This is a genomic window from Streptomyces sp. NPDC048297 (genome assembly GCF_043201585.1).
Taxonomy (GTDB): domain Bacteria; phylum Actinomycetota; class Actinomycetes; order Streptomycetales; family Streptomycetaceae; genus Streptomyces.
The window spans coordinates 1-113,479 of record NZ_JBICZA010000027.1 but is presented as its reverse complement, the minus strand read 5'-3'; the positions used below and the strand labels follow the sequence as shown (position 1 = coordinate 113,479).

Annotated in this window: 105 protein-coding genes, 1 tRNA gene, 1 pseudogene and 1 riboswitch; of the genes and pseudogenes, 58 read left to right on the top strand and 49 right to left on the bottom strand. The window is 71.8% G+C overall.

The annotated features are described in order from the left end of the window. Positions 1-23: 23 nt before the first annotated feature. The 3 genes from ACGFYV_RS26835 to ACGFYV_RS26825 all read right to left on the bottom strand — a co-directional run bounded on the left by ACGFYV_RS26835 (position 24) and on the right by ACGFYV_RS26825 (position 3,074). Positions 24-1,400 carry a bifunctional RNase H/acid phosphatase gene (locus tag ACGFYV_RS26835; RefSeq protein WP_393881027.1) on the bottom strand — a complete coding sequence of 459 codons (1,377 nt, stop codon included), beginning with the start codon at positions 1,398-1,400 and terminating at the stop codon, positions 24-26. A 62-nt stretch (positions 1,401-1,462) separates the two neighbouring features. Continuing rightward, positions 1,463-2,206 carry a zinc ribbon domain-containing protein gene (locus ACGFYV_RS26830; RefSeq protein WP_393881041.1) on the bottom strand — a complete coding sequence of 248 codons (744 nt, stop codon included), beginning with the start codon at positions 2,204-2,206 and terminating at the stop codon, positions 1,463-1,465. A gap of 13 nt (positions 2,207-2,219) precedes the next feature. After that, positions 2,220-3,074 (bottom strand): Nif3-like dinuclear metal center hexameric protein, encoded by an 855-nt coding sequence (locus ACGFYV_RS26825; RefSeq protein ID WP_393881026.1) that lies wholly within the window; start codon positions 3,072-3,074, stop codon positions 2,220-2,222. 187 nt (positions 3,075-3,261) lie between these two features. On the opposite strand from ACGFYV_RS26825, the gene ACGFYV_RS26820 reads away from it, so the two are divergent. Together ACGFYV_RS26820 and ACGFYV_RS26815 are read left to right on the top strand one after the other, a co-directional pair. Continuing rightward, the gene (locus ACGFYV_RS26820) at positions 3,262-4,863 is read left to right on the top strand and encodes a hypothetical protein (RefSeq protein WP_393881025.1); all 1,602 of its coding nucleotides are present in this window, start codon (positions 3,262-3,264) and stop codon (positions 4,861-4,863) included. A gap of 95 nt (positions 4,864-4,958) precedes the next feature. Further along, positions 4,959-5,114, top strand: coding sequence for a hypothetical protein (locus ACGFYV_RS26815; protein ID WP_393881024.1), 156 nt, complete (start codon positions 4,959-4,961; stop codon positions 5,112-5,114). Positions 5,115-5,258: 144 nt separating this feature from the next. Here the strand turns inward: ACGFYV_RS26815 and ACGFYV_RS26810 are convergent, their stop codons facing one another. The 3 genes from ACGFYV_RS26810 to ACGFYV_RS26800 are packed head-to-tail and all read right to left on the bottom strand — an operon-like array spanning position 5,259 to position 8,205. Then, positions 5,259-6,203 (bottom strand): 3-oxoacyl-ACP reductase, encoded by a 945-nt coding sequence (locus tag ACGFYV_RS26810; RefSeq protein WP_393881023.1) that lies wholly within the window; start codon positions 6,201-6,203, stop codon positions 5,259-5,261. A gap of 12 nt (positions 6,204-6,215) precedes the next feature. Next, a complete protein-coding gene (locus tag ACGFYV_RS26805) occupies positions 6,216-7,301 on the bottom strand; it encodes a Zn-dependent alcohol dehydrogenase (RefSeq protein ID WP_393881022.1) in 1,086 nt (361 codons plus the stop codon). Between the two features lie 28 nt (positions 7,302-7,329). Further along, positions 7,330-8,205, bottom strand: a complete 876-nt coding sequence (locus ACGFYV_RS26800) for a MaoC/PaaZ C-terminal domain-containing protein (RefSeq protein ID WP_393881021.1) — start codon at positions 8,203-8,205, stop codon at positions 7,330-7,332. Positions 8,206-8,484: 279 nt separating this feature from the next. On the opposite strand from ACGFYV_RS26800, the gene ACGFYV_RS26795 reads away from it, so the two are divergent. From ACGFYV_RS26795 to ACGFYV_RS26780, 4 genes are all read left to right on the top strand, one after another. Further along, the gene (locus tag ACGFYV_RS26795) at positions 8,485-9,474 is read left to right on the top strand and encodes an ATP-binding cassette domain-containing protein (RefSeq protein ID WP_393881020.1); all 990 of its coding nucleotides are present in this window, start codon (positions 8,485-8,487) and stop codon (positions 9,472-9,474) included. Beyond that, on the top strand, positions 9,474-10,190 hold the full coding sequence (locus tag ACGFYV_RS26790) for an ABC transporter permease (RefSeq protein ID WP_393881040.1): 717 nt from the start codon (positions 9,474-9,476) through the stop codon (positions 10,188-10,190). The genes ACGFYV_RS26795 and ACGFYV_RS26790 overlap by 1 nt, the downstream gene beginning before the upstream one ends. 15 nt (positions 10,191-10,205) lie before the next feature. Further along, entirely contained in the window at positions 10,206-11,573 is a 1,368-nt protein-coding gene (locus ACGFYV_RS26785) for a sensor histidine kinase (protein WP_393881019.1), read from the top strand. 152 nt (positions 11,574-11,725) lie between these two features. Further along, complete coding sequence (locus ACGFYV_RS26780) at positions 11,726-12,358, top strand: response regulator (RefSeq protein ID WP_393881039.1); 633 nt, start codon at positions 11,726-11,728, stop codon at positions 12,356-12,358. A gap of 13 nt (positions 12,359-12,371) precedes the next feature. On the opposite strand, the gene ACGFYV_RS26775 is transcribed toward ACGFYV_RS26780, so the two are convergent. The 4 genes from ACGFYV_RS26775 to ACGFYV_RS26760 all read right to left on the bottom strand — a co-directional run bounded on the left by ACGFYV_RS26775 (position 12,372) and on the right by ACGFYV_RS26760 (position 17,021). Further along, on the bottom strand, positions 12,372-13,211 hold the full coding sequence (locus ACGFYV_RS26775; protein WP_393881018.1) for a hypothetical protein: 840 nt from the start codon (positions 13,209-13,211) through the stop codon (positions 12,372-12,374). Continuing rightward, positions 13,208-13,747, bottom strand: a complete 540-nt coding sequence (locus ACGFYV_RS26770; RefSeq protein ID WP_393881017.1) for a SigE family RNA polymerase sigma factor — start codon at positions 13,745-13,747, stop codon at positions 13,208-13,210. Before ACGFYV_RS26770 ends, ACGFYV_RS26775 begins: the two co-directional genes overlap by 4 nt. Before the next feature lie 51 nt (positions 13,748-13,798). After that, positions 13,799-15,430, bottom strand: coding sequence for an MFS transporter (locus ACGFYV_RS26765; protein WP_393881016.1), 1,632 nt, complete (start codon positions 15,428-15,430; stop codon positions 13,799-13,801). 400 nt (positions 15,431-15,830) lie between these two features. Continuing rightward, entirely contained in the window at positions 15,831-17,021 is a 1,191-nt protein-coding gene (locus ACGFYV_RS26760; protein WP_393881015.1) for a beta-ketoacyl synthase N-terminal-like domain-containing protein, read from the bottom strand. Positions 17,022-17,183: 162 nt separating this feature from the next. Here ACGFYV_RS26760 and ACGFYV_RS26755 point away from each other — a divergent pair, with 162 nt between their 5' ends. From ACGFYV_RS26755 to ACGFYV_RS26735, 5 genes are all read left to right on the top strand, one after another. After that, on the top strand, positions 17,184-18,926 hold the full coding sequence (locus ACGFYV_RS26755) for an MFS transporter (protein ID WP_393881014.1): 1,743 nt from the start codon (positions 17,184-17,186) through the stop codon (positions 18,924-18,926). A gap of 255 nt (positions 18,927-19,181) precedes the next feature. Next, entirely contained in the window at positions 19,182-19,835 is a 654-nt protein-coding gene (locus ACGFYV_RS26750; protein WP_393881013.1) for a class I SAM-dependent methyltransferase, read from the top strand. A gap of 127 nt (positions 19,836-19,962) precedes the next feature. Beyond that, positions 19,963-20,958 (top strand): N-acetylmuramoyl-L-alanine amidase, encoded by a 996-nt coding sequence (locus tag ACGFYV_RS26745; protein ID WP_393881012.1) that lies wholly within the window; start codon positions 19,963-19,965, stop codon positions 20,956-20,958. A 119-nt stretch (positions 20,959-21,077) separates the two neighbouring features. Beyond that, the gene (locus tag ACGFYV_RS26740; protein ID WP_393881011.1) at positions 21,078-21,842 is read left to right on the top strand and encodes a hypothetical protein; all 765 of its coding nucleotides are present in this window, start codon (positions 21,078-21,080) and stop codon (positions 21,840-21,842) included. A 104-nt stretch (positions 21,843-21,946) separates the two neighbouring features. Further along, entirely contained in the window at positions 21,947-22,957 is a 1,011-nt protein-coding gene (locus ACGFYV_RS26735) for an LLM class F420-dependent oxidoreductase (protein ID WP_393881010.1), read from the top strand. A 7-nt stretch (positions 22,958-22,964) separates the two neighbouring features. Here the strand turns inward: ACGFYV_RS26735 and ACGFYV_RS26730 are convergent, their stop codons facing one another. The 4 genes from ACGFYV_RS26730 to ACGFYV_RS26715 form a co-directional block, all read right to left on the bottom strand. Further along, positions 22,965-23,528, bottom strand: a complete 564-nt coding sequence (locus ACGFYV_RS26730) for a hypothetical protein (protein ID WP_393881009.1) — start codon at positions 23,526-23,528, stop codon at positions 22,965-22,967. Between the two features lie 223 nt (positions 23,529-23,751). Continuing rightward, on the bottom strand, positions 23,752-24,822 hold the full coding sequence (locus tag ACGFYV_RS26725; protein WP_393881008.1) for a prenyltransferase/squalene oxidase repeat-containing protein: 1,071 nt from the start codon (positions 24,820-24,822) through the stop codon (positions 23,752-23,754). Continuing rightward, complete coding sequence (locus ACGFYV_RS26720) at positions 24,819-25,553, bottom strand: class I SAM-dependent methyltransferase (protein ID WP_393881007.1); 735 nt, start codon at positions 25,551-25,553, stop codon at positions 24,819-24,821. Before ACGFYV_RS26720 ends, ACGFYV_RS26725 begins: the two co-directional genes overlap by 4 nt. 52 nt (positions 25,554-25,605) lie before the next feature. After that, on the bottom strand, positions 25,606-27,048 hold the full coding sequence (locus ACGFYV_RS26715; RefSeq protein WP_393881006.1) for a glycosyltransferase family 4 protein: 1,443 nt from the start codon (positions 27,046-27,048) through the stop codon (positions 25,606-25,608). Between the two features lie 220 nt (positions 27,049-27,268). On the opposite strand from ACGFYV_RS26715, the gene ACGFYV_RS26710 reads away from it, so the two are divergent. Beyond that, the gene (locus tag ACGFYV_RS26710; protein ID WP_393881005.1) at positions 27,269-27,925 is read left to right on the top strand and encodes a TetR family transcriptional regulator; all 657 of its coding nucleotides are present in this window, start codon (positions 27,269-27,271) and stop codon (positions 27,923-27,925) included. Between the two features lie 70 nt (positions 27,926-27,995). On the opposite strand, the gene ACGFYV_RS26705 is transcribed toward ACGFYV_RS26710, so the two are convergent. Together ACGFYV_RS26705 and ACGFYV_RS26700 are read right to left on the bottom strand one after the other, a co-directional pair. Next, on the bottom strand, positions 27,996-28,229 hold the full coding sequence (locus ACGFYV_RS26705; protein ID WP_393881004.1) for a ferredoxin: 234 nt from the start codon (positions 28,227-28,229) through the stop codon (positions 27,996-27,998). A gap of 2 nt (positions 28,230-28,231) precedes the next feature. Beyond that, positions 28,232-29,683 (bottom strand): aldehyde dehydrogenase, encoded by a 1,452-nt coding sequence (locus tag ACGFYV_RS26700; RefSeq protein ID WP_393881003.1) that lies wholly within the window; start codon positions 29,681-29,683, stop codon positions 28,232-28,234. A 151-nt stretch (positions 29,684-29,834) separates the two neighbouring features. Here ACGFYV_RS26700 and ACGFYV_RS26695 point away from each other — a divergent pair. Further along, a pseudogene (locus tag ACGFYV_RS26695) lies at positions 29,835-30,862 on the top strand (MBL fold metallo-hydrolase). A gap of 23 nt (positions 30,863-30,885) precedes the next feature. Here the strand turns inward: ACGFYV_RS26695 and ACGFYV_RS26690 are convergent. Continuing rightward, positions 30,886-31,428, bottom strand: coding sequence for an MOSC domain-containing protein (locus ACGFYV_RS26690; protein ID WP_393881002.1), 543 nt, complete (start codon positions 31,426-31,428; stop codon positions 30,886-30,888). A 234-nt stretch (positions 31,429-31,662) separates the two neighbouring features. After that, positions 31,663-31,791, top strand: a riboswitch (cobalamin riboswitch). Positions 31,792-31,904: 113 nt separating this feature from the next. Here ACGFYV_RS26690 and ACGFYV_RS26685 point away from each other — a divergent pair. The 7 genes from ACGFYV_RS26685 (at position 31,905) to ACGFYV_RS26655 (ending at position 39,960) form a co-directional block, all read left to right on the top strand. Next, positions 31,905-33,146 (top strand): prenyltransferase/squalene oxidase repeat-containing protein, encoded by a 1,242-nt coding sequence (locus tag ACGFYV_RS26685; RefSeq protein WP_393881001.1) that lies wholly within the window; start codon positions 31,905-31,907, stop codon positions 33,144-33,146. 65 nt (positions 33,147-33,211) lie between these two features. Beyond that, positions 33,212-33,841, top strand: a complete 630-nt coding sequence (locus tag ACGFYV_RS26680; RefSeq protein WP_393881000.1) for an SCO2322 family protein — start codon at positions 33,212-33,214, stop codon at positions 33,839-33,841. 445 nt (positions 33,842-34,286) lie between these two features. Continuing rightward, the gene (locus ACGFYV_RS26675) at positions 34,287-35,408 is read left to right on the top strand and encodes a CbiQ family ECF transporter T component (RefSeq protein ID WP_393880999.1); all 1,122 of its coding nucleotides are present in this window, start codon (positions 34,287-34,289) and stop codon (positions 35,406-35,408) included. After that, positions 35,405-37,303, top strand: a complete 1,899-nt coding sequence (locus ACGFYV_RS26670; RefSeq protein ID WP_393880998.1) for an ABC transporter ATP-binding protein — start codon at positions 35,405-35,407, stop codon at positions 37,301-37,303. The genes ACGFYV_RS26675 and ACGFYV_RS26670 overlap by 4 nt, the downstream gene beginning before the upstream one ends. Continuing rightward, entirely contained in the window at positions 37,300-38,196 is an 897-nt protein-coding gene (locus ACGFYV_RS26665; protein ID WP_393880997.1) for an ECF transporter S component, read from the top strand. The genes ACGFYV_RS26670 and ACGFYV_RS26665 overlap by 4 nt, the downstream gene beginning before the upstream one ends. 392 nt (positions 38,197-38,588) lie before the next feature. Then, positions 38,589-39,002, top strand: a complete 414-nt coding sequence (locus ACGFYV_RS26660) for a transglycosylase SLT domain-containing protein (RefSeq protein WP_393880996.1) — start codon at positions 38,589-38,591, stop codon at positions 39,000-39,002. Between the two features lie 232 nt (positions 39,003-39,234). Further along, the gene (locus ACGFYV_RS26655; RefSeq protein ID WP_393880995.1) at positions 39,235-39,960 is read left to right on the top strand and encodes a YoaK family protein; all 726 of its coding nucleotides are present in this window, start codon (positions 39,235-39,237) and stop codon (positions 39,958-39,960) included. 159 nt (positions 39,961-40,119) lie between these two features. Here ACGFYV_RS26655 and ACGFYV_RS26650 read toward each other — a convergent pair whose 3' ends face one another. Then, complete coding sequence (locus ACGFYV_RS26650) at positions 40,120-41,289, bottom strand: steroid 3-ketoacyl-CoA thiolase (protein WP_393880994.1); 1,170 nt, start codon at positions 41,287-41,289, stop codon at positions 40,120-40,122. Between the two features lie 304 nt (positions 41,290-41,593). On the opposite strand from ACGFYV_RS26650, the gene ACGFYV_RS26645 reads away from it, so the two are divergent. After that, on the top strand, positions 41,594-42,829 hold the full coding sequence (locus ACGFYV_RS26645; protein ID WP_393880993.1) for a cytochrome P450: 1,236 nt from the start codon (positions 41,594-41,596) through the stop codon (positions 42,827-42,829). 14 nt (positions 42,830-42,843) lie between these two features. Here the strand turns inward: ACGFYV_RS26645 and ACGFYV_RS26640 are convergent, their stop codons facing one another. Then, positions 42,844-44,880, bottom strand: coding sequence for a bifunctional glycosyltransferase 87/phosphatase PAP2 family protein (locus ACGFYV_RS26640; RefSeq protein ID WP_393880992.1), 2,037 nt, complete (start codon positions 44,878-44,880; stop codon positions 42,844-42,846). A gap of 445 nt (positions 44,881-45,325) precedes the next feature. Here ACGFYV_RS26640 and proP point away from each other — a divergent pair, with 445 nt between their 5' ends. From proP to ACGFYV_RS26625, 3 genes are all read left to right on the top strand, one after another. Then, positions 45,326-46,672 (top strand): glycine betaine/L-proline transporter ProP, encoded by a 1,347-nt coding sequence (gene proP / locus ACGFYV_RS26635; protein ID WP_393881038.1) that lies wholly within the window; start codon positions 45,326-45,328, stop codon positions 46,670-46,672. Between the two features lie 140 nt (positions 46,673-46,812). Then, positions 46,813-47,919, top strand: a complete 1,107-nt coding sequence (locus tag ACGFYV_RS26630; protein WP_393880991.1) for a DUF2330 domain-containing protein — start codon at positions 46,813-46,815, stop codon at positions 47,917-47,919. Between the two features lie 71 nt (positions 47,920-47,990). Next, positions 47,991-48,662, top strand: a complete 672-nt coding sequence (locus ACGFYV_RS26625; RefSeq protein WP_393880990.1) for an O-methyltransferase — start codon at positions 47,991-47,993, stop codon at positions 48,660-48,662. Positions 48,663-48,752: 90 nt separating this feature from the next. On the opposite strand, the gene ACGFYV_RS26620 is transcribed toward ACGFYV_RS26625, so the two are convergent. Beyond that, a complete protein-coding gene (locus ACGFYV_RS26620) occupies positions 48,753-49,145 on the bottom strand; it encodes a hypothetical protein (RefSeq protein ID WP_393880989.1) in 393 nt (130 codons plus the stop codon). Between the two features lie 198 nt (positions 49,146-49,343). Here ACGFYV_RS26620 and ACGFYV_RS26615 point away from each other — a divergent pair, with 198 nt between their 5' ends. Both ACGFYV_RS26615 and ACGFYV_RS26610 read left to right on the top strand, forming a co-directional pair. Beyond that, positions 49,344-49,724 (top strand): DUF1992 domain-containing protein, encoded by a 381-nt coding sequence (locus ACGFYV_RS26615; protein WP_393881037.1) that lies wholly within the window; start codon positions 49,344-49,346, stop codon positions 49,722-49,724. Positions 49,725-49,766: 42 nt separating this feature from the next. Then, positions 49,767-50,288: a GNAT family N-acetyltransferase gene (locus ACGFYV_RS26610; RefSeq protein WP_393880988.1), complete on the top strand. Its 522-nt coding sequence runs from the start codon at positions 49,767-49,769 to the stop codon at positions 50,286-50,288. On the opposite strand, the gene ACGFYV_RS26605 is transcribed toward ACGFYV_RS26610, so the two are convergent. Then, entirely contained in the window at positions 50,281-52,320 is a 2,040-nt protein-coding gene (locus tag ACGFYV_RS26605; protein ID WP_393880987.1) for a DHA2 family efflux MFS transporter permease subunit, read from the bottom strand. The genes ACGFYV_RS26610 and ACGFYV_RS26605 overlap by 8 nt on opposite strands. A gap of 164 nt (positions 52,321-52,484) precedes the next feature. On the opposite strand from ACGFYV_RS26605, the gene ACGFYV_RS26600 reads away from it, so the two are divergent. Continuing rightward, on the top strand, positions 52,485-53,693 hold the full coding sequence (locus tag ACGFYV_RS26600; protein WP_393880986.1) for a peptidoglycan-binding protein: 1,209 nt from the start codon (positions 52,485-52,487) through the stop codon (positions 53,691-53,693). A gap of 65 nt (positions 53,694-53,758) precedes the next feature. Here ACGFYV_RS26600 and ACGFYV_RS26595 read toward each other — a convergent pair whose 3' ends face one another. Both ACGFYV_RS26595 and ACGFYV_RS26590 read right to left on the bottom strand, forming a co-directional pair. Beyond that, on the bottom strand, positions 53,759-54,415 hold the full coding sequence (locus ACGFYV_RS26595) for an HAD-IA family hydrolase (protein WP_393880985.1): 657 nt from the start codon (positions 54,413-54,415) through the stop codon (positions 53,759-53,761). A gap of 304 nt (positions 54,416-54,719) precedes the next feature. Then, positions 54,720-55,301 carry a TMEM165/GDT1 family protein gene (locus ACGFYV_RS26590; protein ID WP_393880984.1) on the bottom strand — a complete coding sequence of 194 codons (582 nt, stop codon included), beginning with the start codon at positions 55,299-55,301 and terminating at the stop codon, positions 54,720-54,722. Between the two features lie 399 nt (positions 55,302-55,700). Between ACGFYV_RS26590 and ACGFYV_RS26585 the strand changes: the two genes are divergently transcribed. The 3 genes from ACGFYV_RS26585 to ACGFYV_RS26575 all read left to right on the top strand — a co-directional run bounded on the left by ACGFYV_RS26585 (position 55,701) and on the right by ACGFYV_RS26575 (position 57,844). Next, a complete protein-coding gene (locus ACGFYV_RS26585; protein WP_393880983.1) occupies positions 55,701-56,345 on the top strand; it encodes an HNH endonuclease family protein in 645 nt (214 codons plus the stop codon). Positions 56,346-56,616: 271 nt separating this feature from the next. Beyond that, positions 56,617-57,108, top strand: a complete 492-nt coding sequence (locus tag ACGFYV_RS26580) for a DoxX family protein (RefSeq protein ID WP_393881036.1) — start codon at positions 56,617-56,619, stop codon at positions 57,106-57,108. Positions 57,109-57,220: 112 nt separating this feature from the next. Next, entirely contained in the window at positions 57,221-57,844 is a 624-nt protein-coding gene (locus ACGFYV_RS26575; protein ID WP_393880982.1) for a DedA family protein, read from the top strand. 71 nt (positions 57,845-57,915) lie between these two features. Here ACGFYV_RS26575 and ACGFYV_RS26570 read toward each other — a convergent pair whose 3' ends face one another. Then, positions 57,916-58,161 carry a DUF2277 domain-containing protein gene (locus ACGFYV_RS26570; protein ID WP_393880981.1) on the bottom strand — a complete coding sequence of 82 codons (246 nt, stop codon included), beginning with the start codon at positions 58,159-58,161 and terminating at the stop codon, positions 57,916-57,918. A 179-nt stretch (positions 58,162-58,340) separates the two neighbouring features. Here ACGFYV_RS26570 and ACGFYV_RS26565 point away from each other — a divergent pair, with 179 nt between their 5' ends. After that, positions 58,341-59,270 (top strand): ketopantoate reductase family protein, encoded by a 930-nt coding sequence (locus tag ACGFYV_RS26565; RefSeq protein ID WP_393880980.1) that lies wholly within the window; start codon positions 58,341-58,343, stop codon positions 59,268-59,270. A gap of 78 nt (positions 59,271-59,348) precedes the next feature. Here ACGFYV_RS26565 and ACGFYV_RS26560 read toward each other — a convergent pair whose 3' ends face one another. From ACGFYV_RS26560 to ACGFYV_RS26545, 4 genes are all read right to left on the bottom strand, one after another. Beyond that, on the bottom strand, positions 59,349-61,058 hold the full coding sequence (locus ACGFYV_RS26560) for an alpha/beta hydrolase (protein ID WP_393880979.1): 1,710 nt from the start codon (positions 61,056-61,058) through the stop codon (positions 59,349-59,351). 44 nt (positions 61,059-61,102) lie between these two features. Next, a complete protein-coding gene (locus ACGFYV_RS26555; RefSeq protein WP_393880978.1) occupies positions 61,103-61,711 on the bottom strand; it encodes a TIGR03086 family metal-binding protein in 609 nt (202 codons plus the stop codon). A gap of 236 nt (positions 61,712-61,947) precedes the next feature. Further along, positions 61,948-62,673 (bottom strand): class I SAM-dependent methyltransferase, encoded by a 726-nt coding sequence (locus tag ACGFYV_RS26550; RefSeq protein ID WP_393880977.1) that lies wholly within the window; start codon positions 62,671-62,673, stop codon positions 61,948-61,950. Between the two features lie 53 nt (positions 62,674-62,726). Next, positions 62,727-62,936, bottom strand: coding sequence for a DUF1918 domain-containing protein (locus tag ACGFYV_RS26545; protein WP_393880976.1), 210 nt, complete (start codon positions 62,934-62,936; stop codon positions 62,727-62,729). Between the two features lie 199 nt (positions 62,937-63,135). Between ACGFYV_RS26545 and ACGFYV_RS26540 the strand changes: the two genes are divergently transcribed. Beyond that, positions 63,136-63,492: a hypothetical protein gene (locus ACGFYV_RS26540; RefSeq protein ID WP_393880975.1), complete on the top strand. Its 357-nt coding sequence runs from the start codon at positions 63,136-63,138 to the stop codon at positions 63,490-63,492. Positions 63,493-63,611: 119 nt separating this feature from the next. On the opposite strand, the gene ACGFYV_RS26535 is transcribed toward ACGFYV_RS26540, so the two are convergent. Further along, a tRNA-Val gene (locus ACGFYV_RS26535) sits at positions 63,612-63,683 on the bottom strand. A gap of 320 nt (positions 63,684-64,003) precedes the next feature. Between ACGFYV_RS26535 and ACGFYV_RS26530 the strand changes: the two genes are divergently transcribed. The 3 genes from ACGFYV_RS26530 to ACGFYV_RS26520 all read left to right on the top strand — a co-directional run bounded on the left by ACGFYV_RS26530 (position 64,004) and on the right by ACGFYV_RS26520 (position 66,363). Further along, positions 64,004-65,407: a hypothetical protein gene (locus tag ACGFYV_RS26530; RefSeq protein WP_393880974.1), complete on the top strand. Its 1,404-nt coding sequence runs from the start codon at positions 64,004-64,006 to the stop codon at positions 65,405-65,407. Between the two features lie 161 nt (positions 65,408-65,568). After that, positions 65,569-66,129, top strand: coding sequence for a DUF4383 domain-containing protein (locus ACGFYV_RS26525; protein ID WP_393880973.1), 561 nt, complete (start codon positions 65,569-65,571; stop codon positions 66,127-66,129). Between the two features lie 9 nt (positions 66,130-66,138). Continuing rightward, on the top strand, positions 66,139-66,363 hold the full coding sequence (locus tag ACGFYV_RS26520; protein WP_393880972.1) for a zinc ribbon domain-containing protein: 225 nt from the start codon (positions 66,139-66,141) through the stop codon (positions 66,361-66,363). A 463-nt stretch (positions 66,364-66,826) separates the two neighbouring features. Here the strand turns inward: ACGFYV_RS26520 and ACGFYV_RS26515 are convergent, their stop codons facing one another. The 3 genes from ACGFYV_RS26515 to ACGFYV_RS26505 are packed head-to-tail and all read right to left on the bottom strand — an operon-like array spanning position 66,827 to position 71,446. After that, positions 66,827-67,657, bottom strand: coding sequence for an HAD family hydrolase (locus ACGFYV_RS26515; RefSeq protein WP_393880971.1), 831 nt, complete (start codon positions 67,655-67,657; stop codon positions 66,827-66,829). Beyond that, positions 67,657-70,257 (bottom strand): phosphoribosyltransferase, encoded by a 2,601-nt coding sequence (locus ACGFYV_RS26510; protein ID WP_393880970.1) that lies wholly within the window; start codon positions 70,255-70,257, stop codon positions 67,657-67,659. The genes ACGFYV_RS26515 and ACGFYV_RS26510 overlap by 1 nt, the downstream gene beginning before the upstream one ends. 22 nt (positions 70,258-70,279) lie before the next feature. Further along, positions 70,280-71,446 carry an HpcH/HpaI aldolase/citrate lyase family protein gene (locus tag ACGFYV_RS26505; RefSeq protein WP_393880969.1) on the bottom strand — a complete coding sequence of 389 codons (1,167 nt, stop codon included), beginning with the start codon at positions 71,444-71,446 and terminating at the stop codon, positions 70,280-70,282. A gap of 176 nt (positions 71,447-71,622) precedes the next feature. On the opposite strand from ACGFYV_RS26505, the gene ACGFYV_RS26500 reads away from it, so the two are divergent. Continuing rightward, positions 71,623-72,492: a TerD family protein gene (locus ACGFYV_RS26500; RefSeq protein WP_393880968.1), complete on the top strand. Its 870-nt coding sequence runs from the start codon at positions 71,623-71,625 to the stop codon at positions 72,490-72,492. A 7-nt stretch (positions 72,493-72,499) separates the two neighbouring features. Here ACGFYV_RS26500 and ACGFYV_RS26495 read toward each other — a convergent pair whose 3' ends face one another. The 6 genes from ACGFYV_RS26495 to ACGFYV_RS26470 all read right to left on the bottom strand — a co-directional run bounded on the left by ACGFYV_RS26495 (position 72,500) and on the right by ACGFYV_RS26470 (position 77,179). Beyond that, positions 72,500-73,234: a Tellurium resistance gene (locus ACGFYV_RS26495; protein ID WP_393880967.1), complete on the bottom strand. Its 735-nt coding sequence runs from the start codon at positions 73,232-73,234 to the stop codon at positions 72,500-72,502. A gap of 180 nt (positions 73,235-73,414) precedes the next feature. Continuing rightward, entirely contained in the window at positions 73,415-74,560 is a 1,146-nt protein-coding gene (locus ACGFYV_RS26490) for a DUF475 domain-containing protein (protein WP_393880966.1), read from the bottom strand. Between the two features lie 180 nt (positions 74,561-74,740). Continuing rightward, on the bottom strand, positions 74,741-75,319 hold the full coding sequence (locus ACGFYV_RS26485; protein ID WP_393880965.1) for a TerD family protein: 579 nt from the start codon (positions 75,317-75,319) through the stop codon (positions 74,741-74,743). Between the two features lie 105 nt (positions 75,320-75,424). Continuing rightward, positions 75,425-76,000 carry a calcium homeostasis/redox stress adaptation protein gene (locus ACGFYV_RS26480; protein ID WP_100826004.1) on the bottom strand — a complete coding sequence of 192 codons (576 nt, stop codon included), beginning with the start codon at positions 75,998-76,000 and terminating at the stop codon, positions 75,425-75,427. Between the two features lie 139 nt (positions 76,001-76,139). Then, the gene (locus ACGFYV_RS26475) at positions 76,140-76,598 is read right to left on the bottom strand and encodes a peroxiredoxin (RefSeq protein WP_393880964.1); all 459 of its coding nucleotides are present in this window, start codon (positions 76,596-76,598) and stop codon (positions 76,140-76,142) included. Positions 76,599-76,741: 143 nt separating this feature from the next. Next, positions 76,742-77,179 (bottom strand): DUF3052 domain-containing protein, encoded by a 438-nt coding sequence (locus tag ACGFYV_RS26470; RefSeq protein WP_393880963.1) that lies wholly within the window; start codon positions 77,177-77,179, stop codon positions 76,742-76,744. 502 nt (positions 77,180-77,681) lie between these two features. On the opposite strand from ACGFYV_RS26470, the gene aceE reads away from it, so the two are divergent. Beyond that, entirely contained in the window at positions 77,682-80,438 is a 2,757-nt protein-coding gene (gene aceE / locus ACGFYV_RS26465; protein WP_393880962.1) for a pyruvate dehydrogenase (acetyl-transferring), homodimeric type, read from the top strand. A gap of 134 nt (positions 80,439-80,572) precedes the next feature. Further along, positions 80,573-81,316, top strand: coding sequence for a potassium channel family protein (locus ACGFYV_RS26460; RefSeq protein WP_393881035.1), 744 nt, complete (start codon positions 80,573-80,575; stop codon positions 81,314-81,316). 490 nt (positions 81,317-81,806) lie between these two features. Here the strand turns inward: ACGFYV_RS26460 and ACGFYV_RS26455 are convergent, their stop codons facing one another. Beyond that, positions 81,807-83,432: an MFS transporter gene (locus ACGFYV_RS26455; protein ID WP_393880961.1), complete on the bottom strand. Its 1,626-nt coding sequence runs from the start codon at positions 83,430-83,432 to the stop codon at positions 81,807-81,809. Positions 83,433-83,569: 137 nt separating this feature from the next. Here ACGFYV_RS26455 and ACGFYV_RS26450 point away from each other — a divergent pair, with 137 nt between their 5' ends. The 3 genes from ACGFYV_RS26450 to ACGFYV_RS26440 all read left to right on the top strand — a co-directional run bounded on the left by ACGFYV_RS26450 (position 83,570) and on the right by ACGFYV_RS26440 (position 86,541). After that, the gene (locus ACGFYV_RS26450) at positions 83,570-84,196 is read left to right on the top strand and encodes a TetR family transcriptional regulator (protein ID WP_393880960.1); all 627 of its coding nucleotides are present in this window, start codon (positions 83,570-83,572) and stop codon (positions 84,194-84,196) included. Positions 84,197-84,366: 170 nt separating this feature from the next. After that, positions 84,367-85,584, top strand: coding sequence for an alpha/beta hydrolase (locus ACGFYV_RS26445; protein ID WP_393880959.1), 1,218 nt, complete (start codon positions 84,367-84,369; stop codon positions 85,582-85,584). Positions 85,585-85,650: 66 nt separating this feature from the next. Then, the gene (locus ACGFYV_RS26440; protein WP_393880958.1) at positions 85,651-86,541 is read left to right on the top strand and encodes a DUF4429 domain-containing protein; all 891 of its coding nucleotides are present in this window, start codon (positions 85,651-85,653) and stop codon (positions 86,539-86,541) included. 80 nt (positions 86,542-86,621) lie between these two features. Here the strand turns inward: ACGFYV_RS26440 and ACGFYV_RS26435 are convergent, their stop codons facing one another. Continuing rightward, on the bottom strand, positions 86,622-87,638 hold the full coding sequence (locus ACGFYV_RS26435) for an aldo/keto reductase (protein ID WP_393880957.1): 1,017 nt from the start codon (positions 87,636-87,638) through the stop codon (positions 86,622-86,624). Further along, the gene (locus ACGFYV_RS26430; protein ID WP_393880956.1) at positions 87,635-88,105 is read right to left on the bottom strand and encodes a MerR family transcriptional regulator; all 471 of its coding nucleotides are present in this window, start codon (positions 88,103-88,105) and stop codon (positions 87,635-87,637) included. The genes ACGFYV_RS26435 and ACGFYV_RS26430 overlap by 4 nt, the downstream gene beginning before the upstream one ends. A gap of 180 nt (positions 88,106-88,285) precedes the next feature. Between ACGFYV_RS26430 and ACGFYV_RS26425 the strand changes: the two genes are divergently transcribed. Further along, a complete protein-coding gene (locus tag ACGFYV_RS26425; protein WP_393880955.1) occupies positions 88,286-89,107 on the top strand; it encodes a serine hydrolase domain-containing protein in 822 nt (273 codons plus the stop codon). Positions 89,108-89,119: 12 nt separating this feature from the next. Here the strand turns inward: ACGFYV_RS26425 and ACGFYV_RS26420 are convergent, their stop codons facing one another. Beyond that, a complete protein-coding gene (locus ACGFYV_RS26420; protein WP_393880954.1) occupies positions 89,120-89,776 on the bottom strand; it encodes a pirin family protein in 657 nt (218 codons plus the stop codon). 105 nt (positions 89,777-89,881) lie between these two features. Here ACGFYV_RS26420 and fasR point away from each other — a divergent pair, with 105 nt between their 5' ends. From fasR to fabF, 5 genes are all read left to right on the top strand, one after another. Beyond that, a complete protein-coding gene (fasR, locus tag ACGFYV_RS26415) occupies positions 89,882-91,087 on the top strand; it encodes a fatty acid biosynthesis transcriptional regulator FasR (protein WP_393880953.1) in 1,206 nt (401 codons plus the stop codon). 89 nt (positions 91,088-91,176) lie between these two features. Beyond that, positions 91,177-92,094, top strand: coding sequence for an ACP S-malonyltransferase (locus tag ACGFYV_RS26410; protein WP_393880952.1), 918 nt, complete (start codon positions 91,177-91,179; stop codon positions 92,092-92,094). Positions 92,095-92,109: 15 nt separating this feature from the next. After that, the gene (locus ACGFYV_RS26405) at positions 92,110-93,141 is read left to right on the top strand and encodes a ketoacyl-ACP synthase III (protein WP_393880951.1); all 1,032 of its coding nucleotides are present in this window, start codon (positions 92,110-92,112) and stop codon (positions 93,139-93,141) included. A 105-nt stretch (positions 93,142-93,246) separates the two neighbouring features. Further along, complete coding sequence (locus ACGFYV_RS26400; RefSeq protein WP_393880950.1) at positions 93,247-93,495, top strand: acyl carrier protein; 249 nt, start codon at positions 93,247-93,249, stop codon at positions 93,493-93,495. An 87-nt stretch (positions 93,496-93,582) separates the two neighbouring features. Then, complete coding sequence (gene fabF / locus ACGFYV_RS26395; RefSeq protein WP_393880949.1) at positions 93,583-94,854, top strand: beta-ketoacyl-ACP synthase II; 1,272 nt, start codon at positions 93,583-93,585, stop codon at positions 94,852-94,854. A 164-nt stretch (positions 94,855-95,018) separates the two neighbouring features. Here fabF and ACGFYV_RS26390 read toward each other — a convergent pair whose 3' ends face one another. Then, a complete protein-coding gene (locus tag ACGFYV_RS26390) occupies positions 95,019-95,513 on the bottom strand; it encodes a DUF3145 domain-containing protein (RefSeq protein WP_393880948.1) in 495 nt (164 codons plus the stop codon). Positions 95,514-95,768: 255 nt separating this feature from the next. Here ACGFYV_RS26390 and ACGFYV_RS26385 point away from each other — a divergent pair, with 255 nt between their 5' ends. Beyond that, entirely contained in the window at positions 95,769-96,677 is a 909-nt protein-coding gene (locus tag ACGFYV_RS26385; RefSeq protein ID WP_393880947.1) for an SGNH/GDSL hydrolase family protein, read from the top strand. A 213-nt stretch (positions 96,678-96,890) separates the two neighbouring features. Here the strand turns inward: ACGFYV_RS26385 and ACGFYV_RS26380 are convergent, their stop codons facing one another. After that, the gene (locus ACGFYV_RS26380; RefSeq protein ID WP_393880946.1) at positions 96,891-97,304 is read right to left on the bottom strand and encodes a RidA family protein; all 414 of its coding nucleotides are present in this window, start codon (positions 97,302-97,304) and stop codon (positions 96,891-96,893) included. Positions 97,305-97,376: 72 nt separating this feature from the next. Further along, positions 97,377-98,192, bottom strand: coding sequence for an EI24 domain-containing protein (locus tag ACGFYV_RS26375; protein ID WP_393880945.1), 816 nt, complete (start codon positions 98,190-98,192; stop codon positions 97,377-97,379). Positions 98,193-98,308: 116 nt separating this feature from the next. Here ACGFYV_RS26375 and ACGFYV_RS26370 point away from each other — a divergent pair, with 116 nt between their 5' ends. Next, complete coding sequence (locus ACGFYV_RS26370) at positions 98,309-99,073, top strand: hypothetical protein (RefSeq protein ID WP_393880944.1); 765 nt, start codon at positions 98,309-98,311, stop codon at positions 99,071-99,073. A gap of 7 nt (positions 99,074-99,080) precedes the next feature. Here ACGFYV_RS26370 and ACGFYV_RS26365 read toward each other — a convergent pair whose 3' ends face one another. Beyond that, positions 99,081-99,515, bottom strand: coding sequence for a MarR family winged helix-turn-helix transcriptional regulator (locus ACGFYV_RS26365; protein WP_393880943.1), 435 nt, complete (start codon positions 99,513-99,515; stop codon positions 99,081-99,083). Positions 99,516-99,603: 88 nt separating this feature from the next. Between ACGFYV_RS26365 and ACGFYV_RS26360 the strand changes: the two genes are divergently transcribed. Next, positions 99,604-100,602, top strand: coding sequence for an NADP-dependent oxidoreductase (locus ACGFYV_RS26360; RefSeq protein ID WP_393880942.1), 999 nt, complete (start codon positions 99,604-99,606; stop codon positions 100,600-100,602). Positions 100,603-100,846: 244 nt separating this feature from the next. Continuing rightward, positions 100,847-101,266, top strand: coding sequence for an organic hydroperoxide resistance protein (locus tag ACGFYV_RS26355; RefSeq protein ID WP_393880941.1), 420 nt, complete (start codon positions 100,847-100,849; stop codon positions 101,264-101,266). A 140-nt stretch (positions 101,267-101,406) separates the two neighbouring features. Here ACGFYV_RS26355 and ACGFYV_RS26350 read toward each other — a convergent pair whose 3' ends face one another. Together ACGFYV_RS26350 and ACGFYV_RS26345 are read right to left on the bottom strand one after the other, a co-directional pair. After that, the gene (locus ACGFYV_RS26350; protein ID WP_393880940.1) at positions 101,407-102,564 is read right to left on the bottom strand and encodes a serine hydrolase domain-containing protein; all 1,158 of its coding nucleotides are present in this window, start codon (positions 102,562-102,564) and stop codon (positions 101,407-101,409) included. Positions 102,565-102,812: 248 nt separating this feature from the next. After that, positions 102,813-103,895, bottom strand: a complete 1,083-nt coding sequence (locus ACGFYV_RS26345) for a hypothetical protein (protein ID WP_393880939.1) — start codon at positions 103,893-103,895, stop codon at positions 102,813-102,815. A 219-nt stretch (positions 103,896-104,114) separates the two neighbouring features. Between ACGFYV_RS26345 and ACGFYV_RS26340 the strand changes: the two genes are divergently transcribed. Further along, the gene (locus ACGFYV_RS26340; RefSeq protein WP_393880938.1) at positions 104,115-105,857 is read left to right on the top strand and encodes a pyridoxal phosphate-dependent aminotransferase; all 1,743 of its coding nucleotides are present in this window, start codon (positions 104,115-104,117) and stop codon (positions 105,855-105,857) included. On the opposite strand, the gene ACGFYV_RS26335 is transcribed toward ACGFYV_RS26340, so the two are convergent. After that, the gene (locus ACGFYV_RS26335; RefSeq protein ID WP_393880937.1) at positions 105,854-106,345 is read right to left on the bottom strand and encodes an ATP-binding protein; all 492 of its coding nucleotides are present in this window, start codon (positions 106,343-106,345) and stop codon (positions 105,854-105,856) included. The two genes, ACGFYV_RS26340 and ACGFYV_RS26335, sit on opposite strands and share 4 nt — an antisense overlap. A gap of 129 nt (positions 106,346-106,474) precedes the next feature. Here ACGFYV_RS26335 and ACGFYV_RS26330 point away from each other — a divergent pair, with 129 nt between their 5' ends. The 6 genes from ACGFYV_RS26330 to ACGFYV_RS26305 all read left to right on the top strand — a co-directional run bounded on the left by ACGFYV_RS26330 (position 106,475) and on the right by ACGFYV_RS26305 (position 113,381). Continuing rightward, complete coding sequence (locus ACGFYV_RS26330) at positions 106,475-107,302, top strand: helix-turn-helix domain-containing protein (RefSeq protein ID WP_393881034.1); 828 nt, start codon at positions 106,475-106,477, stop codon at positions 107,300-107,302. After that, complete coding sequence (locus ACGFYV_RS26325; RefSeq protein WP_393880936.1) at positions 107,299-107,484, top strand: DUF397 domain-containing protein; 186 nt, start codon at positions 107,299-107,301, stop codon at positions 107,482-107,484. Before ACGFYV_RS26330 ends, ACGFYV_RS26325 begins: the two co-directional genes overlap by 4 nt. A 129-nt stretch (positions 107,485-107,613) precedes the next feature. Continuing rightward, positions 107,614-110,601 (top strand): beta-galactosidase, encoded by a 2,988-nt coding sequence (locus ACGFYV_RS26320; protein WP_393880935.1) that lies wholly within the window; start codon positions 107,614-107,616, stop codon positions 110,599-110,601. Positions 110,602-110,745: 144 nt separating this feature from the next. Continuing rightward, entirely contained in the window at positions 110,746-111,429 is a 684-nt protein-coding gene (locus tag ACGFYV_RS26315) for a toxin-antitoxin system, toxin component family protein (protein ID WP_393880934.1), read from the top strand. Then, entirely contained in the window at positions 111,426-112,796 is a 1,371-nt protein-coding gene (locus tag ACGFYV_RS26310; protein WP_393880933.1) for an MAB_1171c family putative transporter, read from the top strand. The genes ACGFYV_RS26315 and ACGFYV_RS26310 overlap by 4 nt, the downstream gene beginning before the upstream one ends. Positions 112,797-112,811: 15 nt before the next feature. Further along, entirely contained in the window at positions 112,812-113,381 is a 570-nt protein-coding gene (locus ACGFYV_RS26305) for a hypothetical protein (protein WP_393880932.1), read from the top strand. The last annotated feature ends 98 nt before the right edge of the window (positions 113,382-113,479 follow it).

The following is a 113,479-nucleotide window of genomic DNA, read 5'->3' as shown; positions in this document are numbered from 1 at the left end:
CTCAGGGACAGGTGGGACGGACCTCAGGGACGCAGGTGGGACGTGTCGTTGAACAGCCGGACGCTCGCGTTGCCGTCCGCGTAGTACGCCACCGCCGACAGGGACGCCGCCGAGAGTTCCATGCGGAACATGGACTCCGCCGGGGCGCCGAGGGCGAGGCGGACCAGGGTCTTGATCGGGGTCACGTGCGTGACCAGCAGGACCGTACGGCCCTGGTGCGCAGCGACCAGCTTCTCCCGGGCGACCTCGATCCGCGCGGCGGTCTCCGTGAAGCTCTCGCCGCCGCCGGTGGGGTGGGCCTCCGGGTCGACGAGCCAGGCGTTCAGGTCGTCGGGGTGACGCTCGCGGACCTCACCGAAGCTGAGGCCCTCCCAGGCGCCGAAGTCCGTCTCCCGCAGGCCCTCCTCGATCGTCACGTCCAGCCCGAGGCGGGTGGCGACGATGCCGGCGGTCTCCCGGGTACGGGCCAGCGGGGACGCGACGATCGCCTGGATCGTGCCACGCCGGGCGAGTGCCTCCGCGACCCGGCGGGCCTGCTCACGGCCGGCCTCCGAGAGGGCCGGGTCGGTGCCGCCGCTGCCGGAGAAGCGTTTCTGGGGGGTGAGGGGGGTCTCGCCGTGACGGAGGAGGACGAAGGTGGCGGGCGCGCCGAGGTCGGGGGCGGCACTCCAGCCGGGGCGCTGCTCGCTGGAGGTGGCCGCGGCTTCCGCACCGGTGCCGTCGGGGCGCCGTTCACCTGGGGCGGTCACGGCTTCCGTACCGGTGCCGGCGGGGCGCTGCTCGTCGGGGGTCGTAGCGCGCTGCTCGCCGTGAGATGCCCCCGCACCCACCGGTGCCGGCCCAGCGGGCGGCCCAGCGGGGCGGCTCTCGGCCAGTGCCGCGCGGGCCTTGGCCGCGCCCGCCGCCGCGTCGCCGGGTGGGCCCGACGGCACCGGGGTGGCCGGCGGGGTGTCCAGGGCCGCGCGGGACTGCGACGGCGACCACTGTTCGCCCTTCGTGCCCGCGTCCATCGCCTCGTTGGCGAGACGGTCGGCGTGCTTGTTGCGTTCGCGGGGGATCCACTCGTAGGTGACCTGGTCCGGCGGGAAGACGCGGGACGCCTCCGCCGCGAGGGGCTTCATGGCCGGGTGCTTGATCTTCCAGCGGCCCGACATCTGCTCGATGACGAGCTTGGAGTCCATGCGGACATGGATCCGGGCGCCGGGGTCGAGGGCGTGGGCGGCGCGCAGGCCGGCAAGCAGGCCGCGGTACTCGGCGACGTTGTTCGTGGCGATGCCGATGAACTCGGCCGCCTCGACCAGGGTCTCCCCCGTCGCCGCGTCGCTGACCGCGGCCCCGTAGCCCGCGGGCCCCGGGTTGCCCCGCGACCCGCCGTCGGCCTCGACGATGAACTCCCGCACGCCCGGCGCCCCTTACCCCTGCCTGTAGATGTCCACAGGTGTCGATAGGTATCTACAGGTGTCTACAGACCCGACTCGGCCGTACGCACCAGGATGCGGCGGCAGTTCTCGCAGCGCACCACGATGTCCGGCGCGGCCGCGCGGATCTCGTTCAGCTCGGTGATCGCCAGCTCCTGGCGGCAGCCCTGGCAGGTGCGGGCGTACAGCTTGGCCGCGCCGATGCCGCCGCCCTGCTCGCGCAGCTTGTCGTACAGCTTGAGCAGGTCCGCGGGGACGGACCCGGCGACGACCTGGCGCTCCTTGGTGACCGAGGCGGCCTCGCCGTCGATCTCCTGGAACGCGGCGTCCCGCCGGCCGGACGCGTCGTCGATCTTCCCCTGGACCGAGCCGACCCGCTCGGTCAGCTCGGCGACCCGCGCCTGCGTGGCCTCGCGGCGCTCCATGACCTCCAGGACGATGTCCTCCAGGTCGCCCTGCCGCTTGGCGAGGGAGGCGATCTCGTGCTGGAGGTTGGACAGGTCCTTCGGCGAGGTGATCGCACCGGAGTCCAGGCGCTGCTGGTCGCGGACGGCGCGCTGACGCACCTGGTCCACGTCCTGCTCGGCCTTGGTCTGCTCGCGGGCGGTGTCGCTCTCCTGCGTCTGCGCGGCCACCAGCAGGTCGCGCAGCTGCGTGAAGTCCTTGCTCAGCGACTCGATCTCGGCGTGCTCGGGCAGGGACCTCCGCTTGTGCGCGAGCTGCTGCAGGCGGACGTCGAGGGCCTGGAGGTCGAGGAGTCGGATCTGGTCGGCGGGCGCGGCGTTCAGTTGGGGGCTCCCATTAGCTAGTGGTGGTGACGGTGGACGCCGCGTGGGCGGTCCAGGGGTCGGTGACCGTCTTGGAGACGTGGACCCTCAGGTCCCATCCGTTGCGGTCGGAGATCTCGTCGAGCTGGGCTGCGGCCAGCTCGCACCAGGGCCACTCGGTGGCCCAGTGCGCCGCGTCGAGCAGCGCGAGGGGACCGTGCGCGGCGCTGTGCGCGACGGCCTCGCCGGCCGGGTGGTGGCGCAGGTCGGACGTGAGGAAGGCGTCGACGCCGGCCGCGCGGACCTGGTCGAAGAGGCTGTCGCCGGAACCGCCGCTGACGGCGACCGTGCGGACCACGGCCTCGGGGTCGCCGGCCACCCGGATGCCCTGCGCGGTGGCGGGCAGCCGCTCGGCGGCGCGCGCGGCCAGCTCGCGGACGGTCAGGGGGTGGTCGAGTTCGCAGACCCGGCCGAGGCCACGGCGACCGGACGGGTCGGTGGGGTCCGGCACGAGGGGTCGTACGACGCGGAGGTCGAGTGCGCCCGCGAGCGCGTCGGAGACGCCCGGGTCCGCCGTGTCGGCGTTGGTGTGGGCGACGTGCAGGGCGATGTCGTTCTTGATGAGGGTGTGGACGACGCGCCCCTTGAAGTGGGTCGCCGCGACCGTGGTCGTCCCGCGCAGATAGAGCGGGTGGTGGGTGACCAGCAGGTCGGCGCCGAGCTTCACGGCCTCGTCGACGATGTCCTGGACGGGGTCTACGGCGAACAGGACGCGGGTGACCTCCTGGCCGGGGTCGCCCACGACCGTGCCGACCGCGTCCCAGGACTCGGCCCGCTCGGCGGGCCACAGGGACTCCAGCGCGGCGATGACTTCAGACAGACGGGGCACGGGCCAAGGCTACCTGGCACTTCTGCCGGGCTGTACCGCATCCGCTTCGTCTGGTCCCGCTCAGCACATACGCCCCGATTTCCTCTGAGGAATCGCTTCTGCGACACCCGTACGTGTGAAGCGGGGGTCGGCCGGTCCCACGGCCGTGCGTACGAAAACTAGCTTCGTGGCCGGAGGTGTCCGAACCATGACGACCTGTGCGATCGAACCCCCGTCGACCGACGAGCCCGGCGAGACCGACGAGCCCGGCGAGACCCACGGCTCCGCCGAGCCCCGCGAGCCCGGCGAGCTTGACGTGTCGAGCGAGTCGGACGCGCCGAGCGAGTCGCGGGTGCCGGGTGCGGGTGTGCCGGGTGCGCCGGGTGCGGGTATGCCGGCCGAGTCGGGCGCGTACGACGGTGTGCCGGCCGAGTCCGGCGCCTACGACGGCGTACCGGCCGAGTCCGGCGCCTACGACGGCGTACCGGCCGAGTCCGGCGCCTACGACGGCGTACCGGGGACGGGGTGTGCCATCACGGCGGACGGCGCGTACGGCGCCCGTCTCGCGTCGGCCGGCGAGTCCTGGTTCCCGGAGCGCTGGACGCTGGACGGCCCGGAGCCGTACGCGGTGCCGCTGCCCGGCAACCAGCCGGAGGAGCCCGGCACCCAGGTGCAGCCGATGGGGGACGGGCGGGTGCTGATCCACCGGCTGGTGGAGCGGCGGCACGCCTTCTGCCTGCTGTACCCGACCGGCCCCGGCACCGGCGAGCTGCCGCTGGGCGCGGTGGAGTGCCCGGAGCCGGGCACCCGGCTCGGGCTGCTGCCGCCGGCGCCGGGCGGCGAGCGGGCGTACGCCCTCGCCGTCGGGCCGCGCTCCACCGCCGTGTGGCTGGTGGCGGGCGGCGCCTTCGGGCCGGAGCAGGTGGCCGAGGTACCTGGCCGCTGCTCGGGCGGGGTCTGGCTGGACGGCGAGGGCCGGCTGCTGGCGCTGGACCGGGAACTGGGCGGGCGGACGAAGACGGTCGTGGTGGATCTGGGCAGGGGCGGCGAGATCTCGCCGCTGCTGCAGATCGCGGCGGACAGCGACGACCGACTGCTCCTCGCCGACCCGGACAGCGGGCTGCTGATCATCTCCTCGGACGCGCCCTCCCCCGGGCAGGAACGTTTGGGCTGGGGGGTCGTGGGCAGCACGCTGCCGGTGCGTTTCCCGGAGTGTCTGCGGCTGCCGGACTGCGTGGTGACGCCGTTCGCGATCCAGCCGGGGCAGGTGCTGATGCCGGAGAACTGCGGGGTGGCGCTGCGCGTCGACGGCCCGTTCGGCAGTTGGGTCGGCATCTGGCGGCCGGCCGAGCGGCAGGTGTGTCATCTTCCGGCGCCCGAGGGCTGGCTGACGGGATCGGGGCTGTGGACGCGGGACGGGGTGCTGCGGCTGCCGTACGCCACGGCCGACGTCCCGTGCGGCGTGGCGGAGGTGACGGTGCCCCAGGGGGAGCCGTGGGGCACGGGCGCCGCGGGCGTCGCGGGTGGGGCGCGCGGGGCGGGCGGGGTCAGTGCCGCGGCTCCGGGGCAGGGGCAGGCCGAAGGGCCGGGGAACGGGAAGGCCGAAGGGCCGGGAGAAGGGGAGGCCGAGGGGCCGGGGGAACCGGGGGACGTGGGTCCGGAGGGTCCGGTCCGGGACGGCACGGCTGCCGGGGTGCTCGACGCGCCCTGGGGGGCGTCCGAGCCGGATCCTCCGGGGCTCACGGAGCCGGTCGTGGCCCGTCCGGTGCCGCTGGCGCAGTCACCTCTGGGACGTCTTGTAACGAAGTAGTGGCGGTTGGCGTGTGCGTCTGGATTCGGTGTGTGGTGTGCCGGTTACACTCGCCCGGCTGTAAGAGATCATGTGTGACGGGGTGAATTCTTCCAATGAGCGACACCAGCACGACGCAACCGCTGTCTGCCGACTCCCAGGATGCCGGGCACGGCCGGCATCGGGGCGCGGGTACGTCCCAGGACAACGAGACGGCGCCGCACGGGCGTCACCGCAAGCCGGCCGAGGAGACCACCGAGGCGGCTGCCTGACGGCAGGGAAATGAAGTGAATGAGGGGGTGCCGCCGGCTGGTGGCACCCCCTCTTTCCGTTCCCTGCCCCCTCTTTCCGTTCCCTGCCCCCTCTTTCCTTTCCCTGCCCCCTCTTTCCTTCCCTGCCCCGCCTCTCCCTCCGCCTCAGCCGCGCTTGAGCCCCAGTACCTCGGCCGCCGCGAACGTCTCCCCCTGCGGCCGGTCCGCGTAGTGCGGGGTGAGCAGCGCGTCGAGTTCGTCGTACGTGAACGTCTCCTGCAAGCTGTCGAACTTCGCCCGCACCCGCGGCCGTTCGACCACGGCGACCATGCCGCCGTGGACGACGAGCAGCTGGCCGTTGACCCGGGCGGCGGCCGGTGAGGCCAGGTAGCCGACGAGCGGGGCGACATGCTCGGGGGCGAGCGGGTCGAGGCCGTTCCCGGGCTCGGGCCCGGCGAAGCCCGCGAAGACGTCCTCGGTCATCCGGGTCCGGGCGCGCGGGCAGATCGCGTTGGCCGTGACGCCGTACCGGGCGAGGGCCAGGGCCGTGGAGGTGGTCAGGCCGACGATCCCGCCCTTCGCCGCCGCGTAGTTGGGCTGTCCGGCGGCCCCGGCGAGGAACGCCTCCGAGGAGGTGTTCACGATCCGCCCGTACACCGGTCCCCCGGCCGCCTTGGAGCGCGCGCGCCAGTGGGCGGCGGCGAAGTGGGTGGTGTTGAAATGACCCTTGAGGTGGACGCGGATCACCGAGTCCCACTCGTCCTCGGTCATGGAGAAGATCATGCGGTCGCGCAGGATGCCCGCGTTGTTGACGAGGACGTCCAGCGTGCCGAACCGGTCGACCGCGAGGCCGACGAGGTCGCGGGCCTGCCCCAGGTCGGCGACGTCCCCGGTGTGGGCGACGGCCCGGCCGCCCGCGGCACGGATCTCGGCGGCGACCTCTTCGGCGGGCCCGTCCGAGGCCGCTCCGGAGCCGTCGCGTCCGGGCTGTCCGTAGTCGTTGACGACGACGGCCGCGCCGAGCCGCGCGAGTTCCAGCGCCTCGGCCCGGCCGAGTCCGCGGCCGGCGCCGGTGACCACGGCGGACAGTCCTTCGAGTGGCAGTGTCATGCGCGTCCGCCCTCAGATCTCGATGCACGTACGCAGGGCGGTCCCGGTACGCATCTGGTCCAGTGCCTCGTTGATCTCCGCCAGGGGCACCCGGTGGGTGATCAGGCCCTCCAGGTCGATACGGTCGGCCCGCCACAGGGCGATGGTGCGTTCGTAGGAGCGCAGGACGTCCCCGCCGCCGTACATGGACGGCAGGATCCGCTTCTCGTCGAAGAACAGCTCGAACATGTTGAGCTGGAGGAAGTCGTCCATGGCGCCCGCGCCGACCACGACGAGGGTGCCGCCGCGGCGGGTGTTCTCGTAGGCGGTGCGGGCGGTGGCGGAGCGGCCGACGACCTCGAAGACGTAGTCGAAGCCCTCGCCGCCGGTGACCTGCTGCTTGGCGTCGGCCAGTTCCTCCGGTGCGACGGCCTTCGTGGCGCCGAACCGGAGGGCGGACTCGCGCCGCGAGGCGACCGGGTCGACGGCGACGATCTCGGCGGCGCCCTTCAGCCGGGCGCCCTGGACGGCGGAGATGCCGACGCCTCCGCACCCGATGACGGCGACCGACGAACCGGCCTCCACGTCGGCGGTGTTGAGGGCGGCGCCGAGTCCGGTCGTCACCCCGCAGCCGATGAGCGCGGCGACGTCGAAGGGCACGTCGTCCGGGATCGGCACGGCACAGCCCGCGTCGACGACGACCTCCTCGGCGAAGGTGCCGGTGCCGGCGAAGCCGAAGACATCGGACGCGGCGCCGCCGGAGCGCTTGAAGTTGGGGGTGCCCGCGCTCATGAACCCGGCCAGGCACAGCTCGGTCTGGCCGCGCCCGCAGGCGGGGCAGGCGCCGCAGGCGGGCAGCCAGCAGATGACGACCCGGTCGCCGGGCTTCAGGTTCCTTACGCCCTCCCCGACTTCGAGGATCTCGCCGGCGCCCTCGTGGCCGGGCACGAACGGGGCGGGCTGCGGCAGCACCCCGCTCATCGCGGACAGGTCCGAGTGGCACAGCCCCGTGGCGCGCACCCGTACCCGCACCTTCCCGGGTCCAAAACCCACGGCCTCGATGTCGTCGAGGACCTCCAGTTTCTCCTGGCCGATCTCGTGCAGTACGGCTGCGCGCATGGTGCGGCTCCCCTCGGAAGGACGGGTTCTACGAGTGCTGTACGACGGTGTCGGCAAGGACCGGCGCGTCCTCCCGGTCGACGGCGCCGACGGCGACACGGACCGCCCCCTCCTGCCGCCACATGCGGATGCGCAGCGTCTCGCCGGGGAAGACGACACCCGCGAACCGGGTGGTGTACGACCGCACCCTGGTCACATCGCCGCCGAGCAGGGTGTCCACGACCGCCTTGAGCGTGATGCCGTAGGTGCACAGGCCGTGCAGGATGGGCTTGTCGAAGCCGGCGAGCTTGGCGAACTCGGGGTCGGCGTGCAGGGGGTTGTAGTCGCCGGAAAGACGGTAGAGCAGGGCCTGGTCGGGGCGGATCGGCCGCTCGACGGTCCGGTCGGGCTCACCGGTGGGCGGTTCCAGGCGGGCGGAGGGCCCGCGGTCGCCGCCCCAGCCGCCCTCGCCGCGTACGAAGATCTGGGCGTCGTTGGTCCACAGCGGCCCCTCGGCGTCGGCGACCTCGGTGCGCATGACGAGGACGGCGGCCTTGCCCTTGTCGTACACGGCCGCGATGCGGCCGGTGGCGGTGGCCCGGCCCTCGGCCGGGATCGGGCGGTGGACGTCGAGGCTCTGGCCGCCGTGCAGGACCCTGGCCAGGTCGACGTCGACACCGGGCATGGACAGGCCGCTGATCACCCCGGGGGAGCCGGAGCCCGCGACGGTGGCGAAGCTGGGCAGGACCTGCAGCCGGGATTCCAGGGTGTAGCGCAGCTCGTCGGGGTCGGTGGCGGGGCTGTCCTTGTCCGGGTCGGCACCGGCCCCGATGCCGAGGTGGTAGAGCTGGACGTCCTTGGCGGACCAGCTGATCTCGCCGGTCCGGGGTTCGGCGGCGACCGCCTTCGCTGCGTCGATGGGCATGGGGCTCCTGACGGGTCTCAAGACCTCGGTGCGGACGTCCGCACCGTCGGCCGCACCGAGGTCGTCCACGGGCGGACCTAGAACGCGTTCCAGTCCGGCGCCCCCTGTATAGCCCAGCACTCGGAAGTTGTGAAGACTCCTGACACTGTGTCAGATCAGGTAGGCGGTGATGTCGGCGCAGACGTCGGCTGGCGGTGACGTCGGCAGTGACATTTGTACTGCCAGGGTCCGGACATCCGCCTCTGCCGCGCACCGGGTCCGGGTTCCTAACGTGGCCGTATGACACAGACGCGAAGCGCCGTGTCCTTCACGGGGGCGGTCAAGACGTACGGTGCGGTCCGCGCCGTGGACGGCATTCATCTGGACATCGCGAGGGGCGAGACGGTGGCCCTGCTGGGCCGCAACGGCGCCGGCAAGTCGACCACGCTGGGCCTGCTGCTCGGCCTGCTCACGCCCGACACCGGCACGGTGGAACTGTTCGGTGCCGCGCCGGAGCGGTCGGTGCGGGCGGGGCGGGTGGGGGCGATGCTGCAGGACGCCCGCCCGGTGACCCGGGTCACCGTCGGCGAGCTGGTCGGCTTCGTCGCCTCCCTCCCCCGCTCCCGGGTTCGCCCGAGCGGGGAGACCGAGACCCCCGCCACGTCATCGATGTCGGTCCATCAGGCGCTGGAGCTTGCCGGTATCACGGACCTGGCCGGGCGGCGGGTGGACCGGCTGTCCGGCGGGCAGGTCCAGCGGGTGCGGTTCGCTCTCGCGCTGGCCGGCGCCCCCGACCTGCTGGTGCTGGACGAGCCGACGGCGGGCCTGGACGTGGAGGCCCGGCGCGCCTTCTGGGACTCGATGCGTTCCTATGCCCGGCGCGGTCACACCGTCCTGTTCTCCACCCACTACCTGGAGGAGGCCGACGCGTACGCCGACCGGATCGTGGTCATCGACCGCGGGCGGATCGTCGCCGACGGCACCGGCGAGGAGTTGCGGCGCGCGGCCGGCGGCAATCTGGTCTCCGTCGCGGCGGCCGGACGCGACCCGCGGGAGCTGGCCCTGCTGCCCGGCGTCCGGTCGGTGGAGGTGCGCGGGGACCGGGTGCGGATGCGCTCGGACGACTCCGACGCGACCGTGATCGCCCTCGCCCGGCTGGGCGCGGTCAGGGCCCTGGAGGTGGTCCCGGCCTCGCTGGACGACGCGTTCCTCGCCCTCACCTCCCACGACCGCCGCCCTGACGCACCCGACTCGGCGGACGACCGCCACCACGACCTGGAGGCGGTGTGATCCTCGCCTATGTGCGCCTGGAGGTCCGCCGCACCCTGCGCGACGCGGGCTTCATGATCGGCGGCATCGCGATGCCGGTGATGATGTACCTGCTGTTCACCAACCTCGGCGAGAACGACAGCGCGTGGCGGACGGCCTCGATGGTCGGCATGGCCGCCTACGGTGCCGTCGGCTCGGCGCTGAACACCGGCGGCGCGGTCGCCGAGGACCGGGCGACGGGCTGGCTGCGGCAGTTGCGCGTGACCCCGATGACCCCGCGCGCGGTGGTGACCGGGCGGGTGCTGACCGGCGCGGTCACCGTGCTGCCCGCGATCGTCGCCGTGCTGGTGGCCGGCGGCCTGGTCAACGGGGTGCGGCTGGCGCCCTGGCAGTGGGCCGCGCTCACGCTGCTGCTGTGGTTCGGCTCGCTCCCCTTCACCCTGCTGGGCCTCGGCAACGGCTACCGGCTGACCGGGCCCGCCACCGGTGTCGTCAACATGGTCTGCAACCTCGGGCTCGCGGTGGTCGGCGGTCTGTGGTTCCCCGTCAGCCTGTTCCCGCACTGGCTGCGCACCCTGTCCGCGTTCACGCCCACCCGCCGTTTCGCCCAGCTGGGCACCGCCGTCACCGAGGGACGCGGACCCGCCCTCGGCGCGATCATCGTGCTGACCATGTGGCTGCTGGCGTTCGGTTCGTACGCTGTGCTGTCGTACCGCCGCCGGGCGGGGACCATCTGATCGGGGGACAGAGACATGTCGTGGTTGCGGCGGACGCGATGCCACCTCCAGTCCGTGCGGGAGGAACGGGCCCAGTGGCGGGCCGAGGTCGAACGGTTCCGGGCCGCACAGCGGGCCGCCCGCAAGAGCGGGAAGGATCCGGACGTCGACCACCCGGGCCCGCCGCCCTCCGGCTTCGCCCTGCTGCCCTGGCTGCTGATGGGCCTCGGGTCCTTCTCCAACCTGCTCCAGGGCGAGACCCCGAACCCGGTCGTCGGCGGCCTGGGCCTGGTCACCTTCAACTCCCTGTACATCTACGTCACCTTCCGCTCCTTCGACCGGGCCAAGCGCCAGGAGGTCTCCACGCGGGTGGCGCTGGGCCTGATGGCCCTGCTGACCACAGGTCTGGGGCTCGGGTACGGCGGCAACTGGCTGATGTTCTTCCCGCTGCTGGGCCTCGCCACCGGCGCCACCCTGCGCGGCCCGTGGCTGGGCCGCGCCGGCGTGCTGCTCGCGCTGTACGCGGGCGCCCTCTCCGGTGTCCGCGACGGCTGGTCGGACGCGGCCAACATCGGGTACGCGACGTTCCTGTCCACCATGGTGACCGCCGCGATCCTGAGCCTGGCCGAGGCCGTACGGGAGTTGCGCGCCGCCCGGGAGGAACTGGCCCGGCGGGCGGTGGAGAAGGAGCGGCTGCGCTTCTCCCGCGATCTGCACGACCTGCTCGGCCACACCCTGTCCGTGATCGTGGTGAAGTCCGAGGCGGCCCGGCGGCTCGCCCCGCGCGACCTGGACGCGGCGCTCGCACAGATCGGGGACATCGAGTCGGTGGGCCGGCAGGCGCTGACCGAGATCCGCGAGGCGGTGACCGGCTACCGCCGGGGCAGCCTGGCCACCGAACTGACCCGCGCCCGCTCGGCCCTGTCCGCGACCGGCATGGAACCGGTGGTGCGCCAGTCCGGCGCCCCCCTGGACCCGCCGGCCGAGGCACTGCTCGGCTGGGTGGTGCGCGAGGCGGTCACCAACGTCGTCCGGCACAGCGACGCCACCCGCTGCGAGATCACCGTCGACAGCGCCACCGAACGCGTCCGGCTCACGGTCACCGACAACGGCACCGACAACGGCACCGGCACCGGCACCGGCACCAGCACCAGCACCAGCACCGGCAAGGCCGTCACCCACCCCCACGAGGGCATCGGCGGCACGGGCCTCACCGGCCTCACCGAACGCCTCGCCGCGGCCGGCGGCTCCCTCACCGCCGGCCGCTCCCCCCGCGGCGGCTTCACGGTCACCGCGGAACTCCCCGTGGAACCAGTGGGGTTGTCGCCCACCGGGGGCGCCGGAGCCGCCGGGACCGCCGGGGCACCGGCACCGACGTCAACCACCACGGCGACAGCAACGTGACGGGCACGACGGACACGACGGACACGACGGACACGACGAGCACGACGGGCACCACGGGCACGCAGGGCTCGACGGACACTCGACGGAGTCGACGCTCACGCAACCAGGAGCGGCACGAACCGCCCCCTGGCTACGCTTGATCCGTGAACGAGATGCCCCGGGACCACCGGCCCGCCAAGTCCATCCGGGTTCTGCTCGCCGAGGACCAGGGCATGATGCGCGGCGCCCTCGCCCTGCTGCTGGGCCTGGAGGACGACATGGAGGTCGTCGCGCAGGTCTCGGCCGGCGACGCGATCGTGGACGCCGCGCTGCTGCACCGGCCGGACGTGGCCCTGCTGGACATCGAACTGCCGGGCATCAGCGGCCTGGACGCGGCGGCCCAGTTGCGTAAGCAGGCGCCGGGCTGCCGGGTGCTGATCCTGACGACCTTCGGCCGGCCCGGCTATCTGCGCCGGGCCATGGAGGCCGGAGCGGCCGGGTTCCTCGTCAAGGACGGGCCCGTGGAGGAACTGGCCGGGGCGATCCGGCGGGTGCTCACCGGGGAGACGGTGGTGGATCCGGTGCTGGCCGCTGCCGCGCTCAGCGCCGGGCCGAATCCGCTGACGGCCCGGGAGTGCGAGGTGCTGACGGCGTCGGTGGACGGAGCGACCGTCTCCGACATCGCCACGAAGCTGCACCTGTCCGAGTCCACCGTCCGGAACTACCTGTCGTCCGCGATCGGCAAGACGGGCACGCGGAACCGGGCGGAGGCGGTGCGGGAGGCCCGGCAGCAGGGGTGGCTGTGACCTCCCGGCGGTCCTACTTCGTCACCTCCCCGGATGCCTGCGTCACCTCCACGGACTCGTACGCCGTCCCCTCCGGGGCCACGCACACGACCCAGTCGGCCCCCGCAAAGCCTGCGGCCGGGCGGATCGCCGCGTCGGTGCGGGTCCCCTGACCCTGGGGAACCCGGCCGGCCACGGTCGTCGTACCGTCCTTCCAGTGGCAGGTGACCTGCCGGGCCGTCTTCGCGACCATGCCGATCACCAGACGTCCGGAGCTCGCGCCGTCGGACGAGAAGCGGGTGGCGACGGCCTCGACGTCCGTGCCCGAGAGGTGATCCACCTCCTCTGCCGTGTTGTACATGACCTGCAACTTGCGCTCGGTGCCGTAGCTGCGGCTCACGAAGTACGAGGTCTTGCCGATCAGGTCGGCGGACTTGTCGACCGGGGGCTTGACTCCCAGGCGGGACATCGCGCTGAACTGCGTCACCGCCTCCGGTGCGTTGCGGGGCGCACCCCACACCTCCACGCCCGCGCTCCACTCCTTGCCCCGGTAGGTCCCCCGGGCCAGCTCGGTGAACCACGGTTCGTACACATGCCGTGCCTGCGCCGAGGACGGCGGCTTCGCCACGTCCGCCCCCCGGTCCCCGTGTCCGGGCAGCCCGGCGAAGGCCAGCGTCGCGCCCGTCGACCCCGCGAGCACCACCGCCGTCGCCGCGGCCACGGCCCAGCGGCGGGCTCTGCGACGGCGGCCGGCCCGCATGACGGCCTGGACCGGGGCTATGCCGATCTCGACCTCGTCCGCGGCGTCCGCGAGGAGGAGGGCGATGTCCGTACGACTCATGTCGTCGTTCCTGTTCTGGTCCGCGTTCGTCACTTCCGCCCTCCCTGCGTCACCATGCCGGTCAGTCCCGGTATGGCGCGGAGTTTCGCGATCCCCTTGGCCGTGTTGCTCTTGACCGTGCCGACCGAGCAGCCCATCGCCTCCGCCGCCTGGGTCTCCGTCAGGTCCTCCCAGTAGCGCAGTACCACCGCCTCCCGCTGCCGGGCGGGGAGTTGGGCGAGCGCCGTGAGCAGGGCGCCGCGGTCGTCGGCCTGGGCGATCGGGTCGCCCGTGCCGGCCACCTCGTGCACCATGCCCGAGTCGTCCCTCGGTGCCAGGAACTCCTTGAGCCTTCTTCTGTGTTTGCGCGCGTGCAGGTTGATCATCACGCGCCGTACGTACGCCTCCGGATCGTCGGCCGCGCCGACCCTGCGCCAGGCCACGAAGGCCTGTTCGAGCGTCGACTGGACCAGGTCCTCGGCGGCGTGCTGCTCCCCCGTGAGGAGAAATGCCGTTCGCATCAGCCGCGGCCAGCGGCCGACCATGAAGCTCTGGAACTCCTCGTCCCGAGCATTCTTCCGATCCCCCATGGGCACCTCCTTGATGTCAGAAGGAGTCCATGAGCCCCTCGGATCGTTGCCTCATTCCGCCGGAGATTCCTCCGACGAGGCCGCCGCCGATGGTGCCTCCTGAGAATCCTCCGAAGACGCCACCGAAGACGCCGCCTGAGAATCCTCCGGAGATCCTGTCGAAGGTGCCGCCGGAGATTCCGTCGAAGCTCCAGCCGAGGACCCCGCCGACGATCCAGCCGAGGATCCCGACGACGATCCAGCCGAAGATCCCGCCGCGGCCGAAGAAGCGCTGTGCGGCAGCCACACCAGCATCAGCGCCGCTCCGCCCAGCAGCACGGCCGCGCTCGTGCGGAAGGCGAGCGCGTAGCCGTCCGTCAGCGCCTCGGCCCCGCCGCCGTCGCCCGTCCCTGCCGCGGCGACGGTCGACATGACGGCGAGTCCGAGCGAACCGCCCATCGTGCGCGAGGTGTTGACCAACCCCGCCACCAGCCCGGCCTCTCCCGGTGCCGCACCGGAGGTGGCCAGTGAGGCCAGCGGGGTCGCGGACAGGCCCGCGCCGAGCATCATCAGCATGCCGGGGATCATGATTCCGGTGACGTAGGGGCTGTGCGCGCTCAGCGTCGACTGCCAGCCGAACCCGACGGCGGCCACCAGCGTGCCGGCCGTCGCCACCCTGTGCGCCCCGGCCGTCCGCATCAGCCGCGGCGCCAGCTTCGAGCCCACCACCACCGACAGCGAGCTGGGCACCAGGGCGGTCCCGGACTCCAGCGGCGAGTAGTGGAGCACGTTCTGGGTGTACAGCGTCATGAAGTACCACATGCAGAACATCGCCGAGCCGCAGATGAACATCGCCGCGTTCGCCGAGGCGACCGAGCGCAGCCGGAGCAGGCCGAGCGGCATCAGCGGGGCCGCCGTACGCGCCTCGACCAGCAGGAAGAGGGCGATCAGGGCCAGGCCGGCGCACAGCGGCACCAGTGTGGCCGCGGCCGTCCAGCCCTCCGCCTCGGTCTGCACGATGCCGTAGGCCAGCGTCGCGAGGCCCGCCGTCACCAGCAGGGCGCCCAGCACGTCCAGCCGCCGCCTGTCCCCCGCGCGGCTCTCCGTCAGCCAGGAGACGGCACCGGCCAGGACCACCGCGCCCACCGGCACGTTGATCAGCAGCACCCACCGCCAGGACAGCAGGTCCACCAGCACCCCGCCGACGATGCCGCCCGCGGCCCCGCCGCCGGCGCCCACGGCGGTCCATGTCGCTATCGCCCGCGCCCGTGCGGCACCCTCCGGCACCGCGGCCGTCACCAGGGTCAGTGTCGACGGTGCCAGTACGGCGGCGCCGAGCCCCTGCACGGCCCGCGCCAGCAGCAGCTGCCAGCCCTCCTGGGCCAGCCCGCCGCCCAGTGAGGCCAGCGTGAACACGCCGAGCCCGACGAGGAACATCCGCTTGCGGCCGTAGAGGTCACCGGCGCGCCCGCCGAGCAGCAGGAAGCCGGCGAAGGCGATGGCGTAGGCGTTCACCACCCATTGCAGGCCGCCGGGGCTCAGCCCGAGGTCGGTGCGCATCGACGGCAGGGCGACGTTCACGACTGACACGTCGAGGACGACCAGGAACTGCCCGGCGCAGGCCAGCGCGACCACCACCCAGGCGGGAGGGGCGGTGCGGCGGGATATGAGGGGTGAGGGCGAGGTGCCGGCGGCTTCGAGCATGGGCGTCATGTTCTCAACCCGCCGACAGTCCTTGCATCGGCATTTCGGACCATCGGTTCGTGGGTCGTACGGCCTACACCCGGCAGACCTCCCCCCAACACCGGGCAGACCTCCCGCGACGCCGGGCAATCCTCCCGCGACGCCGGGCAGACCTCCCGCGATACTCAGCAGACCATCCGCTATACCCGGCAGGCCTCCGCGACACCGGGCAACCTCCCCCGACACCCAGCAGGCACCCCGCAACACTCAGCGGAGCGGACCTCCCGCGACACCGCACAGACCTCCCGCGACACCCAGCAGACCCCCCGCTATACCCGGCAGACCTCCCCCGACACCCCGCAGACCCCCCGCGACACCCGGCAGCCCCCTCCCCCGCGACACCGCGCAGACCTGCGCCCCCTCACCCCACCGCCCGCAGCAGCGTCACCACCGCCGCCCCGCCCAGCCCGATGTTGTGCGCGAGCCCCACGCGCGCCCCCGGAACCTGCCGTTCCCCCGCCTCGCCCCGTACCTGCCAGACCAGTTCGGCGGCCTGGGCGAGGCCGGTCGCGCCCAGGGGGTGCCCCTTGGAGATCAGCCCGCCGGACGGGTTGACCACCCACCGGCCGCCGTACGTCGTCGCCCCGGACTCCACGAGCGGGCCGGACTCCCCCGGCCCGCACATGCCGAGCGCCTCGTACGTCAGCAGTTCGTTGACGGAGAAGCAGTCGTGCAGCTCGACGACGTCCACGTCCTCGATGCCGAGCCCGGCACGCTCGTACACCCGGCGGGCCGCCTCCCGGGACATGGGCTGTCCGACGACGTCGATGCAGGAGCCGGAGGCGAAGGACTCCTCGGTGTCCGTGGCCATGGCCTGGGCGGCGATCTCGACCAGGCCGGTCAGGGAGCGCTCCTCGGCGAACCGTTCGGAGACGACGACGGCGGCGGCGGCGCCGTCGGAGGTCGGCGAGCACTGGAGCTTGGTCAGCGGCCGGTGGACCGTGCGCGCGGCGAGGATGTCGACGACCTCGTACACGTCCCGGAACTGGGCGTTGGGGTCGTGTGCCGAGTGGCGGTGGTTCTTGGCGGCGACCGCGGCGAGCTGCGTCTCGGTGGTGCCGTACTTCTCCATGTGCTCGCGGGCCGCGTCGCCGAAGATCTGCGCCGTGGGCGGGGTCGCCTCGAAGCCGTGCCGGGCGGCCATGACGCCGTAGTGCCGGGCCACGGGCGAGGCGGAGAAGTCACCTGTGCCGGCTCCCGCGCCGAGCGTGCCCTTCTTCATCTTCTCGAAGCCCAGCGCCAGTACGCAGTCGCAGGCGCCGCCCTCGACGAGCTGGCGGGCCAGCATCAGCGCGGTCGCGCCGGTGGCGCAGTTGTTGCTGACGTTGTAGACGGGGATGCCGGTCAGGCCGAGTTCGTAGACGGCGCGCTGGCCGGCGGTCGAGGGCTGGAAGCAGTAGCCGACGGGAACCTGTTCCACGTCGTCGTAGGCGATGCCGGCGTCCGCGAGCGCCGCGCCGCCCGCTTCCCGCGCCATGTCCCAGTACTGCCGTTCCCGGGTCCCGGGCTTCTCGAACCGGGTCATCCCGACCCCGGCGACATAGGCCTTCATGGCGCGCCAGAGTAGAACGTGTTCCTGTAATGCACCATCCCCTGACGGCGATTCAGAAACCCATGGGTCGGTCAAGAGTTCGTTAGACGCCCGAAGCAACGGAATAGATGCTCATGCATACGAGGTTTCCCCGGTACTCATCCAGGCGGGAGGCCTCACCCCATGTCCCACTCGACGACCGATCAACCCAGCCGGAAGGCGCGCGGGACCGTGGTCCCGGTGCTCGCCTTCGCGGGCATCGTGGTCGCGGTGATGCAGACCCTGCTCGTGCCGGTCATCAAGGACCTGCCGCAACTGCTGGGCACCGCGCCCAGCAACGCCACCTGGGTCCTGACCTCGACGCTCCTGTCCGGCGCCGTCGCCACCCCGATCATGGGCCGGCTCGGCGACCTCTACGGCAAGCGGCGCATGCTGATCCTCAGCCTCGCCGTCATGGTGGCCGGCGCCCTGATCAGCGCGTTCACCAGCGAGCTGCTCACGATGATCGTGGGCCGCAGCCTGCAGGGCTTCGCCATGGGCGCGATACCGCTGGGCATCGGTCTGATGCGGGACATGCTGCCGCGCGAGCGGCTCGGCTCGGCCATGGCCCTGATGAGTTCCTCCATCGGCGTCGGCGGCGGCCTCGCCCTGCCCGGCGCCGCCGTGGTCGCCCAGCACACCGACTGGCACGCCCTGTTCTACGGCGCCGCCGGCCTCGGCGTGCTCGCCATCGTCCTCACCCTCGTCGCCGTACCGGAGTCCCCGATGCGCGCGGAGGGCTCCTTCGACGTGCTCGGCGCGCTCGGCCTGTCCACCGGTCTGGTGCTGCTCCTGCTGCCCATCACCAAGGGCAGCGACTGGGGCTGGTCCTCGGGCACCACGCTCGGCCTGTTCGCCGCGGCCGTCGCCGTGCTCCTCCTGTGGGGCGTGTACGAGCTACGCGTCAAGGCACCGCTGGTCGACCTGCGCACCACCGCCCGCCGCGAGGTGCTGCTCACCAACCTCGCCTCGATCATGGTCGGCGTCAGCTTCTACGTCGTCTCGCTCGTCCTGCCCCAGCTGCTCCAGCTGCCGAAGGCCACCGGCTACGGTCTCGGCCAGTCCATGGTCGTCGCGGGCCTGTGCGTGGCCCCGCTGGGCCTGACGATGATGTTCACGGCGCCGGTCTACGCCCGCATCTCCGCCCGCTACGGCCCCAAGGTCACCCTCATCATCGGCCTGCTGATCATCGCCGTCGGCTACGGCGGCGGACTCGGCCTGATGGACGCGGCCTGGCAGACGCTCGTCACGTCCGTGATCCTCGGCGCGGGCATCGGCCTCGCCTACTCCTCGCTGCCCGCGCTGATCGTCGGCGCGGTCCCCGCGTCGGAGACCGGCGCGGCCAACGGCCTCAACACGCTGATGCGGTCCATCGGCACGTCGGTGTCGAGCGCGGTCATCGGCATGGTGCTCGCCAACACGGCGAACAACGTGGGCGGGGTCGCGGTGCCCACCATGCACGGCTTCCACGTGTCCTTCCTGATCGCGACGGCCGCTGTGGCGGTGGGTCTGCTGCTGGCGTTCTTCCTGCCGAACTCCGGGCGTCCGTCCCAGCACACGCAGCTGCGGGCGAGCAGTGAGGAGGACGCGGTGCTGGAGCGGGTCGAGGAGGCGCTGCGAGGCTTCCGGGGGCGGGTGCTGGACGCGTCCGGCGTGCCGGTCGCCCGTGCCAAGGTGACGCTGATCGACCGGGCGGGGCGGCAGGCGGGGGCGACCGTCTCCGACGAGGACGGCGGTTATGCGGTGGTGGTGCCGGCCCAGGGGGCGTATGTGCTGGCCGCACGGGCTTCGGGGCATGGACCGCTCGCTTCTTCGGCGACGCACCCCGGTGAGGAGCGGGCTGTCGATCTGGATCTTTCGTTGCCTGCGGAGAGTGTGAGCGCGTAAGGGGGTCGGCGGGTATGAGCGCGCAACGGGCCCCGCGGGTATGAGCGCGCAACGGGCCCCGCGGGTCTGCCGGTCGGCGGCTGCGGGTTTCGTGGTGGCTGGTCGCGCCCACGCGGCCGAGCCGCATGTCGGCACAGCCCCGCCCCCCTTTCGGGGCGCCGCACCGCGAGGTGTCATCACCGCACCCCCTGTCGCCTGGTGACAGGGGGTGCGGCAGCATGGGCGGCCCCAGCGTCGTACGACCGAGAGGCCCCCATGCCCGGCACCGCTCCCACGCCCGAGATCCTGGCCGCCTTCGAGGCGGCGAAGGGGTTCATGCCCACCGATGAGGGGCTGGCGTTGTACGCGGCCGCGGTGGAGGCGGGGCGGGCGGGGTTGCCGTTGCTGGAGGTCGGGACGTACTGCGGCCGCTCGACGGTGCTGCTCGCGGACGCGGCGCGGGCGGCCGGGGTCACCGCGCTGACCGTCGACCACCACCGGGGCAGCGAGGAGCAGCAGCCGGGCTGGGACTACCACGACCCGGAGACGGTCGACCCCGAGATCGGTCTGATGGACACGCTTCCCACGTTCCGCAGGACGCTGCACCGGGCGGGGCTGGAGGAGCACGTGGTGGCGCTGGTCGGCCGCTCCCCGCAGGTGGCGGGGATCTGGAACTCGTCCCTCGGTCTCGTCTTCATCGACGGCGGTCACACCGACGAGCACGCCGGCGCCGACTACGAGGGCTGGGCGCCGCATGTCGCCGAGGGCGGGCTGCTGGTGATCCACGACGTGTTCCCGGAGCCGGAGGACGAGTTCACGGGGCAGGCGCCGTACCGCGTGTATCTGCGGGCGCTGGAGTCGGGCGCGTTCACTGAGATCTCCGTCACGGGGTCGATGCGGGTGCTGCGCCGGACCGGGGCGGGGATCTGACCCGGGTTCGCCCGGGGGAGCACGCACCCCGCGCCTCGCGCCCCCGCACCCCCGCACTCCCGGGCCCGCCACCCGCCCGGCCCGCTCCGCGAGGTGAGGGATCCGCACGGCCGCTAGGGTGGCAGGCGTGTCGTACGTAGGCCCGGACTTCGAACCCCCGCAGCCCCGCCGGCCCCGGCGCGGGCCGCTGACCGTAGCCCTCGCCGCGCTCGTTCCCGGAGCGCTGCTGGGCTGGCTGGTGTACGAGGGGGTGGGCGGATCCGGAGGCTCGGACGCGGCGGGTGCTCACAGTTCCCCCTCCTCGTCATCAGCCGTGTCGTCGTCATCGTCGTCGTCATCTTCTTCGTCATCGCCGGGCGCGGGTGAGCCCTCGTCGGCCGGGGGCGGCGACGACGCCAAGCGGGCGGATCCGACGCCCGGCGCGTCCGCACCGGCCGGATCCGGCTCGCTCAGGGGCAAGGTCGTCGTCATCGACCCGGGCCACAACCCCGGCAACTTCCGGCACACGGCCGAGATCAACCGCCAGGTCGACGTCGGCAACGGCCGCAAGGAATGCGACACGACCGGCACGTCCACCAACGACGGTTACACCGAGGCCGAGTTCACCCTCGACGTCTCCCACCGGCTGCGGACACTGCTGGAGCAGCAGGGGGCCACGGTGAGGCTGACGCACGACAACGACTCGCCGTCCTGGGGCCCGTGCGTCGACGAGCGGGCGCGGATCGGCAACACCGCGCCGGCGGACGCCGCCATCTCCATCCACGCCGACGGCGCGGCCGAGGGCGATCGCGGCTTCCATGTCATCCTGCCCGGATCCGTGCACGCCGGCGCCGCGGACACCCGCCCGATCCTGGACTCCTCCAGCGACCTCGGTCAGCGCGTGGCGGGTTCCTTCCTGCGCGAGACCGGCGAGCCGCCCTCCAACTACATCGGCGAAGGTACCGGTCTCGTCACACGTACGGACCTGGGTGGTCTCAATCTGTCGACAGTCCCCAAGGTGTTCATCGAGTGCGGCAACATGCGCGATAGCAAGGACTCGGCGCGGCTGACCACCGGTGCCTGGCGGCAGAAGGCCGCGCAGGGGATCTCTGAGGGAATCGTGAGCTTCCTGCGTGAGTCGTGACCGGCGGGCGGAACCGGGCGGACAGCACGATCTTGCGGACGATAGTGTCTACCGACGACGAGACGACCTACGAAGGACCTGCTGAAGTGAATATCCGCTCCCTCACTAGAGGCGACGGCGTGGTGATCGGAGCAGCGGTGTTGCTGTTCATCGCGTCGTTCCTCAAGATCTACTCAGCTTCCGGGTACAGCCTGGACTCGAACGCGTGGGACAGCCTCGGCACCGGCCTCGGTGTCTACATGGGCGGGGTCATCGGCGCCGCCCTGATCGTCGTCAACCGTTGCCTGCCTCAGCCGCGCAAGGTCGCCGGCCTCGATCTCGGCACGGTCGGCGTGGCGTTCACGGTCCTCGTCGCCTGGATCCAGCTCTGGGCCCTGCTGGACGTCCCGGAGGGCCTCGACGCCGCCGCCGGTCTCATCCTCGGCTTCATCGCCGCTCTGGTCCTGGCCGGCGCGGCCGTGGCCACCGGGCTCGTCCCCGCCCTCCAGGCCGCCCTGGTCCCGGCCCCCAAGCCGAGCGCCCCGGGGCCCTACGGCGCCCAGCCGCCCGGTGGTTACGGCTACCCGGGCGCCCAGGCCCCGCAGCAGCCGTACGGGGCCCAGCCGCAGCAGGGTCAGCCGTACGGGGCGCAGGCCCAGCCGCAGCCGGCCGCGCAGGGTGCGGCGGCGTCGCAGCCCGCGGCCGGGGACTTCTCGCCGTTCTGGTTCGCCGTGCCGGTGGCCCGTCCGCTGTTCGGGGAGGACGGCGCGCCGAACCCGATCGCCGAACTGGCCCCCGGTACCTGGTACTTGGCGGTCGAGCAGCGCGGTGCCGCGCTGGTGGCCCAGACCCAGGACGGCCGCCGCGGCGTGCTGCAGGACACCTCGGGGATCCAGCGCGGCTGAGCCGTCCGGTTCCTCGCGCACGGCTCCTCGCCCTTCCGGGCGGGGGGCCGTTGTCGTACAGTCGGCCCCCGGCAAGCGAACTGACGGAGCGTCAGGAGGCAGGCATGCGGCTCGGTCTCGCACTCGGCTACTGGGGACGCGGTCCGGACGCCGGTCATGTGCCGCTGGCCCGCGAGGCGGAGCGGCTCGGCTACCACTCGGTGTGGACGGCCGAGTCCTGGGGCTCGGACGCCTTCACCCCGCTGACGTGGATCGCCGCGCGGACCTCGACGATCAGGCTGGGCACGGGAGTTGCCCAGATGGCGGCCCGCACCCCGACCGCGACCGCGATGCACGCGCTCACCCTGGACCATCTGTCCGGCGGGCGGATGATGCTCGGGCTCGGCCTGTCCGGGCCGCAGGTGATGGAGGGCTGGTACGGCCGCCCGTTCCCGAAGTCACCACTGACCGCGACCCGGGAGTACGTGGACGTCGTACGGCAGGTGCTGCGGCGGGAGGGGCCCGTCAGGTCGGCGGGGCGTTTCCATCCGCTGCCGTACCGGGGGCCGGACGGCACGGGGCTGGGCAGGCCGCTGAAGCCGATCACGCACCCGCTGCGCCCCGAACTGCCTGTTCTGCTGGGTGCGGAGGGGCCGAAGAACGTGGCGCAGACGGTCCGGATCGCCGACGGCTGGCTGCCGCTGTACTGGTCGCCGAGCCGTCCCGAGGTGTACGGGGACGCGGTGCGGGAGCTGCCCGAGGGGTTCCTGGTGGCGCCGATGGCCCGGGTGAAGGTGTGCGACGACGTCGTCGAGGGGGTGCTGCCGGTGAAGGCGATGCTCGGCTTCTACATCGGCGGCATGGGCCACGCGGCCCGCAACTTCCACGCCGATCTCATGGCCCGCATGGGCTACGAGGAGGAGGCGCGGCGGATCCAGGAACTGTTCCTCGCCGGGCGGCGCGAGGAGGCCGTGCGCGCGGTGCCGGACGCCTTCGCCGACGAGATCTCGCTCGTGGGCCCGCGCGAACGCATCGCCGAGCGGCTGGAGTTGTGGCGCAAGGGTCCGGTGACGGACCTGCTGGCCCTGTCACCGGACCCGGACACCCTCAGGGTGCTGGCGGAGCTGAACTCCTAGGCGGGTGTCAGCCCTTGGTGAGCTGGGAGGCGGAGGGCACCTGGTTCTTGACGGGGGCGCCGGCGCTCTGGCCCGCGTCCTTCACCTTGTTGATCAGGTCCTCGTAGGTGCCGGCCGCGTTCCCGTCGCCCTTGCGCAGCTTGGCCGGCAGATCCTTGAGGGAGTTGATCCCGGCGTTGAGCGGTTCGAGGGCCTTGGCGAGCGTCGGGTCGCCCTGGGCGTTGCGCTGGGCGGCCTTGAGCCGGTTGTAGGCGAAGACGCCGGCCAGACCGGCCTTGATCAGGGCCGCCCTGCGGCCCTTGGCGCCCTTCTTGAACTTGCCGTCCTTCCAGGGCTTGACGATCCACTGGTACGTCGCGCCGGCCGCGAGGCCCGCGTTCGCCACGAACCGGGTCTTCGCGAACTTCTGGCGTTCGGCGGACGTGCTCGGGCTGGGCGTCGCCGCTGCGGCGGCCATCGCCGAGACGTCGTTCTTCGTGGTCTTCTCGCTGCTGCCACAGGCGGTGGAACCGGCGACGAGGGCGCAGCACAGGGTCAGCGCGACGAAGAGGCGCCGTATCGGAACGGGCACGAGGTCCTCCGGACATGTCTCCCCGAGCGGGTATCTCCACCGGCAGCGTCACCCGAACGGCCGTGCCGCGCCACTCGAGGAACGCTCGGGTTTCGTCTTCCGTTTCGCGGAAATCCGGTGGGTATGCGCCTGCGGTGTCGCCGTGACGGCGCGGGCCCACGCCGTCGCGGTCCGCATGCACCGGCCCTGAACACGCCGTGGGCCGGCGCCGGGCAGGCCGGCGCTAGCCGCAGCAGTCCGGGTCGAGTCCCAGGGGCAGGAGATCGCCGCCGAAGACGGCGCAGGTGGCGTCGTGGCCGCCCAGCGCGGCCACGGCCAGCAGCAGGGAGCCGGCCGTCCAGGTGGTCAGCTCGCGCGGCCAGACGACCTGGTCGTCGAAGACGTAGCCCGTCCAGTACAGGCCGCTCTCCGGGTCGCGCAGATGCTGGATGGACTGGAGAATGTCCAGGGAGCGGTCCGACTCGCCGACCGCCCACAGCGCGAGGGCGAGTTCGCTGGACTCGCCGCCGGTCACCCACGGGTTGGGGACGACGCAGCGCACGCCGAGGCCGGGCACGACGAAACGGTCCCAGCCCTCCTCGATGCGCGCCTTGGCCTGCGCCCCGGTCAGGGCGCCGCCGAGGACCGGGTAGTACCAGTCCATCGAGTAGCGGTCCTTGTCCAGGAAGCGTTCGGGGTGCCGCTGGATCGCGTGGCGCAGCGCGCCCACCGCCAACTCCCAGTCCGGCTGCGGCTCTTCGCGCTGCTCGGCGATGGCGAGCGCGCAGCGCAGGGCGTGGTAGACCGAGGAGCTGCCGGTGAGCAGGGCGTCCGCGGTGGGGGTGCCGTCGTCCTCGCGCCGCCAGCCGATCTGCCCGCCGGGCTGCTGGAGCCCGAGCACCCATTCGACGGCCGCGTAGACGGTCGGCCACATCCGGTCCAGGAACGTGTCGTCCCCGGTCGACAGGTAGTGGTGCCAGACGCCGACGGCTATGTAGGCGACGAAGTTCGACTCGCGGGCGCGGTCGGTGACGTCGTCGTGGGCGCCGTCGGCGTAGGCGGCGTACCAGGAGCCGTCCTCGTTCTGGTGCCGCGCCAGCCAGTCGTAGGCCCGCTCTGCGGCCTCCTGCTCGCCGGCCGCGTCCAGGGCCATCGCGGCCTCGGTGTGGTCCCACGGGTCCAGGTGGTGCCCGCGGAACCAGGGGATCGCGCCGTCCTCCCGCTGCACGGCCAGGATGCCGCGGACGGTCTCGGCGGCCTGCTCGGCGGTGAGGACCCCAGGCAGGACGAGGTGTTCTGTCCGGGGAGTCGTCACTTGGCGTCCACCCGGGGCAGGTGCGGCTTGGTCGCGTAGGCCACGAAGCTCTTGCCGATCAGCGGGTTCAGCGCCTGCTCGGCGACCCGGGTGGCCAGCGGCTTCTTCATGATGTCCCAGACCAGCAGCTTGTGGTACGCCTTGACGGGCAGCGCCTTGTCGTTGTCGACGCCGAAGGCGCACTTCAGCCACCAGTACGGGGCGTGCAGGGCGTGCGCGTGGTGGGTGCCGTACGGCTTCAGGCCGGCCTCGCGGATCTTGCCGAGCAGTTCGTCCGCCTTGTAGATGCGGATGTGGCCGCCCTCGACCTCGTGGTAGGCGTCGGACAGCGCCCAGCAGACCTTCTCGGGGCCGTAGCGGGGCACGGTGACGGCGATCCGGCCGCCCGGCTTGAGCACGCGCACCATCTCGGCGAGCACGCCCTTGTCGTCGGGGATGTGCTCCATCACCTCGGAGATGATGACGACGTCGAAGGACTCGTCCGGGAAGGGCAGCGCGAGGGCATCGCCCTCCATGGCCGTGGCGGTGGCGCCGGCGGGCGCCTCCCCGGCCTCCTTCATCGCCGCGAACCACTTGGCGACCTCGCGGATCTCCTCGGCGTTCTGGTCGAGGGCCACGACGTGCGCGCCGCGCCGGTAGCACTCGAAGGCGTGCCGGCCGGCCCCGCAGCCGAGATCCAGGACACGGTCGCCGGGGGCGAGCGGGAACCGGGAGAAGTCGACGGTCAGCACGTGGCCCTGCTTTCGGAGTTGAGGTCGGCGGTCAACTGATGGACTTCCACGATCACTTGACGGCCTCGGTCAGCCGTGCGGCCTGCGTCACCTGCTCGGCCTCGGTCTCCCGCGCGGCCCGCGTCACCTGGTCGGGCCCGCTCGTCGCCGTGGCCGCGGAGTGGCGGGCGGCCGGGTTTCGGGCGCGGGAGAGGGCAATGGCCTCGCGGTACCGGGCCACCGTGCCCTCGGCGGCTCGCGCCCAGGTGAAGTGCCGCAGGACCCGTTCACGCCCTGCCGCGCCCAGCCGGGCCCGCAACTCCCTCTCGCCCAGCAGCCTGCCGAGCCCCGCGGCCAGCGCGCCGGAGTCGCCCGGCGGTACCGCGAGGCAGGTCTCGCCGTCGCGCCCGGCGACCTCGGGGATCGCGCCGCCGGTGGTGGCGACCAGCGGGGTGGCGGTGGCCATGGCCTCGGCGGCGGGCAGCGAGAACCCCTCGTACAGCGAGGGCACGCACGCGACCTGGGCCGAGCGGATCAGGTCGACCAGTTCGGCGTCGGAGATGCCCTTGACGAAGCCGACGGCGCCTTCGAGGCCGTACCGCTCGATCGCCTGGGCGACCGGGCCCTCGGCGGGGCGCTTGCCGACGACGACGAGGTGGGCGGCCGGGTGCTCGGTGCGCACCTTGGCGAGCGCCTCCACGAGGAAGACGAGGCCCTTGAGCGGCACGTCGGCGCTGGACGTGGTGACGATCCTGCCGGGCACCTCGGCGACGGCCGGATTCGGCGAGAAGAGGTCGGTGTCGGCGCCGATGTGGACCACGTGGACGCGGTCGTCGCGGACGCCGAGGTGGTCCACGATCTCCTGGCGGGAGCTGCCGGAGACGGTGAGCACGGAGGGCAGCCGGCGGGCGACGCGCTTCTGCATGCGGGTGAAGGCGTACCAGCGGCGCACCGAGTAGCGGCGCTGCCAGCCCTCGGCCGCGTCCAGTTCGAGCTGCCGGTCGACGGTGATGGGGTGGTGGATCGTGGTGACCAGGGGGGCGCCGATGTCGCCGAGCAGGCCGTAACCGAGGGTCTGGTTGTCGTGGACGACGTCGAACTCGCCCTGCCGGGCGCGCAGATGGCGCCGGGCGCGCAGCGAGAACGTCAGCGGTTCGGGGAAGCCGCCGGTCCACATCGTGCCGACCTCGAGCGCGTCGATCCAGTCCCGGTACTCGTCCCGGTCCGGGGTGCGGAAGGGGTCGGGCTGGCGGTAGAGGTCGAGGCTGGGCAGCTCGGTCAGGCTCAGCCGGCCGGCGTAGTCCTCGTGCTCGTCCAGCACGGGATACGGCTGCGAGCCGATGACCTCGACGCGGTGGCCGAGGCGGGCCAGTTCGCGGGACAGGTTGCGTACGTAGACGCCCTGGCCGCCGCAGAACGGGTTCCCTTTGTAGGTGAGGAGTGCGATGTCCAGCGGTCGCCTGCCGTCGGCAGCCAGATCCTGCCGAGGACCCGCCTGACTGGCCTCAGCGGTCACTCTGGGCCCCTCTCTGCCTGCACTGTCCCGCGACAGTATGACGGGACGCTAATCTAGAACAAGTTTCAGACTTGATCGTTCAAGAGGTTCTGAATCTACCGGCAGGTAGGGATGCTGTGAGCAGTGGATCAGGTGATTCACGCCACGGCGCGGGCCCCTGCCCCGCTGTTCGATCACATGCCCTACAGACGCCCTCACCGACTGTCACGGAACGGGACCCATGCCAGCGCAATCCAAGGCGGAAGCCAGTAGCGTCCGGCCCCTGTCGGAACCGCTCACCGAGCGGCAGCAGGCCCGTCGGCGGCGGATCCTGCACACGAGCGCGCAACTGGCGAGCCGGGGCGGTTTCGACGCGGTGCAGATGCGCGAGGTCGCCGAGTCCTCGCAGGTGGCCCTGGGCACCCTGTACCGCTACTTCCCGTCCAAGGTGCATCTGCTGGTCGCGACCATGCAGGACCAGCTGGAGCGCATGCACGGCACGCTGCGCAAGAAGCCCCCGGCGGGCGAGCGGCCGGCCGAGCGGGTCGCGGAGACCCTGATGCGGGCCTTCCGCGCCCTGCAGCGCGAACCGCATCTGGCCGACGCCATGGTCCGCGCCCTGACCTTCGCGGACCGCAGCGTCTCCCCCGAGGTCGACCAGGTATCCCGGCAGACCACGGCGATCATCCTGGACGCGATGGGCCGGGAGAATCCGACCCCCGAGCAGCTCTCCGCGGTCCGCGTCATCGAGCACACCTGGCACTCGGCCCTCATCACCTGGCTCTCGGGGCGCGCCTCCATCGCCCAGGTCAAGATCGACATCGAGACGGTGTGCCGCCTGATCGACCTGACGGACCCGGACCCGAACGCGGACCCGGACCCGGACGCGTCCCGCTGACCGACCTCTGGCCGTCAGTCCTCCGGTCCCCTGACCTTTCGGCCTTCTGGTCATCCTGCCTTCTGGCCCTCTAGTCCTCCGGCGGGAACACCGGTTCGCCGCTGTCCGCCAGGGTGATCATGATGGCTTCGACCGGGCAGCTCTCGGCCGCGCTCAGAACCGGTTCGCCGGCGTCGGTGTCCGGTTCGACGGGGTGGGACTGGCGGGCCGGGTCGAGCCGGAAGCCGTCGGGGGCGTGGTGGAGGCACTGGGCGGAGCCGATGCAGAGGGAGCGGTCGACCTCGATGTGCCAGCGGTCTCCCATCCTCAGGCCCCCGCCGGGAGGTGGATCATCTTGTGTTCGAGGTAGGCGGAGTAGCCCTCGGGCCTGAACTCCCGCCCCAGACCGGAGTTCTTGTAGCCGCCGAACGGGCCGAGCATGTCGAGGCTGAAGGTGTTGACGGAGTAGGTGCCGGTGCGGATCCGCCGGGCGACCTCGATGCCGCGCTCGACGTCCGCCGTCCACACGCTGCCGGAGAGGCCGTAGTCGGAGTCGTCGGCGATCTTCACGGCCTCCTGTTCGTCGCCGTAGGGCAGGAGACAGATCACGGGCCCGAAGATCTCCTCGCGGGCGATGCGCATGGCGTTGTCGACGTCCCCGAAGAGGGTGGGCTCGACGTACCAGCCCTTGTCCAGTCCGGCGGGGCGGCCACCGCCGCTGAGGACCTTGGCGCCCTCTTCCTGGCCGATGCGGATGTAGTCGAGGCTGCGCTGCTGCTGGCGCCGGGCGACCAGGGGGCCGACCTGGGTGGCGGGGTCGAGCGGGTCGCCGACCTTCAGGGCGCTCGCCGCCCGCGCGAAGGCGTCGGCGAACTCGTCGTAGCGGGCGCGCGGGACGAGGATGCGGGTCTGGGCGACACAGGCCTGGCCGTTGTTCATCCAGGCCGCCGGGACGATGCCCGACACGGCGGTATCGAGGTCCGCGTCCGGCAGCACGACCGCGGCCGACTTGCCGCCCAGTTCCAGGGTGACGCGGGTGAGGTTGCGGGCGGCCACCTCCATCACGCGCTTGCCTGCCGCGACCGAGCCGGTGAAGGAGACCTTGTCGACACCCGGGTGCCCGACCAGGTACTCACTCACCTCGCGGTCGGCGGGAAGGATGGACAGCACGCCTTCCGGCAGCCCGGCCTCGCGCGCGATCTCGCCGAGCAGGTACGCGTCCAGCGGGGACTCCGGGGACGGTTTGAGGACGACCGTGCAGCCGGCCAGCAGCGCGGGCGCGAGCTTGGCCGCGGCCACGAACTGCGGGACGTTCCACGGGACGACGGCCGCGACCACGCCGACCGGTTCGCGCCGGACGAGGAGCGGGCCGAGGATGCCGTCGCGGCGCTCCTCGTGCGGGAAGTCCTGGGCGACCCGGATCGCCGCGTCCCACACCATCATCGCGCCGAGCGCCTGCGCGAGGACGCTCCACGAGTACGGGGAGCCGTTCTCGGCGGAGATCACCCGGGCGATCTCCTCGTGCCGGGCGAGGATGCCGTCCTTGATGCGCGTGACGACCTCGATCCGCTCCCGCACCGACGCGCGCGGCCAGGGTCCCTGGTCGAACGCGCGCCGCGCGACGGCCACCGCCCGGTCCACGTCCGCCGGCGAGGCGTGCGGCACCCGGCCGATGACCTCCTCGGTGTGCGGGGAGATCACCTCGATGACGTCCCGGCCCAACGGGTCGGTCGGCTCCCCTCCGATGAACAGCTGCCCGTGCTCCACGAGTTCCGTCATGGCCGACCGCCTCCGCACTGCCGCACACGGTATCTGACGCTGCATCAGAACTGATATCAGTTCCAGTTATGGTGGGCAATGGTCATCGGTCGTTGGTCATTGGCATGGGGCAATGGGCATGGGGCAGCGGCGTCGGTGGGGCGGAGGACAGATGGCCGGGACGTTCGATCACGGCGGGGGCGTGCGGTCCGTCCAGGTGCCCATCCGGACAACCCCCTCGGGCACACGCTGGTGTACGTCGTGGACACCGACCGTGGCCCGGTGCTCGTGGACACGGGCTGGGACGACCCCTCGTCCTGGGACACGCTGGTCGCGGGGCTCGCCGGCTGCGGCACCTCGGTCGAGGAGCTGTACGGGGTCGTCATCACCCATCACCACCCGGACCACCACGGGCTGTCCGCGCGGGTGCGGGAGGCGTCCGGGGCGTGGGTGGCGATGCACGCGGCCGACACGGAGATCGTGCGCCGGGCGCGGGAGACGCGTCCGGAGCGGTGGTTCTCGTACATGGCCGACAAGCTGACGGCCGCGGGGGCGCCCGAGGACCATGTCGCTCCGCTGCGCGCGGCGCGTGGCCGCCGTACCCTTCCCGGCCTGTCCCCCGCGCTCCCGGACCGCGAGGTCGTCCCCGGCGAACTCCTCGACCTGCCCGGCCGCCGGCTGCGCGCGATCTGGACCCCGGGTCACACCCCCGGCCACGTCTGCCTGCACCTGGAGGAGGAGCACCCCGCTCAACTCCCCGGCCACGGGCGCCTGTTCAGCGGTGACCACCTGCTCCCGCGGATCACCCCGCACATCGGCCTGTACGAGGACCGCGAGGACGCGACCGTGACCGACCCCCTCGGCGACTACCTCGACTCCCTGGAACGGGTCGGCCGCCTCGCCCCCGCCGAGGTCCTGCCCGCACACCAGCACGCCTTCACCGACGCCCCCGCCCGGGTCCGGGAACTCCTCACCCACCACGAGGACCGGCTCACCGGCCTGCTCTCCCTCCTCTCCGTCCCCCTCACCCCCTGGCAGCTCGCCGAGCGCATGGAGTGGAACCGTCCCTGGTCCGACATCCCCTACGGCTCCCGCACCATCGCGGTCTCCGAGGCCGAGGCCCATCTGCGCCGCCTCGTGAAACTGGGCCGCGCGGAGGCCGTCCCGGGGAGCGAACCGGTGATGTACGTGGCGGTGTGATCGTCACGTTCGTGGCGGTGTGATCAGACCTTTTCGAGCGGACGGTGCGGGCCGGTCGGCAGTTCGACCTTGATCAGGTCGCCGGGGCGCACGACGCCGCCCTCCTTCACGACGCTCATGATTCCGGCCTTGCGGACGATGTCGCCGAGGTCGTCGCGGCCGACGACCTGCTTCAGCAGTCCGCCTTGGAAGGTGTCGATCTGCAGGCAGGGGTTGCGCAGGCCGGTCACCTCGACCACGGCCGCGGCGCCGATGCGCAGCAGTGTGCCCACCGGCAGGCGGAGCAGGTCGATGCCGCGGGTGGTGATGTTCTCCCCCAGCTCGCCGGGCGCCACGCGGAAGCCCGCCTCTCCGACCTCGTCGAAGAGTTCTGCGTGGATGAGGTGGACCTGGCGCAGGTTCGGTTGCGTGGGGTCCTGCGCGATGCGCGAGCGGTGCTTGACCGTCACACCGGCGTGGACGTCCCCTTCGACACCGAGGCCGGCGAGCAGGGTGATGCTCTCCCGGTTCGGCTTCGTGAACGAGTACACGCTGTTGCTGCTGACCGCCGTCACTTCCCCGCTCATGTGCGCAACCCCCTCTTCGCCGCCACGATCCACCCAGAGCCTAACCATGGGTCCCGTCGCCGTCATGGGCCCCGTCCCCGTGATGGGCCCCGTCCCCGTGATGGGCCCCGTCCCCGTGATGGGCCCCGTCCCCGTGATGGGCCCCGTCCCCGTGATGGGTCCCGTCCCCGTCATCGGCCGTGAGCCCGGTCACCGGGTTCCTGTGCGCACGGCCACTCCCCTGGCCGCGCGAGGCTGCCGGTAAAGTGGCGGGGTCGTCATCACACCTGTACGGGGGGAAGCCGGTGCAATTCCGGCGCTGACCCGCAACCGTGAGCCGTCCCCAGGACGGTGAGCCGGACCGCCTCGCACGGGACGTTGACCGGCTCGCGTGCGCGGCGGTCCGCCGTGCACGGCACCGTCGAGGTATACGGAGCCGAGCCGCCCGGGTGCTACCCGTGCGCTGCCGGCCCCCGCAGGAGAGGCAGTCGCCGACCATGAACGTCCGCCGCAGTGCCGCGGCTCTCGCCGCCGTAGGCGTGCTGGCCGCCGCCGCGCCCGCCACGGCCGCCGGCCAGTCCCCGTCCGCCTCCCCGAAGGTGACGCTCCCCGCCGGGCTGTTCGGCAAGGCCGACCCGACGTACGACGGCGTCTGGCGCCAGTCGCTGTCCCTGCTCGCCCAGCACACCGTCAGTGAGCGGCCTGCCGCCTCGGCCGTCGACTGGCTGGTGGGGCAGCAGTGCGCCGACGGCTCCTTCGCCGCGTTCCGGGCGGACACTGCGGCGCCCTGCGGGGGCAAGGGCGGTGCCCAGAGCGACACCAACAGCACCGGCGCGGCCGTCCAGGCCCTGCGGGCGGTCGGCGGGCACGACGGCGAGGTCCGCAAGGCCGTGGCCTGGCTGAAGACCGTGCAGAACAAGGACGGCGGCTGGGGCTACTCGCCCGGCGGCGCCAGCGACACCAACTCCACGTCCGTCGTCGTCGGCGCCCTCGCGTCCGCCGGTGAGGACACCGCCGCGCTGCGCGGCAAGGGCGGGACCCCGGACGAGGCGCTGGCGGGCCTGGCCCTCCCCTGCTCCGCGGACGGTGGCGGCGCCTTCGCCTACCAGCCCGACAAGAAGGGCAAGCTCGTCGCCAACGCGGACGCGACGGCGGCGGGTGTGCTGGGGGCGCTCGGCAAGGGGTTCGTGGTGGAGCCCGGCAAGGCCCGGGACAAGGCCCCCGCCTGCTCCTCCTCCGGCAAGGCCACGCCGGGCCGGCTGGCGGACAACGCCTCCGCGTACCTCGCGGGCGCCGTCGCCAGGACCGGTCACCTGACGTCCGCCCTTCCGGGCGCCACGGACCAGCCCGACTACGGCAACACGGCCGACACGGTCGTCGCACTCGCCGCGAACGGCTGGACCGCGCAGGCGAAGAAGCCGTACGCCTGGCTGGAGAAGAACGCGGTGGCCTGGGCGGGTCAGACCGGTCCGGCCGCCTACGCCCAACTGGTCCTCACCGCCCACGCGATGGGTGAGCAGCCGCGGGACTTCGGCGGCACGGACCTGGTGACGGCGCTGGACAAGTTGGGGCCGGCTCCGCAGCAGGAGAAGAAGGACGGTACGCAGGCGGAGAAGGCCGACAAGAAGGCCGACGAGAAGGGTTCCGGCAACGGCGTCTGGTGGATCGTCGGCGTCGGTCTCGTCGCCGGCATCGGCATCGGCTTCCTGCTCAGCGGCCGCAAGAAGCGGCAGCCGTGACCGCCGTCCGCCGTGCCACGGCCACGCTGATACCTACGGTGGTATTCGCTTTGGTATTTGCGCTTATGTCCGCGTTCGTCCTTCTGGTCGGGGCGGGGCAGGCGCAGGCCGCCGGGTACCGGTACTGGTCGTTCTGGGAGCGTTCCGGTGGCCACTGGACGTACGCCACGCAGGGCCCGGCGACCGCGCGCCCCGACGACGGTTCCGTGGAGGGCTTCCGGTTCGCGGTCAGCGCGGACTCCTCCGACGCGAGCCGGCCGCGCGGCACGGCGGACTTCTCGACGATCTGCGCGGGGACGCCCGCGAAGTCGGGGACGAAACGGGTGGCCCTGGTCATCGACTTCGGCGTCCCCGCGGACGCCCCCTCCGGTGAGACGCCGCCGGCGCATCGCGGCACGGCCTGCGCGCGGGTCGCCTCCGACGCGACGTCGGCGGAGGCCCTGGCCGCCGTCGCCAAGCCCCTGCGCTACGACACCAACGCCCTGTTGTGCGCCATCGCCGGGTACCCCCAGAAGGGGTGCGGTGAGCAGGTCGCTACCGGGGGGAAGGCTCCGCAGAAGGGGGCTTCGGCGAAGGGGGCTTCGGCGAAGGAGTCGGACGGTGGCCCCTCGCTGGGGTTGCCGATCGGTGTCGGTGTGGTCGCGCTGCTGGCGGGGGCGGCGGTGTGGCGGGCGCGGCGGCGCACCCATGCGTAGGCGCGGTGCGGGTGGGCGGTTTTTTGCTGGGCGGTGTTCCTTGGCTGCGGGTTGGTCGTGGTCGGTTGCGCAGTTCCCCGCGCCCCTTGGGAGTCGACGGGCCGTCGGCTGGATGGCTCGCGGAGATACGGGCACGTGGGGAAGTGCGGGGCGGTGGGTGGGTGCGGGTTGGTCGTGGTTGGTCGCGCAGTTCCCCGCGCCCCTGGGGAGTCGACGGGCCGTCGGCCGGATGGCTCGCGGGGATACGGGCACGTGGGGAAGTGCGGGGCGGTGGGTGGGTGCGGGTTGGTTGTGGTTGGTCGCGCAGTTCCCCGCGCCCCTGGGGAGTCGACGGGCCGTCGGCCGGATGGCTCGCGGGGGTAAGGGCACGCGGGGAAATGCGGGGCGGTCGTCGTTGGTGGCGCGGTTCGCCGCGCCCCTAGGGGATCGACGGGCCGTCGGACGGATGGCCCGGGGAGGGCAGTTGCATCCGGGGGCGTGGTGGTTGTGGTCGCTCGGGTTGGGGACGGCTGCCACGCGTACCACCAACCCGCTCCTCCTCGCGCTCCTCATGGCCTCGGCGGGGTACGTCGTGGCCACGCATCGTTCCGCCGCGCCCTGGGCTCGCTCCTATACCGCCTTCGCCAAGCTTGCCGTCGCCGTTCTCCTCGTACGTCTCGGTTTCACGGTGGTGCTGGGCTCGCCCATCCCGGGCTCGCACGTCCTGTTCACGCTCCCTGAAGTCCCGCTTCCCGAGTGGGCGCAGGGCATCCGTCTGGGGGGCCGGGTCACGGCGGAGGCGCTGCTCTTCTCGGCGTACAACGGGCTGAAACTGGCCGCGCTCCTCATCTGCGTCGGCGCCGCGAACGCCCTCGCCAGCCCGGCACGGCTGCTCAAGTCGCTGCCCGGCGCCCTGTACGAGGCAGGCGTGGCCGTGGTCGTCGCGCTGACGTTCGCGCCCCATCTCATCGCCGATGTACAGCGGTTGCGCGCCGCGCGCCGGCTGCGGGGGCGCCCGGACCGTGGGGTACGGGGGCTGCTGCAGGTCGGACTGCCCGTGCTGGAGGGCGCGTTGGAGCGGTCGGTCGCGCTGGCCGCCGCGATGGACGCGCGCGGGTACGGCCGTACCGCCGACGTACCCGCGCCGGTACGTCGTACGACGACCGCGCTCACCCTCGGCGGTCTGCTCGGGGTGTGCGCGGGGACGTACGGGCTGCTCACCGCGGAGGGCGGCACGTACGGAATTCCCGTGCTGCTCGCGGGAGTCACGGCCGCGCTCGCGGGACTGCGGCTCGGCGGACGCCGCTCGGTGCGCACCCGGTACCGGCCGGCGCCGTGGGGGATGCGGGCGTGGCTGGTGGCGGGCTCGGGAGCCGCGGTCGCCGCGCTGCTCACGCTGGCGTCGGTCCGGGACCCGCACGCGCTGAACCCGGGCGTCGTCCCGCTCGTCGCCCCCGCCCTGCCGCTGTGGCCGGCCGCGTCCGTCCTGCTCGCCCTGTTGCCCGCCTTCGTCATACCCCAGGACCCCCAGGACCCCCAAGACCCCACGGGCCCCCAGGACGCCCGGAACCCCGAGGAGTTGTCGTGATCCGCTTCGAGGAGGTCAGCGTCACGTACGAGGGCGCGGCCGAACCGACCGTCCGGGACATCGACCTCGTGGTGCCCGAGGGTGAACTCGTGCTGCTCGTCGGCCCGTCCGGGGTGGGCAAGTCGACCGTGCTGGGCGCGGTCAGCGGGCTCGTCCCGCACTTCACCGGCGGCACCCTGCGCGGCCGGGTCACAGTGGCCGGCCGGGACACCCGTACGCACAAGCCGCGCGAACTCGCGGACGTGGTCGGCACGGTGGGACAGGACCCGCTCGCACACTTCGTGACGGACACGGTGGAGGACGAACTCGCCTACGGCATGGAGTCGTTGGGGCTCGCCCCGGACGTGATGCGGCGCCGCGTGGAGGAGACCCTTGACCTGCTGGGCCTGGCCGGTCTGCGCGACCGCCCGATCGCGACGCTCTCCGGCGGGCAGCAGCAGCGGGTCGCGATCGGCTCGGTCCTCACCCCGCACCCCCAGGTACTGGTCCTGGACGAGCCGACCTCGGCGCTCGACCCGGCGGCGGCGGAAGAGGTCCTGGCCGTGCTGCAGCGTCTGGTCCACGACCTCGGTACGACCGTCCTGCTGGCCGAGCACCGGTTGGAACGGGTGATCCAGTACGCCGACCAGGTCGTCCTGCTGCCCAGCCCCGGCGCCGCTCCCGTCGTCGGCACGCCGGCGGACGTGATGGCCGTCTCGCCCGTGTGCCCCCCGGTGGTGGAACTGGGCCGCCTCGCCGGCTGGTCCCCCCTCCCCCTGACCGTCCGCGACGCCCGCCGCCGCGCCACCACCCTCCGCACCCGCCTGTCCCAGGCCCCCACACCAACGCCAACGCCAGCGACAACGGCAACAGCAACAGCAACAGCAACAGCAACAACGAAACCAACGCCCACACCAGAGTCCCGCCCCGAGCCGTCGACGGGGGCGACGCCGACCCCAGTCACCACTGCGGCGCACGAGCCCGCAGCCGCCGGCGGTGGACACGCCCCACAGGGGCCACCCGCGGCCGACGACGAAACTGTCACGGGTGGTGCGGGTGGGAACACGACCGCCGAAGGCGAAGCCGAGGCGCCACCCGCCTGGCGACGACTCTTCCGCCGAGCCGCCACACCCCCCGCGCCCCCCGCACCCCCCACCCGCACCCCCCACGTCGCCGAAGTCCACACCCTCACCGTCCGCCGCGGCCGCGTCACCGCGCTGCGGCACATCGACCTGACCGTGACCCCCGGCGAGACCATCGCGCTGATGGGCCGCAACGGCGCCGGCAAGTCGACACTGCTGGCCTCCCTCGTCGGACTCGTCGAGCCGACCTCCGGCACGGTCCACGTCGGCGGAGCCGTACCGCACCGCGCCGCCTCCCGTGACCTCGTGCGCCGGGTCGGCCTGGTCCCGCAGGAGCCGCGTGACCTGCTGTACGCGGACACGGTGGCCGCCGAGTGCGCCGCCGCCGACACGGACGCGGGGGCCGCGCCGGGCACCTGCCGCGACCTGGTGTCCGGACTGCTGCCCGGCATCACGGACGACACGCATCCCCGTGACCTCTCCGAGGGCCAGCGTCTGGCGCTCGCCCTGGCCGTCGTACTGACCGCCCGGCCACCCCTCCTCCTGCTCGACGAGCCGACGCGCGGTCTGGACTACGCGGCGAAGGCCCGTCTGGTGGCGGTGTTGCGCGGGCTGGCGGCCGAGGGGCACGCGATCGTCCTGGCCACGCACGACGTGGAACTGGCGGCGGAGATCGCGCACCGGGTGGTGCTGCTCGCCGACGGCGAGGTGATCGCCGACGGGCCGACGGCCGAGATCGTGGTCTCCTCCCCTTCCTTCGCCCCGCAGGTCACCAAGATCCTGGCCCCACAGCCCTGGCTGACGGTGACCGAGGTCCGGGAGGCCCTCGCATGACAGCACGGACGACAACAGGCACGACCACAGACACAACAACAGACACAACAACAGACACGGCGGCACAGGCCACCCCCCGCCGGCGCATCCGCGCCATCCCCCTCGGCCCCCGCTCCCTCGCCGCGCTCGTCCTCGTCAGCGCCGTCGGCGTAATCGGCTTCGGCTGGCCCTTCCTCGCGCCGCCCTCCTCGCAACTGAGCGCGCACGCCGAGGACGCGCCCTGGCTGTTCGCCGGGCTGCTGGTGCTGCTGGTCGCGGTCGTGGCGGCGACGATCTCCGAGTCCGGTCTCGGTCCGAAGGCCGTCGCCATGCTGGGCGTGCTGGCGGCGACCGGTGCGGCGCTGCGGCCGGTCGGCGCGGGGACGGCGGGGATCGAGCCGATGTTCTTCCTGCTGGTACTGAGCGGCCGGGTGCTCGGACCGGGCTTCGGCTTCGTCCTCGGCTCGGTGACGATGTTCGCGTCCGCCCTGCTCACGGGCGGGGTCGGGCCGTGGATGCCGTTCCAGATGCTGGCGATGGGCTGGTTCACGATGGGCGCGGGGCTGCTGCCGGGCCGGGCCGGCCTGCGCGGCCGGGGCGAACTGGTGCTGCTGGCCGGTTACGGCTTCCTCGCGTCCTTCGCCTACGGCACGATCATGAACATGGCCGGCTGGCCCTTCATGGGCACCCTGGCCTCGAACATCTCCTTCGACCCTCAGGCGACGGTCCCCTCCAACCTGGCCCGCTTCGTCGCCTACTGCCTGGCCACCTCCATGGGCTGGGACCTGGGCCGGGCGGTCTGCACGGTCGTCCTCACCCTGGCGCTCGGTCCGGCCGTGCTGCGCGCGCTGCGCCGGGCCACGCGGAGGGCCGCTTTCGAGACCGCGGTCACCTTCGACGCACCCCGAGCGTGAGGGGCCGTATCCACTCGGTCAGCCGAGCGGTGAAGCACCCCGCATGACCCACATCACCTACGACCCCGAGTCGTAGTGCCGGATGTCCGCCCTACCCCCTCCCGCGCCCGCTCCGACCTGCGGATGGAGACCCACGCCACACGACCGACCTTTGTCGCCTATCCGGCCACAACTAGTAAAAGGGGTGATTGCGGACTGGTCGGAAGCCTGTTTCTCCGGACGACGTCGCCAGGCGCCACGAACCCACGAACCCCCATGGGACGCGGCGCCGACGTATGCGGCAGGCCACCACGCAGCACAACGCAGCACCACACAGCGCAACGCAGCAGCACGCAGCACCGCGTGGCCCGCACATACCGGCGAAGCCCTGTCCCCGACGCAAGAGGTCGAACGTGTCCGTTTCCGTCATCCGCCGCATCGCTTCCCCGAAGAAGGCCCTCACCATCGCCGCCGTGGCCGCCGCCACCGCCGGTATGGCACTGACCGCGGCGCCCGCCCAGGCCGCCCCGGGCTCGGCCTCCTCCGCCCAGGCGATCGCGCACAGGATGATTCCGGACGCCGCCCAGTTCAACGCGTTCAGCAAGATCGTCGAGCACGAGAGTGGCTGGAACCCCAACGCCACCAACAGCTCCTCCGGCGCCTACGGGCTGGTCCAGGCCCTGCCCGGCTCGAAGATGTCCTCCGCCGGCTCCGACTGGAAGACCAACCCGGCCACCCAGATCAAGTGGGGCCTGGACTACATGAACTCCCGCTACGGCAGCCCGGTCCAGGCCTGGGGCTTCTGGCAGGCCAACGGCTGGTACTGAGCCGCCGCACCCCGGCCGCTCCCATCCCGGGCCACCCGTACAGCACCACCACGCGCACCCTCGCCTCCACTCGGCAAGGGTGCGCGTGTGCGTGCGTGTGTACGTGTGCGTCCAGGTGTGTGGGCGGCATACGCGCCCGGACGCGACGGCGCGCGCCGGATCACCCCGGTGCCCCCTCGCCCCCGTGATGGACTGGCCCTCCCCCCCGCCCGTCCGGCCCACCGGAGGAACGATGACGACTCCACCGACGCCACCGACTCCCCCGACGCCGACGGCCCCGACGCCGGTGCCGGCGCCGGACCCGGAGATGCGCGGAGTGCGGCTGGTGGTCGTCCTCCTGGCGCTGACCGTGGTGAGCGGACTGATCGACGCGGTCAGTTATCTGGGCCTCGGCCGGGTCTTCACCGCCAACATGACCGGCAACGTGGTGGTCCTGGGCTTCGCCGCGGCCGGCGCCCCGGGGTTCTCGGTGCCCCACACGGCCACCTCGCTGGCCTGCTTCCTGCTGGGCGCGGCGGCCGGCGGCCGGCTGGCGGCCCACTGCCGGGAGGGCTCGCGCCGCACGTGGACGCGGGTGACGCTGGCCGCGGAGGCACTCCTCGTCGCGGCGTCGGCGGCGATCGCCTTCGCCTGGCCGGGCCGGCCCGGCACCCTGTACGCCCTGATCGCCCTCACCGCCTTCGCGATGGGCCTGCGCAACGCGACCGTCCGCAAACTGGGCGTCCCCGACCTGACCACCACGGTCCTGACGATGACCCTGACCGGGCTGGCCTCCGAGTCCCGCATGGGCGACGCCAGCGGTCACCGCGCACCGCGCCGCACGGCCGCGGTGCTCGCCATGATCGCCGGCGCCTGGCTGGGCGCCTGGCTCGTCCTCCACCACGGCCTGGGCATCCCCCTGCTGATCGCCGCGGCGGCATCTGCCGTCCTGGCCGCGGTGGCCTCGGGACGCGAGTGAGCGGAGGCGGTACGACCACTGCCGCACCGCCACAGCACTGCACCGCCACAGCACCGCACCGCACCGCCACAGCGCCGCACCGCCCCAACACCCCCGCGCCGTACCACCCGACCGCCGCCCCCCGTACGCCCCGCCCCCGCCCCCGTCCGCCCCCAGTCCCTACAGCCTCTGAATGATCGTCCCCGTCGCCAGCGCACCCCCCGCGCACATCGTGACGAGCGCGAACTCCTTGTCCGTGCGCTCCAGTTCATGGAGGGCCGTGGCGATCAGGCGGGCGCCTGTCGCGCCGACCGGGTGGCCGAGGGCGATCGCGCCGCCGTTGACGTTGACCTTGCTCAGATCCTGGTCGAAGACCTGGGCCCAGCTGAGGACGACGGACGCGAAGGCCTCGTTGATCTCGACGACGTCGATGTCCTTGAGGGACATTCCGGCCTTGCCGAGGACCGCGTTGGTGGCGTCGACGGGCCCGTCGAGGTGGAAGTGCGGGTCGGAGCCGACCAGGGCCTGGGCGACGATCCGGGCGCGGGGCCGCAGTTTCAGGGCGCGGGCCATCCGTTTGGAGGCCCACATGATCGCGGAGGCGCCGTCCGAGATCTGCGAGGAGTTGCCGGCCGTGTGGACGGCCGTGGGCATGACCGGTTTCAGCCCGGCCAGTGCCTCCATGGAGGTGTCCCGCAGCCCCTCGTCCTTGTCGACCAGCCGCCACATGCCGTGCCCGGCATGCTGCTCCTCCTCGGTGGTGGGCACCTGGACGGCGAAGGTCTCCCGCTTGAAGCGTTCCTCCGCCCAGGCGTGCGCCGCCCGTTCCTGGGAGAGGAGGCCCAGCGCGTCGACGTGTTCGCGGGTCAGTCCGCGGCGCCGGGCGATGCGTTCGGCGGCCTCGAACTGGTTGGGCAGGTCGACGTTCCACTCGTCGGGGAACGGCTTGCCCGGCCCGTGCTTGGAGCCCGACCCCAGCGGCACCCGCGACATCGCCTCGACCCCGCAGCTGATCCCGACGTCGATGACGCCCGCGGCGACCATGTTGGCGACCATGTGCGAGGCCTGCTGCGAGGAGCCGCACTGGCAGTCGACGGTCGTCGCGGCCGTCTCGTAGGGCAGCCCCATGGTGAGCCAGGCGGTGCGGGCGGGGTTCATGGACTGCTCGCCGGCGTGGGTCACCGTGCCGCCGACGACCTGCTCGACCGCGTCGGCGGGGATGCCGGTGCGGCCGAGGAGTTCACGGTAGGTCTCGCCCAGCAGATAGGCGGGGTGCAGATGGGCGAGCGCGCCGCCGCGCCTGCCGATCGGGGTGCGTACGGCTTCGACGATCACGGGTTCCGCGGCCATGGGGGTGCGTCCTCTCCTCGGTCGCCCGCGCGGCGCGGAGGCGTCCCGGCCCGCCCGCCACGCAGAACTAGAACACGTACTAGTTCTGCGTGCAGTCTGCTGACATTCCGTCCACTGTCGCAAGGGTCGCGCACGCCCCGAAGTCGTGATCTGCACGAGTTGTCCACGTAATTGGGGCCGTCATGGGGCTTGCCACTTGTAGAACCCGTTACTACCTTCACGGCAGCCCGCTCAGCTGACGGACCGTCAGAAGGTCAGAGAAATCGTCGTCGCAAGGCGTCAGAAGGAACGACGGGAGCCGCCGATGCACTGCCCCGCGCTGCCCGACGGGTTCGACCTCACCGACCCGGACCTGCTCCACAACCGTGTCCCCCTCCCGGAGTTCGCCGAGCTGCGCGGCAGCGAGCCGGTCCGCTGGATCCCGCAGCCGCACGGTCTGGCGGGTTTCGCCGACGACGGCTACTGGGCCGTGACCCGGCACGCGGACGTCAGGTACGTCTCCACGCACCCCGAACTCTTCTCCTCGACCCTGAACACCGCGATCATCCGCTTCAACGAGCACATCGAACGCGACGTGATCGACGCCCAGCGGCTGATCCTGCTGAACATGGACCCTCCCGAGCACACCCGAGTGCGCCAGATCGTGCAACGCGGCTTCACGCCACGCTCGATCCGGGCGCTGGAGGAGCGGCTGCGCGAGCGTGCGCGGTCGATCGTCGCGGGCGCCCGCGCCCGCCGCGGCCCCTTCGACTTCGTCACCGAGGTCGCCTGTGAACTGCCCCTGCAGGCCATAGCCGAGCTGATCGGCGTCCCGCAGGAGGACCGTTCCAAGATCTTCGACTGGTCCAACCGCATGATCGCGTACGACGATCCCGAGTACGCCATCACCGAGGAGGTCGGGGCGCAGTCGGCCGCCGAGATCATCGCCTACGCGATGAACATGGCCGCCGAGCGCGGGCGGTGCCCGGCCCACGACATCGTGACGACGCTGGTGGCGGCGGAGGACGAGGGCAACCTGAACTCCGACGAGTTCGGCTTCTTCGTGCTGATGCTGGCGGTGGCCGGCAACGAGACCACCCGCAACGCGATCACCCACGGCATGCACGCGTTCCTGACCCACCCCGACCAGTGGGACCTGTTCGTCCGGGAGCGCCCCGCGACCACCGCCGAGGAGATCGTGCGCTGGGCGACCCCGGTCAACTCCTTCCAGCGCACGGCCACCGAGGACACCGAACTGGGCGGAGCGCACATCCGCAAGGGCGACCGGGTGGGCCTCTTCTACGCCTCGGCCAACCACGACCCCGAGGTCTTCGCCGACCCCGACGCCTTCGACATCACCCGCGACCCCAACCCCCATCTGGGATTCGGCGGGGGCGGCCCGCACTTCTGTCTCGGCAAGTCCCTCGCGGTCCTGGAGATCGAGCTGATCTTCACCGCGCTCGCCGACGCCATGCCGGGCCTGCGACTGGCCGGCACCCCACGCCGGCTGCGCTCGTCCTGGATCAACGGCATCAAGGAACTCCAGGTCACCACGGACTGACCCCCCGCCCCGGCTCAGGCCGTGTTCTTCGCCGGCTCCCGCGTCTCCTGGTTCGCGGCCACCGCGGCAGCCGTTGTCCGCGCCCGCGGACCCTGGAAGACGTACGACAGTCCGAACCCCGCCGCGACGACCACCGCGCCGCCGGCCGCGTCCAGGACCCAGTGGTTGCCGGTGGCGACGATGGCGGAGACGGTGAAGAGCGGGTGCAGGAGGCCGAGGGCCTTCATCCACCACTTCGGGGCGATGACGGCGATGACGACGCCGCACCACAGGGACCAGCCGAAGTGCAGGGACGGCATCGCCGCGTACTGGTTGGTGAGCGCGGTCAGGGCGCCGTAGTCCGGCTGGGAGAAGTCCTGGACGCCGTGGACGGTGTCGATGATGCCGAGCGCGGGCATCAGGCGCGGCGGGGCCAGCGGGAAGAGCCAGAAGCCGATCAGGGCGAGGAAGGTGGCGAAGCCGAGGGAGGCGCGGGCCCAGCGGTAGTCGACGGGGCGGCGCCAGTAGAGGACGCCGAGGACGGCCAGCGGGACGACGAAGTGGAAGGACTCGTAGTAGAAGTCGAAGAAGTCCCGCAGGAAACCGGTCCTCACGACGGCGTGGTTGACCCAGTGCTCGATGTCGATGTGCAGGAACCGCTCGATGTCCAGCACGATGTGCCCGTGGTGCTCGGCGCGCGCCCGGCCCGCGGAGACGCTGCCGCCGGTCGCGGCGAGCCGGACCTGCTGGTAGGCGGCGTACACGACCCGGATGAGCAGCAGTTCCAGCAGGAGGTTGGGGCGGGTGAGCACCCGGCGCAGGAACGGCAGCAGCGGGACGTGCCGGAAGCGGGCCGGCACCGGCGGTGCGTACCGCGCGGGGACCGGCCTCCGGTACGACGGCGCGGTGCGGGACAGGAACGGTACGGCGGTGGCGGCGGCCAGGGCGGCGAGCAGCACGAGGTCGTCCCGCAGCGGGTACATCACCGGCATGTTCGGCAGCATCATCTTCGCCGGGAGGGTGGTGACGAGGACGACGGCGACCGGCCAGACCAGGCGGTCCGACGCACGCGTGCCGACCCGGCCGACCACCGCGAGCAGCACCCACAGCAGCTGGTGCTGCCAGGTGGTCGGGGAGACGGCGACGGCGGCGCAGCCGATGACGGCGACGGCGAGCAGCAGCTGGCCGTCATGGGCGTAGCGGACGGCGCGGCGCAGGGCGAGGGCCGCGACGGCGGCGCCGAGGAGCAGGAAGAGGGCGATCTCCAGCGGGCCGGTGACGTCGAGGCGCAGGAGGGCGCCGTGCAGGGACTGGTTGCCGAGGGCGTCCGCCTGGCCGCCGAGGCCGGCGCCGCCCATGTGGTGCACCCAGTAGGTGTACGAGTCGTGCGGCATCGCGGCCCAGGCGAGCGCGGTGCAGGCGGCGAAGGTGCCGGCCGCGGACAGCGCGGCCCTGCGGCGGCCGGCGAACCACAGCAGCGGGGCGAAGAGCAGCACGGTCGGCTGGAGGGCGGCGGCCACGCCTATGCACAGGCCGGCGGCGCGTTCGCCGCGCACGGTGAAGCAGCCGACGAGGACGAGCAGCACCGGGATGATGCTGGTCTGGCCGAGCCACAGGGTGTTGCGGACCGGCAGCGAGAGCATCAGCAGGCTGATCGCGACCGGTGCCGCCAGCAGTGAGGTGCGGCGGCTGACCGGCTGGGGCAGCGCGCGGGCGGCGACCAGGCCGAGGGCGACGACCAGCAGCAGGGTGCCGAAGGTCCAGCCCCAGCCGAGGGCCTGCTCGGCGGATCTGGTGAGGGGTTTGAGGACCAGGCCGGCGAAGGGTGTGCCGGTGAACAGGGGCGAGTCGTACAGCGAGCCCTTCACATGCAGGACGCCTTCGGGGCCGACCCAGGTCTCCAGGTCGGTGAGGCGTTCGCCGCTCGGGGTGGTGAGGACGACGGTCAGCTGCCGTACCGCGAGGATCGTCGCCACCGCCCACAGGGCGAGCCGGGCCGCACGCATGCGGGCTCCCGTCCCGGCCCCCGCGAAGGCATCCGTCGTTCGCCCGCTGTGCTCCACGTTCGCCACGCCTCGCCGGCCTCCCGCCCCGTTCGCCCCCGGACGCCGCACGCGCCCGGTTTTCCCCTGCGCTCCCCCTGAAGGCTCGCAGACCCCCTTGAAGGGGACGCGGGCAACCCCCGCTTCACCTGACAGCCCTCTGTCGTTTGTCCGGAAGACGATAGTCGGAGGGGGGTGAGGTCGACCGGTCGCGGGGCGAGAAGCATCACAGCGAGGGGGTGGTTTCCGGCCCCGGAGGCGGGCAGACGTCCCTGCGTACACCGCGTTTAGCTGCACTGTGCATCGATTCCCGTACAGGGCGTGAGCGGTGGAAACACACCTATGGTCATTTTTCGGCCGGATGTACGGCAGCGTCGTCGCCTGTACGGCAGCGTCGTCGTCCGAGCCCGTCCCTGTCCCCGTCGAGAGGTAGGCGAGCCCCGTTTTGGCGACCGCCGCTGCTGTCACCCCGCATCTGAAGTCCCCGCGGGCCGTCCGGGCCCCTGCCGGGGCCACCGTCACCGACCCCGCTCTCGTCCGGCGCGCCGTGAAGGCGGCAGCGCTGGGCAACGCGATGGAGTGGTTCGACTTCGGCGTCTACAGCTACATCGCGGTCACGCTGGGCAAGGTCTTCTTCCCGTCCGGCAACCCGACCGCGCAGTTGCTCTCGACGTTCGGGGCGTTCGCCGCCGCGTTCCTGGTCCGCCCGCTCGGCGGCATGGTCTTCGGTCCGCTGGGCGACCGCGTGGGCCGGCAGAAGGTGCTCGCCGTCACCATGATCATGATGGCGGCGGGCACGTTCGCGATCGGTCTGATCCCGTCGTACGCGACGATCGGTGTGGGCGCGCCGCTGCTCCTGCTGGCCGCCCGGCTGGTGCAGGGTTTCTCCACCGGTGGCGAGTACGCGGGCGCGTCGACCTTCATCGCCGAGTACGCCCCGGACAAGAGGCGCGGCTTCTTCGGCAGCTGGCTGGAGTTCGGCACGCTGGCCGGCTACATCGGCGGCGCGGGCCTGGTCACGCTGATGACCGCTCTGCTGTCCACGGACGACCTGCTCTCCTGGGGCTGGCGGATCCCGTTCCTGATCGCGGGCCCGATGGGCATCATCGGCCTCTACCTGCGGATGCGCCTGGAGGAGACCCCGGCGTTCGCCGCCGAGGTCGAGAAGGCGGAGGCGAACCGGCCGAAGGTGCCGCTGCGCGAGATGGTCGCGGGGCAGTGGAAGGCGCTGCTGCTGTGCATGGCGCTGGTCCTGGTCTTCAACGTCACCGACTACATGCTGCTGTCGTACATGCCGAGCTATCTGACCAGTGAGCTGAAGTACGACGAGACGCACGGGCTGCTGGTCGTGCTGGGTGTGATGGCCCTGATGATGATCGTCCAGCCGTTCGCCGGCGCGCTGACCGACCGGGTCGGCCGGCGCCCGGTGATCGCCGCGGGCTGTGCGGGCTTCCTGTTCCTGTCGATTCCGGCCGTGCTGCTGATCCGCCAGGGCAGCCTGGTCGCCGTCGCGCTGGGCATGGGTGCGCTGGGGCTGCTGCTGGTCTGCTTCACGGCGGCCATGCCGGCCGCGCTGCCCGCCCTCTTCCCGACCCGGGTGCGTTACGGCTCCCTGTCCATCGGGTTCAACGTGTCCGTGTCCCTGTTCGGCGGGACGACGCCGCTGGTGGTGACCGCGCTGATCGGGGCGACCGGGAACATGATGATGCCCGCGTACTACATGATGGCCGCGGCTGTCGTGGGCGGGTTCGCGGTGTGGCGGATGTCGGAGTCGGCGGGGCGGCCACTGCCGGGGTCCGCCCCGGCGGTGGAAAGCCACTGAGGTCGCTCGCCGCCGCCGTCCCCGCTCGGCTGGTCAGCTATTCGGCTGCTCAGCCCAGGCCACGCCAGGCCCGGCCCAGCCCACGCCGGGCCGGGCGAGGCCGCAGGAACCGTTGATCACCGGGTATCGTCTGTAGCCCCGTGAAACGTGCTCGGATACTCGCGCTGGTCCTCTCCCTGTTCGGCGTTCAGCTCGGCTGGTTCATCGCGCCCGCCTATGCCTGCGGGTGCGGGGCGATGGTGCCGCAGGCGTCGCAGCGGATCGCGGTGGCGAGCGAGCAGTCCGTGGTGCGGTGGGACGGGCGCACGGAGCAGATCGTGATGCGGCTGACCGTCACCGGTGACGCCGAGGACGCCGCCTGGATCATGCCGGTCCCGCACCGGGCGACGGTCCGCCTCGGTGATCCGGCCCTCTTCGACCAGCTGGGCAAGGCCATCGCCCCGGTGCACCGCACCCGCCACTACTTCTGGCCGCAGAACGGCGACTGGCCCTTCGACAGCTCCGACAGCTCCGACACCGCCGCCGGCGCCCCGGCCGGCGCCGGGTCCGGCGTCGGCGTGGTCGACCGGCAGCGGCTCGGTCCGTTCGACGTGGCGCGGCTGACCGCCACCGACCCGGCCGCCCTGGACGGCTGGCTGCGCGAGCACGGCTTCGCCTTCCCGCCCCGACTGCGCGGCGCGCTCCAGCCGTACGTCGACCGGCACTGGGAGTACGTCGCCGTACGGCTCGCCCCGCAGGCCGCGCACACCCCGCTGCATGGCGCCCTCGACCCGCTGCACCTCACCTTCGCGGGCGACCGCCCCGTCTACCCCATGCGGCTGTCCCGGCTCGCCTCCCTGCCGCAGTCCCTCGGCCTGTACGTGCTCGCCGCGCACCGCATGGAACCGCGCACGGCGATCGGCGGCTCCGCACCCCAGGTGCTGTACGCGGGCCGCCTCGCCAAACCGTCCGGCGCGCTCGGCGAGCTGGCCGGCGGGACGCCCTACCTGACGGCGCTGACCCAGTCGTTCCCGTATCCCGACCGGATCTCCGGTGACCACGAGCTGCGCCGCGCGGCCACCGACACTCCGGTCCAGCAGGTGATCTACGACGACGAGCTGCTCAAGGTCGCGGGGATACCGGCGTGGCTGCTGACCGCGGGTGTCGTGCTGTTCCTGAACGGATGCGTCGCGCTGGTCGTCGTACGCCGCTCCCGCCGGTCCGGGACTTCGGCTCCGCAGATCACGCCGTCCGCGCCGCTCGGCTGAGACGATCCAGGGGAAGCGCCAAGGTCTCGGGCGAAGACTCGAGAAGGACACTCGGGAAAGGCAGCAGACGCATGAGCGGGTCGCAGCTCTGGGACGACGTCGACTTCTACTTCTCCAGCCACCTCGCACCGGACGACGAGGCACTCCAGGCCGCCCTGCGCGACGGCGAGGCGGCCGGGCTGCCGCACATCAGCGTCACGGCCGCCCAGGGGAAGTTCCTCCGGCTGCTCGCCGAGATCCAGGGGGCCCGGAACATCCTGGAGATCGGCACGCTCGCCGGCTACAGCACGATCTGGATGGCCCGCGCCCTCCCCGCCGACGGCAGGATGATCTCCCTGGAGTACGACCCCAAGCACGCCGAGGTCGCCACCCGCAACATCGCGCGGGCCGGCCTCGACCCGATCGTGGAGGTCCGGGTGGGCGCGGCCCTGGATTCGCTGCCCCAGCTCGCCGACGAGAACCCCGCCCCCTTCGACCTGGTCTTCATCGACGCGGACAAGGCCAACAACGCCCACTACGTGGAGTGGGCGCTCCGGCTGACCCGCACGGGCAGCGTGATCGTCGTGGACAACGTGGTCCGCGGCGGCCGGGTCGCCGACTCCGCGAGCACCGACCCGGACGTCCTCGGCACCCGTGCCGCGATCGAGCTGATCGCCTCCCACCCACGCCTGAGCGGCACCGCCATGCAGACCGTGGGCAGCAAGGGCTACGACGGCTTCGCGATCGCGCGGGTCCTGGCGTAGGCACGTGCGCATGGGCACGTGCGCATGGGCCCGTACGCACGAGCCCGATCACGTAGGCCTGCTCACGTAGGCCCGATCACGTAGGCCTGCTCACACCTCGTGGTAGAAGCCCACGTTGACGCTGCGCGGCGCGCTGCGGTCCTGGATGACGATCTCGCCGGAGCCGCCGCGCGGCAGCGTCACGGTGGCGCCGTACGCGAGGGGCTGGACGTGCTCGCCGACCCTCAGCCGTACCTCGGAGGACGGCTCGGCCTGTGAGCCGCGCAGCCAGGACAGCTGCCAGCCGCCGTCGGGGCCGCACCCGAACTCCAGGTGGACCCGGGAGACGAACAGCCAGTCGTCGGGCGTGACCAGCGGACACATGGACCTGTCCCGGCCCACCCGCAGCACGGCGCCCGGCAGACTGGGCGCCTCGGCCATCGACATGCCTGCCGTGGCGCCCGCGTCCTCGCCGGAGACGGTGGCCATGGTGAGTTCGAGCACGTGCGTTCCCCCTGAAACGTCCCTGCGCGGAGCCGGTTCGCCGTCGCCGCCGCTTGCCTAGCCGCATGATAAAACGCCCGGCGGGACCGCGTCCGGCACAATGGGTTCATGACCGAGCGAAAGCCACCGGGTGTGCCGTTCGAGGTGGGGGTCCCCCCGCTCGAACGTAGTTGAGAGTGGGGGAGGGCCGACCACCAGATCCGCGCGGCGCAGCGCCGAGGTGCCTTCGACCGGCTGCCCGGCGCGGGCGAACCGCTGCCGGCCGGCCTCGATGCCGACTACGACGAACTGTGGTGGGTCAAGCGGAAGATGGCCCGCGAGGGTCTTGCCGCGCTGCCTCCGTCGCTGGCCCTGCGCAAGGAGGCCGAGGACGCGCTCGCGGCGGCCTACGCCGCGCCCTCCGAGCGGCTCGTCCGGAAGATCATCACCGAGGTCAACGTGAAGATCCGCGACATGATGTTCAAGCCCCCGCCCGGTCCGCCGCTGGGCAAGAAGCCGTACGACGTCGAGGAGGTCGTACGCGAGTGGCACCGGCGCAGGGCCGAGGGCGCGGGGGACGCTCCCGAAGCGGGGGCGTGAGGCGCATATTCGGTTGCGGAGGGTGCGCGGCGCAGGCCGACAATGGCCGGCATGACGTGGACGATCGCCCCGGAACCGTACGACTCCCCCGTCGCCGCCGCGCTCTGGCGGGCGTACTACACGGAGGTCAGCGACCGCTGGTACCTGCTCCACGAAGGGCACCGCACCGACCCGGACGAGCTGGAACGCGAGATCGCGGCCGTCACCGGATCCGAACTCGCGCCGCCCACCGGGCAGTTGCTGATCGGGCGGTACGGGGGTGAGCCGGCCGGTTCGGCGGGAGTGCGGCTGCTGGACGCGGACACGGCCGAGCTGACCCGGGTGTTCGTCCACGAGAGCATGCGCGGCACGGGCGGCTCCGCGCTGCTCGTCGGCGCCGCCGAGGAGGCCGCCCGCGCCCTGGGCGCCGGGCAGTTGATCCTCGACACCCGCGACGACCTGGTCGAGGCCCGCGCCCTGTACGCCCGCCTCGGCTACCGGGAGACCGCGCCCCACAACGACCAGCAGTACGCCGACCACTGGTTCCGCAAGGACCTTCCGGCGACCGGGGCGATCGTCAACTGAGCCCGGTCACCGTCCCGTCGCGCGGGCGCTCGCGTTCCGAGCCGCACAGTTCGCCGGTGAGTTCCCGCACCAGCCGGTCGAGTTCGGGCGAACGGCCCGGCTGCCACCAGTCGCCGAGCAGTTGGGCCAGGGAGTCCTCGCGGGCCCGCGCGAGCCGTTCGGCGACCTCGCGGCCGTACGGGGTGAGGCTCAGGTCCAGGCCCAGGCGTTCGGCCAGCCGCCGTTCCTCCAGCTGGCGTTCGGCCTCAAGGACGACCTGGAGCGGGACGTCGGCGCGCTCGGCGAGCACGCACGGCTCCACCGAGCCGTACTTCCGGATGCGCAGCAGCATCCAGCTCGCGGCGGGCAGCAGATCGTACCCGGCCCGCTCGGTGATCTTCCGGTAGACCTCCCGGCGCCCCTCCCGGGTGCCGAGCACGGACAGGGCGCGGCAGCACTCGTCGTAGGAGGAGCGTTCGACGGGGTTGGGCGGGATGGTCTGGGACACGTCGGGCGCGGTGACCGAGCCGCGCAGCGGGTCCTCCTTCAGGAACCACGCCAGCGCGAAGCCGAGCAGGGCGACCGGGGCGGCGTACAGGAAGACGTCGGTGATGGAGGACGCGAAGGCGTGCAGGGCGGCCGGACGCAGGCCGGGCGGCAGGGCGCCGAGGCTGCGCGGGTCGGCCTTGACGGCGTCCGCCGAGACGCCGGGCGGCAGACGCACGCCCCGGAAGGCGTCGGTGAGCCTGTCGCCGAGCCGGCTGGAGAAGACGGTGCCGAAGACGGCGACGCCGAAGGAGGCGCCGATGGACCGGAAAAAGGTGGCGCCGGAGGTGGCGACGCCCAGGTCCTCGTACGACACCGCGTTCTGCACGATGAGGATCAGGACCTGCATGACCAGGCCGAGGCCGAAGCCCAGCACGAAGAAGTAGACGCTCATCTCGGCGGTCGAGCTGAACTCGTCGAGCCGGTGCAGCAGGAGCAGGCCGATGGTGGTGACGGCGGTGCCCGCGATCGGGAACACCTTCCAGCGGCCGGTGCGGCTGACGATCTGCCCGGAGACGGTCGAGGTCAGCAGCAGCCCGAACACCATCGGCAGCATGTGCACACCGGACAGCGTCGGCGATATGCCATGCACGACCTGGAGGAAGGTCGGCAGATAGGTCATCGCGCCGAACATCGCGAAGCCGATGATGAAGCTGATGACGGCGGCGAGCGTGAAGGTGCGGATGCCGAACAGCCCCAGCGGCAGCACCGGTTCGGCGGCCCGCCGCTCCACCGCGACGAACGCCACGACGAGCACGGCGCCCAGGACGACGAGCCCGACAATCTGCGCGGACCCCCAGGCCCAGGTCGTACCGCCGAGCGAGGCGACCAGCACCAGGCAGGTGGCGACCGAGGCGATGAGGAGGGTGCCGAGGTAGTCGATGACGTGGTGGGCGCTGCCGCGCGGGATGCGCAGGGCGACCGCGATGGCGACGAGCGCGACAACGCCGACGGGCAGGTTGACGTAGAACACCCACCGCCAGCTCAGATGCTCGGTGAGCACGCCGCCGAGCAGCGGACCGAGCACGCTCGTCGTGCCGAACACGGCGCCGAACAGACCCTGGTAGCGCCCCCGGTCACGCGGTGGCACGAGGTCGCCGACGATCGCCATCGACAGCACGATCAGACCGCCGCCACCCAGCCCCTGCAACGCCCGGAAGGCGATCAGCTGGCCCATGTCCTGTGCCATGCCGCACAGCGCGGACCCGATCAGGAAGATGACGATCGCGGCCTGGAACAGCCGCTTGCGGCCGTACTGGTCACCGAGTTTGCCCCACAGCGGGGTCGCGGCGGTGGAGGCCAGCAGATAGGCGGTGACCACCCAGGACAGGTGCTCGAGACCGCCGAGGTCGCTGACGATCGTGGGCAGTGCCGTCGCCACGATGGTCTGGTCGAGCGCGGCCAGCAGCAGCCCCAGCAGAAGTGCGCCGATCGGGACGAGGACACTGCCGGGAACCTGCTCGGCGTCCTTCGCGCCCTTCGCCGTGCCGTGCGTGTCCAGCGTCATGGAGACCTCCCGGGACCGGAGTGCGCTCCCCTCCATGGTCGGCGGTGACACGGTTCACGGCCTGTCGAGCGCCGTTCATGGCCGGTTCCGCGCGTGTCCCGCCTCGGCCTGTGTGAAGGCCGTCTGCATAAACTCGGGATTTCCCGAGGGGAGGGGACGAGCACGTGACGGAACCGAAGGGCCACCCGAAGGGCCACACCTGCCCGGAGTGCGGGACACCCAGGGGGCCGGACAACACCCCGTCGTGCGACTGCACTCAGCGCGCGTCGGACGCCCTGCGCGACGCGCGCACGGCTCAGGCAGCCGCGGCGGAGGACTTCGATCCGCTGCGCATACGTCCGTACATCGCGGTCATGGAGGCGGACGGCATCGCCGTCCCGGAGGCGGACGGCATCGCCGTCCCGGAGGCGGACGGCATCGCCGTCCCGGAGGCGGACGGCATCGCCGTCCCGGAGGCGGACGGTATCGCCGTCACGGAGACGGGCGGTGTCGGGGTCCCGGGGACGGACGGTGTCGGGGTCCCGGGGACGGACCCGGCCGGCGCGATCGCGGCGGAGGGCGGGATCCGGCCGGCGCCGGGCGCCGATGACACCCTGCCTGTGCCTGTGCCTGTGCCTGTGCCTGTGCCTATGCCTGTGCCTGTGCCTATGCCTGTGCCTATGCCGGTGCCTGCGGCGCCTGGCACGGACACCGGTGCCGTCGGGGGGCTGTCGGCGGCTGTTGCCCATGAGGTGCTGCCGACGGCAGCGCGTGATGGGGTGCCGCCGGAGGAATTTCCGCGCCGGTCCCGCCGCGCGGTCGTCCTGTCCGTCGCGGGTACGGCGGTCGCGGTCGTGGTGGCGGCCGGGTTCGTGAGCGGGATGCTCGCGTATCACGCGCCGTCGCGGGACCGGGCGGCCGAGGAGGTCAGGCAGAGCGTTCCGGACGTGACGACACCGGACGCCTCGTCGGCGCCCGTGGCGGCCGGGCCGACGACCGGTACGGCGTCCTCCTCCGCCCTCCCCTCGGCGCCCGCCACGAGCGCCTCCTCCCCCGCCTCCTCCTCGCCCACCGCCCCGGCGTCCACGGCGTCCGCCGCCCCGTCCCGCTCCGCCTCGCCGCCCCCGTCGACGGCGACCGCCGCCACCCCGGACTCGGCGCCCGCGCAGGGCCCGGTGCTCCGCCACGGCGACCAGGGTCCGGACGTCGTCGAACTCCAGCTCCGGCTCCGGCAGTTGAACCTCTACATGAACCCGGCGAACGGCGTCTTCAACAGCCCCGTCGAGTACGCCGTCCGCACCTACCAGCGGGCCCGCGGCATTCGCGACGACACCCCCGGGGAGTACGGACCGGCGACCCGGGCGAGCCTGGAGGCGGAGACCGAGGAGCCGTAGAACGCGACGCGGCCTCTGCCTGAGGGCGACCTCAGCCGGAGGGAGGGCTCAGCCGGAGGGAGGGCTCAGCCGATGTGCAGCCGGATCGTGCCGTCCGTCAGGGGCTCGACCCGTACGTGGGTGAGGTCGGGCACAACCGCGTCGGGGTCGTGCACGGCGGCCCGGGGACCGACGCCCACGACCCGCATCCCGGCGGCCCGTCCCGCGGCGATCCCGGCGCCCGAGTCCTCGAAGACCACGCAGTCGGCCGGGTCGACGCCCAGTTCGGCGGAGGCCTTCAGGAACCCCTCGGGGTCGGGCTTGCTCGCGCCGACCGACTCGGCGGTGACGCGCACCTCGGGCAGCGGCAGGCCGGCGGCGGCCATGCGGACGGTGGACAGGGCGACGTCGGCGGAGGTCACCAGGGCGTGCGGCAGGCCGTCCAGGGAGGCGAGGAAGGCGGCGGCGCCGGGGATCTCGATCACGCCGTCCGTGTCGGCGGTCTCCGCCGCGAGCATGCGCGCGTTGTCGGCGAGGTTCTGCTCCACGGGCCGGCCGGGCAGCAGGACGGCCATCGAGGCGTGCCCCTGACGGCCGTGGACGACCTTCATCACCTCGTCGCCGTCCAGCCCGTGCCGCTCGGCCCACTCCCGCCAGATGCGCTCGACCACGGCGTCCGAGTTGACGAGGGTGCCGTCCATGTCGAGCAGGAGGGCGCGGGCGGTGAGGACGGTGGCCGGCATCGGCAACTCCAGGAGAACAGGGGCCTCGGGGTACGGAAGAGGAGGCGCGGAGGAACCAAGGCGGCCCCGCTCGCCGGTCAGGGAGAACGAGCGGGAGCCACTTTGTTCCTTCACGGTACAAAACGGCGCCGCATCCCGCCACCGCCTCCGGCGAGGGTTCACCGTCCGTTCAGCTCGGACCGACCCGGGCAGGACGGGACCGAGCCGGACAGGGCGGGACGGGACCGGGCCCGGCCGGGGCCTGACCGGGGCCTGACCGGGGCCCGGCCGGGCGGCTCAGGCACGACCGCCTCGCCTCGCCGGCTCAGGCCGCGACCGCCTCGTACAGGCTCCACGCACCGAGAACCAGCATCAGGACCGCCGCGATCTGCGTGATCAGCCGCAGCGGCACCCGCTTCATCAGGGCCTTCCCACCGACGATGCCCAGTCCGGCCACCGCCCACAGGCCCAGGACCGCGCCCAGACCGACGGAGATCGGATCGTCGTAGCGGGCGGCGAGGTTCGCGGTCATGATCTGGGTGAGATCGCCGAACTCGGCGACGAGGATGAGCATGAAGCCCGCGCCCGACACCTTCCAGAAGGACTGGTCGGCCGGCTTGCGGACCTCCTCCTCGCCCTCGTCCTTCTTCATCAGCAGCACCGCGGCGCCGCCGAGGAAGAGGACGCCGGTGATCGCGTGCACGATCTGCTGCGGCAGCAGGGTCAGCACGCTGCCGGCGGCGACGGCCAGCACGACGTGCAGCAGGAAGGCGGCGGCGACGCCCGCGAAGACGTACGAGGCGCGGTAGCGGGTGCCGAGCACGAGACCGGCGAGCGCGGTCTTGTCCGGCAGTTCGGCGAGGAAGATGACGCCGAAGACGAGCGCCGTCACGGTGATGCTGATCAAGGGTCCTCAATCGGTCGGGGCCGCCCCGCCGAGAGTGCTGAACCTCACATGAGACACCTCGGCACGGCAGCACATTCAGCGCCCGCACCGAGGGGGTGCGGGCATGCACTGCTTGCCGAAGGTCTCGCTGGGCGGTCCTCGCGGAATCCGCCTCCGGGCGCCGGCTCAGGCTGGCTGAGCAGTATGTCGACGGTCCGGCGAAGAGCTACTCCCCTTCTGCGCCACCCATTCTACGCGACGTGAAAGTTCCGTCGTAAACCTTCGCGAACCTCGCCCTGGGGCTTGTCATGTCATGAGCGCGTCACTAACTTCTTGCCGAGCGCTCACCCGACCGCAACGCGGCGTCGCGAGCATTCCCTCGCTCGCGCTCCAAAACCCCCACCCCTCAAGGGAGTTCGCATGCCGAAGTTCTACGCGCGTCGATGGCTGAGCATACTCGCGACCCTCACGGGCCTGATCGCCTCCGCCGCCCTGTTCAACTCCCCGAGCGCCTCCGCCGCCCTCCCCACCCCGGTCAGTGGCGCCACCGCCCGCAGCTACCTCTCCCAGCTCACCGTGGCCACCGAGAACCGCACCGGCTACAGCCGCGACCTGTTCCCGACCTGGATCACCATCTCCGGCACCTGCAACACCCGCGAATGGATCCTCAAGCGGGACGGCTCGAACGTCGTCACCGACTCCGCCTGCGTCGCCACCAGCGGCAGCTGGTACTCCCCGTACGACGGCGCGACCTGGACCGCCGCCTCCGACGTCGACATCGACCACCTCGTCCCGCTCGCCGAGGCCTGGGACTCCGGCGCGAGCAAGTGGACCACCGCCCAGCGGCAGGCCTTCGCCAACGACGTCACCCGCCCGCAGCTCCTCGCGGTCACCGACAACGTCAACCAGGCCAAGGGCGACCAGGACCCGGCGACCTGGATGCCCTCGCGCACGGCGTACCGCTGCACGTACGTCCGCGCCTGGGTGCAGGTGAAGTACTACTACAACCTCTCCGTCGACTCGGCGGAGAAGAGCGCACTGCAGAGCGACCTGGCGGGCTGCTGACGCAGGCCTTCTCCGACACGGCCCCACCGACGGCTCGCCCACGGCCTCTCCGGCCGGGGCGGGCCGTCACCGCGTTCCGGCCCCGAGCCCCGATCCCCTGACCCCGAGCCCCTGACCCCGAGCCCCCGACCCTCGTGCTCGACCGGGCGGTCGATGGCTGAATGTTGAACTTGCAAGTATGAGTTAGGTACACCTAACCTTACCTCTTGATCGGCAACCGGCACCCGGCACCCCACATCCGCCGGCCCGACCGCCATACAAGAGGAGACGACTGTCCGCACGCCTCGATTCCGCTCAGCCCTACGTCGTCGGGATCTTCCGCATCGTCGTCGGCCTGCTGTTCGCCGTACACGGCGCGGCCTCGCTCTTCGGTGTCCTCGGCGGCGCCGCGGGCACGGGCGGCGCAGCCGTGGAGACCGGCGCCTGGCCCGGCTGGTACGCGGCCGTGATCCAGCTGGTCGCCGGCGGACTCGTCCTGCTCGGCCTCGGCACCCGCGCCGCCGCGCTGGTCGCCTCGGGCTCGATGGCGTACGCGTACTTCGACGTCCACCAGCAGGCCGCCCTGTGGCCCATCCAGAACGGCGGCGAGCTGTCGGCCCTCTTCTGCTGGACCTTCTTCCTGCTGGTCTTCACCGGCTCCGGCGCCCTCGGCCTGGACCGACTCCTCACCCGGCGCACCGTGACGACGCCCGAGCCGGCCACGGAGCAGCCCCCGGAGCAGGCTGCGGAACAGTCCCCGGAGCAGACCCCGATGGCCGCCTGACCGGCGGTCGGACCGCACACACCGCACCAATCACTCACACCCCTGTCGCATCCCCTGTCACACCCGCGGCGTACGCTGTACGGCTGTATCGGGGGATGAGCGGGGAGTCATCGTGTGGGACAGCGTGGGGTCGCTGACGGCCGGACCATGGATCTATGCCGTGGTCGGTCTGTCGGTACTGCTCGACGTCTTCGTACCCGTGCTGCCGAGCGGAGTCCTCGTCATCACGGCGGCCACCGCCGCGGCGGCCGGTTCGGGCGCGGCGACGGGGCAGGTCCCGCACGGCGTGCCGGACATCATCGCCCTGATCCTCTCCGCGACGACCGCCTCGGTCCTCGGTGACCTGGTCGCCTACCGGCTGGCCTGGCGGGGCGGCGACCGCCTCGACCGCGCCATCGCCCGCTCACGGCGCCTGACCACCGCGCAGGAACGTCTCGGCGAGGCCCTCGCCCGGGGCGGCGGCGCCCTGGTCGTCCTGGCCCGCTTCGCCCCCGCCGGCCGTTCCGTCGTCTCCTTCTGCGCCGGCGCCGCCCACCGCCGCGCCCGCGACTTCCTCCCCTGGTCCGCCCTGGCCGGCCTCTCCTGGGCCGCCTACAGCGTGGCCCTCGGCTACTTCGGCGCCCGCTTCCTCGGCGCGACCTGGCTGTCCACCGGGGTGTCGGTCGCCGCACTCTTCGGCGCGGGCGCCGCAGCCGCCTTCCTCATGCGCAAGCGCCCCGCACCGGCAGAGGGCTGACCCGGGGCCCGGGACCCGGGCCCACCCCATCCCCGCGGACCCGCCGGGGGCCCATCGCCCTCGCCCGCGAACTACCCGGCGCTCTGTGCCGACTGCCCCCGTGCCGACTGCCCCCGCACCTCCAGGCCGTCGAGCAGTTCCGCCGTGGCCTGTGCCACGGCCGCGACGGCTCGGTCGAACACCTCGCGGTTGTGTGCGGCGGGCGCCCGGAACCCCGAGACCTTCCGCACGTACTGCAACGCGGCTGCGTGGATGTCGTCCTCCGTGGCCTCTTCGGGCAGCACGGGCGGGCGCAGCGTCTTGATACTCCGGCACATACCGTTCCTCATCGGTGAGCAGGGCTGTGTCCTGGAACCGTACCGGTGGCACGCATCCGGTACGACTTCATGGTGCGGCAGTCGAGACCCCCCGGTCTCGCGCACCCCGCGCGCCCCTGCGAGGATCCCTGCGAAGGCGGCCACCGAATCCCGGGGCCGACCGACGAGAGGACAACCTCATGACGAGCAAGCCCACCGTGGCGGTCCTGGGCCCCGGCGGCATCGGCGGTCTCCTCGCCGCCCTGCTGTCCCGCTCCGGGCACCGAGTGATCTGCCTGGCCCGGGAGAGCACGGCGCACACCCTGCGCACCGGCGGAATCCACGTCCGCAGCGGCCAGTTCGGCGAGTTCACGGCGGCCGTGGAGGCGGACACCGAGCTGCGTGAACCGGTGGACGCCTGCCTGATCACCGTCAAACACACCACCCTGGACACCGCCCTCACCCGCGTCCCGGCGACCGCCCTCGGCGACGCCCTCGTCGTACCGTTCCTGAACGGCATCGAGCACCCGGCCGCCCTGCGCGCCCGCTACCGGCCCGACCGCGTGGCCCCCGCCGTGATCCGCGTGGAATCCACCCGCGTCCACGAGGCACCCACCACCGGGGAACCGGGCGAGCGCGTCGTGATCGAGCACGGCAGCCCGTTCGCCGAGATCGACCTGACCGCCGCCACCGCGCCCCGCGCCCGCGTCGACTCCCTCGCCGCCGCCCTGTCCGGCGCCGGTACGACGGCCCGCGTCGTCGAGGACGAGACGGCGGCTCTGTGGGCCAAGATGGCCTTCCTCGCCCCCTTCGCCCTGCTCACCACCCGCTACGGCCTCCCCCTCGGCGAGGCCCGGACCCGCCACCGGGAGGAACTCCAGTCCCTGGTCGCCGAGACCACCGCGGTCAGCCGAGCCTGCGGCGCCCCCGCGGACCCCGCCCAGGCCCTCGCCCGCTACGACGCGTTCCCGCCCGGCGCCAAGTCGTCCATGCAGCGCGACGCGGAGGCGGGCAGACCGCTCGAACTCGACGCCATCGGCGGCGCGTTGCTGCGCGCGGCCGACCGGCACGACGTCCTGGCACCGGTAACCGCCCACCTGGTACGGGAACTTCGCGACACCCATCACTGAGCCACCCGGTCTCCGACCTCCGGCCCCGGCCATCGGGCCGAACGCCCGCGCCCCGGAGGGCACTTGGCCGACGTGCCGTCACGAACACGTCGTCCCGCGCTCCGGGGTCGTGCCGTGGAGGAGGTACGTGTCGACGGTCCTGGTGGCGCAGCGGTTGAAGGGGTACGACCCGTGGCCCTCGGCCCGCACGGTCAGCAGGACACCGACGCCCGCGCCCAGCTCCGCCACCATGTGCCGGGCGCCCGCGTACGGCGTCGTCGGGTCGCCGGTGCCGGCGACGACGAGGATCGGGGAGGCGCCGTCCGCACTGACGTCGGGGGTGGCGCGCTCGCCGTCGTACGGCCAGTCGTAACAGAGGTAGACGCCCGAGGACCAGGCCTCGCCGAAGACGGGGGACGCCGCCTCGATCCGCGCGCTCATCTCATCGGCCTCGGTGAATCCGGGGCGCAGGTCGGAGTCGGCGCAGCTGATCGCGACGAACGCGGACACGCCGTTGCCGCCGGAGGTCTCGGTGCCTGACGTCTCAATGCCCGAGGTCTTGCTGCCCGCCGTCGTGCTGCCCGGGGTCTTCCCGCCCGCTGTCGTGCTGCCCGAGGTCTCGCTGCCGCGGGCGGCGACACCGGCTCGCGGCCGGACCCGGGCGCCCGGGTCATGGTCGTACGCCCTCTCCATCAGCTTGCTGCCCTTGCCCCGCTCCACGACCTCCTCCAGCGCCTTCACCAGCGGTCCCCAGCCGTCCTTGCCGAGGTCCAGGTAGTTCGAGATGGCGTGCGCGGCGAGGTCGCCGTCGAGTTTCCCGTCGCCGTCGGTGGGGGCGGGCTTCTTCCTGAGCTTGTCCAGCAGCGCGACGACGCGTCGGTCGGCCTGCGCGGGGTCGCTGCCGGTCGGGCAGTCGTGGTACGCGTCGGCGCAGTGGCGCGCGAAGCGGTCGAAGGCGCGCTGGACGGCCACGACCTGGCTGAGGTCGCCCTGCAGACGGTCCTGCGTCGGGTCGACGGGCGCTTCGAGCACGAGCCTGCCCACGTTCTTCGGAAACAAGTGGGCGTAGGTGCCGCCCAGTTCGGTGCCGTAGGAGACGCCGAAGTAGTGCAGTTTCTCGTCGCCGAGGAGGTAGCGCATCAGGTCCAGGTCGCGCGCCGTCCGCGTGGTGCCGACGTACGGCAGGAGCCGGCCGGAGTGCTTCGCGCAGGCGTCGGCGCCCTCGTACTCCTTCGCCCCGCAGCTGACGGGGGCCGTCCCGCCGACCCCTCTCGGGTCGAAGCTGACGAGGTCGTACCGCTCCCCCAGTGCGGCGTAGTCGCCCGCGAACCTGGGAAGCCCGATGACACCGGACTGGCCGGGCCCGCCGAAATTGAAGAGAAGCGACCCGATCCGCTCACGCTCCGGGCCGGTGCTCCGCTTCCGGATCATCGCCACGTCGATCGTGCCGCGGCCGGGCCGCCGGTAGTCCAACGGCGCCTTCATCGTGGCGCACTCCCAGCCGTCGCCCGGAGCGTCCCCGCCACCCTGCGCCGCGGAGGGCGGCGGACAGACCACCCAGTGAAGCCGCTGACCGGCGGTGAAGGCCGCGGGCAGCCCCGGCGACGGATTCGTCGCCTTGACCTCGACCCGCCGCTCCGCCCAGCCACCCCCGCCCGATCCGGACCGCCCCGAACCCGAACCCGCGTCCGAGCCCGAGCCTTCGTCCAAGCCCGAGCCTCCGACGGCATCGCACCCGGCACCCGCGGCCACCACGACGGCGAAGGCGACCAGCCCCGCACCGGCGCGCCGCCACAAGCCCGACGTCATCCGGGCCGCACGCACCCGCGCCGGCACGCCCGCCACCCGGTCCACTACGCCGTCCAGTCCGGCCGCCGTCCCAGATACTTCAGCAGCTCCACCACCGCGTCGTCCCCCGGCTCCGCCGGCACCACCGGAGCGAAGGCGAAGGCCCGCACCGGCTCGACGAACTGCCGTGCCGCACCGAGCAGTTCGGCCGCGAGTTCCGGGGTCAGCGGCGACGGCTGCCCGGTGGCGACGGCGATGTCCCAGGCGTGCACGGCGGCGTCCAGGGCGCAGGCGCGCACGCCGAGGGCCGCCGGCATCGTGTTCGGCGGCAGCGGAACGGGGACCTCCGCCTGGTCCGCGGGGATGCGCGGCCACGCCACGGCCGCCGCGCGCACGGCCGCCTCCGCCACCACCGACGGTTCGTCACCCAGCTTCCCGGAGGGCGCGAACGGATCCTCGGCAGGACCCGTGCCCTCGCCGAGGAACGCGGCGTAGCCGAGCTGGTCGCCCGCCGCGTGCTGCAGCACCTGGGCGGCGTTCCACTCCCCGCACGGGGTGGGCCGCTGCCAGTCGGCCGGCGCCACGCCGCGGACGACGGTGAGCAGAGCTTCGTGGGACCGGGCGAGGACGGGCTGGTTCGCGTACATGATCACGGTGCCCCCATTCTTGATCACGACAAGAAGTGTCCACCCTGGCAGAGACGCGCCCCCACGACCACGGCATTCCCGAAAGCGCACCTCAGGGCGCTGCGGTGCGCGGATGCGGATGCCGTTACGGATGCGGATCCGGCTGTGCGGATGCGGATCCGGCTGTGCGGATGCGGATCCGGCTGTGCGGATGCGGATCCGGCTGTGCGGATGCGGATCCGGCTGTGTGGATGCGGATCCGGCTGTGTGGATGCGGATGGGGATCAGGGGCGCCGCGCGACGAAGACGAACTCCTTTCCCGGCCGGTCGGGCGCATCACGAACGTCCTGCACCTCATAACCGTGCGCGACCAGGTCCGCCCCGACCTCCTCCCGTTCCCGGAAGCGCAGTGTCGAGTCCGAGGTCAGCACCTGTCCGTCCGCCGCGAAGACGTACGTCCAGCGGAAGGTCACCAGGGGCCGGCTCACGTCGATCAGCCGGACCCAGCTCTCGACGGAGCCGACGCCCGGGATCTGCGTCACCCGGTGGGTTTTCTCGCGGGTCCACTCCTCCCAGGCGCGCGCGGCCGGATCACGGGTCTCGAAGACCAGGCGCCCTCCGGGCCGCAGTGCTTCGTAGGCCCCCCGCAGCGTGTCCCGCCACGCGTGCGGGTCGACGACGGCCTGGGCGACATTCGCCGTCATCGTCGCGAGGTCGACCCGCAGGGGCGGGAGGCCTGTCGCGTCGCCGCAGATCCAGCGCACCCGCTCTCCGCCCGGTCTGGTCCGGGCGACGTCGAGGGAGGCTCGGGCGGGATCGACGCCGACGACCTCGACCCCGCGGCCGGCCAGGAGCAGCGCGAACACTCCCGTGCCGCAGCCGATGTCCAGCACGTGCCGCGCCCCGAACTCCTCCACCATCCCGAGGTAGGCGTCGAGATCGCCCCGGTCGGGGTCGAGCGGATCGTAGATCGCGGTGAGTCGCGGGTGCCCGAAGCATTCGTCAGCCATGCCACCGAAGGTAGGCGGCCGAGATCCAGCCGAGCATGACTGCCCGGGGCGAGTTACCGGATGGTGTGGGGTTCGGTGGACTTCGGATGCTGGACCACGCAGTCCGGTCCGGGCCACATGATCGTCTCGTGGCCGTCTTCGGCGCGGACGCGATAGGGCGGCTCGCCATTGGTCCCCAGCACTTCCACGATCTCCACGACGTGGTCGCCATGCCCGACGGTCCTGCCGTGCACCAACAGCCGGTCACCAGTCTTCGCGTGCATCTGTGCTCCTCTCCGAGCCGCCACCGGAAGGTCCCGTACGGCACCACCAGTCTCTGGGGCAAGGCGCCAGGGCGCAGCCGGTGAGCCGAGGTACGCCCATCAGGGCTAAACCCCATGCCCCCACTCGTTGCCCCACTCGTTCGACTGAACCCCCCTGCGGAACTCGCCACCCAAAATCGAACAGGCGTAGCATTGCCGCGTGGCTACGACCTATGAATTCCCCAGTGACCTCCTCGCCGGTCAGGAGGAGCTGCATCAGGTCCGGGCCGAGCTGTCGGCCCTGCTCAGGCGGCTGCCGTGGTCGGTCGAGCCGATGGACGGCTTCAGCGACGACAACGGCTGGCGCAAGGTCGAGCGTCCCGCCTCCCCCGGCTGGACGTCCGACGAGCAGGCCGAGGTGGAGAAGCTGAGGCGCCGCGAGCACGAACTCGCGGTCTTCGTCAGCGGCCACCGCTTCTGGGCCGAGGTCACGGCAGCGGATCGCGTCGAGAGCCGCATGAAGCTGAAGCACGCCCGCGCGGAGGCCACAGGAAAGGACGACCTGCCGACGACCTGACGAGGTGAGCCCGGGATAACTGACGAGGTGAGCCCGGGATAAGGAGAGAGGGTCCGGCCGGACACACAAAACCCCCGACCGCACGCGGTCGGGGGCTTCCGTCGGGGCTTCCCGAGATGTGGGCGCGGACGGTTTCGAACCGCCGACATCCTGCTTGTAAGGCAGGCGCTCTACCCCTGAGCTACGCACCCGGAACAGGGCGACAGCCTACATTGCCCGAGGGGCTGCGCGGCAAACCGTATCCAGGGTGGGGACAAACCGTATCCAGGGTGGGGACAAGCCGTCCCTGACCGACCGAGCGGAAGCGCGTCACGGTGCCAGGACGCCTGCCCAGCCGCATACCCCCGGCGGCACACATGCCCCCAGCGGTACCGGGCATGCCGGTCACCCGCGTTCGCGCCGCGGGCGGGAAAGTGGCGGTGCGCACGGCGAACCGACCGACCCGTGTGTTCGTCTTCGACGGGTGGGAGAATGTCACCACCCAGGGCGAACCACAGCACGGGAGAGGGATGTGACGGCGACACCGGGCACGCCACCTTCGCAGCCGTACCCGCCGTCGATCCCACGGGCCGGGCACCGGGGTGCGTTCACGCCACTGCTCGACACCCTGACCCTGATGAGCCTGCCGGTGCTGGCGGCGCTCGCGCTGCCGTTGCCGGCGGCGTTCGCGGGCGGTGGCACGCGGCGCTGGTTCGGGGGGCGTGCGGAGAGCCAGCGGGCGGAGGCGCAGGCCGCGAAGGACGCGGCGGCGGCCGCGTTCTACGAACTCGACACCGCCCAGCGGGATCTGCGGATCTCCGTCGAGACCATCGCCGCCGTCGACGACTCCCCGGCCGCCCGGCGCGCGGTCTCCGACTTCGATGCGCTGGGCCGGCGTATAGACGAGGCCAGCCAGCGGTACATCCAGGCCGTCGACGCCCATGACCTCGACCGGGACGACCTCGACGCCGCCACGGCCGTACGGGCGCGCGGGGAGCTGACCGCGGCCAAGGACGAACTGGTCCGCGTCAAGGAGGAGCTGGACCGTTTCGGCAGCTCGCTCGGCCCGCTGCTCGGCAAGGCCGAGACCCAGCTGGCCCGGCTCGCCCCCGCCGTGGAACGGGCCCGGCAGGCCCTGCTGGGCGCGAGCAACGCACTGGACGCCGCACGCGCGACGAACCTGCGCGCCGACGACCTCGCCGCCCGGCTCGCCGCCCTCTCCCCCGAGCTGACGCGGCTGAACCAGGGTGCCGGGCAGCACGGGGTGGCGCCGACGCTGGAACGGGCCGAGCGGGTGCAGCGGGAGGCGTCGGCGATCCGGGCGGAGGCGGAGCGGCTGCCGGAGAAGGCCGCCGAGATCGATCACCGGCTGGTCAGCCTGCGCACCCGTGCCCAGGCGCTGACCACCAGGGCCGGACAGGTCGACCCCGTCCTGAGCGAACTGCGGCGGCGGTTCGCGGCCGCCTGCTGGCAGGATCTGCAGCACGTGCCGGAGCAGGCCACGCAGAACGTCCGGCAGGCCGAGCTGAAGCTGCGCGAGGCGCAGGCCGCGCGGGACGCCCAGCGGTGGGCGGACGCCACCTCGCTGCTGTCGACCGTACGCGCCCTGCTCAGCACCACCGACGAGGCCGTCTCGGCCGCCGGCGACCGGCTGACCAGGCTGAACGCCGTCCAGAAGGATCCTCAGGCGGAGATCCAGCGCACCCGGTTCGCGATCCGCGACGCCCAGCGGCTGGCCATGACGGGCCGTACGACACCGGACCCACGGGACGCCGGGCCCCTGGACGACGCGGTGGCGCGGCTGGAGCGGGCGATCGGCACGCTGGAGAGCGGCCGGCACCCGGACTACTGGCACTTCCTGACCGAGACGGAGGCCGTCCGGCAGGCGACCGCTCAGGTGGTGTCCCGGATCCGCGAGGAGCGCGGGGGGCACTGAGGGGGCCGCGCCGAGCGGGGCCGCCCCGGGCGGGGGTCCGCCGTGTGCGGTCCTGGCGGTTGCGGTCCCGTGGGTTGCGGTCCTGTCGGTTGCGGGGCGGCGCGGGGCGGGCGGATATTGGGTGGACGGATGGCCTCCGCTAGCGCCCGAGGGAGGCGGACATGGCCACACACGCAGTGCACACGAAGCAGCGACGACGGATCGAGTTCGACAAGCACCTGCCCGTGGACCACCGGCTGAACACGGTGTACCGGATCGGTGCGGGCCTCATCGGCGCGTTCCTCGTCGTCTTCGGCATCCTGGGTCTGATCAACCACATCGGCTTCTTCAGCACCGGCGGTGCGACCGCCGCAGGACTGAACACCAACGGCGCGCTCAGTGTCCTCTCGATCTGCATCGGGGCGATCCTGCTGCTCGGCATGGTGATCGGCGGGAACGTCGCGTCGACGCTGAACATGGTGCTCGGCGTGCTGTTCCTGCTGAACGGGTTCCTGTTCCTCGGCCTGCTCGACACCCCGCACAACTTCCTGGCGTTCAAGATCCAGAACGTGCTGTTCAGCTTCGTCGTGGGTCTGCTGCTGATGACCTTCGGCATGTACGGCCGGGTCGGCTCGACCCTGCCGTACGACAACCCGTACTGGCGGGCCCGCCACCCCGACGCGGGCGAGGCCGCGCGGAGCGGCACGGCTCATGACGTCCCACCCCCCGGGTCCGGCGGTTAACCTGTGCGCATGCCTCGCTACGAGTACCGCTGCCGGACCTGCGGCGACACCTTCGAACTGAGCCGCCCCATGGCGGAGTCCGCCGCCCCCGCGGCCTGCCCCGCGGGCCACGACGACACGGTCAAACTGCTGTCGACGGTCGCCGTGGCCGGCACGTCCAAGACACCGTCCCCGGCGCCCCAGGCGAGCGGGGGCGGAGGCGGTGGCTGCTGCGGCGGAGGTTGCTGCGGCTGATCAACGGACGTTGGCCCGGCCTACGGGGGTGGGCCACGGGTGTGGGCCCACAGGTGTGGGCCCACAGGTGTGGGCCTACGGACGTCGATCTCCGAACGTTGACCCACGGACGCGGCCCGGCAGGCTTCGCCTACAGGCGTTGGCCTACGAGTGTGGGCCTACAGGCGTTGACTCACCCGTACGAGCCAACGCCCGTGGGCCCACAAGCGTTGCCCCGTCGAGACACGACAGTGCGCATCCACACCTGATTGCCCACGCGAGTTGGCCTACAAGTGTTGACCCCACGGCCGTTGCCCCACGGCCGCCCACCTACGCGCCGCGACCCACGAGCGTTGACCCACGACCGCTTGCCCACGCCTGTTGACTCACGGCCACTCGCCTAAGCCCGTTTGCCCACACCCGTAGGCCCACACCCGTAGGCCCACACCTGTTGGCCGACGCCCGTTAGCCCACCCCCGTTGACCTAGCTCCGACACCCCCCAGGCGCCTCCCCCCTCACCGCCCGCAAGAACTCCCGCGTGATCCGCTCCCCCGCCAGCACGCCCCGTTCCGCTATCGCGGCGATCGCCGGGGCGGTCCAGTCGTTGTCGGCCAGTTCGCCGTGGGCGGGGCGCCAGCCGCGGTCGGCGGCGAGGAGCAGGTCGGCGTCCAGGAGGGAGTCGCCGGCCGCCAGGGTCAGCTCCGCGCCGGTGCGGCGGGCGACCTCGCGGACGGCCGCGCTCTTGGTGAGCGGCTTGGGGACGGCGTAGATCTTCCGGCCCTGGAGGGAGACCCCCCAGCCGCGGCCCTCCGCCCACACGGCCAGTTCCTTCACCCACTCCTCGGGGAGCAGTTCGCGCTCGACGACCAGGTAGGCGAAGAGGTCCTCGGCGACCCGGTGCTTGCGCACCCACTCGGGGTCGGCGGTCTCGCTCAGACGGGCGCGGATCTCGTCCAGCGGCGCGCACTCGTCGGCGAGCCGGGTCTGTACCGTCTCGTGCCAGTCGTGGTCCGTGACGCCGTCGACGAGGAGATGGCCGCCGTTGGCACAGATCGCGTACGCCGGCTGGGGGCCGGGCAGGTTGATGCGCTGGTACTGCTTGCGGGTGCGGGTCGTGGTCGGGACGAAGACGGCCGTGTCGCCGAGGTCGGTCAGCAGTTGGGCGGCCGTCTCGGTCATGTAGGACAGGGGCTTGCTCTCGTGGACCTCCACGCACAGCAGCCGGGGTGCCCGTGCGTCCGGCATGGTCAGGGCCAGGGCCGCGGAGGAGTAGATCAGCGTACGGTCGAGGTCGCTCGCCACCAGCACCGGCATCAGACGTTCACCGCCCTGCCGTCGGCGCCGGTGGCGCCCCGGGTGTACTTGGGGTGGATCAACCCCATGCAGGTGTACGGCAGTTCGCCGACCTCCTCCACCAGAACGCCTCTCTGTTCAGCCAGCAGCCGTACGTGGTCGAGGTCGGCGCCGGCGCCGGCCTTGGCCAGGATCTTCCAGGGCACCCGGCGCAGCAGCACCCGGGTGGTCTCGCCGACGCCGGGCTTGACGAGGTTCACGTCGTGGATGCCGTACTCCTCGCTGATCCGCTCGACGGCCTGCCAGCCGGCCCAGGTCGGGGTGCGGTCGGCGGCCATGAGGTCCTTGACGGCGGCGTCGACGCCGTCGGTGACCTCGGGGAAGCGGGCGGAGACGGCGTCGAGGAAGGCGACGGAGACGTCGGCGCCGGCGAGTTCGCGGTAGAACTTCGCGCCGTGGAAGTCGTCCGGGCCGACCAGGTCGGCGCGCAGGACCGTGCGCGAGATCAGGCCGGAGACCGTGGAGTTGAGGCAGGCGGAGGGTATGAGGAAGTCCTCGCGGGTGCCGTAGGTGCGGACGCAGGAGCCGGGGTCGGCGAGGACGGCGATCTCCGGGTCGAAGCCGGTGACGCCTTCGCGCTGCTCGAACTCCTCGACGGCCTGGGCGAGTTCGCGGGTGATGGCGCCCTTGCCGGTCCAGCCGTCGACGAAGACGACGTCGCGGGGGTCGTGGTGGGCGGCGAGCCAGCGCAGCGCGTTGGCGTCGATGCCGCGACCGCGGACGATCGAGACGGCGTAGTGCGGGAGCCGGAGGCCGTGGCGGTGCTGGGCCCAGCGGCGCATGAGGACGCCGACGGGGGTGCCGGCGCGGGCGAGGGAGACGAGGACCGGGCGCGGTGAGCGCTCGGCGAGCACGGTCTCGGTGACCACGCCGACGGCCTGGGCGATCCGGGCGGCGGAGGTGTCCAGGGCGGCCTGGAACAGTTCCTGGTACTGCTCGCTCGGCTGGTACTCGACGGGCAGCGACTCGGCGTAGTGCGCGCCGCCGCTCTGGATGGCCTCCTCGCGCTCCTCGGTCGGTGCCTCCAGGGTCACGTCCGAGAGGTCCTGGAGCAGCCAGCCGACCTCCTCGGGCGCGTACGAGGAGAAGGCGGGGCCGCGGAGGGGCTCGGGCAGCATGACCGGCCTTTCGGGGGAGGTTCGGGGCTCGGGGGTGTAGGACGGGACGACCGCGAGCAGGACGTGCGGGGTGTGGGCGGCGAGGCGGGCCAGGAGGCCGTCGGGGGTGTGCAGCGGGGGGGTGTCGGCGACGGAGTCGACGACGGCGACCACGGCGTCGAAGCCGGCGCCGGCGACGTTGTAGGCGTAGCGCTCGCCGGGGCCGTCGGCCGGGTCGTCGTGGGCGGGGAAGGCGAGGCGGGTGCGGATCGCGTAGCCGGGGTCGTCGACGGCGAGGACGGGTGAGCGGGTGGTGGTGGAGAAGCGCACGTCGGCGGGGACGATCTGCTCCAGTTCGCGGGCGATGCGCAGCGGGGCGTACATCAGCTCCTCGAAGCCGAGGACGAGGACCCGCCGGGCGCCTGGGGGCAGTGCTTCGGCGACCCGGGCGGCCATGGCGGGCAGGGCGGCCTCCAGGCGGGCCCGGTGCGCGGGCGTGAACCCGTGCCGGCCGCCGTCGGGCAGGCCGCGGGGCCAGTACAGGTCGACGTGGCTGATCCGGCCGTAGGACGCCTCGTAGGACCCGTGCGCCGCGTCGTAGGACCCGTGAGCCGCCTCGCAGGACCCGGGTGCCGGAGCGCCGGACGCGGACACGCCGGACGCGGACACGCCGGACGCGGACACGCCGGACGCGGACACGCCGGACGCGGACACGCCGGATACAGGCTCGTTCCCGGCGGCAGCCGTCTCGTGCTCGGCGACCAGCCGCCGGCCCTTCTCCAGGACGTCCTCGGGCAGGCGTACGGTCCCGGAGGCGGCGGCGACCAGGTCGACGCGGGCGCCGATCTCGGTGGCGAATCGTTCCAGCCGGGCGGTGTCCTCGGCGGAGCGCATGTCGACCAGGGCGACCACCACGTACCGGCGCCGTGGGTAGCGGGCGTGCAGGTCGCGGATGGTGTTGAGGACCGTGTTGCCGGTGGAGAACTCGTCGTCGACCAGGACCAGCGGGCCGTCGCCCGCGAGCAGGGCGGGGTCCTCGGGCAGGAGCAGGTGGGAGGTGGCGTGGGAGTGGGACTCCTCGAAGCCGCCCGCCGGGGTGATGCCGGGGACGGGGCGGCGCGTGGAGTGCAGGTACGGGGCGTGGCCGAGGCCGTCGGCGACCGCGTGGCCGAGGCCGGTGGCGGTCTCCGCGTAGCCGAGGACGACGGCACGGGCGGTCTCGGTCTCGCCGAGCAGGTCGCGCACCCGGCGGCCCAGGCCGAATCCGTGGCCGTAGACCACGGACGGGGACTGCGGTACGTGCTTGCCGAGCACGTGGGAGACGAGCAGGTGGGCTCGCTTGGGGTTGCGGCGCAGCGCGAGCCCGAGCAGGGCCCGCAGGCCGTCGTCGCCCTCGAGTTCGACCCCGAGTCGCTCGGCGACCCAGCGGCCGGACCAGACCCCGTCGTTCACTGCCGTGTTCATGCGTTCCTTGGGTTTTGGGTGGTCAGCCGGGTATGCCGGCGGCGAGCAGTTCCACGAAGCCGACGTCCTCGCGCGCGACGCCGAAGACCTCGGCGCGCAGCAGGGTCCGTTCGGCCCAGGCGCGGTGCGGTTTCACTTCGTTCATCTTGTTCGTGTAGGCGGACCTGAGTACACCCCCGCCGCCGCGTTCCGGCCGCAGGATGTCCTGGGCGTCGCTGAACTCTTCGTGGCTGACCACGGACAGCGCGTGCACGGGAAGGACGTGGGAGGGGTGGATGCAGGTCTTGCCGAGCAGGCCGTTGGCCTGGTCGAGGGAGATCTCCCGCAGCAGCCCGTCCATGGCGTGCTCGATCAGCTTCTCGCGCAGTTCGACGGCCTGCATCTGCAGGAAGGGGCTCTGCCGCAGCTGGGGCTTGAACATGCGCTCGGGCATGCGGAAGTACTCCCACACGGGGCCGGTCACGGTGAATCCGGTGCCGTCGGCGCGGGCGAGCATGTTGACGACGTCGGCGATCACGGAGGCGACGATCTGGACGTCGTAGGCGGTCATGTCGGGGGCGCGGCGCAGCCCGTAGGAGGAGCAGAAGTCGGTGACGCCGAGGCGCAGGGCGAGGACGCGGTCGCGGAACTTGCCGACGGCGCGCAGGATGCCCTCCAGGGTCTCCACGCGGGTCTCGCGGTAGAGCAGCTCGGGCGATTCGAGGACGGGCATGGCGAACAGCCGTCTGCCGCCGGCGGTCTCGGCGGTGGCGAGCGCCTCCAGGAAGGGGGTGCCGCTCTCCTCGGTGAACTTGGGCATGACGAAGCCGGACAGCAGCCGGGCGGCGGGGCCGAGGCGGTGGACCAGGTCGGGGATCTGCTCGGGGGTGCGTACCCGGATGAACAGCAGGGGCGGCTCGGTGTCCGGGCGGGAGTGGAGGTCGGTGAGCTGGCGGACGAGGTTCTCCTCGCCGTCGGCGACGTCCGCGTCGTCGATGGAGTCCTCCAGGCACAGCACCATCGAGACCACGCCCGCGGCGGCCTGTCTGAGGACGTCGTCGGCCAGCCGGGGCCGGGTGGCCGGGCTGTACAGCGTGGCGCCCAGGGCCGCGGAGAGGATCCGGGCCGGGGAGTCGACGGTGAACGCGCACGGTTCCTGGTGGAACAGGCGCTCCCGCACCTCGGGGGCGATGTGCCCGAAATGACGCATAGGACTCCCTCACGGCGCTTGCCGTGTCTGTGAGTTCGGTAAAGGGTGGCCGTAAATAGTACGTAGGGACCCGTGTCGGGGGTTCCCTGCGGGCATGAATTCCGGGTAACTCGCCCGTGCACGGGGGAACACCCCCCGCATTGTCGTGGCCAGGACGGAGAAGGCAGGATGACCGCATGACGCACACGATGCTGAAGGGGTCGAACGTCCCGCTCGAGGTCACCACGGTCCGTGCCGTGCTGCGCTGGACCGCCGGGCAGGGTGTCCCTGATGTGGACGCCTCGGCGCTGCTGCTCGGTTCCGACGGCCGTGTGCGCTCCGACGAGGACTTCGTGTTCTACAACCAGCCCCGGCATCCTTCGGGGAAGGTGTGGCGGCTCGGCAAGAAGCGGGTCGCCGAGGGGCTGACCGACACGATCCAGTCGGACCTGGCCGGTGTCGAGGCGGTGATCGACCGCATCGTGCTGGTCGCCTCCGCGGACGGGGTGACCTTCGACCGGGTGCCGGCGCTGTGCATCTCGCTGTACGACGCCGCGCGCGCCGACGCCGAGCCGCTGGCCCGGTTCGAGATCACGCCGGAGACGGGTGCGGAGACGGCCCTGATCTGCGGTGAACTGTACCGGCGCGGGGAGCGCTGGAAGTTCCGTGCCCTGGGTGAGGGTTACTCGAACGGGCTGGAGGGCCTGGCCACGGACTTCGGTATCTCGGTGGACGAGTCGGAGGCGCAGGAGGAGGAGTCCCGTCGCCCCGAGTCCGCGTCGCTGCCGCTGCCGCCGGAGCAGCCGACGGCGGTCCCGGTGCAGCCGACGTACGGCTACCCGCAGCCGGCGCCCGGGCAGCAGCCCGCGTACGGCTACCCCCAGCCGACGTCCGGTTACCCTCAGCCGACGTCCGGGCAGCAGCCCGCGTACGGCTACCCCCAGCCGGTGGGCCGGCCCGCCTACGGCTATCCGCAGCCGCAGCCGGCCGTGCCGGCCTTCCTGGACCCGAACTTCCGTCTGCCGCCCCAGGGGCCGCAGTTCGTCGGACGTCAGGGCGCGGCCTGAGGGGCGGCTACTGCTCCGCCTTGGTCTTGTAGCCCCGGCCCCAGGTGAGGCCCCATCCGTACAGCCGGTCCAGCTCGCCCTGGAAGCCGTACACGAACTTGACCTCGCGCCGGACTATCAGTTCGTCCTTGGTGTTCTCGATCATGACGACGGCGCACGAGCGGGCCTGGGGGTGCCGCTCGTCGAGGCCTATCTCGATCCGGGGGCCGTTGCTCGGGTAGAGCGTGACCATCGCGTGTGTGCGGTCGAAGGCGGGCGTCTGGTCGTAGATGTACACGAAGACCAGCAGGCGTTTGATGGCGTCGCGGTGGTCCAGGTTCACGTACATGGTCTCGCCGGAGGCGGATCCGAACCGGTCGTCGCCGCTGAGCTTGATGTAGGGCGGTGCGTTGACGTCGCCGAGGTAGCCGCCGAGGGGCTGGACGACTCCCTTGGTGCCGTCGTTCAGTTCGTACAGGCAGCCCAGGTCGAGGTCGACGTTGACCATGCTCTGCCCGTGTCCGAGGATCTCCGGCGGTTTGAGGGCTCTGAAGGGGTGCCGGAAGAGGCTGGTGCGCTGGGTGCTGTCGAAGTCGGAGGTGCGCATCCGCCAGGTGAGGTTGACGCGCAGGTTGCCGGTGGCCGCGTCCTGTTTGGTGAGGGACACCGTCTGGTGCCGCCGGTGCAGTTCGATCGCATTGCTGCCGGCGCTGCCCGAGTCGAACTCGGCGCGCCCGCCGCGCAGCCCGTCGAAGAATCCCATTCCCGCCCCCAGAAGTTCCCGTCAGCACACCGTCGGGGCGGCCGACCACGTCGGCCGCCCCGAACAGAGCGTTCCTCGTCGCACGGGGCGTCACACCCCGGCACGTCCCTGATCTTGCCCGTAGGGGCAGACAGGGGCGTCAGACCCCGGTCAGCCCCGGTCAGCCCGAGTCAACCCGGGTCAGACCCCGGAGGACACCTCGGCCTTCTCGTCCGAGCCCGTCTCCCCCTCCGCTGCCGCCAGCGCGCGGTTGCGGCGGACGGAGGACCAGAACGACCAGGCGATCAGGACGACGCCGACGAGGCCGGTGATGACCTCGTTGATCTCGTGCTGGATGGTGACCATGAGGATCACGGCCAGGGCGCCGATCGCGTAGTGGGCGCCGTGCTCCAGGTAGACGTAGTCGTCGAGGGTGCCCTGGCGGACCAGGTAGACGGTCAGCGACCGGACGTACATGGCGCCGATGCCGAGGCCGAGCGCCATCAGGACGATGTCGTTGGTGATGGCGAACGCGCCGATCACACCGTCGAAGGAGAAGGACGCGTCCAGGACCTCGAGGTAGAGGAACATGAAGAACGCGGCCTGGCCGGCGAGGACGACGGCCGGCTTCTTCCTGCCGGTGCGGGCGGCCTCTTCCTCCTCCTCGTGCTCACGCTCCTCGTCCTGTTCGAGTTTGTCCTCGAAGAAGCCGGAGAGACCGCCGACGATCATGTACGTGATCAGGCCGGCGATTCCGGCGATCAGGACCGTCTGGGCCTTGTCGACGTGGGCGCCGCCGTGCTGGTGGGCGTGGGTGGCGAAGGTGAAGGAGGTGATGAGCAGGACGATCAGCGAGATGCAGACCGACAGCATGTCGACCTTGCCGAGCTTGGCCAGGGGCCGCTCGATCCAGCGCAGCCACTGGATGTCCCGGTCCTCGAAGATGAAGTCGAGGAAGATCATCAGCAGGAACATGCCGCCGAAGGCCGCGATCGCCGGGTGGGCGTCGGTGACCAGCTGCTGATAGCGGTCCTTGTTGTTGAGAGCGAGGTCGACGGCCTCGATCGGGCCCATCTTGGCGGTGACCGCGACGATGACGACGGGGAAGACCAGCCGCATGCCGAAGACCGCGATGAGCACGCCCACCGTGAGGAAGATCTTCTGCCAGAAGGCGTTCATCTTCTTCAGGATTCCGGCGTTGACCACCGCGTTGTCGAACGACAGCGAGATCTCGAGAATGGAAAGGATCGCCACGACGCCGAAGGCCTCCCACCCCCCGTAGAAGACCGCTGCGACCAGACCGACCGCGGTAATCGCGAACGACCAGCCGAAGGTTTTCAGAAGCACTGGCTACCCCATCGTGTGTTGGGGGTCCCACCCAGACGTAGTCTGGGGGAGGGTCTCCCCCGCGCCGTACTCGGCTTTGCTAAACGTTGACCACGAGTCTAGGCGGCACCGCACCGGCAGTGGTACCGAGGGCGACGTCACGACAAAGCCACAGCTCGCGGAGGAGTGCCGGATCCGGCGTCAGGAGACGTTGACACCGAAGTCGAGGGCGATGCCGCGCAGACCGGACGCGTATCCCTGGCCGACCGCGCGGAACTTCCACTCGCCCTGGTAGCGGTAGAGCTCGCCGAAGATCATGGCCGTCTCGGTGCTGGCGTCCTCGCTGAGGTCGTAGCGGGCGAGTTCCTGGCCGTCGGCCTGGTTGACGACGCGGATGAAGGCGTTGGAGACCTGTCCGAAGGTCTGGCCGCGCTCGTCGGCCATGTGGATCGAGACGGGGAAGACGATCTTCTCGCACTGGTCCGGCACCTTGGCGAGATCCACCAGGATCGACTCGTCGTCGCCCTCGCCCTCGCCGGTGAGGTTGTCACCGGTGTGCTCGACCGAGCCGTCGGGGCTCTTGAGCTGGTTGTAGAACACGAACCACTCGTCGCCCATGACCCGGTTCCCGGCGCCGCACAGCAGGGCGCTGGCGTCGAGGTCGAAGGGGGCGCCGGTGGTGGAGCGCGCGTCCCAGCCGAGCCCGATCAGGACGTTGGCGAGGTTCGGTGCGGCCTTGGAGAGGGAGACGTTGCCTCCCTTGGCGAGCGTGACGCCCATGATGCTGGTCCTCCCCTAGTGGTGCTTCCCTGGTTGTCCTGCGCGTCCGGCGCCGCCCGTAAACGGTGCGGCGCCGGATCTGCGGGCGTCGGAACCCCGCCGGGATCAGACGTTGACGCCGAAGTCCTGGGCGATGCCGCGCAGGCCCGAGGCGTAGCCCTGGCCGATGGCACGGAACTTCCACTCCGCGCCGTGCCGGTAGAGCTCGCCGAAGACCATGGCGGTCTCCGTGGACGCGTCCTCGCTGAGGTCGTAGCGGGCGATCTCCTGCCCGCCGGCCTGGTTGACGACGCGGATGAACGCGTTGCGGACCTGGCCGAAGGACTGCTGGCGGTTCTCGGCGTCGTAGATCGACACCGGGAAGACGATCTTCTCGACGTCGGCCGGGACGCCGGCCAGGTTCACCTTGATCTGTTCGTCGTCTCCCTCGCCCTCACCGGTGAGGTTGTCACCGGTGTGCTCGACCGAGCCGTCGGGGCTCTTGAGGTTGTTGAAGAAGACGAAGTGCTGGTCGCTCGCGACCTTGCCGGAGTTGTTCAGCAGCAGGGCACTGGCGTCGAGGTCGAAGTCGGTGCCGGTCGTGGTGCGCACGTCCCACCCCAGGCCGACGATGACGGCGGTCAGGCCCGGGGCCTCCTTCGTCAGCGATACGTTGCCGCCCTTGCTGAGGCTGACTCCCACGGGTCCTCCATGTGGTGTCCAGGGGCCGACAAGCCCCGTCGTGCTTCGGATATGGGATCAACGTGCCGATCCTAGTGACGGGTTCCCGCCCCCGCAGACCCTGAGCCCGAAGGCCCGGTGGTGTCGGGGGCGGACCGGCTCACAGGGTGTCGAGCGCCTTCACGTACTCGTTCAGGTCACGGGCGTCCGGCAGGCCGTTGACGACGGTCCACCGCACGACGCCCTCCTTGTCGATGACGAAGGTGCCCCGGACGGCACAGCCCTTGTCCTCGTCGAAGACGCCGTAGGCGCGCGAGACGTTGCCGTGCGGCCAGAAGTCGCTGAGCAGCGGGTACTCCAGGGCCTCCTGCTCGGCGAAGACGCGCAGGCTGTGGATGGAGTCGTTGGAGACGGCGAGCAGCTGGGTGTCGCGGTCGGAGAACTGCGGCAGGTTGTCACGCAGCTCGCACAGCTCACCCGTGCACACGCCGGTGAAGGCGAAGGGGTAGAAGAGCAGGACCACGTTCTTCTCGCCGCGGAAGTCGGAGAGCTTCACGCTGCGGCCGTGGTTGTCCTTGAGTTCGAAGTCGGGCGCCTTGTCGCCGACCTGGATCGCCATGGTCGTGCTTCCCTTCGGTGGGCTGTCGGGGTGAGAGCACAGCAAGCGCTCGGAACCACCCTACGCAGCGATCACCCGGGACCGTGCGGCAGCCGGGCTGGGCCGTGGGGCCCGGCCCGGCTGCGCAATGGCGTGACCGAAGGTCACTTCTTCGACTTGGCCGCCTTCGGCGTCGCCAGACGCGAGCCGCTCCAGTCCTTGCCGACGCTGACGCTCTTGGAGGCGGTCAGGCCGGCCGTCGTCGCGGCTTCCGAGATGTCGCTCGGCTCCACGTACCCCGAACGGCCGGTCTTCGGCGTCAGGAGCAGGATGGCACCGCCCTCTTCGATGTACGTGGTGGCATCCACCAGCGCATCCGTGAGGTCGCCGTCGTCATCACGGAACCACAGCACGACGGCGTCGGCCACGTCGTCGTAGTCCTCGTCCATGAGGTCGGCCTCGATGACTTCCTCAATGGCCTCGCGGAGCTCCTGATCGACGTCGTCGTCGTAGCCGATCTCCTGGACCACCTGCCCGGGCTGGAACCCCAGCCTGGCGGCAGGGTTCGTCCGCTCCTCCGCGTGGTCCGCGGTCGCGCTCACGGGTTGCCTCCTGATCATGTCTTGGATGGGGGTGCCCCCGAGCTCCTTAAGAGCTTGGGGGAGTCTCAGCCACGCGCGTGCGCGAAGCATTGGCCGTAGTCCACACGGGCGGGACGGATCGCGCAAGTACCCGGCCGTTGAGGCCGCCGAAACGGTGACGATCCCGGCCGTGTCGCCGCAACTCCTGGCACCGTATCCCGATTCCCGGGGAACCACATCACCCTGCTGTGCCCGACTTGCCCGGATTACCCGGTTCGGAATCATCCTTCGATACGCCCCTCGAACAACTTTGCCATGCCCGTCACACCCCGGGCGTATCGTTGCGTTTTGACCGGCGAAGTGTGCAGGTGGAGATGACGTACGCCGTCCCGAGGTACACGATGGGGAGCGGTGTAGGCACGAGCAGTAGGCACACGCAGTGGATACGAGCAGTGCGTACGAGCAGTGCGTACGAGCAGTGCGTACGAATAAAAAAGTGGCCCTTTGACAGGTAAGGAACAGCGTGGCTTCCGGATCCGATCGCACCCCGATCATCATTGGCGGCCTGCCGAGTCAGGTTCCTGACTTCGACCCCGAAGAGACCAAGGAGTGGCTCGACTCCCTCGACGCGGCGGTGGACGAGCGCGGCCGGGAGCGGGCCCGCTACCTCATGCTGCGCCTGATCGAGCGAGCCCGCGAGAAGCGCGTGGCCGTGCCCGAGATGCGCAGCACGGACTACGTCAACACGATCGCCACCAGGGACGAACCGTTCTTCCCGGGCAACGAGGAGATCGAGCGCAAGGTCCTCAACGCGACCCGCTGGAACGCGGCCGTGATGGTCTCGCGCGCACAGCGCCCCGGGATCGGCGTCGGCGGCCACATCGCCACGTTCGCCTCCTCCGCGTCCCTGTACGACGTGGGCTTCAACCACTTCTTCCGGGGCAAGGACGAGGGCGACGGCGGCGACCAGGTCTTCTTCCAGGGACACGCCTCCCCCGGCATCTACGCGCGCGCGTACCTGCTCGACCGCCTCACCGAGAATCAGCTCGACGGCTTCCGGCAGGAGAAGTCGAAGTACCCGGACGGCCTGTCCAGCTACCCGCACCCGCGCTCGATGCCGGACTTCTGGGAGTTCCCGACGGTCTCCATGGGTCTCGGCCCGCTCGGCGCGATCTACCAGGCGCGGATGAACCGCTACATGGAGGCGCGCGGCATCGCGGACACCTCCAAGTCGCACGTGTGGGCGTTCCTCGGCGACGGCGAGATGGACGAGCCCGAGTCGCTCGGCCAGCTGTCCATCGCCGCGCGCGAGGGCCTGGACAACCTCACCTTCGTGGTCAACTGCAACCTGCAGCGCCTGGACGGCCCGGTCCGCGGCAACGGCAAGATCATCCAGGAGCTGGAGTCGATCTTCCGGGGCGCCGGCTGGAACGTGATCAAGCTGGTCTGGGACCGCACCTGGGACCCGCTGCTCGCCCAGGACCGCGACGGCGTGCTGGTCAACCGGATGAACACCACGCCCGACGGCCAGTTCCAGACGTACGCCACCGAGTCCGGCGCGTACATCCGCGACCACTTCTTCGGCGACGACCAGCGGCTGCGCGCGATGGTCGAGAACATGACCGACGACCAGATCCTGCACCTGGGCCGCGGCGGTCACGACCACCGCAAGATCTACGCGGCGTTCAAGGCGGCCAAGGAGCACAGGGGCCAGCCGACGGTCATCCTCGCGAAGACGATCAAGGGCTGGACACTCGGCCCGAACTTCGAGGGCCGCAACGCCACGCACCAGATGAAGAAGCTGACGGTCGACGACCTCAAGGGCTTCCGGGACCGTCTGCACCTGCCGATCTCCGACAAGGAGCTGGAGTCCGGCCTGCCGCCGTACTACCACCCGGGCCGTAACTCGGAGGAGATCCAGTACATGCACGACCGGCGCAAGGGGCTCGGCGGGTACGTCCCGACGCGCGTCGTGCGCTCGGAGCCGCTCGTACTGCCGGACGACAAGACGTACGCGAGTGTGAAGAAGGGCTCGGGTCAGCAGTCCATCGCGACCACGATGGCCTTCGTCCGTCTCCTCAAGGACCTCATGCGGGACAAGGAGATCGGCAAGCGGTTCGTGCTGATCGCGCCGGACGAGTACCGCACGTTCGGCATGGACTCCTTCTTCCCGAGCGCGAAGATCTACAACCCGCTCGGCCAGCAGTACGAGTCGGTGGACCGGGACCTGCTCCTGGCCTACAAGGAGTCGCCGACCGGCCAGATGCTGCACGACGGCATCTCGGAGGCGGGCTGCACGTCCTCGCTGATCGCGGCCGGCTCCGCGTACGCCACGCACGGCGAGCCGCTGATCCCGGTGTACGTCTTCTACTCGATGTTCGGATTCCAGCGCACGGGTGACCAGTTCTGGCAGATGGCCGACCAGCTGGCGCGCGGCTTCGTCCTGGGCGCGACCGCCGGCCGGACGACCCTGACCGGTGAGGGCCTCCAGCACGCCGACGGCCACTCGCAGCTGCTCGCCTCGACGAACCCGGCGTGCGTGGCGTACGACCCGGCGTACTCCTACGAGATCGCGCACATCGTGCAGGACGGTCTGCGCCGCATGTACGGCGGCTCCGCCGAGAACCCCGGGCATCCGCACGGCGAGGACGTCTTCTACTACCTCACCGTCTACAACGAGCCCATCCAGCACCCGGCCGAGCCGGAGAACGTGGACGTCGAGGGCATCCTCAAGGGCGTCCACAAGCTGAGCGCGGGCACGGGCGGGGCGATCCCGGCGCAGATCATGGCGTCCGGTGTCGCGGTGCCGTGGGCGCTTCAGGCGCAGCGGATCCTCGCCGAGGAGTGGAACGTCAGGGCCGACGTGTGGTCCGCGACCTCCTGGAACGAGCTGCGCCGTGAGGCCGTGGCCTGTGAGGAGCACAACCTGCTGCACCCGGAGGAGGAGCAGCGGGTGCCGTACGTGACGCAGAAGCTGAGCGGGTCCGAGGGGCCGTTCGTGGCGGTGTCCGACTGGATGCGGTCGGTTCCGGACCAGATCGCCCGGTGGGTGCCGGGGGCGTACCAGTCGCTGGGCGCGGACGGGTTCGGCTTCGCGGACACCCGGGGCGCGGCGCGCCGGTTCTTCCACATCGACGCGCAGTCGATCGTGGTCGCGGTGCTGACCGAGCTGGCGAAGGAGGGCAAGGTCGACCGGTCCGCGCTGAAGCAGGCCATCGACCGGTACCAGCTGCTGGACGTCTCGGCGGCGCATCCGGGGGCCGCGGGCGGCGACGCGTAGCGCTCCCGCGCGCTCGGCTTCGGGCGGTGAGGGCGGTGGAGCCGAGCGCTCCACCGCCCTCACGCCATCCCGGTCCCGTCTGTCTTCTTCACCGTCTTCTTCACGGTCTTCTTTACGATGCGGGCATGACGGGCATGAATCGGCAGACGGCACTGGTCCGGTGGGAGCGGCACGCCCAATGGCCGCTGCTGGCGCTGGCGGTGGCCTTCGCCGTGGCGTACACCGTGCCGATCGTGGACAGTTCCACGGGCCCGTCGACGACGGCCGCGTGCACGGTCGTGGAGTGGGTGGTGTGGGGGGCGTTCGCGCTGGACTACCTGGTGCGCCTCGCGCTCGTGCCGCGGCGCCGGGAGTTCGTACGGACGCACTGGCTTGACCTGTGCGCGGTGGTGCTGCCGGTGCTGCAGCCGCTGCGGCTGCTGCGGCTCGTGTCGACGTTGCTGCTGGTGGGGCGGCGGGCGCGGATGGCTCCGCAGATCCGGCTGACCACGTATGTCGTGGGGTCGGTGATCGGGCTGCTGATGTTCGGTTCGCTGGCGGTGCTGTCGGTGGAGCGGGGTTCGCCGAACGGGAACATCCGGACGTTGGGTGATGCCGTGTGGTGGTCGTTCACGACGATGACGACCGTCGGGTACGGGGATCATGCGCCGACCACGGGGTGGGGGCGGGTGATCGCGGTCGGGCTGATGCTGTCCGGGATCGCGCTGATCGGTGTCGTCACGGCGAACATCGCCGCGTGGTTCATCTCGCGGTTCGAGAAGGAGGACGTGGAGGGGCGGCGGCAGACGGAGGCGATCACCTTGCTGACGGAGGAGGTCCGCCTGCTGCGGGCCGAGGTATCCCGGCTGGCCGCGGAACGCGAGGACCAACGAAACTGACGCCTCCGGCCGACCGAGGGCGGCTCACCGCCCGCCCCGCCGGGCGGGTGCCGCTGCGCCCACCCATGTGGGGGCTGTCTCATCGCTCGCCCCGCTGAATGGGTGCCGCCGCGCCCACCCGTGCGGGGGTGGCTCACCGCTCGCCCCGCTGGATAGGTGCCGCTGCGCCCACCCGTGCCGCCCCAGCGGCACGACTGCCCGCAGCTACGCGGCCAACGGCCGACCCCCATCGACACCGGTACGCACGACGGCCGACGGCAACGGCAACCCCCAAGGGGCGCGAGGAACTGCGCGAGCGACCCCCACCCAGCCGCAGCCACCCGACAACAAACACCGAACGGCACCTGTACGACCGACGGCAACGGCGGCTCCCAAGGGGCGCGAGGAACTGCGCGAACAGCCCCCACCCAGCCGCAGCCGCATCCGCAGTCGCCCGGCGACAAACCAGGGACGGCGCTTGAGCGGGAGCGCTCAAGCGCCGTGGGTGGGTTCAGATGTGGCCCACTCCGGTGCCCGCCTCCGCGTTCGCGCCCCGCTTGGTGAGCAGCGCGACGAAGACGGCGACCGCGGCGACGACTGCCGCGACCAGGCAGGCGAGGCTCATGCCGGAGATGAACGTGTCGTGCGCGACCGAGGTGATCTTGGCGACGAGCGCCGCCGGCATGTCCTTCGTCACCGGCGCCACGCCGACCTGGACGGCCTCGGAGGCCTGGTCCAGCTGGGACGGCGTCAGCTTGGGCAGCCCCGCGGCGGCCCAGTTGCCCGGCAGGTCGCTGTCGACCTTGGACGCCATCACCGCACCGAGCACCGCCGTACCGAGGCTGCCGCCGATCTGCATGGCCGCCTGCTGAAGACCGCCGGCGACACCGGACAACTCCATGGGGGCGTTGCCGACGATGACCTCGGTCGCGCCCACCATGACCGGCGCGAGACCGAGACCGAGCAGGGCGAACCAGATGGACATGACACCGCTGCCGGTGTCGGCCTTGAGCGTCGACATGCCGTACATGGCGACCGCGGTGACCGCCATGCCCGCGGCGAGCGGGACGCGCGGGCCCAGCTTGGTGATCAGCACGCCGGCCAGCGGGGAGCCGACGATCATCATGCCGGTGAGCGGGAGCAGGTGCAGACCGGCGTCGACCGGGCTGAGCCCGTGCACCTTCTGGAGGTAGAAGGTCACGAAGAACAGGCCGCCCATGAAGGCGATGGCCATGAGGACCATCAGGACGACACCCGCGGACAGCGGGACCGAGCGGAACAGCCCCAGCGGGATCAGCGGCTCGCGGACCTTCGTCTCCCAGAAGGAGAAGAAGGCGAACAGCAGCACCGAGCCGATGATGAACAGCCACGTACGGCCGCTGCCCCAGCCCCAGGCCGGCGCCTTGATGAGCGCCCAGACCAGACAGAACATCGCGCCGGAGAGCAGTGCGATGCCAAGGACGTCGAAGGAGCGCGGAGCGTTCTGCGCGCGGTGGTCGCGCAGGATCAGCAGGCCGAGCACGAGGGCGAGCAGGCCGACCGGCACGTTGATGAAGAACACCGACTGCCAGTTGACGTGCTGGACCAGGACACCGCCGAGGATCGGGCCGCCCGCGGTGGAGGCGCCGATGACCATGCCCCAGATGCCGATCGCCATGTTGAGCTTCTCGGCCGGGAAGGTGGCCCGCAGCAGGCCGAGCGCGGCCGGCATCAGCAGGGCGCCGAACAGTCCCTGGAACACGCGGAAGGTGACGACGGAGGGGATGCTGTCGGACAGCCCGATGGCGCCGGAGGCGAGGGCGAAGCCGGTCACGCCGACGAGGAAGGTCTGCCGGTGGCCGAAGCGGTCGCCGAGCTTGCCCGCGGTGATCAGGGAGACCGCGAGGGCGAGGAAGTAGGCGTTGGTGATCCACTGCACGTCGGAGAAGCTCGCGTGCAGGTCGTCCGCGATGGCCGGGTTGGCGATCGCCACGATGGTGCCGTCGAGGGCCACCATCATGACGCCCACGGCCACGGTGATGAGGGTGAACCAGGGATGGCCGCGCAGTCCGGCGGCCGGGGCCGGGGTCCCCTTGGAGAGGTCCGCCGGTGCCCCGTCCCCCGGCCCGGTCGTCTCGATGGTGGTCTGACTAGTCATACCTTCGAGGCTAATGGCAGCCACTGACAATTGACGAACCAATTCACTCGGCGGTAACTGACATATCGCCGGGACATAGGCTGAGCCGGTCGGACGCACATGGTCCGACGTGCACCGAAGGAGAGGTCGACGGGGCCATGGAGACGCTGCGCGAGCGCAAGAAGCGGCACACGCGCGAGGCGCTGGTGCGGGCCGCCCTCGAACTGTTCACCACGCGGGGTTACGACCGTACGACCGTCGACGAGATCGCCGAGGCGGTCGACGTCTCGCAGCGCACCTTCTTCCGCTACTTCGCCGGCAAGGAGGAGGCCGCCTTCGCCGTCCAGGAGATGACCGAGGCGCACTTCGTGGCCGCCGTGCGGGCCCGCCCGCCGCACGAGGCGCCGATGGAGGCGCTGCGGCAGGCGGTCCTGGAGGGCTGGGTGGCGATCGCGGAGACGGTCGAGTCGGTCGTACCGGTCGAGCTGTACGTGCGCATGTACCGCACGATCGAGTCGACGCCCGCGCTGCTCGCCGCCCATCTGCGGCGCTCGGCGGCGACGGAGGAGACCATCGCCCGGGTGCTCGCCGACCGGGAGGGCGTGGACGTGGACACCGACCCCCGGCCGCGGCTCGCGGTGGCCGTCTTCGGCGGGGTGATAAGGGTCACCGAACGGCAGTGGAGCACGGGCGACGACTTCAGCCTCGACGCGATCCGGACGCTCACCGCGGCGTACCTCGATCAGGTGGGTCCGGCCCTCATAGGAAACTGGCGCGACGCCTGAACACACCACCCCGTCGGCCCCCGGCGCCTCGCCCGAAAGGGTCACGCACCGCCCGAGATCGTTCGCACAATGCCCCGAGATCGTTCGCATTCCGTTCGAGGAACGGCGAAACGTGATCCCCGCCACTCGGTTACCGCGCGACCCTCTCGTTCTCCTAGTGTGTCCTCCCAGTGACTTCCTTCGACACCTCTCCGCAACTCAACGTCGGGCGCGCGCTGCTGGCGCTGGCCGTCGTGTTCGTGATGCTCGCGACCACCGGCTGGACCGCCCTGCGTACGCACCGGGAGTCCACCGACCTGCAGGCCTCCCTGGACAAGTGGAGGCACGGCAGCGTGCACGGCCTCCACCTGCCGGACCCGCGGGAGGACCCGGCGAAGCTCACCCGGTTCTTCGCCTCGCTCACCCCGCGCGAGCGCGACCGTCTCGCCCACCGCTATCCGCTCGCGGTCGGCAACATGAACGGCGCGCCGGTCTCCCTGCGCTACCGCGCCAACCACATCGCGCTGGAGCGGGCCCGCAAGGTCGAGCGCGCACGCATGCACGACAGCCGGCTCTCCGCGGCCGGGCACCAGGACGCCGGCCGCCGGATGCACCGCTACGAGGCGCTGCTGGAGCCCGGCCGGCAGATCCTCGCCTTCGACCCCGCGGACTCGGGCCGGGTCGCCGAGGTCTTCGGGGACCTCACCCGGGCCGAGCGGATCTCCGTCGTCGTCCCCGGTGTCGACACCGACCTGCTCACCTTCCAGCGGACGAACCGCCCCTACAGCGCCCCGGTCGGCATGGCCAGGGCCCTGTACGCGGCCGAGCGGCAGGCGGGCCCCGACGTCCGTACGGCCGTGATCGCCTGGGCCGACTACACCGCCCCCGCCGGGCTCGGCGTGGACGCGGCGACGGCGATGCGCGCCGCCGAGGGCGCCGTACGACTGAACGCGCTGCTCCACGCCCTGCCCGGCCGGGCCCCCGTGGCGATGGTCTGCCACAGCTACGGCTCGGTGCTGTGCGGGGTCGCCGCCCACGACATGCCCCGGCGGGTGAGCGACATAGCGGTCGCCGCGAGCCCCGGGATGCGCGTCTCCAAGGCCTCGGGCCTGGGCACCCCGGCCCGGGTGTGGGCGATGCGGGACGCCACCGACTGGGTGCAGGACGTGCCGTACCTGGAGGTCGCCTGGCTCGGGCACGGGGCCGATCCGGTGTCCTCGGCGTTCGGTGCGCGGGTGCTGTCCGCGCACGACGCGCAGGGGCACAGCGGTTATTTCCAGCCGGGCACGGACAGCCTGCGCAACCTCGCCGCCGTCGGGGTGGGCGCCTACGACGAGGTGACCTGCGCCCGGGAGAACGACGTCTGCCTGGCCGGTATGCCGGGCACCACGACGGCCGGACGCGCGTAGAAACAGCGGGAAGTGCGGTCTGCGCGGGTGGCGACGGAGGGACACGTGCCGCATACGATGAGCCGCATGGGTGACGTACTGGCGGGTTTTCATGCCGTCTGGGAGTTCGAGTCCGACTCCGTGCTCATCCGCTACGAACGGGGGATTCGAACGCCGAAGCTGTTCCAGGCGCTGGGTGAGCGGCGGGTGCCGCTGTCCGCGCTGGAGGGTGTGACGCTGGCCCCGGGCAGGCGCGGCACGGTCGTCATGCGGCTCGACGTGCGCGCGGGCGCCGATCCGCTGCTGGAGGCGGCGGCCGGGCAACTGCGCGAGGGCTGCGATCCGTACCGGCTGGTCCTGCCGGCCGAGCGGGAGACCCTCGCCGAGTACTACGCCGACGAGCTGAAGGGGCTGCTGGCCGAGTCCGGTCCCGTCGACCGGTTCCTGGTCGAGGCGCCCGGGGCTCCGCTGCACTTCAAGGCGTACGACGGGAAGGCGTCCTTCGACGGTACGCGCGTGCGGTTCCGCTGGTCGTGGACGGGCGCGTCCTCGGCGAAGTGGAAGGCCGGCGACCAGAGTTTCGCCGTCGCGGACCTCAGCGGGGTGGAGTGGCGCTCGCCGGAGGTGTTCGAGGGACATCTGCGCCTGCTGAGGCGTTCCACGGAGTCGGGCGGGTCATCCGCGCTGCAGACCGCGCAGCCCGTGCAGCCGGTGCAGCCCGTGCCGCCCGATCAGGATCCCGCGGCGGTCGTCTTCGGGCTGGGGTACGGGCCGGTGCACGAGTCGCTGCCGTTCGCCGCGGCCGTGCTGGCGGCCGTGCGCACGAGGGGGCCGGTGCCTGTGGCACCGGCCCCGGCGCGCAGGGACCCCGCGGACATCGCCGAACGGATCCGGCATCTCGGTGAGCTGCATCAGGCCGGGCTGGTCACCGACGAGGAGTTCTCGTCGAAGAAGGCCGAGCTGCTGGCCGAGCTGTAGTCGCCCGCCGGGACGTCACTCCCGGCCGGCGGACACTCCACTCCGGCCGGCGGACGCTTCACTCCCGGCCCGCGGACGCTTCACTCCCGGCCCGCGGACGTGAACGTCATGTCCGCGTAGCGGTCGCCGGCGACCTTCGCCGCGATCGGTTCGAGGAGGGACAGTTCCTCGTCGGTGAGGGTGAGGGCGGTGGCGCCGACGTTCTCCTCCACGCGGGTTGCCTTGCGGGTGCCCGGGATCGGGACGACGGGGAGGTGGTGGACCGCGGACCGCTGCTGGACCCAGGCCAGGGCGATCTGGCCGAGGGAGGCGCCGTGGGCCTCGGCGACGGTGCGGACCGGGTCGAGGAGAGCCGCGTTGGCGCCGGCGTTGGAACCGGTGAAGCGGGGCTGCTGCCTGCGGAAGTCGTCCGCCGTGAGGTCCTTGCCCGCGTCGGTGAAGGCGCCCGTGAGGAAGCCGCGGCCCAGCGGGGAGTACGCCACCAGGGCGACGCCCAGCTCACGGACGGCCGGCACCACATGCGCCTCGATGTCCCGGCTGAACAGGGACCACTCCGACTGCACGGCCGCGATGGGGTGCACGGCGTGGGCGGCGCGCAGTTCGCCGGCGGTGACCTCGCTGAGGCCGAGGTGCTTGACCTTGCCCTCGCGGACCAGGTCCGCCATGACGCCGACGGTGTCCTCGATGGGGATGTTCACGTCGCGGCGGTGCATGTAGTAGAGGTCGATCACGTCGACGCCGAGCCGCCGCAGGCTGGCCTCGACGGCCTGGCGGATGTACGGCTCGTCGTTGCGGATGATCCGCCTGGTCGGGTCGTCCGGCGGGATCGCGAGGGCGAACTTGGTCGCGATGACCACCTCGTCCCGGTGCGCCGTGAAGAACGGGGAGAGGAACTTCTCGTTCTCGCCGTTCCCGTACGCGTCCGCCGTGTCGTACAGGGTCACGCCCAGTTCGAGCGCCCGCTCCAGGGCGGCCCGTGAGGCGTCGGCGTCCGTCGGGCCGTACGCGAAGCTCATGCCCATGCAACCGAGCCCCTGGACGCCGACCTCCGGTCCGTCGTCGCCGAGCCGTACCGTCCCCGTCGTGGCGTCGGTCATCGGATGGTCCCCTCCGTCGCGTTCCCGTAGAAACTGATCTTGCGGTCGAGCACGGCGAGCGTGTCGTGCAGTTCGGCGATCCGGGCCAGCACGTCCCGGCGGGTCGCCTCCAGCAGGGCCTGGCGTTCCGCGTACGTGCTCTCCCCCTCCCGCACCAGCTCCGCGTAGCGGACCATGTCCGCGACCGGCATGCCGGTCAGGCGCAGCTTGGTCACCAGGTCCAGCCAGTCCAGGTCGCGGTTGGTGTAGCGACGCTGGCCGGTGTGCGAGCGGTCGACGTGGGGCATCAGGCCGATCCGCTCGTACCAGCGCAGGGTGTGCGCGGTCAGGCCGGTGAAGGCGACGACCTCACTGATCGTGTAGTGGTCCTGGCCCTCGGGCCGTGGGTGGCGCCGGGGCGGGGCTGAGCAGATGTCGGCGGGGGTGGCCCGGCCGGTGGCCGCTGGCGTGGACTGCATCACCGTCATGCCCACCACGCTATGGCCTTGGAGCGCACTCCAAGCAAGCGGAATCCGGGGGGAGGCGGGTAAGAAACGCACCCCGGACGCACTCTGGAAGCAACCCCGGACGCACCCTGAAAGCACCCCCGCCGCCCCCTGGCCGCCCCTCGGTGCGGTGCGGGCCGGGCGCCGCATAGGCTCGGGGCCATGTCGTTGCAGAGCTTGGCACTGATCGAGAACTGGCCGGTTTCCACCGCCGCCGCGGGCGTCGTACGAGCCGACGGTACGGTCCTGGGGACCCGCGGCCCCCTCGCGCACCGCTTCCCGCTGGCCTCCGTGACCAAGCCGCTGGCGGCGTACGCGGCGCTCGTCGCGTACGAGGAGGGTGCGATCGAGCTGGACGAGCCGGCCGGACCCCCCGGTTCCACGGTCCGCCATCTCCTCGCGCACACCTCGGGCCTGGCCTTCGACGAACACCGCGTGACGGCACCGCCCGGTGACCGGCGGCTGTACTCCAACGCCGGCTTCGAGGAGCTGGGGGACCACATCGCCAAGGCGACGGACATCCCGTTCGCCGAGTATCTGCGCCAGGCGGTGCTGGAGCCGCTCGGCATGACACGGACCTCGCTGGAGGGCTCCCCCGCCAAGGACGGCGTGTCCACCGTCGAGGACCTGCTGCGCTTCGCGGCGGAGGTGCAGGCACCGCAGCTGCTGGACCCGCGCACGGTCGCGGAGGCGATGACCGTCCAGTACCCCGGGACGAAGGGCGTCCTGCCGGGCTACGGCCACCAGAACCCCAACGACTGGGGCCTCGGCTTCGAGATCCGCGACTCCAAGTCCCCGCACTGGACGGGGAGTTCGTCCTCACCGCGTACCTTCGGCCACTTCGGTCAGTCGGGGACGTTCCTGTGGATCGACCCCGACGCGGGCGCGGCGGGAGTCGCCCTCACGGACAAGGCGTTCGGCCCCTGGGCGATCGAGGCGTGGCCGGTCCTCACGGACGCGGTGCTGGCGGAACTGCGAGGCTGAGGCCGACCGCGCCTACCCCGCCATCTCCCACAGCAGCAGTTCCGTCGCCGTCACCCCCACCGCCTCCAGGCCCTCCGCCCCCGTGATCCGGGCCGAGTCGCCAAAGGACAACGTTTCTCCGGCCAGGCGGACCTCGCCCCGCACCACGTGCAGATACACGTACGGCGCGTCCGGCACCGCCGTCCGCTCCCCCGCCCCCAGACGCCGTACATGCAGCATCGCGCCCGCGCCGGGCAGGGCGTACGGGGTGGCGTCGGCGATGCCGGGGACGATGTCGTAGGAGGGGGTGCCGCCGGGCACCAGAGGGGCCAGCCACATCTGGATGAAGGTGAGGGGGGCGGAGCCCTCGTTGCGTTCCACGTGGCGGACGCCGGCCGCGGCGCTCAGGTGCTGGACGTCGCCGGGGCGGACCGTCGTCCCGTGGCCGGTGGAGTCGCGGTGCGTGAGTTCGCCGTCGACGACCCACGTGACGATCTCGGTGTGGCTGTGCGGATGCTCGTCGAACCCGGCGCCCGGTGCGAGCCGCTCCTCGTTGCAGGCGATCACCGCGCCGAAGCGCAGGTTGCCGGGGTCGTAGTGCGGGCCGAAGGAGAAGGCGTGCCGGGTGTCGATGCCGGCCCCCGGCTCCCCTCCGCGATAGCGCTCGTCGGCGCGCCGTACGTCGATCACGGGCACCACGGTAGACCGCGCACGGGCACCCCCGCAGGCCGCGTCCGGTGGCCGAGCCGGACCCGGCGGCACACGCCCGCGTCCGGATAAGGCAGTCTTGTCCACGTGCCCGAACCCGAATCCCATCACCGCGAACTCGCAGCGTACGAGGCCCACCCGCACTCCGCGACCCTGAAACGGCTGGAGAAGTCCTCCGGAAGTCTCGCCGCGCAGGCCATCGCGCGCATGGACGAGACTCTGCCGTGGTACCGGGCCATGCCCCCGGAGAACCGTTCCTGGATCGGGCTCGTGGCCCAGGCGGGCATCGCCGCCTTCACCGAGTGGTTCCGGCACCCGGACGCGCCCCAGGCGATCTCGACCGACGTGTTCGGGACGGCGCCGCGCGAGCTGACCCGGGCCATCACGCTGCGGCAGACCGTGGAGATGGTGCGCACCACCATCGAGGTCATGGAGTCCGCCATCGACGAGGTGGCGGCGCCCGGTGACGAGAGCGTGCTGCGCGAGGCGCTCCTCGTGTACGCCCGCGAGATCGCCTTCGCGACCGCCCAGGTGTACGCGCAGGCCGCCGAGGCACGCGGTGCCTGGGACGCGCGGCTGGAGTCGCTCGTCGTGAACGCCGTGCTCAGCGGGGAGGCCGACGAGGGGGCGGTGAGCCGGGCCGCCGCGCTGGGCTGGAACTCCCCGGAGCATGTCTGTGTCGTGCTCGGCACCGCGCCCGAGGGCGACAGCGAGCTGACCGTCGAGGCCATCCGGCGGGCCGCCCGGCACGCCAAGCTGCAGGTGCTCACGGGGGTGCTCGGGGACCGGCTCGTCGTCATCGCCGGCGGGAGCAGCAATCCGCTCGCCGTCGCCAAGTCGCTGATCGGGCCGTACGCCGCCGGGCCGGTGGTCGCCGGGCCCGTCGTCCCCGACCTGCTGGCCGCCACCCGGTCCGCTCAGGCCGCCGCGGCGGGGCTGAAGGCGTGTTCCGCCTGGCAGGACGCGCCGCGGCCGGTGCTCGCGGACGATCTGCTGCCGGAGCGGGCCATCGCGGGCGATCCCGGGGCACGTGAGCAGCTGGTGGAGGAGATCTACAGACCGCTGGAGGAGGCCGGGTCGGCGCTCCTGGAGACCTTGAGCGTCTATCTGGAGCAGGCGAGCAGTCTGGAAGGCGCGGCCCGGATGCTCTTCGTTCACCCGAACACCGTGCGCTACCGGCTCCGACGTGTGACTGACGTCACCGGCTGGTCGCCATCCGATGTACGATCCGCGTTCACACTGCGGATCGCCCTGATCCTGGGGCGTCTGGCCGATGGAGACGCTCAGCCCTAACTTTTTGTCGGGGGGCCACAAAAGCCCTTCGTGTTCTTCGTCCCTGTCCTCACGGGCGGCCGTGGCCGTCCCCAAGAGAGAGTGTGAAGGTGCTCGTACTCGTCGCTCCCGGCCAGGGCGCCCAGACGCCCGGCTTCCTGACCCCCTGGCTCGAACTGCCCGGCGCCGCCGACCGCGTCGCCGCATGGTCGGACGCCATCGGACTCGACCTCGTCCACTACGGCACGCAGGCCGACGCGGACGCGATCCGCGACACCGCCGTCGCCCAGCCGCTGCTGGTCGCCGCCGGCATCTTGTCGGCCGCGGCACTCGGTGACATCTCGCCGGGCGCCGTCGCCGGCCACAGTGTGGGTGAGTTCACCGCCGCCGCCTTCGCGGGCGTGCTGGACGACACTTCCGCGCTGCGTCTGGTGCGCAAGCGGGGTCTGGCCATGGCCGACGCCGCCGCGATCACCGAGACCGGCATGTCGGCGCTGCTCGGCGGCGACCCGGAGGTCTCCGTCGCGCACCTGGAGAAGCTGGGCCTGACCCCGGCGAACATCAACGGCGCCGGCCAGATCGTCGCCGCGGGCACGCTGGAGCAGCTCGCCGCGCTGAACGAGGACAAGCCCGAGGGCGTCCGCAAGGTCGTCCAGCTGAAGGTCGCCGGCGCCTTCCACACCCACCACATGGCCCCCGCGGTCGAGACGCTGGCCGAGGCCGCCGCGGAGCTGACCCCCGCCGTCCCGAAGGTCACCTACGTCTCCAACAAGGACGGCCGGACCGTCGCCACCGGCACCGAGGTGCTGGAGCGGCTGGTCGGACAGGTCGCCAACCCGGTCCGCTGGGACCTGTGCATGGAGACGTTCAAGGAGCTGGGCGTCACCGGGCTCATCGAGGTGTGCCCCGGCGGCACGCTGACCGGCCTGGCCAAGCGCGCCCTGCCGGGCGTGCGGACGCTGGCCCTGAAGACCCCCGACGACCTCGACGCGGCACGCGCGCTCGTCACAGAGCTCGCCGACGCCTAAGGAGCCCTACCGAACATGGCGAAGATCAAGGCCAGCAAGGGCGCCCCGTACGCGCGCATTCTCGGCGTCGGCGGCTACCGTCCGGTGCGGATCGTGCCCAACGAGGTGATCCTCGAGAAGATCGACTCGTCGGACGAGTGGATCCGGTCGCGGTCGGGCATCGAGACCCGCCACTGGGCGAGCCCCGACGAGACCGTCGCGGCGATGTCGGTCGAGGCCGGCGGCAAGGCGATCGCGGACGCGGGCATCTCCGCCGAGCAGATCGGCGCCGTGGTCGTCTCCACCGTCTCGCACTTCGCGCAGACCCCGGCCATCGCCACCGCGATCGCCGACCAGCTGGGCACCGCCAAGGCCGCCGCCTTCGACATCTCGGCCGGCTGCGCGGGCTTCGGCTACGGGCTGACCCTCGCCAAGGGCATGGTGACGGAGGGGTCCGCCGAGTACGTGCTCGTCATCGGCGTGGAGCGGCTGAGCGACCTGACCGACCTGGAGGACCGGGCGACGGCCTTCCTGTTCGGTGACGGCGCCGGCGCGGTCGTGGTCGGCCCCTCCAAGGAGCCGGCGATCGGCCCGACCGTGTGGGGCTCCGAGGGCGACAAGTCCGAGACCATCAAGCAGACCGTCCCGTGGGACCGCTTCAGGATCGGCGACGTCGCCGAGCTGCCGCTGGACTCCGAGGGCAACATCAAGTTCCCTGCGATCACGCAGGAGGGCCAGGCGGTGTTCCGCTGGGCCGTGTTCGAGATGGCGAAGGTCGCCCAGCAGGCGCTGGACGCGGCCGGAATCACCGCGGACGACCTGGACGTCTTCATCCCGCACCAGGCCAACATGCGGATCATCGACTCGATGGTGAAGACGCTGAAACTGCCGGAGCACGTCACGGTCGCACGTGACGTGCGCACCACCGGCAACACCTCGGCCGCCTCGATCCCGCTCGCGATGGAGCGGCTTCTGGCGACCGGGGAGGCGAAGAGTGGCGACACCGCGCTCGTCATCGGATTCGGGGCGGGTCTCGTCTACGCCGCCACGGTCGTTACCCTCCCCTAGGCACTGCGTGCCGGATCATGCGATCCGGTGCTCGTGCCGCACCGCCTGCCGCTGCCGCGGCGGGTGCCGTAAACCGTCTGGAATATCGAAGAAGGAGCGCCTGACATGGCCGCCACTCAGGAAGAGATCGTCGCCGGTCTCGCCGAGATCGTGAACGAGATCGCCGGGATCCCCGTTGAGGACGTCCAGCTGGACAAGTCCTTCACCGACGACCTGGACGTCGACTCGCTGTCCATGGTCGAGGTCGTCGTCGCAGCAGAGGAGCGCTTCGACGTGAAGATCCCGGACGAGGACGTCAAGAACCTCAAGACCGTTGGTGACGCCACCAACTACATCCTCACGCACCAGGCCTGAGCCGTCTTTTAGGCAGTCAGGCTGCGAGGCCCCGCCACCCGGCGGTGGCGCCGTATGAATCCCTTATCCGTTGGAGAAAGAATTCCCGTGAGCCCGACCAATCGCACCGTGGTCGTCACCGGTATCGGCGCAACCACACCGCTGGGTGGCGACGCAGCTTCCACCTGGGAGGCGCTCGTCGCCGGCAAGTCCGGCGTCCGTGCGCTCGACCAGGAGTGGGCCGCCGACCAGGCGGTCCGTATCGCGGCGCAGATCGCCGTGGAGCCGGGCGAGGTCATTCCGCGCCCGCAGGCCCGCCGCCTGGACCGCTCGGCGCAGTTCGCGCTGATCGCGGCCAAGGAGGCCTGGGCCGACGCCGGTTTCACCGACAAGGCCGGCGAGGACAGCAGCGTCGACCCCGACCGCCTGGGGACGGTGATCGCCTCCGGCATCGGCGGTGTGACGACCCTGCTCGACCAGTACGACGTGCTGAAGGAGAAGGGCGTACGCCGCGTCTCCCCGCACACCGTGCCGATGCTGATGCCGAACGGCCCGGCCGCCAACGTGAGCCTGGCCGTGGGCGCCCGCGCCGGTGTGCACACCCCGGTGTCCGCCTGCGCCTCCGGCGCCGAGGCCATCGGCTACGCCGCCGAGATGATCCGCACCGGCCGTGCCGACGTCGTCGTCGCCGGCGGCACCGAGGCGGCCATCCACCCGCTGCCCATCGCCGCGTTCGGCAACATGATGGCGATGTCCAAGAAGAACGACGACCCGCAGGGTGCCTCGCGCCCCTACGACCTCGCGCGTGACGGCTTCGTCCTCGGCGAGGGTGCCGGTGTCGTGGTCCTGGAGTCCGCCGAGCACGCCGCCGCGCGCGGCGCCCGCGTCTACGCGGAGGCCGTCGGCCAGGGCATCTCGGCCGACAGCCACGACATCGTGCAGCCGGAGCCGGAGGGCCGCGGCATCGCGCACGCCCTGCAGAACCTGATGGACAGCACCGACCTGAACCCGGCCGAGATCGTGCACGTCAACGCGCACGCCACCTCGACGCCCGCCGGTGACGTGGCCGAACTGAAGGCGCTGCGCAAGGTGTTCGGCGACGACGCCGACCACTTCGCGGTCTCCGCCACCAAGTCGATGACCGGTCACCTGCTCGGTGGCGCGGGCGGTATCGAAACGGTCGCGACCGTGCTCGCCCTGTACAACCGGATCGCCCCGCCGACCATCAACGTCGACAACCTCGACCCGGAGGCGGAGGCCGCGGCCGACGTCGTCATCGGCGAGGCGCGCAAGCTGCCCGCCGAGGGCCGTATCGCCGCGCTGAACAACTCGTTCGGATTCGGCGGCCACAACGTGATCCTGGCGTTCCGTACGATCTGACAGCGAGAGGAAGGGCCCCCACCGGACGCGGACGCTGTTGGTAAATTCCGTTACCAACAGCGTCCGGACGGTGGGGGCCCTTCCTCATGTCCGTACGACGGTCGTCCGTACGACGGTCGTCCGTACGACGGTCCGCACGGCGAGTCCGTACGGCGTCCTGCCGTTCACACCACCTGGTGCAGCCAGCGCACCGGGGCGCCCTCGCCCGCGTAGCGGAAGGGCTCCAGTTCGTCGTCCCAGGGCTTGCCCAGGAGCTTGGCGAGTTCGGCCTCCAGGTCCGTCTCACCGCGCCGGCTGCGCAGCAGGGCCGCGCGCAGCCGGTCCTCGGGGATGAGGATGTCGCCGTGGATGCCGGTGACGGCGTGGAAGATGCCGAGGTCGGGGGTGCAGCTGTAGCGCTCGCCCTCGGCGGTGGGGCAGGGCTCGGCGGTGACCTCGAAGCGCAGCAGGTGCCAGCCGCGCAGGGCGGAGGCGAGCTTGGACGCGGTGCCGGCCTCGCCCTGCCAGGAGAACTCGGAGCGCCAGGTGCCGGGGGCCGCGGGCTGCCGGATCCAGTCGAGGTTGACGCGCGTGCCGAGCACCCCGGCGATGGCCCACTCGACGTGCGGGCACAGCGCGCGCGGAGCGGAGTGCACGTACAGAACTCCACGTGTCGTCACCGGAACCTCCGGGCAGAGCGGGACATCCTTCGGACTGGCCGGCGGCAGTGGCGCGACGGCCGCGTTCATGGCGAGGCTACCCTGCGGCGGTGCAAGGAGTGTGACGTACCGTCGGTCCCGCTGCCAGGAATCCACTGCCATTCACCCAGGGGGACGCTTGTACGGGGGTGTGCCGTTCCAAGGGGCCCGGCCGGGAACCCTCGCGCGTTGTCATGGGAGGGAACACTGGAGCGACGAGCGAGGGGACCAGCAGGGATGCGGAAGCGAGGCCACCGGGTGCGGGCCGTCGTCGCGGGGATGACGGCGGTGGTGACGGCGGCGGTGCTGACCACGGGGTGCGACGTGTTCGGCGGAGGCGGCTCCTCCGGTACGAAGGACTCCCAGGGCGCGTCGCGCCGGCAGCCGAAGCCGGCCCCGGTGTGGGACCGCAGCCCCGACTCGATCGCCGCGGTCGGTGACTCCATCACGCGCGGTTTCGACGCGTGCACGGTGTTCTCGGACTGCCCGGAGGTGTCGTGGGCGACGGGCAGCGACGCGCGGGTGGACAGCCTGGCGGTGCGGCTGCTCGGGGTGACGGGGGCGGCGGAGCGCAGCTGGAACTACGCGGTGACCGGTGCCCGGATGGCCGACGTTCCCGACCAGATGGCCCAGGCGGTCACCCGGGGGCCCGAACTGGTGACCGTGATGGCGGGTGCCAATGACGCCTGCCGGGGCTCGGTGCGGGCGATGACGTCGGTGGCCGGTTTCCGCGAGGACTTCGAGAAGGCGCTGGGCACGGTGCGCACGGCGCTGCCGAAGACGCAGGTGTACGTGGCGAGCGTGCCGAACCTGAAGCGGCTGTGGGCCGAGGGCCGTACGGATCCGCTGGGCCGGCAGGTGTGGAAGCTGGGCATCTGCCCGTCGATGCTGGGCGCCTCGGACGACCTGTCGGAGGCGGCCGAGCGGCGGCGGGAGAAGGTGCAGCGGCGCGTGGAGGCGTACAACGCGGTGCTGAAGGAGGTCTGCGCCAAGGACCGCCGCTGCCGCTTCGACGGCAACGCGGTCTTCGACTTCCGCTTCGGCACCGAGCAGCTCAGCCACTGGGACTGGTTCCACCCGAGCCGCAACGGCCAGGCGCGGCTGGCCGAGATCGCCTATCGCACGGTCACGGCGGTACGTCCGTGACCTGGGCCCGGGAGGGGCGTGGTGAGCCCCGGTCCGGATGTCAGGAGTCCGGGCCGGGGCTGCGCGTGGGGGACTTGTCCCGGATCAGAACCTCATGGGCGCGGTGGGCCCGCGGCCCGTGATCGAACCGCTGAGGGAGATCTCGTACGAACCCTTCACAACTGGCAGACGTGTCAGCGGTTCCGCGCTCCGTCCGCCTGCCGGTACGGCTGTCTACCCGCCCGCCGGTACGGCTGCCTGCCCGCCCGCCGGTACGGCCGCGACGATCTCGATCTCCACCTGGGCCTCCGGCCGGAACAGGCGCGGCACTTCGAAGGTCGTGCTGGTCGGCGGGGTGCCGGTGAGGAACGCGCGGCGGACCGCGCCGTACTCGTCGAGCCGGGTGATGTCGGTGAGGCAGGTGCGGATGTTGATCACGTCCGCGAGGGTCGCGCCGTGGGCCTCCAGGAGGGCGCCGATGGTCTCGAAGACGCCCTTGGTCTGCTCGGCGAGGGTGGCTCCCTCGGCGACCTGCCCGGAGAGGAACAACAGCGCGCTGCCGTCGGCCTGTTCGACACGGGCGACCTGGGAGCGACAGGGGCTCAGCGGCTGAGGCGCGCGGGCGGGATCGCCGAGGGTGATCTGCATGGGGTCGACGCTAGGTCGGGGCGGCCGATGCCACAAGCGCATGCCTGGCATGGCCGCCATGCGTGTTCCGCGTCAGAAGGTGACCTGTTCGCTGTCCGGAGACTCGTCCGGGGACTCCTCTGTGTTCTCGTCGTTCTCGTCGTTGCCCTCGCCCAGCAGGTCGCGGGCGAGGAGGGTGGCGCCGGCGACGGCGCCCGGCATGAGGAACACGGCGACGAACGGGACCAGGAAGGCGAGGCCGAGGGGGGTGCCGAAGCCCCAGACCAGGGTCTTGCGGGAGCGGAGCAGCGCGAGGCGGGCGCGGAGTTCGACGCCGCGGCGCTGCAGGGCGACGGAGGCGAGTTCCTCGGTGAGGAAGAAGCCGGTGACGAAGAAGCCGATGACCGGGACGGCCGTCTGGCCGACGACGGGCAGGAAGCCGAGGGCGAAGAGCATCACGCCCCACAGTCCGGCCCGCACCAGGATGCGCAGGCTGTCGCGGGCGGAGATCCACATCTCGCGCCAGAGCGGCAGCCCCGACCGCGGTGCCGTGCCGTCGGGTGAGACGTCCTCGTCGACCTTCTCGGAGAGGCTCTCGTAGAAGGGCTGGCCGATCAGCAGGGTGACGGCCGTGAAGGTGAGGACGGCCAGCAGCAGGCCGAGGGCGAACAGCACGACCGTGAGGAAGCCGCGGAACAGGCCCTGCCAGGGGCTCGACCAGTCGTCCGCGAACGGCGTCGCCCACGCGACCGCGTCCTGCCCCCACACCGCGAGCGCGACCAGCACCGCCACGTACAGGACCAGGGCGATCAGGCCGGGCAGCAGGCCGAGCCCGAACTGCCGCCCGTGCCGGCCCACCCAGCGCTGGCCCGCCAGCAGATAACCGAACCCCACCCCGAGATCACGCATGGGAGAACCCTATCGGGGGACCGTGATCGGCTGGTTCGCCACCTTGTCCCGTCCCCGGCCGCGGCCCTACGCTCTTGCCCCTTGTGTCTCGGAGTGCCAGCGGGGAGGCCACTTCCGTGAACGTCGTCACACTCCTGCCGTTCCTGGTGGTCGCCGGGATTCCGCTCGCCGCGTTGGTGATCGCCTCGGGCAGGCGGCGGACCGCGGAGGAACGGGACCGCAGGGAGCAGGGGTTCGTGGCCTCTCTGCCGCCGCGGTCGACACCGCAGGACCAGACGAACCGGCTCGCTCTCGAAGCGCTCGACCGCCTGTGCGGCCTGAGCGGAAGTGTGCCGTGGCAGTTCGTCGACATGACCGGCTACTTCCAGGAGCGGTCCTGGAACAGGGCGGACGTGTACGACGTCATGGGCCGGCTGGAAGCCCTGGGGTTCGCCCAGCAGGAGGTGACGGCCACCCACCCCATCAGCCCCTACCGTTACCGGGCCACCGACGCCGGTGTGAGGGAGAACATGGCCAACGCGGGACGCAGAGAGACCGGCCCCCAGGTCCACGTCGAGCAGACGAACCACGACGGGCACAACATCGCCAACGTCAACAGCCGGGCGTGGAACTCGGTCGAGCACAGACACACCCGGCGGGAGGAGGTCTCCGAGGAGGTCTCCCTGGAGCGGCTGGTGCGGCTCCTGCGCGAGGAGGCCGCTCGGGCACCCCAGGACGTGTCCGTCAACGCCCTGAGCCACGCCGACAACCTGGACACCGCGCTGGCCGGCGGCGGGCGGATCACGACCGACGAGGCCGTGGGGCGGATCCAGCAGTTCCTGCTGACGGCGGGGGCCGGGTTCGGGGCCACCCAGCAGCTGCTGCAACTGCTGGGGCGCTGAGCGGGCGTTACGCGTCCAGCATGCGGCGCAGCAGGTCGCGCAGGGAGCGGCGTTCCTCGTCGGAGAGGCCGGCCAGGGGGGCGCGGGCGAAGCGCAGGTCCTCGCGGAGTGCGCGGACCACGCGCAGGCCCGCTTCGGTGGCGACGGCCATCTTCACGCGGCGGTCGGCGGGGTCGGGGTGACGCTCGACCAGGCCGCGGGATTCGAGGCGGTCCACGATGCCGGTCACGTTGGACGGCTCGCACTTCAGCTTCTGGGCCAGCTTGCGCATGGGCAGCGGGTCGAGGGCGAGCAGGCTGAGCAGCTTGGCCTGGGCGCCGGTCAGCGTGTGTCCGGCGGCGGCCTCCTCGTAGTCCGCGTGGTAGCGGCCCACCACCTCGCCGATCAGCTCGACGACCTCCACGGTCAGTTCGTCCGGTCGGGTGCTCTGCGGTGTGGCCATGTCTTCAGAGTACCCCATTTACTTGACACCTGAAATATTCAGACGCACCATTCTTTCAGGTACTGAAGTAATTTGAAGGGGCACCAAGATGATCAACCGCGAGTGGCACCTGCTGAGCCGTCCGGTCGGCTGGCCGAAGCCCGAGGACTTCGCCCTGGTCGAGACCGAGGTCCCGGCCCCCGGCGAGGGCCAGATCCTGGTACGCAACGAGTACCTCTCCGTGGACCCGTACATGCGGGGCCGGATGAGTGCCGCGAAGTCGTACGCCGCTCCCTACGAGGTGGGCGAGGTCATGCAGGGCGGCGCGGTCGGCGAGGTCGTCGCCTCCGACGCCGAGGGCTTCGCGGTCGGCGACCACGTCCTGCACTTCTCCGGCTGGCGCGAGTACGCGGTCATCGACGCGCGGCAGGGCGTCAAGGTCGACCCCGAGGCCGCGCCCCTGTCGACGTACCTCGGCGTCCTCGGCATGACCGGTCTGACCGCCTACGCCGGCCTGCTGCGCACCGCCTCCTTCAAGGAGGGCGACGCCGTGTTCGTCTCCGGCGCCGCGGGCGCGGTGGGCAGCCAGGTCGGCCAGCTCGCCAAGCTGATGGGCGCCTCGCGGGTCGTCGGCTCGGCCGGGTCGGACGAGAAGGTGAAGCTGCTGCTGGACGAGTACGGCTTCGACGCGGCGTTCAACTACAAGGAGGGCCCGGTGAGCGAGCAGCTGCGCGTGGCCGCGCCCGACGGCATCGACGTGTACTTCGACAACGTCGGCGGGGACCACCTCCAGGCCGCCATCGGGGCGCTCAACCTGAACGGCCGGATCGCCATCTGCGGCATGATCTCCGTCTACAACGCCACCGAGCCCGCGCCCGGCCCGAACAACCTCGCCCGGCTGATCCAGACCCGCGGCCGCATGGAGGGCTTCCTGGTCAGCGACCACTTCGACCTGCAGCCCGAGTTCGTGGAGAAGGTCGGCCCGTGGGTGGCCTCGGGTGCGCTGAAGTACCGCGAGACGGTCGTGGAGGGCATCGAGAACAACCTTGAGGCGTTCCTCGGGGTGCTGCGCGGCGACAACGTCGGAAAGATGATCGTCAAGCTCTGACCGTCAGACTCTGATCGTCAAGCTCTGATCGTCAAGCTCTGACCGTCAGGCTCTGATCGCCAAGTTCTGATCGTCAAGCTCTGACCGTCAGGCTCTGATCGCCAAGTTCTGATCGTCAAGCCTTGATCTTCGCGCTCCGACCGGGCGGGGCTTCTGTTTGGATTCCGGCATGCGGTAGTTTCTTTCCGAAATCCGCCGTCGATCGCGGGCGCGAGTCGTGGCGGGCCGAGAAGGAAGGCACCGCATGCCCATCCAGCAGTCCGACGTCGTCTACACCGCCGTCGCCACCGCCGAGAACGGCCGCGACGGTCGTGTCGCCACCGACGACGGCAAGCTCGACGTCGTCGTGAACCCGCCCAAGGAGATGGGCGGCAGCGGCGCCGGTACGAACCCGGAGCAGCTGTTCGCCGCCGGGTACAGCGCCTGTTTCCAGGGCGCGCTCGGTGTCGTCGCCCGCCAGGAGGGCGCCGACATCTCCGGGTCGACCGTGACCGCGAAGGTCGGGATCGGCAAGAACGAGGACGGGTTCGGGATCATCGTCGAGATCTCGGCGAGCATTCCGAACGTCGAGGCCACCGCCGCGCGGGAGCTGCTCGAGAAGGCGCACCAGGTGTGCCCGTACTCGAAGGCGACACGGGGGAACATCACGGTGACGCTGCGCTGAGCTCGGGCGAGGCGTCGATCGGCAGCCGCATCCTTTTTTTGGGGGGGGTGCGGCTGTCGTGTTTCGGGCGCGGGTTCTCGTGGGTTTCTCGCGCAGTTCCCCGCGCCCCCAGGGGGTTTGCGCTGCCCGGTGCGGTGCCGCTAGGGCGTGATGGCCGCGCGGTGCACTGCTGAGGCCAGTCTGTTGTTTTCCGGTGCCGCTCCTCCCGGGAAGGTGAAGCGGCGGCGGGTGTAGGCGTAGGAGAGGCCGCTGCGGGGGTCGGCGAAGGCCTGGGAGCCGCAGGCGCCGCTGTGGCCGATGGTGCCGGCGCCGAGGAAGGGGTGCCAGGTGTCGGACGTGGCCTGGAAGCCGAGGCCGAAGGACTTGTGGGTGCGGGACACCAGGTCGTAGCCGACCGAGTGCGGCTGGCCGAACTCCGCGACCGTGTCCTCCTTCAGCAGCGGCGCCTTCTCGTCGACCTCGCTGATCATCGCCGCGTACATCCCGGCCAGGCCGCGCGCGGAGGCGATGCCGCCCACCGAGGCGGGGCCCTTGGCGCGGACGGTGCGCTCGTTCGGCAGGGACTGCAGGTCGGTCGGCTCGGGGGCGTGGCGGTTGTAGGCGATCGAGGTGAGCGTGTGCGGACCGGCCGGCTGCGCGTCCAGCAGCGCCTGCTGCTCGGGGGTCGGCAGCATCGGCAGGGTGGTGCGGAAGCGGGGCTCGCGGGAGGCGGGCAGGCCGAGGTGGAGGTCGAGGCCGTAGGGGGCGCGGACCCGCTCCTCGTACAGCTCCTGGATCGTACGGCCCGTCGCGCGCCGGACGATCTCGCCGGTCAGCGCGCCGATCACCAGGGCGTGGTACCCGAAGGCGGCGCCGGGCCGCCAGAACGGCCGCTGGTCGGCGAGGCGTTCGGCCAGTGCGCGGTCGTCGGCCAGTTCCGCCGCGCTGAACCCGGCGTCCGTGCCGACCAGGCCTGCCCGGTGGGCGAGCAGTTCGCGCAGTGTCAGCGCGGCCTTGCCCTCGACGCCGAACTCGGGCCAGTAGTAGGTGACTTTGCGGTCCAGTTCCAGCGTGCCGTCCTGCACCAGCAGGGCGGTGACGAGGTGGGCCGCGCCCTTGGTGGACGAGAACACGCCGTACAGGCTGTCGCCGTCGACGCCCTCGCCCGCCCACAGGTCCACGACGCGGCGGCCGTCGGCGTACGCGCACAACTGTCCCTCGTAGTCGTCGGGTTCCCCGGCGACGAACGCCGCGAACTCCTCGCGCACCGCCTCGAAGCCCTCGGCGACCGTGCCGTGCACGGTGATCTCCTGCGTCATCGCTCTCCTCAGCCTGAGCCGCTGCTCGCCACTCCCCCCTCGGCACCACGCCCACTCGGGTTTCGGGCGACCCCGAGGTCGAGTACGGCGAGAGGTACCTGTTCGACTCAACAGCCGTGAGGGCCCGTTGGTGTCACCGATACCCCGGATGGCCGATGACATGGGGGGATACGGGGAGAGGAGGTGAGGATCATGAGGAGGTTGCGCAGGTGCGGACGGCTGACTTCACCACTCGAAAGAGGGAACGCCTACGTGCACCACCACAGGAACCGGTTGCACGTCCTCGTCGGCGACGGCCGGGGCGTGGGCGCCGAGGTCGTGGGGGCGCCGGTCGGGGTGGCGCTCGGCTGCGCGGGCGGCGGGGCGGCCGTGGCCGACGACCGGGGGGCGGCCGTGGCCGATGGCGTCTCCTTGGCGCTCGGGGACGCGGAGGCCGTGTGCTTGGGGTCCTTGGACGCGGAGGCGGAGGCCGAGAGGTCCGCGGACGTGCCCGAGGCGTTCTGGCCGGTGGCGGCGCCCGCGGTGCCGCCCGGGGCGGCCGGGCTGCCGGGGGTGCCGGAGGCGTCGCCGCCGTCCGTGGACGCCTGGTCGGAGGCCGCGGGGCCGCCGGAGGAGAAGGGCGCGTCCGTGCCGATCTCGGCGAAGGTCAGACCGCCCGCCGCGAGGACCAGGCCCGCGGTGATCAGCACCGTGCGGCGCCGGCGGCGCCGGTGCGCGGCGGCCTTGCGGTCCCGGCGGCTGCCTTCGCCGCGGGCTGCCTGGCGCCGGCCGGAGGAACGGGACGCGCGGCGGGTCTCCGGGGTGTCGTCCTCCGCGTACGCGTCGTCGTACTCGTCGCCGTGCTCGTCGCCGTGCTCGTCGCCGTAACTGTCGCCGCGATCTTCGCCGTACTCGTCGCCGCGCTCGGCGCCGTGCCCGGCGCCGTGCTCTTCGCCGTACTCGTCCGCGGGGGCGTCGTACGCGTCGGCGCGGTCGTCGTATGCGTCGGCGCGGTCGTCGTATGCGCGGGGGGCCTGCCCGTAGCCGCCCGCCGATTCGTACGCCTCGGGGGCGCCGCCCTGGCGGGGGACGCGGGCGCCGGGCGGGGGCGTCGGCATGCCGCCGTGACCGCCGTGAGCCGCGGGAACACCGGGGTGCCCGGCGTGGCCGACCTGCCCCTGGCCGCTCTGCCCCACCTGCCCGGTCTGTGCGTAGGGGTCGGCCGTCCTGCCCGCGTAGCCGCGCACGAGAGGTGCTCGTACGGGCGCGGCGGGGGTCTGTGCCGACGCACCGCAGCCCGGGCAGGCCAGGGCGCCGTTGAGGTGCCGTTGGCACGTGTGGCAGTAGTCCATGACGCGGGAAGACTAGATTCCGCAACGGTCACCTTCCTAGCCAGGGCTGTGAAGGTTTCGTGGGAAACGGCAAATCTTCTCGAAACCCTTGCCGAAACCGTCACCTCTGCGCTCATCGGCACCCACATGTCCGGGGAGTTGAACACCGACTCCGTCACCCGCGTACTCATGGGCGGCCCGTGCTTCCCCCGCACGGGCCACCCTTCGACGGAGGTTCCCTTGCCTGACAACGTCACCTCGTTGTTCCGTGGCACCGCGGCGCACAGCCCTTCGATGGCGGCGCTGACGCGGGAGAGCGACGGGTCGGGGCCGGTGGACTTCTGCATCCCGTGCAACCCGTACTTCCCGACCCCGGCCATGTTCGAGAAGCTGGCGGTCCGGCTGCGCGAGATCCTCACGTACTACCCGAGCAGCGCCGACACCATCACGGCCGAGCTGGCCGGTCTGCTCCAACTGCCGCCGCAGTGCATGGCGATGGGCAACGGCTCCACGGAGCTGATCACCTGGATCGACCACCTCCTGGTCCGCGAGTCCCTGGCGGTCCCGGTCCCCACCTTCGGCCGCTGGACCGACCAGCCGATGGAGACGGGCAAGCGGGTCGACATGTTCCCGCTCCAGGAGGCGAACGGCTTCACGCTGGACCTGGCCCGGTACGAGGAGTTCATCCGCGCCCGCGGCAGCCGGGTGGCCGTCGTCTGCAACCCGAACAACCCCGACGGCGGCCATGTGGCCAAGCAGGCGGTGGTGCGGTTCATGGACGCGATGGCGGACCTGGACCTGGTGGTCGTGGACGAGTCGTTCCTCGAGTTCGCCGACGCGGAGGCCGACCCGAGCGTCGTACAGGAGGCGATGCTGCGCCCCAACGTGGTGGTGCTGCGCAGCCTCGGCAAGAACTTCGGCCTGCACGGCGTCCGCTTCGGCTACCTGGTGGCGAACCCGGCGATCGCGGGCCGGATCCGCTCGGCGCTTCCCAAGTGGAACCTCAACTCCTTTGCCGAACATGTGGTGTTCATGCTGCGCGAGCACGGTCCGGAGTACGCGCAGAGCCTGCTGCGGATACGGCGCGACCGCCTGGAGATGGCCGGCCACCTCTCCACCCTGCCCGGCCTCACGGTCTATCCCTCCCAGGGCAACTTCCTCTTCGTCCGCCTGCCCGTGGGCGCCGAAGGCACCGTGGTCCGCGACCGGCTGCTCACCGAGCACCGGATCCTGGTCCGCGAGTGCGGCAACAAGATCGGTTCGTCCAGCCGCTTCCTGAGACTCGTGGTGCGCCCCCAGGTCGACGTGCGTCGCCTGGTGTCCGGCCTGGAGCAGGTGCTCTACGGGACCAGGAGGGAAGCCGCCGTGCCCGAGCTGAACACCGGGACCGGCTACAGCTCGGGCACGGCGGCCGTGGACCGACTGGTGGGCGCGACCAACGGCGCGGGCGTACATGGCCTCGCCGCACAGGCCGCCGGCATACCGGGCCTCGCCGCACAGGCCGCCGGCATACCGGGCCTCGCCGCACAGGCCGCAGCGGCCGGCGTGGCTCCGGGCCCCGCCCCGGCCGCGGCCGCCTTCCCTGCCGCGGCCACCGGCATGCAGCAGCGTGCGGCGCTGCCGCTGGAGCAACCGATGGCGATCCCGGTCCAGCAGCCCCCGACCCCGGCACCGGTCCCGGCCCCCTTCCCCACACCCGCACCGGCTCCCGCGCCGTTCCCCACCCCCCCTGCCGCCCCACCGGCCCCTGCCCCCGCTCCGGCCCCCGCCCCCCTCGCGGTCGCCCCGACCCCGCCGGGCGTCCCGGCCCGCGGAGGCCTCACGGCCGCCCAGGTACGCGGCATGACAGCCCCGGGCACCCCGACCGCTCCCGCCCCCGGCACCTTCACCCCGGCCACCGGCCTGGCCCCGGCCCCTGCCACCGGCTGGCCCAACGCCCAGAGCTGGCCGGACGCGGCGGGAATGGGGCAGGCGGCGGGCTAGCGGGCACCCGGAACACCGGCCGGCCCGCGCTCCAGCCCGGCGGACTGAAGCCAGGCCCGGGTGTGCCGTTGGCGGTCGAACAGTGACGGCGGCACGTCGACCTCGGCCCGGACGGTCTTGCCGGGTGCGTCGCGGTCGAGTACCTCCCAGCGGGAGGCCAGGGCGTCGACCAGTACGAGCCCGCGTCCCGCGTCGGCGAGCGGCAGGGGCTCTCGTACGTCCCCGGGGGCGGGCGGTCGTCGTTCCGCGCGGGTGTCGGTCACCTCGATGCGCACGCTTCCCGCCAGCAGAGAAAGCCGTAACTCGAAGTCCCGGCCCGGTACGCGGCCGTGGGTCGCGGCGTTGGTGGCCAGCTCGGCGACGATCACCGCCACGGCGTCCGACGTGTCGGTGCCGTGCGGGATGCCCCAGGCGTCGAGCTGGGCGAGGGCCAGGTGCCTGGCCAGGCGGGCGCCACGGGGAGTCGCACTGAGGCGTTGGGTGAGCATGTGCCCAATGTGGGGGGCGTGAAGGGGGCTTCACCAGGTGCGCCGCGCGTACGGTGCGTCAGCGTACGCGGTGACGATCTGGACAGTACTCGTGACTGGCCGTGACCATGGTCGCGGGAGGTGACCACGATGGTCGACGGGCGGGTGGGCGAGCCGGAGTCCTCGGACAGCATGCGGACGTTCGGTGCGGTGGTGCAGGCGCTCCGCGAATATCACGGGTTGAGCAGGGAGGAGTTCGGCCGGCTCGTGGGCTACTCCAAACACACGGTGGCGTCCGTGGAGTTGGGGCGGCGGATGCCGGATGCGGATTTCGTGGAGGCCTCGGAGGCCGCCTTGGGGAACACCGGGGCGCTGAGGAGGGCGGCGGCCTGTCTGGTGCGGCAGCCGGGGTTGGCGTCCTGGTTCCGGCGCTGGGCCGAGTTGGAGAAGTCGGCGATCACCCTCTACACGTACGAGTGCCGGATGATTCCTGGGCTGTTGCAGACCGAGGCGTACGCACGGACACTGTTCGACCAGCAGCTTCCGCCGCTGGACGACGAGCAGATCGAGGCGCGGTGGGAAGCTCGCGCGGATCGCCAGCAGTTGCTGCGCAAGCGGGCGAACACGGCGTTCGGCTTCATCCTGGAGGAGCACCTGTTCCGGCGTCGGTCCGGTGGACGGGATGTCACGCGTGAACTCATCGATCACGTCCTGGAACTCGCAGAGTCGCGCAATGTGGAGGTCCAGGTCATGCCGACCGTGCAGGAGTCGCACGCGGGACTCGCAGGCCCGATCCAGTTGCTGGAGACGCCCGAGAACAAGTGGTTCGCCTACTGCGAAGGGCAGCGGGGCGGCCTGCTCGTTGCCGAGGCGAAAGAGGTCAGCATCCTCCAACGGCGATATGCCAGGATGAGTTCAGAGGCTCTCACTCTGGATGACTCCCGGAGCCTGCTGCAGCGGATGCGAGGGGACTTATGAGCACCACTGGACTGGCGTGGTTCAAGAGCAGCTACAGCAGCAGCGGCGACGGTGACTGCGTCGAAGTCGCCCACACCCCCGCCACCATCCACGTCCGCGACTCCAAGGACCGCCGGGGACCCGCCCTCGTCCTCTCCCCCGCCACCTGGACCGACTTCCTCGCCTACGCCTCCCGGCGCTGAGCGGAGCGCCCACGTGGCGTCCGTACCGGGGAATCCGTCCGTGGCGAGGGGCCCAGAGGGCTTCGTGGGGTGGGTGAGCGTGGAGAATGGCCGGACCGCGCCCCCGTAAGATCGCCGGGAGGATCCACCTTGGCGCTCAGCAGACGTACTTTCAGTGCCCTGGCCGGTTCGGCCGCGCTCGGGTTCGCCCTGGGTGGCAGTGGCGGGCCCGGGGCGCCCTCGGCGTACGCGGCGCGCAGTGTGCCGACCGGTCCCGCGCCCGCCGCGCCGCGCGCCGACGGGCAGCGGCACACCATCGGCTACGACTCGTACTCGCTGCTGGTCGACGGCCGGCGCCTGGTCGTGTGGTCCGGCGAGATGCATCCCTTCCGGCTGCCGAGCCCCTCCCTGTGGCGCGACGTGCTGCAGAAGATGCGGGCGCACGGGTACAACGCCGTGAGCATCTATGTGTCGTGGAACTATCATTCGCCCGCGCCGGGGCAGTACGACTTCTCCGGGGTGCGGGATCTCGACCTGTTCCTGCGCACGGCGACCGAGACCGGGCTGTACGTGATCCTGCGGCCGGGCCCGTACATCAACGCCGAGGTCGACGGCGGCGGCTTCCCGGGGTGGCTGACGGCGACGAAGGGGACGGCGCGCACCGCCGACCCGACGTATCTGTCGTACGTGGACGAGTGGCTCACCCAGGTGAACCGGATCGCCGGGCGGCATCTGTTCACGCGGGGCGAGGGCACCGTCCTGCTGTACCAGATCGAGAACGAGTACGACGCCCACGTGAAGGACGCGTCCGGGCGGGAGTACATGTCCCACCTGTACAAGAAGGTCAGGGAAGACGGGATCGACGTCCCTCTCTTCCACAACGACAAGGGCAGGAACGGGTACTGGGTGCCGGGGTCGTTCGACACCGGTGGCGAGAGCGGCGGCTGGCTGTACGGGTTCGACGGGTATCCGTCGCCGTCCCAGGCCCCGCCGGACTGGGGGCACTTCGGGCACGGTGGCGTGACGGGCGGGGCGACCGCGTCGCCGCGCACGCCCGGGTTCGTACCGGAGTTCGGGGGCGGCTGGTTCGATCCGTGGGGCGGGGCCTGGTTCGACGGCAAGGGGTACGCCGAGTCGCGGCGCACCCGGGACGCCGCCTACGAGCGCCGCTTCTACCTCACCAACCTCGCCAACGGCATCACCCTGCACAACGTGTACATGACCTTCGGCGGGACCTCGTGGGGCTGGCTGCCCGCGCCGGTCGTCTACACGTCGTACGACTACGGGGCCGCGATCGACGAGGGCCGGGGCGTCACCGAGAAGATCGCCCCGATGCACCAGCTCGGGCATCTGCTCCAGCGCGTGCCGGACTTCGCCCGCCTCGACCGGGCGGCGGAGGTGAAGGCGAAGGGCCTGAGGGTCTACCACCTCACCAACCCGGACACCGGCGCCCATGTGTACGTGGCCCGCAACGACGGCGCGGAGCCGGTCACCACCGGCCTGCCGACGGACGCCGGCCTGCTCCCGGTCACCGTGCCCGCGCACGACGCCCGCATGCTGACCACCGGCCTCTCGCTCGGCAAGCGGACGCTGAAGTACTCCACCGCGCAGCCCATGCTGTGCCTGAACACCGGGCGGCAGGACATCGCCGTGTTCACCGGACGGCGCGACGACATGGCGGACCTGGTCCTGAAGTGCCCCGTGGAGCCGGCCGTCCGGCGTCTCGACCCGGAGGCCGCCTGGGCGTACGCCGGCGACGAGCTGCACGTCAACGCGCCCCTCGGGCACGGCGGTCTGATCCGGCTGCTGGTCACGAAGGGCGAGAGCGACGTCCCGCTGCTGCTGCTCTTCGCGGACGACGCCACCTCGGTGCGGTTGTTCCCGTACGACACCCCGTCCGGGACCCTGCTGGTCCACGGCCCGCAACTGCTGCGCCACGCCGAGGTGCGCGGCTCGGAGGTGCACCTGAGCGGTGACATCACGGACGAGACCGCCATCGAGGTGTGGGGTCCGCGCGGGATCACGGGCCTGGTGTGGAACGGGCGGCGGCTGCCGACCCGGATCACCCTGTCCGGCAGCGTGATGACGACCGTGTCGCTGCCCTCGGTCCCGGAGGTGCTGCTGCCCCCGCTGGCCGGCTGGCGGATGCGTACGGAGAACCCGGAGGCGGGCCCGAACTTCGACGACCGGTCCTGGAAGGTCGCGGACAAGACGTCGTCGTACAGCGTCACCCGGGTCCCGGACGGGCAGCCGGTGCTGTTCGCCGACGACTACGGCTTCCACTACGGGGACGTCTGGTACCGGGGCACGTTCGGCGACTCGTCCGGCGTCGAGGAGGTCGCGCTCGCCTACAGCACCGGCACGCAGGGACTGCTGATGGCGTGGTTGGACGGGGAGCCGCTGGGCACCCACCGGATGCCCGTGCCGGACAAGGACACCACCATCCGCAAGGGCAGTTGGGACGCCACCGCCGTCTTCCCGGTGCGCGAGCGCCTGCGCGGGCCCGGCCGGCACGTGCTGTCCGTGCTCGTGCGGCGCATGCAGCACGACCAGGACGGCAAGGCGCAGGACACGCACAAGGTGGCGCGCGGCCTGACCTCCGCCGTCCTCAGGAAAGCCGCCGCCTTTGAGGGGGCCGCGCCGCGTGTGACCTGGCGGATCCAGGGCGAGGCCGCCCCGGACCCGGTGCGCGGGCCGCAGAACAACGGCGGCCTGTACGGCGAGCGGGAGGGCTGGCACCTGCCCGGCTTCGCCGACCGGCACTGGGAGACGGTGACCTTCCCGCGCGCCGAGCGGCGGCAGGGGGTGACCTGGTACCGGACGACGTTCCGGCTGTCCGTGCCGGGGGACGTCGACGCCTCGATCGGGCTGACCCTGGAGGACGACCGCTACCGGGCCTACCGGGCGCAGATCTTCCTCAACGGCTGGAACATGGGCCAGTACATCAACAACGTCGGCCCGCAGCACACGTTCGTCCTGCCGAACGGCATCCTGCGCACCCGGGGCACCAACACCCTCGCGCTGGCGGTCCTCTCGGAGTTCACCTCGCTGTCCGGGCCGGGGGCGGTGAGCCTGACCCTGCTGGGCCGGGCGACGGGAGGGGTACCGGTGACGCCGGTGGCCTCGCCCGGCCGCTGATCTCCGTCTCGTCCATGTCGTCCATGTCGTTCATCTCGTCCATGTCGTTCACTTCTGAACGACAGTCGTCCGATCGCATGACGTGGACACACCCCGCCGCGTACGCTCGGACGAGCGGTGCGGCGGCGGCGCGGAGGGGGAGCGATGGCATTCGCGGGCGGCGCGCGAGCGTGGGCGGCACGACTGGCCGCACGGCTGGGCCGCCCCCGTCCGGGCCCGGCGCGGCGCTCGCTGGCCGCCGGCCTCGCCTCCGCCGTCCGGGCCCGGCCGCAACCGCCGAACGGTGTACGGGAGTTGTGCCGGGCGCTGTGCGAGGAGATGAGCGCGCGGCGGGGCGGCCGGCCGGTGGAGCTGCGGTTCGAGCGGTTCCCGGACGAGATCGAGGTCACCGGGCTGTGGGTGGAGTTCCAGGACTTCGACCTGGTGATCGTGGAGGAACGTGCGGAGGCCGTGCAGCAACTGGTCATCCTGGGCCATGAGTTGTGGCATCTGCACGCCGGACACCGCCACCACGCGCCGGCCGGCGACGCGGCGGCGCGGGCCCTGGCCGACGAGCCCGGCTGGCGCGAGGGCGCCCTGACGGTCGCGGCCCGCAACGGCTCCCGGGCCGCCGACGAGGCCGAGGCGGACGACTTCGGCCACCGGCTCGCCACACTGCTCCGGCCGTACCTGAGCGAGCGGTACCTGAGCGAGCGGTACCTGAGCGAACGGCGCCCGACCGAGCCGTATCCGACTGATCCGTACCTGAGCGGGCGGGCTCCCGGCGCCGGGCCCGATCCCGTGCAGCGCTTCCTCGGCTACCGCGGACGGGGCGGGGCCGCCCGGTGACCGCGCTGGCGCTCACCCCCGCGCGCCTCCTCGGCCAGCTCTACATCTCCTTCTGGGTCCCGGTCGCGGCCCTCGCCCTCGCCCTTCTGATCAAACTGCCCACCATCGTCCGGCTGTGGCGTGACCCGCTGCTGCGCGCGGCCGGCGGCACGCTGCTGATCACCTGCGCGGTGTTCGTGTTCTGCGCGCCGTCCATGATCGTCCGGGTCAACCGGGTGACCGGGGTGCCCAACATCGCTGCGCCCTGGTGCTATTCGCTCATCACCGCGATGAGCGGCTCCTGCCTGCTGCTGATCATCACCTGGCGCAACGGCCCCTCCGGCCGTTCCCCGGTCACCCGCTGTGCGCTGCGCCGGGTGGTGTCGGTGTACGCCGGGGTGATCGTCGCGCTGTGGGTGCTGTTCGCCCTGGCCGACGTCCCGGTGCAGCGGGTGCACGACCTCGACACGTACTACGCCGGTACGCCGTTCATGCGCGAGGAGATCCTGCTGTACCTCCTCGCGCACGCGGTGGCCTGTGTCGTCGCGTCCGGGCTGATCCGGAACTGGGTGCGCACCGAGGGTCTGGACGGGTGGCTGCGGTGGGGGCTGCGGCTGCTCGGTGCCGGGTACGCGCTGAGCCTCGGCTTCATCGCGGCCAAGCTGGTCGCCGTCGCGGCACGCTGGTGCGGGGGCGACCTGGACTGGCTGAGCACGGACCTCGCCCCGCCGCTCTCCGCGACGGCCGCGCTCCTGGTCGCGGGCGGGTTCATCCTGCCCCACGCCGGCCAGTACCTCCACGAACGCTGGCACGTGCGGCGCACCTACCGCGAACTGCGGCCCCTGTACGACCTGCTGCGCACCGCGAGCGGCGAGGCGGCCCCGGTACCGCACGCGCCGCTCGCCGGCCCGGAACTGCGCCTCACCCGACGTGAGACCTTCATCCGGGACCTGCTGCTCCCGCTCACCCGCCACATCGACCCGGACCTGAACCGCCGCGCCCACGACGCCGCCCGCACCCTCGGCCACGGCCCCGAGCGGGCGCGGGCGCTGGCGGGAGCGGTGAGTGTCCTGGCGGCGATCGAGCGAAGGGGTGAACTTCCGGAGCCGACGAACCGGGTTGAGCGGGCGGACCGGACTGACTGGGCTGAGCGGACTGAGCGGGTTGAGCGGGTTGAGCGAGCCGGGCAGGCGCCCGCGGCGGACACCCACATGGACGCGGCAGACACGTACCTGGACGCGGCGCACATACACATGGACTCGGGCACGGGCACAGCTCCCGGGAACCCGCTCCGGGACATCGGCGCGATCTCCCGGGCGCTGCGCCGTCCCGCCGACATCGAGGCGGTACGGGCCCGCGCCACCGAGGGTGTCGCCGCGCGCGAGTGACGCACCATGGATGCCATGCGACTCGACTTCCAGCTGGTACTGCTGCGCCGTATGGCCGACCACAACCCGGACCTGGTCGAGGACGCCCGGCACCGGCTGGGCGCGTCGCTCGCGGACATGAGGGAGACGAACAAGCGCTGGCAGGCCATGGTCCGCTCGCCCAGGTCCCGGTCGGCCGCCGGCCGCTACCGCTCGGTCCTCGGCGCACCGCAGGCCGTCGTGCCGCGCCGCCTCGGCGACGTCGACTGCGAGTCCTGGCAGTGGGCGCTCCCGCTCTGGCCCGACCTGCGCTTCGAGGTGCTGGTCTCGCCCGACGGCGCGGTCTGGAACGAGTGGCTGGTACGGGCGCCGGGCGCCCCGGCCCCGGACCTGCGCACCCTGGACGACCTCGCCCCGTGGTCCTGCACGGTGGACGAGGCCGCCCGCGCCTTCGCCCCGGCCCGCCCGCTGGAGGGCACGGCGCCCACCCGGTGGGGGCTCGCCTTCACGGCCCCCGACGGGGACGGCGTACGCCATGAGGTCGTCGCCGAGTTCACGTGGGGGCTGCTCCAGCGGACGGCCGTACGCGGCCGGGCCGGGGGCTAGGGACTAACTGATCGTTTCAGAATGAGTTGCGCTGCGGGTCTTGTGCTCGACGATCTTGGTCGGCAGGGTGTCCGGAGTGCGTGCTGATCTTGTTCCTG

Coding starts and splice junctions, on each gene's coding strand:
- ACGFYV_RS26820 (WP_393881025.1), top strand. CDS start 3,262: ATGACGACCTGTGCGATCGAACCCCCGTCGACCGACGAGCCCGGCGAG.
- ACGFYV_RS26815 (WP_393881024.1), top strand. CDS start 4,959: ATGAGCGACACCAGCACGACGCAACCGCTGTCTGCCGACTCCCAGGAT.
- ACGFYV_RS26810 (WP_393881023.1), bottom strand. CDS start 6,203: ATGACACTGCCACTCGAAGGACTGTCCGCCGTGGTCACCGGCGCCGGC.
- ACGFYV_RS26805 (WP_393881022.1), bottom strand. CDS start 7,301: ATGCGCGCAGCCGTACTGCACGAGATCGGCCAGGAGAAACTGGAGGTC.
- ACGFYV_RS26800 (WP_393881021.1), bottom strand. CDS start 8,205: ATGCCCATCGACGCAGCGAAGGCGGTCGCCGCCGAACCCCGGACCGGC.
- ACGFYV_RS26795 (WP_393881020.1), top strand. CDS start 8,485: ATGACACAGACGCGAAGCGCCGTGTCCTTCACGGGGGCGGTCAAGACG.
- ACGFYV_RS26785 (WP_393881019.1), top strand. CDS start 10,206: ATGTCGTGGTTGCGGCGGACGCGATGCCACCTCCAGTCCGTGCGGGAG.
- ACGFYV_RS26780 (WP_393881039.1), top strand. CDS start 11,726: ATGCCCCGGGACCACCGGCCCGCCAAGTCCATCCGGGTTCTGCTCGCC.
- ACGFYV_RS26770 (WP_393881017.1), bottom strand. CDS start 13,747: ATGGGGGATCGGAAGAATGCTCGGGACGAGGAGTTCCAGAGCTTCATG.
- ACGFYV_RS26765 (WP_393881016.1), bottom strand. CDS start 15,430: ATGCTCGAAGCCGCCGGCACCTCGCCCTCACCCCTCATATCCCGCCGC.
- ACGFYV_RS26760 (WP_393881015.1), bottom strand. CDS start 17,021: ATGAAGGCCTATGTCGCCGGGGTCGGGATGACCCGGTTCGAGAAGCCC.
- ACGFYV_RS26755 (WP_393881014.1), top strand. CDS start 17,184: ATGTCCCACTCGACGACCGATCAACCCAGCCGGAAGGCGCGCGGGACC.
- ACGFYV_RS26750 (WP_393881013.1), top strand. CDS start 19,182: ATGCCCGGCACCGCTCCCACGCCCGAGATCCTGGCCGCCTTCGAGGCG.
- ACGFYV_RS26735 (WP_393881010.1), top strand. CDS start 21,947: ATGCGGCTCGGTCTCGCACTCGGCTACTGGGGACGCGGTCCGGACGCC.
- ACGFYV_RS26710 (WP_393881005.1), top strand. CDS start 27,269: ATGCCAGCGCAATCCAAGGCGGAAGCCAGTAGCGTCCGGCCCCTGTCG.
- ACGFYV_RS26705 (WP_393881004.1), bottom strand. CDS start 28,229: ATGGGAGACCGCTGGCACATCGAGGTCGACCGCTCCCTCTGCATCGGC.
- ACGFYV_RS26700 (WP_393881003.1), bottom strand. CDS start 29,683: ATGACGGAACTCGTGGAGCACGGGCAGCTGTTCATCGGAGGGGAGCCG.
- ACGFYV_RS26690 (WP_393881002.1), bottom strand. CDS start 31,428: ATGAGCGGGGAAGTGACGGCGGTCAGCAGCAACAGCGTGTACTCGTTC.
- ACGFYV_RS26685 (WP_393881001.1), top strand. CDS start 31,905: ATGAACGTCCGCCGCAGTGCCGCGGCTCTCGCCGCCGTAGGCGTGCTG.
- ACGFYV_RS26680 (WP_393881000.1), top strand. CDS start 33,212: ATGTCCGCGTTCGTCCTTCTGGTCGGGGCGGGGCAGGCGCAGGCCGCC.
- ACGFYV_RS26675 (WP_393880999.1), top strand. CDS start 34,287: ATGGCCCGGGGAGGGCAGTTGCATCCGGGGGCGTGGTGGTTGTGGTCG.
- ACGFYV_RS26665 (WP_393880997.1), top strand. CDS start 37,300: ATGACAGCACGGACGACAACAGGCACGACCACAGACACAACAACAGAC.
- ACGFYV_RS26655 (WP_393880995.1), top strand. CDS start 39,235: ATGACGACTCCACCGACGCCACCGACTCCCCCGACGCCGACGGCCCCG.
- ACGFYV_RS26650 (WP_393880994.1), bottom strand. CDS start 41,289: ATGGCCGCGGAACCCGTGATCGTCGAAGCCGTACGCACCCCGATCGGC.
- ACGFYV_RS26645 (WP_393880993.1), top strand. CDS start 41,594: ATGCACTGCCCCGCGCTGCCCGACGGGTTCGACCTCACCGACCCGGAC.
- ACGFYV_RS26625 (WP_393880990.1), top strand. CDS start 47,991: ATGAGCGGGTCGCAGCTCTGGGACGACGTCGACTTCTACTTCTCCAGC.
- ACGFYV_RS26610 (WP_393880988.1), top strand. CDS start 49,767: ATGGCCGGCATGACGTGGACGATCGCCCCGGAACCGTACGACTCCCCC.
- ACGFYV_RS26605 (WP_393880987.1), bottom strand. CDS start 52,320: ATGACGCTGGACACGCACGGCACGGCGAAGGGCGCGAAGGACGCCGAG.
- ACGFYV_RS26595 (WP_393880985.1), bottom strand. CDS start 54,415: ATGCCGGCCACCGTCCTCACCGCCCGCGCCCTCCTGCTCGACATGGAC.
- ACGFYV_RS26585 (WP_393880983.1), top strand. CDS start 55,701: ATGCCGAAGTTCTACGCGCGTCGATGGCTGAGCATACTCGCGACCCTC.
- ACGFYV_RS26570 (WP_393880981.1), bottom strand. CDS start 58,161: ATGTGCCGGAGTATCAAGACGCTGCGCCCGCCCGTGCTGCCCGAAGAG.
- ACGFYV_RS26565 (WP_393880980.1), top strand. CDS start 58,341: ATGACGAGCAAGCCCACCGTGGCGGTCCTGGGCCCCGGCGGCATCGGC.
- ACGFYV_RS26560 (WP_393880979.1), bottom strand. CDS start 61,058: ATGACGTCGGGCTTGTGGCGGCGCGCCGGTGCGGGGCTGGTCGCCTTC.
- ACGFYV_RS26550 (WP_393880977.1), bottom strand. CDS start 62,673: ATGGCTGACGAATGCTTCGGGCACCCGCGACTCACCGCGATCTACGAT.
- ACGFYV_RS26545 (WP_393880976.1), bottom strand. CDS start 62,936: ATGCACGCGAAGACTGGTGACCGGCTGTTGGTGCACGGCAGGACCGTC.
- ACGFYV_RS26525 (WP_393880973.1), top strand. CDS start 65,569: ATGGCCACACACGCAGTGCACACGAAGCAGCGACGACGGATCGAGTTC.
- ACGFYV_RS26520 (WP_393880972.1), top strand. CDS start 66,139: ATGCCTCGCTACGAGTACCGCTGCCGGACCTGCGGCGACACCTTCGAA.
- ACGFYV_RS26515 (WP_393880971.1), bottom strand. CDS start 67,657: ATGCCGGTGCTGGTGGCGAGCGACCTCGACCGTACGCTGATCTACTCC.
- ACGFYV_RS26510 (WP_393880970.1), bottom strand. CDS start 70,257: ATGAACACGGCAGTGAACGACGGGGTCTGGTCCGGCCGCTGGGTCGCC.
- ACGFYV_RS26505 (WP_393880969.1), bottom strand. CDS start 71,446: ATGCGTCATTTCGGGCACATCGCCCCCGAGGTGCGGGAGCGCCTGTTC.
- ACGFYV_RS26500 (WP_393880968.1), top strand. CDS start 71,623: ATGACGCACACGATGCTGAAGGGGTCGAACGTCCCGCTCGAGGTCACC.
- ACGFYV_RS26495 (WP_393880967.1), bottom strand. CDS start 73,234: ATGGGATTCTTCGACGGGCTGCGCGGCGGGCGCGCCGAGTTCGACTCG.
- ACGFYV_RS26485 (WP_393880965.1), bottom strand. CDS start 75,319: ATGGGCGTCACGCTCGCCAAGGGAGGCAACGTCTCCCTCTCCAAGGCC.
- ACGFYV_RS26475 (WP_393880964.1), bottom strand. CDS start 76,598: ATGGCGATCCAGGTCGGCGACAAGGCGCCCGACTTCGAACTCAAGGAC.
- ACGFYV_RS26460 (WP_393881035.1), top strand. CDS start 80,573: ATGAATCGGCAGACGGCACTGGTCCGGTGGGAGCGGCACGCCCAATGG.
- ACGFYV_RS26455 (WP_393880961.1), bottom strand. CDS start 83,432: ATGACTAGTCAGACCACCATCGAGACGACCGGGCCGGGGGACGGGGCA.
- ACGFYV_RS26450 (WP_393880960.1), top strand. CDS start 83,570: ATGGAGACGCTGCGCGAGCGCAAGAAGCGGCACACGCGCGAGGCGCTG.
- ACGFYV_RS26440 (WP_393880958.1), top strand. CDS start 85,651: ATGGGTGACGTACTGGCGGGTTTTCATGCCGTCTGGGAGTTCGAGTCC.
- ACGFYV_RS26435 (WP_393880957.1), bottom strand. CDS start 87,638: ATGACCGACGCCACGACGGGGACGGTACGGCTCGGCGACGACGGACCG.
- ACGFYV_RS26430 (WP_393880956.1), bottom strand. CDS start 88,105: ATGACGGTGATGCAGTCCACGCCAGCGGCCACCGGCCGGGCCACCCCC.
- ACGFYV_RS26425 (WP_393880955.1), top strand. CDS start 88,286: ATGTCGTTGCAGAGCTTGGCACTGATCGAGAACTGGCCGGTTTCCACC.
- ACGFYV_RS26405 (WP_393880951.1), top strand. CDS start 92,110: ATGGCGAAGATCAAGGCCAGCAAGGGCGCCCCGTACGCGCGCATTCTC.
- ACGFYV_RS26400 (WP_393880950.1), top strand. CDS start 93,247: ATGGCCGCCACTCAGGAAGAGATCGTCGCCGGTCTCGCCGAGATCGTG.
- ACGFYV_RS26385 (WP_393880947.1), top strand. CDS start 95,769: ATGCGGAAGCGAGGCCACCGGGTGCGGGCCGTCGTCGCGGGGATGACG.
- ACGFYV_RS26380 (WP_393880946.1), bottom strand. CDS start 97,304: ATGCAGATCACCCTCGGCGATCCCGCCCGCGCGCCTCAGCCGCTGAGC.
- ACGFYV_RS26375 (WP_393880945.1), bottom strand. CDS start 98,192: ATGCGTGATCTCGGGGTGGGGTTCGGTTATCTGCTGGCGGGCCAGCGC.
- ACGFYV_RS26365 (WP_393880943.1), bottom strand. CDS start 99,515: ATGGCCACACCGCAGAGCACCCGACCGGACGAACTGACCGTGGAGGTC.
- ACGFYV_RS26360 (WP_393880942.1), top strand. CDS start 99,604: ATGATCAACCGCGAGTGGCACCTGCTGAGCCGTCCGGTCGGCTGGCCG.
- ACGFYV_RS26355 (WP_393880941.1), top strand. CDS start 100,847: ATGCCCATCCAGCAGTCCGACGTCGTCTACACCGCCGTCGCCACCGCC.
- ACGFYV_RS26350 (WP_393880940.1), bottom strand. CDS start 102,564: ATGACGCAGGAGATCACCGTGCACGGCACGGTCGCCGAGGGCTTCGAG.
- ACGFYV_RS26345 (WP_393880939.1), bottom strand. CDS start 103,895: ATGGACTACTGCCACACGTGCCAACGGCACCTCAACGGCGCCCTGGCC.
- ACGFYV_RS26335 (WP_393880937.1), bottom strand. CDS start 106,345: ATGCTCACCCAACGCCTCAGTGCGACTCCCCGTGGCGCCCGCCTGGCC.
- ACGFYV_RS26330 (WP_393881034.1), top strand. CDS start 106,475: ATGGTCGACGGGCGGGTGGGCGAGCCGGAGTCCTCGGACAGCATGCGG.
- ACGFYV_RS26325 (WP_393880936.1), top strand. CDS start 107,299: ATGAGCACCACTGGACTGGCGTGGTTCAAGAGCAGCTACAGCAGCAGC.
- ACGFYV_RS26315 (WP_393880934.1), top strand. CDS start 110,746: ATGGCATTCGCGGGCGGCGCGCGAGCGTGGGCGGCACGACTGGCCGCA.
- ACGFYV_RS26305 (WP_393880932.1), top strand. CDS start 112,812: ATGCGACTCGACTTCCAGCTGGTACTGCTGCGCCGTATGGCCGACCAC.